Source organism: Mobiluncus sp. (assembly GCF_034180645.1).
GTDB lineage: Bacteria > Actinomycetota > Actinomycetes > Actinomycetales > Actinomycetaceae > Mobiluncus.
The window spans coordinates 1-115,343 of the sequence record NZ_JAXFNY010000015.1 but is presented as its reverse complement, the minus strand read 5'-3'; the positions used below and the strand labels follow the sequence as shown (position 1 = coordinate 115,343).

105 protein-coding genes, 1 tRNA gene and 1 pseudogene (1 of these 107 running past the window's edge) are annotated in these 115,343 nt (G+C 57.8%); 64 read left to right on the top strand and 43 right to left on the bottom strand.

Going from position 1 to position 115,343, the window contains the following annotated elements; genetic code table 11:
* On the bottom strand, nt 1–115 hold the 5' end (the start) of the coding sequence (locus tag SPI05_RS06770; RefSeq protein WP_321077283.1) for a CAP domain-containing protein. It extends 1,643 nt beyond the left edge of the window; only the first 115 of its 1,758 coding nucleotides appear in the window; the start codon lies at nt 113–115; its stop codon lies off the left edge, out of view.
* A gap of 420 nt (nt 116–535) precedes the next feature.
* Between SPI05_RS06770 and topA the strand changes: the two genes are divergently transcribed.
* Nucleotides 536–3,277, top strand: a complete 2,742-nt coding sequence (gene topA, locus SPI05_RS06765) for a type I DNA topoisomerase (RefSeq protein WP_321077281.1) — start codon at nt 536–538, stop codon at nt 3,275–3,277.
* Nucleotides 3,278–3,353: 76 nt separating this feature from the next.
* Entirely contained in the window at nt 3,354–4,862 is a 1,509-nt protein-coding gene (locus SPI05_RS06760) for an MFS transporter (RefSeq protein WP_321077280.1), read from the top strand.
* A gap of 1 nt (nt 4,863) precedes the next feature.
* Here the strand turns inward: SPI05_RS06760 and SPI05_RS06755 are convergent, their stop codons facing one another.
* A complete protein-coding gene (locus SPI05_RS06755; RefSeq protein ID WP_321077278.1) occupies nt 4,864–5,334 on the bottom strand; it encodes a peroxiredoxin in 471 nt (156 codons plus the stop codon).
* Between the two features lie 207 nt (nt 5,335–5,541).
* Between SPI05_RS06755 and SPI05_RS06750 the strand changes: the two genes are divergently transcribed.
* The gene (locus SPI05_RS06750; RefSeq protein WP_321077277.1) at nt 5,542–6,192 is read left to right on the top strand and encodes a hypothetical protein; all 651 of its coding nucleotides are present in this window, start codon (nt 5,542–5,544) and stop codon (nt 6,190–6,192) included.
* Between the two features lie 388 nt (nt 6,193–6,580).
* On the opposite strand, the gene SPI05_RS06745 is transcribed toward SPI05_RS06750, so the two are convergent.
* The 4 genes and pseudogenes from SPI05_RS06745 to SPI05_RS06730 all read right to left on the bottom strand — a co-directional run bounded on the left by SPI05_RS06745 (nt 6,581) and on the right by SPI05_RS06730 (nt 11,788).
* Complete coding sequence (locus SPI05_RS06745; RefSeq protein WP_321077275.1) at nt 6,581–7,957, bottom strand: MFS transporter; 1,377 nt, start codon at nt 7,955–7,957, stop codon at nt 6,581–6,583.
* A 147-nt stretch (nt 7,958–8,104) separates the two neighbouring features.
* Nucleotides 8,105–8,827 carry an ABC transporter gene (locus SPI05_RS06740; RefSeq protein WP_321077273.1) on the bottom strand — a complete coding sequence of 241 codons (723 nt, stop codon included), beginning with the start codon at nt 8,825–8,827 and terminating at the stop codon, nt 8,105–8,107.
* A pseudogene (locus tag SPI05_RS06735) lies at nt 8,824–10,399 on the bottom strand (MFS transporter). The gene SPI05_RS06740 and the pseudogene SPI05_RS06735 overlap by 4 nt, the downstream one beginning before the upstream one ends.
* Nucleotides 10,400–11,062: 663 nt before the next feature.
* Nucleotides 11,063–11,788: a 2-C-methyl-D-erythritol 4-phosphate cytidylyltransferase gene (locus SPI05_RS06730; protein WP_321077272.1), complete on the bottom strand. Its 726-nt coding sequence runs from the start codon at nt 11,786–11,788 to the stop codon at nt 11,063–11,065.
* A 763-nt stretch (nt 11,789–12,551) separates the two neighbouring features.
* On the opposite strand from SPI05_RS06730, the gene SPI05_RS06725 reads away from it, so the two are divergent.
* From SPI05_RS06725 to SPI05_RS06710, 4 genes are read left to right on the top strand one after another with little or no spacing between them, the layout of a single operon-like run.
* A complete protein-coding gene (locus SPI05_RS06725; RefSeq protein WP_321077271.1) occupies nt 12,552–14,048 on the top strand; it encodes a DUF1538 domain-containing protein in 1,497 nt (498 codons plus the stop codon).
* Entirely contained in the window at nt 14,041–14,718 is a 678-nt protein-coding gene (locus SPI05_RS06720; RefSeq protein WP_321077270.1) for a P-II family nitrogen regulator, read from the top strand. The genes SPI05_RS06725 and SPI05_RS06720 overlap by 8 nt, the downstream gene beginning before the upstream one ends.
* Nucleotides 14,719–16,353, top strand: coding sequence for a DUF1538 domain-containing protein (locus tag SPI05_RS06715; RefSeq protein WP_321077269.1), 1,635 nt, complete (start codon nt 14,719–14,721; stop codon nt 16,351–16,353). It begins immediately after the preceding gene.
* Nucleotides 16,350–16,661 carry a P-II family nitrogen regulator gene (locus SPI05_RS06710; protein ID WP_321077268.1) on the top strand — a complete coding sequence of 104 codons (312 nt, stop codon included), beginning with the start codon at nt 16,350–16,352 and terminating at the stop codon, nt 16,659–16,661. The genes SPI05_RS06715 and SPI05_RS06710 overlap by 4 nt, the downstream gene beginning before the upstream one ends.
* 118 nt (nt 16,662–16,779) lie before the next feature.
* On the opposite strand, the gene SPI05_RS06705 is transcribed toward SPI05_RS06710, so the two are convergent.
* Entirely contained in the window at nt 16,780–17,262 is a 483-nt protein-coding gene (locus SPI05_RS06705; RefSeq protein ID WP_282922572.1) for a CarD family transcriptional regulator, read from the bottom strand.
* A 140-nt stretch (nt 17,263–17,402) separates the two neighbouring features.
* Here SPI05_RS06705 and SPI05_RS06700 point away from each other — a divergent pair, with 140 nt between their 5' ends.
* A complete protein-coding gene (locus SPI05_RS06700) occupies nt 17,403–17,636 on the top strand; it encodes a hypothetical protein (protein WP_321077267.1) in 234 nt (77 codons plus the stop codon).
* A 71-nt stretch (nt 17,637–17,707) separates the two neighbouring features.
* On the opposite strand, the gene SPI05_RS06695 is transcribed toward SPI05_RS06700, so the two are convergent.
* The 14 genes from SPI05_RS06695 to SPI05_RS06630 all read right to left on the bottom strand — a co-directional run bounded on the left by SPI05_RS06695 (nt 17,708) and on the right by SPI05_RS06630 (nt 33,120).
* Entirely contained in the window at nt 17,708–18,442 is a 735-nt protein-coding gene (locus SPI05_RS06695) for a phosphoglyceromutase (RefSeq protein ID WP_321077266.1), read from the bottom strand.
* A gap of 81 nt (nt 18,443–18,523) precedes the next feature.
* Nucleotides 18,524–18,847: an AzlD domain-containing protein gene (locus SPI05_RS06690; RefSeq protein WP_321077265.1), complete on the bottom strand. Its 324-nt coding sequence runs from the start codon at nt 18,845–18,847 to the stop codon at nt 18,524–18,526.
* A complete protein-coding gene (locus SPI05_RS06685; protein ID WP_321077264.1) occupies nt 18,844–19,602 on the bottom strand; it encodes an AzlC family ABC transporter permease in 759 nt (252 codons plus the stop codon). Before SPI05_RS06685 ends, SPI05_RS06690 begins: the two co-directional genes overlap by 4 nt.
* 22 nt (nt 19,603–19,624) lie before the next feature.
* Nucleotides 19,625–21,145 carry a cysteine--tRNA ligase gene (gene cysS, locus SPI05_RS06680; RefSeq protein ID WP_321077263.1) on the bottom strand — a complete coding sequence of 507 codons (1,521 nt, stop codon included), beginning with the start codon at nt 21,143–21,145 and terminating at the stop codon, nt 19,625–19,627.
* 210 nt (nt 21,146–21,355) lie between these two features.
* Nucleotides 21,356–22,333 carry a 23S rRNA (guanosine(2251)-2'-O)-methyltransferase RlmB gene (gene rlmB, locus SPI05_RS06675; protein WP_321077316.1) on the bottom strand — a complete coding sequence of 326 codons (978 nt, stop codon included), beginning with the start codon at nt 22,331–22,333 and terminating at the stop codon, nt 21,356–21,358.
* Between the two features lie 59 nt (nt 22,334–22,392).
* On the bottom strand, nt 22,393–22,947 hold the full coding sequence (locus SPI05_RS06670) for a DUF1003 domain-containing protein (RefSeq protein WP_295028602.1): 555 nt from the start codon (nt 22,945–22,947) through the stop codon (nt 22,393–22,395).
* Nucleotides 22,940–24,421 carry a magnesium transporter MgtE N-terminal domain-containing protein gene (locus SPI05_RS06665; protein ID WP_321077261.1) on the bottom strand — a complete coding sequence of 494 codons (1,482 nt, stop codon included), beginning with the start codon at nt 24,419–24,421 and terminating at the stop codon, nt 22,940–22,942. The genes SPI05_RS06670 and SPI05_RS06665 overlap by 8 nt, the downstream gene beginning before the upstream one ends.
* 41 nt (nt 24,422–24,462) lie before the next feature.
* Nucleotides 24,463–25,395, bottom strand: coding sequence for a cytochrome c biogenesis CcdA family protein (locus SPI05_RS06660; RefSeq protein WP_321077260.1), 933 nt, complete (start codon nt 25,393–25,395; stop codon nt 24,463–24,465).
* A gap of 69 nt (nt 25,396–25,464) precedes the next feature.
* The gene (locus SPI05_RS06655; RefSeq protein ID WP_321077259.1) at nt 25,465–26,313 is read right to left on the bottom strand and encodes a DsbA family protein; all 849 of its coding nucleotides are present in this window, start codon (nt 26,311–26,313) and stop codon (nt 25,465–25,467) included.
* A gap of 67 nt (nt 26,314–26,380) precedes the next feature.
* Complete coding sequence (locus tag SPI05_RS06650; RefSeq protein ID WP_321077258.1) at nt 26,381–28,219, bottom strand: N-acetylmuramoyl-L-alanine amidase; 1,839 nt, start codon at nt 28,217–28,219, stop codon at nt 26,381–26,383.
* Between the two features lie 21 nt (nt 28,220–28,240).
* Nucleotides 28,241–29,512, bottom strand: a complete 1,272-nt coding sequence (locus SPI05_RS06645) for a hypothetical protein (RefSeq protein WP_321077257.1) — start codon at nt 29,510–29,512, stop codon at nt 28,241–28,243.
* A 65-nt stretch (nt 29,513–29,577) separates the two neighbouring features.
* Nucleotides 29,578–30,378, bottom strand: coding sequence for an anaerobic ribonucleoside-triphosphate reductase activating protein (locus SPI05_RS06640; protein WP_321077256.1), 801 nt, complete (start codon nt 30,376–30,378; stop codon nt 29,578–29,580).
* Nucleotides 30,379–30,449: 71 nt separating this feature from the next.
* Nucleotides 30,450–31,031 carry a hypothetical protein gene (locus tag SPI05_RS06635; RefSeq protein ID WP_321077255.1) on the bottom strand — a complete coding sequence of 194 codons (582 nt, stop codon included), beginning with the start codon at nt 31,029–31,031 and terminating at the stop codon, nt 30,450–30,452.
* A gap of 193 nt (nt 31,032–31,224) precedes the next feature.
* Nucleotides 31,225–33,120: a ribonucleoside triphosphate reductase gene (locus SPI05_RS06630; protein ID WP_321077254.1), complete on the bottom strand. Its 1,896-nt coding sequence runs from the start codon at nt 33,118–33,120 to the stop codon at nt 31,225–31,227.
* A gap of 182 nt (nt 33,121–33,302) precedes the next feature.
* On the opposite strand from SPI05_RS06630, the gene SPI05_RS06625 reads away from it, so the two are divergent.
* Entirely contained in the window at nt 33,303–33,437 is a 135-nt protein-coding gene (locus SPI05_RS06625; RefSeq protein ID WP_321077253.1) for a hypothetical protein, read from the top strand.
* Here SPI05_RS06625 and SPI05_RS06620 read toward each other — a convergent pair.
* Nucleotides 33,434–33,715, bottom strand: coding sequence for a hypothetical protein (locus tag SPI05_RS06620; RefSeq protein WP_321077252.1), 282 nt, complete (start codon nt 33,713–33,715; stop codon nt 33,434–33,436). The two genes, SPI05_RS06625 and SPI05_RS06620, sit on opposite strands and share 4 nt — an antisense overlap.
* Before the next feature lie 230 nt (nt 33,716–33,945).
* Here SPI05_RS06620 and SPI05_RS06615 point away from each other — a divergent pair, with 230 nt between their 5' ends.
* Genes SPI05_RS06615 through SPI05_RS06605 form a run of 3 tightly spaced genes read left to right on the top strand, consistent with a single transcriptional unit; the run spans nt 33,946 to nt 36,855 of the window.
* Complete coding sequence (locus SPI05_RS06615; protein ID WP_321077251.1) at nt 33,946–34,611, top strand: response regulator transcription factor; 666 nt, start codon at nt 33,946–33,948, stop codon at nt 34,609–34,611.
* A 10-nt stretch (nt 34,612–34,621) separates the two neighbouring features.
* Nucleotides 34,622–35,710 (top strand): histidine kinase, encoded by a 1,089-nt coding sequence (locus SPI05_RS06610; RefSeq protein WP_321077250.1) that lies wholly within the window; start codon nt 34,622–34,624, stop codon nt 35,708–35,710.
* Entirely contained in the window at nt 35,707–36,855 is a 1,149-nt protein-coding gene (locus tag SPI05_RS06605; RefSeq protein WP_321077249.1) for a pyridoxal phosphate-dependent aminotransferase, read from the top strand. The genes SPI05_RS06610 and SPI05_RS06605 overlap by 4 nt, the downstream gene beginning before the upstream one ends.
* Nucleotides 36,856–36,885: 30 nt before the next feature.
* Here SPI05_RS06605 and SPI05_RS06600 read toward each other — a convergent pair whose 3' ends face one another.
* The 7 genes from SPI05_RS06600 to SPI05_RS06570 all read right to left on the bottom strand — a co-directional run bounded on the left by SPI05_RS06600 (nt 36,886) and on the right by SPI05_RS06570 (nt 47,011).
* Nucleotides 36,886–38,328: an ATP-binding protein gene (locus tag SPI05_RS06600; protein ID WP_321077248.1), complete on the bottom strand. Its 1,443-nt coding sequence runs from the start codon at nt 38,326–38,328 to the stop codon at nt 36,886–36,888.
* Nucleotides 38,325–40,907: a histidine kinase N-terminal 7TM domain-containing protein gene (locus tag SPI05_RS06595; protein ID WP_321077247.1), complete on the bottom strand. Its 2,583-nt coding sequence runs from the start codon at nt 40,905–40,907 to the stop codon at nt 38,325–38,327. Before SPI05_RS06595 ends, SPI05_RS06600 begins: the two co-directional genes overlap by 4 nt.
* 11 nt (nt 40,908–40,918) lie before the next feature.
* Nucleotides 40,919–41,548: a response regulator transcription factor gene (locus SPI05_RS06590; RefSeq protein WP_321077246.1), complete on the bottom strand. Its 630-nt coding sequence runs from the start codon at nt 41,546–41,548 to the stop codon at nt 40,919–40,921.
* Nucleotides 41,549–41,738: 190 nt separating this feature from the next.
* A complete protein-coding gene (locus SPI05_RS06585) occupies nt 41,739–43,202 on the bottom strand; it encodes a cell wall-binding repeat-containing protein (protein WP_321077245.1) in 1,464 nt (487 codons plus the stop codon).
* A 90-nt stretch (nt 43,203–43,292) separates the two neighbouring features.
* Nucleotides 43,293–44,150, bottom strand: a complete 858-nt coding sequence (locus SPI05_RS06580) for a phosphatase PAP2 family protein (RefSeq protein WP_321077243.1) — start codon at nt 44,148–44,150, stop codon at nt 43,293–43,295.
* A 165-nt stretch (nt 44,151–44,315) separates the two neighbouring features.
* The gene (locus tag SPI05_RS06575; protein ID WP_321077242.1) at nt 44,316–45,800 is read right to left on the bottom strand and encodes a TPM domain-containing protein; all 1,485 of its coding nucleotides are present in this window, start codon (nt 45,798–45,800) and stop codon (nt 44,316–44,318) included.
* 11 nt (nt 45,801–45,811) lie between these two features.
* A complete protein-coding gene (locus tag SPI05_RS06570) occupies nt 45,812–47,011 on the bottom strand; it encodes an ATP-binding protein (protein ID WP_321077240.1) in 1,200 nt (399 codons plus the stop codon).
* Between the two features lie 35 nt (nt 47,012–47,046).
* Here SPI05_RS06570 and ispF point away from each other — a divergent pair, with 35 nt between their 5' ends.
* The gene (ispF, locus tag SPI05_RS06565; protein WP_321077238.1) at nt 47,047–47,634 is read left to right on the top strand and encodes a 2-C-methyl-D-erythritol 2,4-cyclodiphosphate synthase; all 588 of its coding nucleotides are present in this window, start codon (nt 47,047–47,049) and stop codon (nt 47,632–47,634) included.
* A gap of 66 nt (nt 47,635–47,700) precedes the next feature.
* Here ispF and SPI05_RS06560 read toward each other — a convergent pair whose 3' ends face one another.
* From SPI05_RS06560 to tmk, 7 genes are all read right to left on the bottom strand, one after another.
* Entirely contained in the window at nt 47,701–48,039 is a 339-nt protein-coding gene (locus tag SPI05_RS06560) for an Lsr2 family protein (protein WP_321077233.1), read from the bottom strand.
* A gap of 514 nt (nt 48,040–48,553) precedes the next feature.
* A complete protein-coding gene (locus SPI05_RS06555) occupies nt 48,554–48,838 on the bottom strand; it encodes a HigA family addiction module antitoxin (protein WP_321077231.1) in 285 nt (94 codons plus the stop codon).
* A 12-nt stretch (nt 48,839–48,850) separates the two neighbouring features.
* Nucleotides 48,851–49,132: a type II toxin-antitoxin system RelE/ParE family toxin gene (locus tag SPI05_RS09005; RefSeq protein ID WP_414601974.1), complete on the bottom strand. Its 282-nt coding sequence runs from the start codon at nt 49,130–49,132 to the stop codon at nt 48,851–48,853.
* A 396-nt stretch (nt 49,133–49,528) separates the two neighbouring features.
* A tRNA-Thr gene (locus tag SPI05_RS06550) sits at nt 49,529–49,604 on the bottom strand.
* 108 nt (nt 49,605–49,712) lie between these two features.
* Nucleotides 49,713–51,308: an alpha/beta hydrolase gene (locus SPI05_RS06545; RefSeq protein ID WP_321077230.1), complete on the bottom strand. Its 1,596-nt coding sequence runs from the start codon at nt 51,306–51,308 to the stop codon at nt 49,713–49,715.
* Entirely contained in the window at nt 51,305–52,615 is a 1,311-nt protein-coding gene (locus tag SPI05_RS06540) for a DNA polymerase III subunit delta' (protein WP_321077229.1), read from the bottom strand. The genes SPI05_RS06545 and SPI05_RS06540 overlap by 4 nt, the downstream gene beginning before the upstream one ends.
* A gap of 22 nt (nt 52,616–52,637) precedes the next feature.
* Entirely contained in the window at nt 52,638–53,357 is a 720-nt protein-coding gene (tmk, locus tag SPI05_RS06535; protein WP_295027960.1) for a dTMP kinase, read from the bottom strand.
* A gap of 80 nt (nt 53,358–53,437) precedes the next feature.
* Here tmk and purD point away from each other — a divergent pair, with 80 nt between their 5' ends.
* On the top strand, nt 53,438–54,700 hold the full coding sequence (purD, locus tag SPI05_RS06530) for a phosphoribosylamine--glycine ligase (RefSeq protein ID WP_321077225.1): 1,263 nt from the start codon (nt 53,438–53,440) through the stop codon (nt 54,698–54,700).
* Between the two features lie 66 nt (nt 54,701–54,766).
* Here the strand turns inward: purD and fliW are convergent, their stop codons facing one another.
* The 4 genes from fliW to SPI05_RS06510 all read right to left on the bottom strand — a co-directional run bounded on the left by fliW (nt 54,767) and on the right by SPI05_RS06510 (nt 58,893).
* Entirely contained in the window at nt 54,767–55,219 is a 453-nt protein-coding gene (fliW, locus tag SPI05_RS06525) for a flagellar assembly protein FliW (RefSeq protein ID WP_297346311.1), read from the bottom strand.
* Nucleotides 55,216–56,193 carry a flagellar hook-associated protein FlgL gene (flgL, locus tag SPI05_RS06520; protein ID WP_321077223.1) on the bottom strand — a complete coding sequence of 326 codons (978 nt, stop codon included), beginning with the start codon at nt 56,191–56,193 and terminating at the stop codon, nt 55,216–55,218. Before flgL ends, fliW begins: the two co-directional genes overlap by 4 nt.
* Nucleotides 56,194–56,198: 5 nt before the next feature.
* Nucleotides 56,199–58,280: a flagellar hook-associated protein FlgK gene (locus SPI05_RS06515; protein ID WP_321077222.1), complete on the bottom strand. Its 2,082-nt coding sequence runs from the start codon at nt 58,278–58,280 to the stop codon at nt 56,199–56,201.
* 127 nt (nt 58,281–58,407) lie between these two features.
* Nucleotides 58,408–58,893 carry a flagellar protein FlgN gene (locus tag SPI05_RS06510; RefSeq protein WP_295027952.1) on the bottom strand — a complete coding sequence of 162 codons (486 nt, stop codon included), beginning with the start codon at nt 58,891–58,893 and terminating at the stop codon, nt 58,408–58,410.
* 179 nt (nt 58,894–59,072) lie between these two features.
* Here SPI05_RS06510 and SPI05_RS06505 point away from each other — a divergent pair, with 179 nt between their 5' ends.
* From SPI05_RS06505 to gdhA, 44 genes are all read left to right on the top strand, one after another.
* Nucleotides 59,073–60,371: a sigma-70 family RNA polymerase sigma factor gene (locus SPI05_RS06505; protein ID WP_321077221.1), complete on the top strand. Its 1,299-nt coding sequence runs from the start codon at nt 59,073–59,075 to the stop codon at nt 60,369–60,371.
* A 135-nt stretch (nt 60,372–60,506) separates the two neighbouring features.
* The gene (gene fliD / locus SPI05_RS06500) at nt 60,507–62,129 is read left to right on the top strand and encodes a flagellar filament capping protein FliD (RefSeq protein WP_321077219.1); all 1,623 of its coding nucleotides are present in this window, start codon (nt 60,507–60,509) and stop codon (nt 62,127–62,129) included.
* A gap of 97 nt (nt 62,130–62,226) precedes the next feature.
* The gene (fliS, locus tag SPI05_RS06495; RefSeq protein ID WP_321077217.1) at nt 62,227–62,673 is read left to right on the top strand and encodes a flagellar export chaperone FliS; all 447 of its coding nucleotides are present in this window, start codon (nt 62,227–62,229) and stop codon (nt 62,671–62,673) included.
* A complete protein-coding gene (locus tag SPI05_RS06490; protein WP_321077215.1) occupies nt 62,663–63,001 on the top strand; it encodes a transcriptional regulator in 339 nt (112 codons plus the stop codon). The genes fliS and SPI05_RS06490 overlap by 11 nt, the downstream gene beginning before the upstream one ends.
* A gap of 803 nt (nt 63,002–63,804) precedes the next feature.
* On the top strand, nt 63,805–64,152 hold the full coding sequence (flgB, locus tag SPI05_RS06485) for a flagellar basal body rod protein FlgB (RefSeq protein ID WP_321077214.1): 348 nt from the start codon (nt 63,805–63,807) through the stop codon (nt 64,150–64,152).
* Nucleotides 64,149–64,547, top strand: a complete 399-nt coding sequence (gene flgC, locus SPI05_RS06480; protein WP_004007579.1) for a flagellar basal body rod protein FlgC — start codon at nt 64,149–64,151, stop codon at nt 64,545–64,547. The genes flgB and flgC overlap by 4 nt, the downstream gene beginning before the upstream one ends.
* Before the next feature lie 7 nt (nt 64,548–64,554).
* The gene (locus SPI05_RS06475) at nt 64,555–64,986 is read left to right on the top strand and encodes a flagellar hook-basal body complex protein FliE (RefSeq protein WP_321077208.1); all 432 of its coding nucleotides are present in this window, start codon (nt 64,555–64,557) and stop codon (nt 64,984–64,986) included.
* On the top strand, nt 64,986–66,596 hold the full coding sequence (fliF, locus tag SPI05_RS06470; RefSeq protein WP_321077207.1) for a flagellar basal-body MS-ring/collar protein FliF: 1,611 nt from the start codon (nt 64,986–64,988) through the stop codon (nt 66,594–66,596). The genes SPI05_RS06475 and fliF overlap by 1 nt, the downstream gene beginning before the upstream one ends.
* An 8-nt stretch (nt 66,597–66,604) precedes the next feature.
* Complete coding sequence (gene fliG, locus SPI05_RS06465; protein WP_321077206.1) at nt 66,605–67,624, top strand: flagellar motor switch protein FliG; 1,020 nt, start codon at nt 66,605–66,607, stop codon at nt 67,622–67,624.
* Nucleotides 67,614–68,318, top strand: coding sequence for a FliH/SctL family protein (locus tag SPI05_RS06460; protein WP_321077203.1), 705 nt, complete (start codon nt 67,614–67,616; stop codon nt 68,316–68,318). The genes fliG and SPI05_RS06460 overlap by 11 nt, the downstream gene beginning before the upstream one ends.
* Nucleotides 68,315–69,649, top strand: coding sequence for a FliI/YscN family ATPase (locus SPI05_RS06455; protein ID WP_321077201.1), 1,335 nt, complete (start codon nt 68,315–68,317; stop codon nt 69,647–69,649). Before SPI05_RS06460 ends, SPI05_RS06455 begins: the two co-directional genes overlap by 4 nt.
* Nucleotides 69,650–69,661: 12 nt before the next feature.
* A complete protein-coding gene (locus SPI05_RS06450; RefSeq protein WP_321077199.1) occupies nt 69,662–70,201 on the top strand; it encodes a flagellar export protein FliJ in 540 nt (179 codons plus the stop codon).
* Nucleotides 70,198–71,376, top strand: coding sequence for a C40 family peptidase (locus SPI05_RS06445; protein WP_321077198.1), 1,179 nt, complete (start codon nt 70,198–70,200; stop codon nt 71,374–71,376). The genes SPI05_RS06450 and SPI05_RS06445 overlap by 4 nt, the downstream gene beginning before the upstream one ends.
* 1 nt (nt 71,377) lies before the next feature.
* On the top strand, nt 71,378–72,913 hold the full coding sequence (locus SPI05_RS06440; protein ID WP_321077196.1) for a flagellar hook-length control protein FliK: 1,536 nt from the start codon (nt 71,378–71,380) through the stop codon (nt 72,911–72,913).
* 16 nt (nt 72,914–72,929) lie between these two features.
* Complete coding sequence (locus tag SPI05_RS06435) at nt 72,930–73,691, top strand: flagellar hook assembly protein FlgD (protein WP_321077194.1); 762 nt, start codon at nt 72,930–72,932, stop codon at nt 73,689–73,691.
* A 17-nt stretch (nt 73,692–73,708) separates the two neighbouring features.
* On the top strand, nt 73,709–75,169 hold the full coding sequence (locus SPI05_RS06430; RefSeq protein ID WP_321077193.1) for a flagellar hook protein FlgE: 1,461 nt from the start codon (nt 73,709–73,711) through the stop codon (nt 75,167–75,169).
* 125 nt (nt 75,170–75,294) lie between these two features.
* A complete protein-coding gene (locus SPI05_RS06425) occupies nt 75,295–75,567 on the top strand; it encodes a flagellar FlbD family protein (RefSeq protein ID WP_321077191.1) in 273 nt (90 codons plus the stop codon).
* A 2-nt stretch (nt 75,568–75,569) separates the two neighbouring features.
* Nucleotides 75,570–76,340 carry a motility protein A gene (locus SPI05_RS06420; RefSeq protein WP_321077189.1) on the top strand — a complete coding sequence of 257 codons (771 nt, stop codon included), beginning with the start codon at nt 75,570–75,572 and terminating at the stop codon, nt 76,338–76,340.
* A gap of 56 nt (nt 76,341–76,396) precedes the next feature.
* Entirely contained in the window at nt 76,397–77,335 is a 939-nt protein-coding gene (locus SPI05_RS06415) for a flagellar motor protein MotB (RefSeq protein WP_321077187.1), read from the top strand.
* A 204-nt stretch (nt 77,336–77,539) separates the two neighbouring features.
* Nucleotides 77,540–78,133: a flagellar basal body-associated FliL family protein gene (locus tag SPI05_RS06410; protein WP_321077185.1), complete on the top strand. Its 594-nt coding sequence runs from the start codon at nt 77,540–77,542 to the stop codon at nt 78,131–78,133.
* Between the two features lie 105 nt (nt 78,134–78,238).
* On the top strand, nt 78,239–79,159 hold the full coding sequence (locus tag SPI05_RS06405) for a flagellar motor switch protein FliM (protein WP_321077184.1): 921 nt from the start codon (nt 78,239–78,241) through the stop codon (nt 79,157–79,159).
* On the top strand, nt 79,156–79,905 hold the full coding sequence (gene fliN, locus SPI05_RS06400) for a flagellar motor switch protein FliN (protein ID WP_321077182.1): 750 nt from the start codon (nt 79,156–79,158) through the stop codon (nt 79,903–79,905). The genes SPI05_RS06405 and fliN overlap by 4 nt, the downstream gene beginning before the upstream one ends.
* A gap of 29 nt (nt 79,906–79,934) precedes the next feature.
* A complete protein-coding gene (locus SPI05_RS06395) occupies nt 79,935–80,888 on the top strand; it encodes a flagellar biosynthetic protein FliO (RefSeq protein WP_321077180.1) in 954 nt (317 codons plus the stop codon).
* Nucleotides 80,881–82,134 (top strand): flagellar type III secretion system pore protein FliP, encoded by a 1,254-nt coding sequence (gene fliP, locus SPI05_RS06390; RefSeq protein ID WP_321077178.1) that lies wholly within the window; start codon nt 80,881–80,883, stop codon nt 82,132–82,134. The genes SPI05_RS06395 and fliP overlap by 8 nt, the downstream gene beginning before the upstream one ends.
* Nucleotides 82,131–82,403 (top strand): flagellar biosynthetic protein FliQ, encoded by a 273-nt coding sequence (locus tag SPI05_RS06385; RefSeq protein WP_321077176.1) that lies wholly within the window; start codon nt 82,131–82,133, stop codon nt 82,401–82,403. Before fliP ends, SPI05_RS06385 begins: the two co-directional genes overlap by 4 nt.
* A gap of 14 nt (nt 82,404–82,417) precedes the next feature.
* Complete coding sequence (locus tag SPI05_RS06380; RefSeq protein WP_295027912.1) at nt 82,418–83,164, top strand: flagellar biosynthetic protein FliR; 747 nt, start codon at nt 82,418–82,420, stop codon at nt 83,162–83,164.
* Nucleotides 83,161–84,264, top strand: coding sequence for an EscU/YscU/HrcU family type III secretion system export apparatus switch protein (locus tag SPI05_RS06375; RefSeq protein ID WP_321077174.1), 1,104 nt, complete (start codon nt 83,161–83,163; stop codon nt 84,262–84,264). The genes SPI05_RS06380 and SPI05_RS06375 overlap by 4 nt, the downstream gene beginning before the upstream one ends.
* A 115-nt stretch (nt 84,265–84,379) precedes the next feature.
* Nucleotides 84,380–86,473 (top strand): flagellar biosynthesis protein FlhA, encoded by a 2,094-nt coding sequence (flhA, locus tag SPI05_RS06370; RefSeq protein ID WP_321077172.1) that lies wholly within the window; start codon nt 84,380–84,382, stop codon nt 86,471–86,473.
* Nucleotides 86,448–87,848: a hypothetical protein gene (locus SPI05_RS06365; RefSeq protein ID WP_321077171.1), complete on the top strand. Its 1,401-nt coding sequence runs from the start codon at nt 86,448–86,450 to the stop codon at nt 87,846–87,848. Before flhA ends, SPI05_RS06365 begins: the two co-directional genes overlap by 26 nt.
* Before the next feature lie 585 nt (nt 87,849–88,433).
* On the top strand, nt 88,434–88,826 hold the full coding sequence (csrA, locus tag SPI05_RS06360; RefSeq protein WP_321077169.1) for a carbon storage regulator CsrA: 393 nt from the start codon (nt 88,434–88,436) through the stop codon (nt 88,824–88,826).
* A 183-nt stretch (nt 88,827–89,009) separates the two neighbouring features.
* Nucleotides 89,010–91,487 (top strand): chemotaxis protein CheA, encoded by a 2,478-nt coding sequence (locus tag SPI05_RS06355; RefSeq protein WP_321077168.1) that lies wholly within the window; start codon nt 89,010–89,012, stop codon nt 91,485–91,487.
* Between the two features lie 6 nt (nt 91,488–91,493).
* Nucleotides 91,494–91,931, top strand: a complete 438-nt coding sequence (locus SPI05_RS06350; protein WP_004008847.1) for a chemotaxis protein CheW — start codon at nt 91,494–91,496, stop codon at nt 91,929–91,931.
* A 243-nt stretch (nt 91,932–92,174) separates the two neighbouring features.
* Nucleotides 92,175–93,302, top strand: coding sequence for a chemotaxis response regulator protein-glutamate methylesterase (locus SPI05_RS06345; protein WP_321077165.1), 1,128 nt, complete (start codon nt 92,175–92,177; stop codon nt 93,300–93,302).
* Nucleotides 93,299–94,123 carry a protein-glutamate O-methyltransferase CheR gene (locus SPI05_RS06340; protein ID WP_321077164.1) on the top strand — a complete coding sequence of 275 codons (825 nt, stop codon included), beginning with the start codon at nt 93,299–93,301 and terminating at the stop codon, nt 94,121–94,123. The genes SPI05_RS06345 and SPI05_RS06340 overlap by 4 nt, the downstream gene beginning before the upstream one ends.
* Nucleotides 94,120–94,494 carry a response regulator gene (locus SPI05_RS06335; RefSeq protein ID WP_282920911.1) on the top strand — a complete coding sequence of 125 codons (375 nt, stop codon included), beginning with the start codon at nt 94,120–94,122 and terminating at the stop codon, nt 94,492–94,494. Before SPI05_RS06340 ends, SPI05_RS06335 begins: the two co-directional genes overlap by 4 nt.
* An 80-nt stretch (nt 94,495–94,574) precedes the next feature.
* A complete protein-coding gene (locus SPI05_RS06330) occupies nt 94,575–95,039 on the top strand; it encodes a chemotaxis protein CheX (RefSeq protein WP_321077162.1) in 465 nt (154 codons plus the stop codon).
* A gap of 21 nt (nt 95,040–95,060) precedes the next feature.
* On the top strand, nt 95,061–95,420 hold the full coding sequence (locus SPI05_RS06325) for a response regulator (protein WP_004007547.1): 360 nt from the start codon (nt 95,061–95,063) through the stop codon (nt 95,418–95,420).
* Nucleotides 95,417–95,905, top strand: a complete 489-nt coding sequence (locus SPI05_RS06320; RefSeq protein WP_321077160.1) for a hypothetical protein — start codon at nt 95,417–95,419, stop codon at nt 95,903–95,905. Before SPI05_RS06325 ends, SPI05_RS06320 begins: the two co-directional genes overlap by 4 nt.
* 897 nt (nt 95,906–96,802) lie before the next feature.
* Complete coding sequence (locus SPI05_RS06315; RefSeq protein WP_321077158.1) at nt 96,803–97,786, top strand: phosphoribosylaminoimidazolesuccinocarboxamide synthase; 984 nt, start codon at nt 96,803–96,805, stop codon at nt 97,784–97,786.
* Nucleotides 97,787–97,855: 69 nt separating this feature from the next.
* Complete coding sequence (gene purS, locus SPI05_RS06310) at nt 97,856–98,116, top strand: phosphoribosylformylglycinamidine synthase subunit PurS (RefSeq protein WP_282920915.1); 261 nt, start codon at nt 97,856–97,858, stop codon at nt 98,114–98,116.
* Nucleotides 98,113–98,817, top strand: a complete 705-nt coding sequence (gene purQ / locus SPI05_RS06305) for a phosphoribosylformylglycinamidine synthase subunit PurQ (protein ID WP_321077156.1) — start codon at nt 98,113–98,115, stop codon at nt 98,815–98,817. The genes purS and purQ overlap by 4 nt, the downstream gene beginning before the upstream one ends.
* A gap of 71 nt (nt 98,818–98,888) precedes the next feature.
* Nucleotides 98,889–101,219 (top strand): phosphoribosylformylglycinamidine synthase subunit PurL, encoded by a 2,331-nt coding sequence (gene purL, locus SPI05_RS06300; RefSeq protein WP_321077154.1) that lies wholly within the window; start codon nt 98,889–98,891, stop codon nt 101,217–101,219.
* Nucleotides 101,220–101,345: 126 nt separating this feature from the next.
* Nucleotides 101,346–101,948, top strand: coding sequence for a peroxiredoxin (locus tag SPI05_RS06295; protein WP_321077153.1), 603 nt, complete (start codon nt 101,346–101,348; stop codon nt 101,946–101,948).
* A 200-nt stretch (nt 101,949–102,148) separates the two neighbouring features.
* Nucleotides 102,149–103,489, top strand: a complete 1,341-nt coding sequence (gene gdhA, locus SPI05_RS06290; RefSeq protein ID WP_321077152.1) for an NADP-specific glutamate dehydrogenase — start codon at nt 102,149–102,151, stop codon at nt 103,487–103,489.
* Nucleotides 103,490–103,717: 228 nt separating this feature from the next.
* On the opposite strand, the gene SPI05_RS06285 is transcribed toward gdhA, so the two are convergent.
* Nucleotides 103,718–105,769 (bottom strand): NAD(+) synthase, encoded by a 2,052-nt coding sequence (locus SPI05_RS06285; protein WP_321077151.1) that lies wholly within the window; start codon nt 105,767–105,769, stop codon nt 103,718–103,720.
* 179 nt (nt 105,770–105,948) lie between these two features.
* Between SPI05_RS06285 and galT the strand changes: the two genes are divergently transcribed.
* Both galT and galK read left to right on the top strand, forming a co-directional pair.
* Nucleotides 105,949–107,208, top strand: coding sequence for a galactose-1-phosphate uridylyltransferase (gene galT / locus SPI05_RS06280; RefSeq protein WP_321077150.1), 1,260 nt, complete (start codon nt 105,949–105,951; stop codon nt 107,206–107,208).
* A gap of 93 nt (nt 107,209–107,301) precedes the next feature.
* A complete protein-coding gene (galK, locus tag SPI05_RS06275; protein ID WP_321077148.1) occupies nt 107,302–108,681 on the top strand; it encodes a galactokinase in 1,380 nt (459 codons plus the stop codon).
* A 201-nt stretch (nt 108,682–108,882) separates the two neighbouring features.
* Here galK and SPI05_RS06270 read toward each other — a convergent pair whose 3' ends face one another.
* Nucleotides 108,883–109,668 carry a hypothetical protein gene (locus tag SPI05_RS06270; protein ID WP_321077147.1) on the bottom strand — a complete coding sequence of 262 codons (786 nt, stop codon included), beginning with the start codon at nt 109,666–109,668 and terminating at the stop codon, nt 108,883–108,885.
* A gap of 264 nt (nt 109,669–109,932) precedes the next feature.
* On the opposite strand from SPI05_RS06270, the gene SPI05_RS06265 reads away from it, so the two are divergent.
* Nucleotides 109,933–110,256, top strand: a complete 324-nt coding sequence (locus SPI05_RS06265) for a sterol carrier family protein (protein WP_414601975.1) — start codon at nt 109,933–109,935, stop codon at nt 110,254–110,256.
* A gap of 44 nt (nt 110,257–110,300) precedes the next feature.
* On the opposite strand, the gene SPI05_RS06260 is transcribed toward SPI05_RS06265, so the two are convergent.
* Complete coding sequence (locus SPI05_RS06260; protein ID WP_321077144.1) at nt 110,301–111,200, bottom strand: hypothetical protein; 900 nt, start codon at nt 111,198–111,200, stop codon at nt 110,301–110,303.
* Between the two features lie 432 nt (nt 111,201–111,632).
* On the opposite strand from SPI05_RS06260, the gene SPI05_RS06255 reads away from it, so the two are divergent.
* The 3 genes from SPI05_RS06255 (at nt 111,633) to SPI05_RS06245 (ending at nt 115,017) form a co-directional block, all read left to right on the top strand.
* On the top strand, nt 111,633–112,328 hold the full coding sequence (locus SPI05_RS06255; protein WP_321077143.1) for a CDGSH iron-sulfur domain-containing protein: 696 nt from the start codon (nt 111,633–111,635) through the stop codon (nt 112,326–112,328).
* Nucleotides 112,329–112,522: 194 nt separating this feature from the next.
* Nucleotides 112,523–113,782 carry a flagellin gene (locus tag SPI05_RS06250; RefSeq protein ID WP_414601973.1) on the top strand — a complete coding sequence of 420 codons (1,260 nt, stop codon included), beginning with the start codon at nt 112,523–112,525 and terminating at the stop codon, nt 113,780–113,782.
* 233 nt (nt 113,783–114,015) lie between these two features.
* Nucleotides 114,016–115,017, top strand: coding sequence for a flagellin (locus tag SPI05_RS06245; RefSeq protein WP_321077139.1), 1,002 nt, complete (start codon nt 114,016–114,018; stop codon nt 115,015–115,017).
* Nucleotides 115,018–115,343: the final 326 nt, after the last annotated feature.

Genomic DNA, 115,343 nt, shown 5'->3' with positions numbered 1-115,343 from the left:
TGAGTTCAGCGGCGTTATTGGCAGAGGGGGCTTCCGTTAGGCATGCCACGAAAATGCAGACTATCGAGATGACTGCCAGTACTGGCGTCAGTTTAGTGTCTAACGCACGGCGCATCGTTCAGCCCTCCCCTCGCAAAACGGCAACGCCCCGGCCTCCTTCCAATCCGACAAAGACCAGGTGATTTGGGCGCACTTTCCCTCTTTAATCGTATCGACCTTCATGAGTCGTGAATGAGAATTATATATCGCGACTTCTTGCAGGCGAGACCAGCGAAAGGGAGTTGGGTCCGCTTTTCCTCCGGCACGGGGTCTACCCTTGGTCTTTGCGCTGAGTGGGAGTGCAAAAGGTCGGATGTGCGTGGTGCCGGTGAGGCTTGTGTGATATAAATCACAAGCAGAAAGGGCGATTAGACCTGACAATTTCGATGGTGACAAAGCCCCCCGGAAAACCCCTGAATTTTACCCAATCGGGGAATTCGAGGTATCTTTCAGAAGGTAAACTCATTTTTTGCGCATTTAAAAGGAGTAAGACTTAGTGGCTGAAGCAAACCAAAAACTCGTGATTGTCGAGTCCCCGGCGAAAGCCCGAACCATTGGGAGGTTTCTTGGCGACGACTTCGACGTGGAGGCATCGGTGGGTCACATTCGTGACCTCGCGCAGCCCTCTAATCTTCCCGCCGCGTTGAAAAAGACCGGCTACGCGAAGTTCGCGGTTGACTTGGATCACGACTTCGAGCCGTATTACGTGGTTGACGGGGATAAGAAAAAGAAAGTCAGCGAGCTGAAAGCCCGGCTGAAAGATGCTGACGAACTCCTGCTGGCCACTGATGAGGACCGTGAGGGGGAGGCTATTGCCTGGCACCTGCTGGAGGTGCTGAAACCGAAAGTCCCCGTGAAACGCATGGTGTTTCACGAAATTACGAAAGACGCTATCAACCATGCCCTGAACCATCCCCGCGAGCTGGACACCGACCTGGTCAATGCCCAAGAGACTCGCCGTATCCTCGACCGCCTGGTCGGATACGAAGTCTCCCCCCTGCTGTGGCGCAAGATTCGTACCGGCTTGTCAGCAGGACGGGTTCAGTCGGTGGCGACCCGCATGATTGTCGACCGGGAACGCGAGCGCATGAGTTTTACCTCTGCTGAATACTGGGATCTGGTGGCCTGGCTGACTCCCGAGGCGGGCGGCACCGAGTTCTCCGCCACTTTGCGGGAGGTGGATGGCAAACGCATTGCGACCGGCAAAGACTTTGACGAGCACGGAAAGCTCAAGTCCGCGGCACAAAAGGCCGGGGTGTTTGCACTGGATGGCGCCACGGCACGAAAGCTGGCTGACGCCATCAGCACCGGCGCGACCTGGTCGGTCGACGACGTGGACTCCAAGCCGTATCGGCGCCGTCCCCCCGCCCCATTCACGACGTCTTCCCTGCAGCAAGAAGCGTCCCGAAAACTACGGTTGAACTCGCGAGACACGATGCGCGTGGCACAGTCTCTGTACGAAAACGGCTACATCACCTATATGCGTACCGACTCGGTCAACCTGTCTGAACAGGCTATTTCCGCGGCTCGGTCCCTGGCGGTGAGCCGCTTCGGCAAGGACGCGGTCCCGGCTAAACCCCGCATCTATGAGACAAAAACGAAAGGGGCCCAGGAGGCTCACGAAGCTATCCGCCCCGCTGGGGAACAGTTCCAGTTGCCCTCGAGTCTGGAAGGCAAACTCGATGCGCGCGAATGGAAACTGTACAACCTCATCTTCCGGCGCACTCTGGCTTGCCAAATGAACGATGCCATCGGCACCACCGTGTCGGTGAAGATTGCGGCGGTTCCGGTCGATGGCTCGGTTCACGCCGAGTTCGGGGCATCCGGAACAGTGATTGAAAATCCCGGTTTCCTCGCCGCTTACGAGGAAGGCCGTGATGAGGGCGATGAGCCCGCGGTGACTTCCGGTGGGGGCAAGACCGGGGAGGCGAGGCTGCCACGGATGCAGGCCGCGGATCGGCTGCAGCTTGACCACTTGGATTCCGGGCAGGAGCGGCAGCACTTCACGACCCCGCCCGCCCGCTACACTGACGCGTCGCTGGTCAAAGCAATGGAAGAACGCGAGATAGGTCGACCCTCCACCTACGCTTCGACCATTTCCACCATTGTTGATCGGCAGTATGTGTATCGCCGCGGGCAGGCCCTGGTGCCGTCATGGCTGGCGTTTTCCGTGGTGAAACTGCTGGAAGAAAACCTGCCCGGGCTCATTGATTACGACTTCACGGCTGATATGGAAGCCGATTTGGATAAAATCGCGGCCGGGCAAGCCGACCGCACCCAGTGGTTAAAGGACTTTTGGTACGGTCACGGTAAAGGCTCTGACCTGCAAGGATTAGGGCTACAGCGCGCGGTGGCTGAGCTGGGAGATATTGATGCTGCCGCCCTGAACACAGTGGAACTGGGTGAAGGAATCGCCCTGCGCGTGGGACGCTACGGCCCCTACCTGCAGCGCGGCGAGGAACGCGCTTCGGTTCCAGATACAGTGGCTCCCGATGAGCTGACTCTGGAGATGGCTCGGGAACTGTTGGAAAAAGGTGCCCAAGGCGACCGGGTGGTGGGGGTACACCCCGAAACCGGACTTCAGATTGTCGCCAAGAACGGCAGGTTTGGTCCTTACGTGGAGGAACTGGCTCCGGAACCGAAAGCCGAGACGGACAGCGAAACCAAAGCAAAAAAGACCGCGAAAAAGAAACCCAAGAATCGGACGGCCTCCCTGCTGAAAACCCAGTCCCCGGACACGATTACCCTGGAGGAAGCCCTGCAGCTGTTAAGCCTGCCGCGCACGGTCGGTCAGGACAGTGAAGGCGTGGACATTGTGGCGTCTAACGGGCGGTACGGGCCGTACATCAAGCGCGGTACTGACACGCGTTCACTGGAAAGCGAGGAACAGCTGTTCACGTTGACGACCGAAGAGGCATTGGCGTTGCTGGCGGCTCCGAAAACTCGCGGGCGGGCGGCGACGTCGCAAACGGTGATGATGGAGTTTGGCGAGGATCCCGAAACGGGCCAGAAAGTCACCCTTAAGAACGGCCGCTACGGACCTTATGTGACGGACGGAACCACGAACGCGACCGTGCCGCGCGGCACCGACCCCGCCACGCTGACCGAAAGCTCCGCGTTTGAACTCTTGGCCATAAAACGCGCCAAAGGTCCCACCAAGAAACGCAAAGCGCCCGCACGCAAAACTACGGCGAAAAAAACCACCAAAAAAACAACCTCAAAAACTCCGAAAAAGTAAGCGAAAACCTGGTCGCGACCCCCAACAGTGAGACCACACCTAGGGGAACCTGTGGAATAGAAAGAAGATGAGCATCTTGGCCAGTAAAACCTTCTATTCACTGCGGTTCGCGAATTTTCGGCTGTGGTTTGTCTCGAATCTGTTTGCGGCGACCGCGATCTGGATGCAGCGTGTCGCCCAGATTTGGGTGGTCCTGGTCGTTTTGACCGACAATGACGCGTTTGCGGTCGGGATGACCACCGCCCTGCAGTTCCTGCCCCAGCTGATTTTCGGTTTCTTTGGCGGGGTGTTGGCAGATTGGATGGATCGGCGCCGGATGCTGCAGATTACCCAATCCGGGGTGGCCCTGCTGGGGTTGGTTCTGGGGATGTTGCTGCTGACCGGCTCAGCTCAGCTGTTTGAAATCTACCTCATCGCGTTCGTGACCGGCATTTTTGATGCCCTGGCGATTGCGCAGCGCCAAACTTTCATCGCGGAACTGGTTCCGGCGGACTGCCTGCCTAACGCGGTGGGGCTGAACTCGATGGCTTTCAACATCGCCCGCCTGATTGGTCCCGCCCTGGCGGGGGTGCTGATTGCGGTGCTGGGTCCGGGCTGGGTGTTCGTCATCAACACGGTCATTTTCGTGATTCCGGTAGTGACTCTGGCGCTGATGCGCCAGGAAAATTTCTTTTCGGTCAAGCGCGGGGTGCGCCGCCGCGGCATGATTCGGGAGGGTTTCGCCTACGTGCAATCCCGCTCCGACCTGAAAGCCATCATCTTCCTGATTACCTTGACCGGCGCTTTCGGATTCAACCTTCAGATGACCCAGGCTTTCATGGCCACCGATGTGTATGCCAAAGGGCCGGGCGAATACGGTTTGCTGGGGACGATGCTGGCGGTCGGTTCTCTCTCGGGTGCGCTGCTGGCGGCGCGGCGCACTCACCCGCGTTTCGCGATGGTCATTTCCGGGGTTTTCTTTTTTGGATTGGCCGAGGCGCTTTTGGCGCTGTGCCCGAGCTATGGGGCTTTTGCGGTCATGTCCATGCCCGCCGGGTTCTTTATGATTACCCTGCTGACCGCGGCAAACGCCCTGATTCAAACGTCTACGCCCGAAAGTTTACGAGGGCGGGTCCTCTCGATTTACTTCGTGTTCAACCTGGGTGCCACGCCCATCGGGTCCCCGCTGGTGGGCTGGGTTGGAGAAACTTTCGGAGCCCGCTGGAGCATCGGTTTGGGGGCGCTGGCCTGTATGGGTGCGGCGATAGCGGTGTTTATCTGGGCGCTGTTTGCTTGGCAGCTGCGGTTTTCCTGGCAGCGCCGGTGGCCGTTCCTGCTGATGGAAGGCCCACGAGAACGCCACTACCATTGCGGACCGAACCCCATCCACACCATTTACCCCGTAGACCCCGGCTATTGCGGTCCCGAAGCGGAAGCGACCAGGGACGATAGCGAGAACACTTCGGAAAACCTGACCCAGGCGCCTTGTGAAAACCCAACCGAGAACACTTCGGAAAACCCCAGCGGTAACCCTGGTGAAAACCCCAGCACCAACTCTGGTGACGACGCTGCCGGAAACCCCGCTAGCGACCCCGACGAACAGTGATTTAGTCCAGGCCGAGTTCTTTGCGCAGGCGGGCGACATGCCCGGTGGCCCGCACGTTGTATTTCGCGGAAATCAGCGTGCCGTCGGGGCCAACCACGAACGTGGAGCGCACCACCCCGAGCTTTTTCGTCAAGGGTTTCACCTGCCATACGCCGTAGTCCGATGAGACTCTATGGTCCGGGTCGGAGCCCAAGGCAAAGTTCAGGGTCTGTTTGTCGCGGAACTTTTCCAGGGCAGGCATTTGGTCCGGGCTAATCCCGATGACCGTGTATCCCGCGGATTTCAGGGAGTTTAGGGAATCGCGGAAGTCACAAGCCTCCGTGGTGCAGCCCGGGGTCATCGCACGGGGGTAAAAGTACACGACCACCCCGGCTTTTGCGGCCTGGAGAGCCTCGGAGAGGCAAAAAGTGCCCTCGGTAGTTTCGATTGTAAAGTCCGGGGCCGCATCGCCCATGTTGAGTTTCTGTTCCATGTCTCTATCCTACGACCCGCCCGGCAGTTCGCCCCGCCCAGGGATTAGGGTGAGTGTGTGATGACTATCACATTACGAGAGGAAGACAGTGTGATACTATTATGAGTGGGGCGATTGGTGATTAGGTACTAGGTAAGGAGAACTATCATCAAATACAAGTCGCGTACACTTTTTGTGCTGGTCTGTTTAGTCGTTCAGGCGTTCGTAATGTCGTGGGCAATTCCTGCTTTTGCTACAGATTATGAAAACAAGATTGAAAATACTGTAGCTATTGATACTCCAGAATTTAGAGAGTATTTAACTGTACATGGAGTGCCAAATAATAAAATTGACAGCTTAATAAACAAAATTGAACAAGGAGAGACGTTAGACTCCGATTTGAATTACTCCAAGCCAGTTCAAATCGTTCCTATCCGTACCAGAAGTTACAATGGCTCTCGTTATGAGTATCAAGACGGATCATTTGTTGAACTAACATCTAATATTAACAATGACGTATTTGCGGACTCACCACATTTAAAAAATGCAAGTATTTCAAATTGTCACAGACAGTCAAAAAACCGCGATTATGTGTGGAGAAACTGTACTATTTCCATTAGTAAAACTATACTGAACTTCGGTTTTTCCTTCAATGCCTCTGCCTACTATGATTCCGGTAAATACCTAGGATACATAGACTCGACATGGGGTGAATTTCATAATTGTATCGGTTGTGTAATGAGTGAATTTGCCATGACACGTACCGCAAACTCAGCAAAATATGCAGGAACCCTTTCGTTGGTAGGAACATTTACACGAGATGTCTATGTTCAAGCGATTATGGAAGGAAGTAAGCTTTCTCCATATTGGCAAAGTTGAGGTAGATTAGTATGAATACATTATTTTACAGTGCTGTATATTCCATCTATTCAGCGCACGCCGTTCCATATATGTCTGATACTATGGCCGACCTAACGCTATGGGGTTCTCTTCTGCTCAGATTTGCTGCCTGTATTTTTACATTGTTGATAGCCATCCGTCTTTACCGGTATCTGGGTTATCGACTTAAAGAGATTAAAAAGCAGAACAAACCAAACCTAGATGATGTAAATCAAACTCCTTCATCTAGTTGAGAGTAGAAGTTGTGCTATCTCACTTTTTTGTTAGAGTGTGCGCACGCCGATAAGATTCTTTACTAGACATACAGTGGTTAACTGTTCCCGATATAGGCTATAGTTTTAGTTTGCGGTTTATTCGCACAGCTATCTCAATACCCGGAGGCGGACAGCGGCTTGATGTGGCGCAAAAACAACGCCAGGATGATAACCACAACTGCCAGGGAGCCAGAAATCGTCACCACTCCCAGCCAGCCCAGGGCGGTCCAACCAAAACCAGCTAGGGTGCCGAAAATCGAGCCGCCGGCATAGTAAACAATCGAGTAGGCTGACGAAGCCTGGCCGGTGGCGCCCACGCCGGACACCGCCCGAGCCGTGACCCAGCCGGTCGCTACGGAATGAACCGCAAAAAACCCGATGGTAAACACGACCAGACCCGCAAAAATCGCCCACAACGGCTTGGCCAACATCATCACAATCCCCACCAGATAGATGATGCCGGCGACCGGGACGACAGCGCGCCTGCCAAAACGTGAAGCCAAGCTGCCCGCTGTGGAAGCTGCAAACGAGCCGAACAGGTTGACCAGGAAAATCAGGGAAACAATCCAGGTCGCCATAAAGTAGGGTGCGCCGGTCAAACGGTAGGGCATCATGTTGAGGATACTTTGATAAGCGCCCAGAGCGGTGCCGCCAATCACGAACAGCAGCACCAAACCGGGTTCGGTCAGGACATCCTTGGTGTGTTGCAACAGGGCTTTCAACCCCGGCTCGGCCTTAGAGAAACCCTCTTGTTTGGGCAAAAGCAGCCACACCAACACCGTGCCGACCACGCCGATGCACCCCAGGATAGTGATGGTCATGTCCCATCCCACCAGGTGAGACAGAAACCCGGAGAGAATCCGACCCAACATACCGCCAATCGCGGTGCCGGCTACGTAAGAACCGGCCGCCTTGGGCAGCTCAGCTGAACAGATTTCTTCAGCCAGGTAAGCCGTGGCCACCGCGGGTAAACCCGCCAAAGCCATGCCTTGCACAAAACGCCCGACCATCAAAAAGCCCCAGTTCGGGGTAAAGCCCAAGATAATCCCCAGGAGGGAAGCTGCGAACAGGGAAATCAAAATAATCGGGCGGCGTCCCAGACGCTCCGAGGACGGCCCGATAAAGAACATCGAGATAGCTAACGCCAGGGTCGTCAGCGACAGCGCCAGCGAGGCCGTGACCGGGGAAATCGAGAAAAACTTCGAGATGTCCGGCAGCAGCACCTGCACCTCATAAATCTGGGCGAAAGTCACGAAACCGGCTACGAACAGGGCAAACTTGATGCGTCGGTATTCCGGGTCGTGACTGGTGTAGCCGGTGAAAGCCGCTTGGGCGTCAGGGCGCAGCGCCGTCAGGGGTAGTTTCTCAATCGGAACAGGAATGCCGCCCGCTTCGGTGCGGGCGGCATCAATCATGGCAGGGTCGGGAGAAGCCAGGATACTGTCGGGCTGGCGAGGACCAGGAGCCTTAGATTTGCGTGCTGACGACATATGGCCAGTATATTCCTCAGCTGTACGCACGCTGACATCGCTGATATTCCGAACCCGCGCTCATCGAGCCACGCCGCCGGTGCGGGCTGAGGGCGCCGGGCAGCGTGTTTGAGGCGGGGTCTGCGTGACTCGTGCGGGGACGAGGGACTACTCGGTGTACAGCGGAGCGAGCCGCGTATAGAAACGCGACGAGAAATCCGCGAAATCCTGTGCCATGCCCTGAGCGGTATCCGTGGAATCCACCAGGGACAGCGCCAAAACCGCGTTGCCCTCCGGTACATAACACACGTCCAAAGTCTGGCTGACCTGGTTGCTTGTCACGGTTTGGCGGTAGCCGTTCGTACAAGATGCCACGGGGTCGTTCGCTTTGAGAGTCATCTTAACGGTGCCGGTCGGGGCGCTCACCGTTACTTCCTCGCAGTTCCTGATCATGGTGTTGAGGTCATCAATCATCGACCGCACGTCCTGCTCGGAAGGCGCCAGGAATACCTGAGCTGCGGCCTTACCGTCAGGCGCTTGGGCCGCCAAGGAGGGCCAATGCAGCAGGGGAAGGTTGAAAGAATTGCGCATCATGGCTTGGCAGCCGGAACCGGCGGGATCAAACTTCAATCCGGCCGGGTTTTTCAGGTCGCGCACCTGATCCCCGGCCAGGTCAACCTGTTGGCGCAGCTGAGTGGATTCGTCCTCGTTGAACGGTGTGAGCGAGTGCCCCGCCAGTTTCAGGTCGGCAAAAATGGCGGCCGTCGCGCCGATGTCAGGAGAGCCGGGCGCCGGTTTCGCGTCGACTTTACTTTGATCTGAGGCGCAGCCGGTCAGGCTCAAAGTCACCAGGCCGGCCGCGGCAATCATCGAAATAAGCTGGCGTTTCATTGGGCACCTCCGGGGGTTTGTGTGGGGGGGTTGCGTACTGGGCGGGGGAGTTCCGGGTGAAGAGTCCTCCGTCGCTGTTTCCGCCTGGAGCTCGACGGGCTGGCCGGGCCTGGAGGGCGAAACGGACACGGAAACGTCCCCCTCAGGACTTGTGGGGTCGCCCGAAACGTCGGCAGGAGCGGAAACGTTAGGTGCGGCCTCGGGAGCCCGCCGTAATACCATGTGATTCTCGCGCACCGGCAGCAACAGCAGCAACCCCACCAGCAGCACCAAGCCAATCCCGAGGATGCCCCAGTATTGAGCCTGCTCGTGAATCGCCATCATCGGGCCGCCCGGACCCGTGGTCACGGACAGCAAAGCGGGCGGAATAAACGGGGTAAAGTGCTGGCCCAGGCTGATGAACAGGGTAAACATCAGGGGAGCCAGCCACGTCACCGAGCGACCCGTCGTCTGGTAGAGCCCAAACACCTCGCCCTCGTGACCCTCGGGAATGCGCCGCGCCAGGAAAGAACGGGAAGCCGACTGGGCTGGGCCGACCCACAGCGTCATGAACAGCCCGATCGTCCACATGATGATTTTGCCTTGAGCGTGCAGGGCGAAAACCCCCAAACAGCAGGCTACCAGCATGATGAGCGAGAAAATCATGACTTTCTTGGGGCCGATTTTATCGTCAAAGAAACCCATCAACGTTGTGGCGATACCGGCCGCAACGTTGGCGACGACCGCAAAAATAATGACTTCCCCCGGAGAGAAACCAAAAGTCACCGCGGCGATGATGCCTCCGAACGTAAAGACGCCGGACAGCCCATCGCGGAAAATCGCGGAGGCAAGCAGGAAATACAACACGTTCGGGGCGTTACGGAACAGCCAGGCGATGGTTTGGAACAGCTTTTTGTAGGAAGTGAAAATAGACTCGTGCGGCAGGTTTTCGCTGCCCGGTACAACTCGTCCGCGCACGGTGAACAGCACAGGCACAAAGAAAATCAGCGACCACACGGCCGCGACCAGCATCGCGACCCGTATCCCCATGCCGTTTGAGGTATCCAAACCGGTGAAGTTATTTTCCGAGATGAAACCGAAGTTCAGGAACATCAACAGGACGATTCCGCCGAAATATCAGCTGGCCCAGCCGATACCGCTGATTTTTCCGATGTTGTCGGCGTTGGAAATCCGGGTCAGCATGGCGTAATAGTTCACGGTGGCGAACTCGAAGAACATGGTCATCAACGCCAGCAGGCCCACGCCCAGCCACAGGAAGTTCGGGTGCGGCGCTACAAAGAACATCGCCGCCAGGCAAGCGATGATGATTGCCGAAAACACTCCCAGCCAGAACGTCCCTTTGCCGCGCCGATCCGCGCGCTGCCCCGTGATGGGGGCAGTCAGCGCTACGATAATCCCCGCGATGGTCATGCCGGCTGAAACGGCTTGTGAAGAGGCAGTTTGGTTGCCAAAAGCGGCCCCGGTCAGGTACACCGTGAACACGAAAGTGGTCGCGACCGCGTTGACAGAGGCGCCGCCGGCGTCCCACATGCACCACGTAAGTATTTGTATGAATCCGCCTGGTTTTGACATTGTTTTCTCCTGTGAGCTGGTTGGATTCTGTTTGTGGAGCTGCGGCTAAAACGGTCCCCCGGACCGTTTTTTGACGCCTACGCGCCCGGCCCGCGATGGCTCATGCGCTTCGCGCTGCCATCGCGCCCCCATGCACCACGTAAGTATTTGTATGAATCCGCCTGGTTTTGGCATGTCTCTCCCCTTTGATGACTTTACTGTTAACCTACCGGTTTTAAGTTAGGGATTTGTTAAGTTCTCTCGTGTTATCTAGGGGTCCGCCGCTCAAGCGGGTTGTTGCTCGCTAGGTCGGTCCGTGCGGCGTCGGGGGGATGCCTCTCAGTCGCAGAAATGGGGTCCCGTTCTGTTTTTCTAAGCGGGCAAGCCGCTAAGAAAAACTACGAACACCCGCAGCGAGTGAGTCCTGATACGCGAGCTTGCTCGCGTATCAGGACGAGCGAGCCAGGGGACGCAATCTCGCAGAGATTGCAAGTACCCATATGCTCCTTCGAGGCCCTCCACCACGGGACCTCTTACGACCAAAATATCGAGGGTACCCCGGACAATCCTGTTTACCCCTCAGAACTGCATAGTGTGCCATCAATGGGACATCAAGGTGTGCAAATAGTATCTATTGTCTAGAAATCGTGAGTTATTGTTGCGGCTCAGGAAAAATCTGGGACGTCAGTAATGTGGGGAATGCTGGGATTCGGCGAGGGCCAGGTCAGCGGGAGTGGTGATTTTGTAGGCTAAGCGATCGCCGTCCACGGTCACGACTGGCAGGCCCGCGGCTTCGTATAGTGCTGCATCATCGGAAAATGCCGTGGACTCCGTAAGCGATTGCTCGGCAAACCGCTCGTGTAGTGCAGCCAACTCGTGCAGGTAAAAGCCCTGGGGCGTTTGGACAGCCCGCAACGTCGCGCGGTTTGGGGTGGCGGTGACGATCTCGACTGGCTCGTCGGGATGGGTCCGCGGAGTTACGACCTTGATTGTGTCGGTGACGGGTAGAACGGGAACAACGGCCCGATGACCGTCCTGCAAAGCCGCCACCACGCGGTCAAACACTGCGGAGGGAGCGAAAGGTCGGGCCGCGTCATGAACCAGGACCAAGTCATCGTCTTGCACCGGGTCAACCATGTTTACCAGTGCCCGTATGGCTGCCGCTACTGAGCCTTGTCGCGAAGAGCCGCCGGGGACAACCGCAGCGGGGATGCCATCACTGGAAACCACCGACTTAAAACGGTCTAGCTGCGCTGACGGGGCGCTGACAACCACAAAATCGCACCTGGGTAGACCTTGCAAAGCCCACTCCAGCAATGGGCGGTCCGCTACGAGAACCAGCGCTTTGGGCATATCGCAGCCGAGCCGAGTTCCCGACCCCGCCGCAGTCAGCACCACAAAAAGTCTCACCCTGTCAATTTACCCCCAAAATTTTCCCCTGGTTTCGGGGTGTGCGTGGATTATAGGGGGAATATAGCCGGGTAGCTGCCAATAATGGCAGCTACCCGGCTATTCTCCCCTTATATCTGCAACCTAGCGAGTAGCTTTTGGTTCTCCCGGCCATTTAATCCCGGATTTCTGTCCTGTTTGGGAGTGAAACCTCCGTGGTTTTTCGGAAGAGTTGCACGAATGACCGATTTCAACCCAGAATCTGGACCATCATAGACTCCCTATTTTCTAAACCTGCAGGTTATGGCGATTCTAGTTCCTGCCGATAGGCTCTGAGCATAGCGAAATCGGTCATTCATGCAAGACAGGCCGGTTTTACGCGAGGGTGGTGAAGTGCCTCGAAGGCGCATATGGGTACTTGCAATCTCTGCGAGATTGCGTCCCCCGGCTTGCTCGTCCTGATACGCGAGCATGTTCGCGTATCAAGGCTCACTCGGTACGGAAAGCGTAGCTTTCCATGTCTTTCTGCGACTCAGAGCCCCCCGAACACCGCCAAACCTCACTGCCCGGCAGTTTGTGATCAAAATCGGTGATTAAACAGGGGTACGTGACCATATAGACCAGCAACCCCGATTTAATCACCAAATAACATCAACCCCAGCCCGAACCCCACAAGCACTCGCGGGCATACTGGCACCGCCTAACCTCGCGCGGCCGGCAGGGTGCTCTTCGGTTGGACAACTTGATAAACTGGCATAAAAAAGCCCCGATGTGAGGAGCCACTTTGCTTGCTGATTATTCTGCACCGCTGCGAAAGCTGAAAGAGACGCTGTTCTCTGTGACGCCTATTGTCGCGATTGTCGTGGTTTTGGCACTCACGCTGGTTCCTCTGGAAGGCTCGCTGCCGGCGCGTTTTGCCTTGGGCACGTTCGCAATTATCGTGGGTTTGGCGATTTTCCTGCTGGGAGTAGACATTGGCCTGACCCCCATCGGGCAGCTGCTGGGACACGCCATCGCTCGGTCCGGCAGGATTTCGGTCGTGATATCAGCAACCTTTGTGTTGGGCCTGTTCATTTCGGTAGCGGAGCCTGACCTGCATATTTACGGTGGCCAAGTCGAGCTGATCACTGGCGGGTTACTGGGTAAACTCTTTTTGGTGCTGGTGGTGAGCCTGGGGATAGCGGCGTTTCTGACTATCGGCATGGTGCGCATCATCCGTTCCATCCCTCTGAAATTCATCCTTCTGGGCGCCTATGTTTTGGTGGCGGTCCTAGGCTTTTTCGCTCCCACTGAGTACCTCGCGATTTCTTTCGATGCTTCAGGAGCCACCACCGGGGCGTTGACCGTGCCGTTCATCTTGGCGATGGCGGCGGGGGTGTCCGCGATGAAAAAGGACTCCCGTGGCGGTGAAGCTGATGCGTTTGGGCTGGTGGGAATTACTTCCGCGGGGGCAATTGTGGCGGTGCTGGTTACCGCCGTCATCTTTCGGCTGGGAGAGATTCCCCGCGACATTCCCGCTCCGGAAGTGTTGAATCTCAGCCCGTTGGCGGCGCTGGCACAAGAGGCTCCTCGTCAGGTTCGTGACGTGGCGCTCGGATTGGCTCCGATTCTCACCGCCTTCGTGGTAGGAGCTGTAGCAAAGTTTTTCCCCCTGACCGCGGAGAAACTGCGTCGTATCATCTTGGGCCTGGTGTTTTCCTACGTCGGCCTGGTTACGTTCCTGACCGGGGTCAACGCGGGTTTCATGGATGTGGGCCGCACTATCGGTGAAACGCTGGCCGCTAACCAGCATCCCGCCCTGCTGCTGGCAGTGGCGTTCGGGCTGGGGGTCGTGACGATTCTGGCCGAACCGGCAGTCTACGTACTGATGGACCAGGTCGAGGACGTTACGGCCGGGGCCGTGCACCGCAAAGCGGTGATGTTTTCGCTGGCACTAGGGGTGGGCGTGGCGGTCGTGCTGTCCACCGCGCGGGTCCTCGTGCCCACGCTGGAGCTATGGCACATCCTGCTGCCGGGATACGTGGTAGCTGTCATCATGATGCGTTACGCTCCACCGCTGTTTACCGGCATCGCCTTCGATTCCGGCGGGGTGGCGTCCGGGCCCATGACCGCTACTTTCGTGCTGGCTTTTGCCCAAGGAGCGGCGGCCGGGACACCGGGAGCAAACGTGGTGGTGGACGGACTAGGGGTAATCGCAACGGTCGCCATGACACCGCTGATTACCATTCAAATTCTCGGACTAATATATTCTTCTAAGACAAGGAAGGTTTCCCATGCTTGAGAAAGACTGGCACAAGGACACGGTGCTGCTCTACGTTGTGGTCAATCACCAGATGGCTTCCAAAGTTATTGCCGAAGCGAAAAAACACGGGATTCGCGGCGCCACGGTGATGCTGGGACGCGGCACCATCAAGAACAAGTGGCTCAACGCTATCGGCGTGGTGGATTCCCGCAAAGAAGTCCTCATCATGGGTGCCGACACCGCCACCGCCAGCACGGCGATGCAGGCGCTGGCAAAACGTTTCCACTTCGAGAAACCCAACCGGGGTATTGCTTTTGCGGTTGAGATGGAGGGCATCGCGGGAACGTCCGCCATTGAACGCTGGCCCGAACCCCCCGCGGACCACGCCGTGCAATCGGCACAGTGGCAGCTCATCACCATCATTGTCGAGCACGGCCGGGCCGAGGATGTGGTTGAGGCTGCGCAAAGTGCCGGAGCTCGCGGAGGCACCATCATTGCCGGGCGCGGCTCGGGGGTCGCCCAAATAGAACTGGTGCTGGGCATGGAAATCGAACCGGAAAAAGACATTGTGTTTATGCTGACCCCCGCTCAGAGCGCCCCTCAGATTGAGGACGCCATCGACCAGCGACTCGACTTGAAAAAACCCAACCACGGCATTCTTTTCACCCAAAATGTGGTCGCTGTCAGTGGGCTGTACCAGGGAGCGTAGATGAATACCTTAACCGCAAAGCTGTGGGAAACGACCAAGTCGGTCCTTCCCATAGCTGGTGTTGTGGTGTTGGTGCATCTCACGGTCGTTCCCCTGCCGGGAGTACTGCTGCCGCGTTTCGGTCTGGGCGCCATCGCGATTATCGCCGGGCTGTCGCTGTTCCTGCTGGGGGTCGAGGTTGGTATCGCCCCTATCGGACGGATTATGTCCTCGACCGTGGTGAAGTCCGGGCGGATTACGGTGGTTATGACGCTCACGTTCGTGCTGGGGTTCCTGTTGACTATGGCGGAACCGGATATTCTCATCTATGCGGCGCAGGTCAACATGTTGACCCGCGGGATAGTGTCCTCGATTCTGTTGATTATGGTGGTTTCCGCAGGGTTGGCGGTGCTGCTGTGTTTGGGTATGGTGCGGATTTTGCGCGGCTGGAAACTTCGCTGGGTGCTGCTGGCGTCTTATGGCCTGGTGGCGCTGTTGGCGCTGGTGGCACCCATGCAGTATCTGGCGATTGCTTTCGACGCGTCCGGCGCCACGACCGGGCCGCTGACTGTGCCGGTCGTGCTGGCTTTCGCCACCGGGGTAGCGTCGATGAAACGCGACTCAGCCCGCAGCGAATCCGACGCGTTCGGGCTGGTGGCGATTGCTTGCGTGGGTGCGATTTTAGCCCTGCAAATCACGTCTATCCTGCTGCACCTGGGTGCCTTGCCGACCACCGGACCGACCTTGACTCCGGACACGACCCACCTCTTTGAACCACTGGTGAAACATTTTCCGATGGAAGCCCGCAGCGTCAGCCTCGCCCTCGCCCCGCTGCTGGCGCTGTTCCTGATTGGAAACGTCACGGTGTTCAGGCTGCACAAGTCAGCTCGCCGCAGCGTCATCGCGGGTATCGTCATGGCGTTCTTGGGTCTGACTTTCTTCCTGACCGGCGCAAACGGTGGTTTCATGGACGTGGGACGCACGATTGGGGTGAGCTTGGCGCTGCGCGGCAGCGCGCCGCTGCTGCTGGGTATCGCTTTTGCGCTGGGTTTCCTGGCGGTGCTGGCGGAACCGGCGGTACACGTCCTGACCGAGCAGGTGCAGGAGGTCACTTCCGGGTCGGTGCGCGCCTCTGCCGTGATGGCGGCGATGGCACTAGGGGTGGGCTCGGCAGTTCTGTTGTCTACATTGCGCCTGGTGATACCCAGTTTAGAGCTGTGGCACATGCTGTTGCCGGGATATCTGGTGGCGGTCGGGCTGACGTTCGTGTCCTCAGAGTTGTTTGGCGGGCTGGCTTTTGATGGCGGCGGGGTCGCGCCTGGCCCGATGCTGACCACGTTTGTGCTGGCCTTTGCCCAGGGCGCGGCCGCGGGCACCCCCACTGCGGACGTGGTAGAGGACGGTTTGGGACTCATCACCATGGTGGCACTGATGCCCCCGATTGTGTTGCAGCTGCTCGGTATCGTGTTCCAGGCTCGCGCCCGGCGTCGCACCAACCTGCGGAACAGCGACCCGTGGGCGAGCTCCACCCCGACTGGTGAGACCAACCTCAACTCGACCCACTCTGCTGATGCGAAATCTACCCCCCGCGCTGCTGCCGTCTCGGCAGGGCACCAACCGGCTGAAACTGGCCACGGAAAGAAGGAAAACTCATGATTCAGGCGATATTGACCGTTGTGGAAAAAGGCCACGCCGAAGAGGTCATCGATGCGGCGGTGCAGGCCGGCTCGCACGGCGGGACGATTATTAATGCGCGCGGCTCTGGAGTCCACGAAACCGCCACCCTGTTCGGTTTGGGGATTGAACCGGAAAAAGAGTTGGTGATAATCCTGGCCGACCGGGCGAAAGCCCCGCAAATAGTGGAAACCATCTACGAAACTCTGGAATTGCGCCAGCCCGGGAACGGCATTGTTTTCGTGCAAAACACGGTTCGCGTGCGCGGGCTTTACCAACCGACCGAGTAGGACCGGCAAAGCGTCCGAAACTTCCAAAGTGTCCGAAGCGTACAAAACGGGATAATACAGGCAAAAAATAATAGTTGGAGGAAAACCTCCAACTATTATTTGTAAAAGTTATGGTGTCTTAGGAGGCCAGAACTTCGTCTAGGCGCAACGAAGCGTCCTCTTCGTTGGTTTTCTCAGCCAAGGCCAACTCGGAAACCAGAATCTGACGCGCCTTGGTCAGCATCCGCTTTTCGCCGGCGGACAGTCCGCGGTTCGAGTCACGGCGGGACAGGTCACGCACGACTTCGGCCACCTTGACTACGTCGCCGGTAGCGATTTTTTCTACGTTGGCCTTGTAACGGCGCGACCAGTTGGAGGGCTCATCGGTCTTCTTGGCGCGCAACACTTCAAAGACGTGCTCCAGTCCGGCTTCATCAACCACGTCGCGCACTCCGACCATCTCTACGTTCTCAGACGGAATCTGGATGGTGAGGTCGCCCTGAGCTACACGGAGCTTGAGATATTCGCGTTCCACACCTCCAATAACTCGGGTTGTGATCTCTTCGATCGTGGCGGCCCCATGATGGGGATAAACAACGGTTTCGCCAACCTTAAATGTCATATTGAAAATCTCCCGTTTTTGAGGTGGATATACTTATATTATCACGATTTTGTGGTAAAGAGCAATTAAAGCTACGCTCACTTTTGGCGCAATGGCGCGAAAAAATGCCCCCCGTAGCACGAATTTTTACCGAGGTAACAATGATTGAACCGAAAAGAAAAAAGAAGTCCGACCGTAAAAAAAAGCAGGGTATTGACCTAACAAACGCTCCGGTAAAACGGAAAGCAGTCAAGGCGGCACGTCGGGCGGTGGCTTCTCAAGCCGCGGATGTGGCGGCTTTGCACGGAGTCGAAGCGGAACTGCTCGACCCGCCGGTCTATCAGGTTCGGCGGCACGGGATTTTGGCGGAGCCTTCGCGCGGCACCGAGTTCTAAAATCCCCAACGACAGGCAATTACATGGGGCGCCTCGGTATACCGAAGCGCCCCACACATGTTTAAAATGAACTATTTGCCCTGGTTAGCCACCGCTTTGATGGCGTCGGCAGCTGCGTCCGGATCCAGGTAGCGGCCGTGGGCGACAGGCTTGAAGTCCTCACCCAGCTCGTAGTACAGCGGAATTCCGGTGGGAATGTTCAGACCTGAAATCTCATCATCGCTGATGGAATCCAGGTGTTTCACAATGGCGCGCAGCGAGTTGCCGTGAGCCGCCACCATGACGGTCTTGCCGGCCTTAAGGTCTGGAATGACCGCGTCTTGCCAGTAGGGCAACGCGCGTTCCAGCACGTCCTTGAGACATTCCGAACGCGGAATCGGCTCGCCGGCGTAACGCGGATCGGCGTCCTGGCTGAACTCGGAACCGAGCTCAATCTGGGGCGGCGGCACATCATAGGACCGGCGCCACTGCATGAACAGATCCTCGCCGTATTCGTCGCGGATAGCTTTCTTGTTCAAGCCCTGCAAGGCGCCGTAGTGCCGTTCGTTCAACCTCCACGAGCGGCGCACCGGAATCCAGTGCCGGTCGCACGCGTCCAACGCCAGGTTGGCGGTCATAATCGCGCGGCGCAGCAGGGAGGTGTGCAGGACATCAGGCAGGATGCCTTCCTTCTTAAGTAGTTCGCCGCCACGGGTAGCTTCGGCGCGGCCTTTTTCGCTCAAAGGCACGTCAACCCAGCCGGTGAACAGGTTTTTTGCATTCCATTCGCTCTCGCCATGGCGGAGCAGCACAAGTTTGTACGTCATAGTTTCATTCTTACACAGGCCTTTGCCCGTCATAGGGCTTTTGGTCCCGGTTTTCGGGTGTGCCACGCCATTGGTGAGTGTTCACGAAAGGGCGGGCAAGAACCCTGGTGCGACCTCACAAATCCACACCGTCAGTGCCGCGGCGACAGCCACAACGAACAGCGACTGACCTCGCCATGACAGCACCAGAGCCACCCCAATGCCCAACACTGCGGAAATCAGGGAACCGGTCGAGAGGAACGCGGCGGGAATAATCATCGCGGACAGCACCGCCCACGGCACGTAATACAGGAAAGAATTTATCCACGGGGATTTGATGTCCCGGCGTAACACCAGCAGCGGCAGGGCGCGCAAAGTGTATGTGACCAGCGCGGTCACGAGGATAGCTGTGGCCAGGTAGCTCATAGTTCGCCCGCTTTCTCCACTTCGCCGCCGGACAGTTGTGGGTCGGTTGCCACCTGACGATGCGGAAAGAACGTGGCCCCAATCCCCGCGGCCACCAGGGTGGCAATAATGATGTGCCAGCCGGAGGACAGCTGGGACACGACCGGGGCAAAAGCGAGGGCGACCGAAGTCCCCGCCGCGATGGCCACCACGATTTTTACCTGCGCGGACTGTTTAAACGGGGGCATGACGATGGCGATAAACATGGCGTAAAGCAAAATTCCCGCCGCGTTTTCCACCGCTTTGGGCAGCGCCTCGCCCACGAACGCCCCGACCAGGGTGCCTGACACCCAGCCCAGAATCGGCAGAATCATCGAACCCAGATAATGCGCGAAACCCACGTGAGCCCGCCCGATGTTGATGGCATAAATCTCGTCCGTGACCCCCAGAGCCATCACCATTCGTTTGAGACTGCCGACCGGGCGAGGATTCGTGCTGGTCAGGCGCTGGGACAGGGAGGTGCTCATCAGCAGGTAGCGCAGGTTCACCAGCGCCGTGGTTACGGCCAGCTCCACCAGGCCGCCCTGGGCCGCAATGATGGTGATACCGGCAAACTGGCCGGTAGAGGACATATTGGTGAGGGATAATATGGCCGAGGACAGGGGCGGCAGTTTGCCTTGCGCCCAATACATGCCGATGGCGATAGAAACCGCGAAATATCCCAACCCGATAGGAAGTCCCGCCTTGATTCCCGCGGTAAAGTCGTGTGTTTTCAACAGTCTGACCTGCTTTACGGGGCTAACCGAACGTGACCGGGCCGCACTGAGCCCCAGCGGGGGTGTCCACCACCGGAGCGACGTGGGCTTGCAACAGGTCGCGAATCGCGTCGGCACGGTCCCAATCCCGCTGGGCTTTCGCGTCAGCGCGCTGCTGCAAAAGGGCGGTGACCAGTGCTTCCAGGGTTTCGTTTGGGGCCTGCGCGGTGTCGGGGGCGGCACTGGCCGCCGGTGTTGCGGGCGCTGGCGTGGCCCAAGCCGGGTCGGCCGGGTCCAAACCGAACACGTCCAGCATGGCGCGCAATTGCCGGGCTGCCTGCTGAGCCGCAGGCGTGTCCCCGCTGGCCAAGGCCGTTTTACCGGATTTTAGGGTACGGTGCAGTGCCGGGAGGGCGCCGGGAACATTCAAGTCGTCGTCCAAAGCCGCCACAAAGTCATCGGGTAGCTCGACCGCAGCCAGTTCGCGTTGCCGAGCAAGGTCTGGCTCGACGTCGCCATAGATATTGCAAGCCTCCACAGCCGCCGCCCCCGCCGAAGCGGACCGAGGAACTTGCTGGAGGAAACTGGTGAATTTGTCCCACAACAAAGCCGCCTGTTTCAAGGAATCTTCGGAGTATTCCAGATTCGTTCGATAGTGCGTGGTGACCACGGACATCCGCACCACCGCCGGATCCCAGTCCTCTAACAGGCGGCGCACCCCGACCACGTTACCGACCGACTTCGACATTTTTTCGCCCTTCAGCGTCAGCCAGGCGTTATGCATCCAGTAGCGAGCAAACCCCCAGCCCGCCCCGTGAGACTGCGCCATCTCGTTTTCATGGTGAGGAAAGCGCAGATCCAGCCCGCCGCCGTGAATGTCGAACGTGTCGCCCAGGTAAGCCTGGCTCATGGCGGAGCATTCCAGGTGCCAGCCGGGACGTCCGCGTCCCCAGGGCGCGTCCCAAGCCGCATCGGCGGGTTCGTCGTCTTTCGCGGCCTTCCACAAGGCAAAATCACGAGGGTCGCGCTTGCCCGCCTCTGTGGCGGTGTCGATTTGGGATTCGTCCTCGGTAGAAGCGAGTTCGCTGACCGGCTGGTTCGTCAGCGCGCCATAGTCCGGCAGGGACGTCACCGAGAAATACACGTTACCGTTCGTGTCACTGTAGGCGTGACCGCGCTCGAGCAAGCGCTCAATCAGCGCAATCTGTTGGGGAATATGCCCGGTAGCGTGCGGGGTCACGGTCGGGGGCACGGTGTTCAAAGCCCGGTAAGCAAAGTCGAATTCCCGCTCGAAATGGGCCGCTAACTCCCACCACGGCACCCCGGCAGCGGCTGATTTAGTCAAAATCTTGTCGTCAATATCGGTGACGTTGCGCACGTAGGTCACCGCGTATCCCTGCCGGCGCAGCCAGCGTACCAGCACGTCAAAGTTCAGTGCGGCGCGCAAATGTCCCAGGTGAGGCGCTCCCTGCACTGTCGGCCCGCACAGATAGAGCCCCACCTTTCCCGGCGTGACCGGCTCAAAGTCGCGGACTTCATGCGTGGCGGAATCAAAAATCTTCATGTGCTAAGTCTACTGGCTCGGTCCGGCTTGGGGCAGTAATCGTGCAAATGCACGAATGACCGATTTCAAACCGGATTATTGGATTAGCCCCAGCATGTGCGATGTAAAACCACAGTTAGTGACGATTTCGATTTGGCGCGACTCTCTCGAAGCACAGTGAAATCGGTCATTCGTGTCAGGCAAACCCGAATCCCGGGAGAGTCGGCTCGCCTAGCCGCGCAGGGCGGCGATTTGGTACAGGGCGATGCCGGTGGCGACAGCGGCGTTTAGGGATTCCATGCGTTTATCAATCGGGATGGACACAATCTGATCGCAGGTTTCGCGCACCAGCCGGGAAATCCCTTTGCCTTCGGAGCCGGTCACGACCACCAGGGGCTGATCCGCCAGTGTCAAAGCGGGCAAATCCACTTCTCCCCCGCCGTCCAAGCCGATAGCAAACGCACCCTCCGCCTGCAGCTGCTGCAGAGCATGAGTCAAGTTCCGCGCTTTTGCGACCGGCACAATCGCCGCCGCCCCCGCCGAAACTTTCCACACGGCCGCGGTGACGGAAGCCGAACGATGCTCGCCAATGATGACCCCGTCAGCTCCGAACGCCGCTGCGGAACGCAGCGTCGCCCCCAGGTTGTGCGGGTCGGTGACCTGGTCTAACACAATGAACAAGGGGGGACGCTTCGGCTCGGATTTGGCCCGAGTCACCGCCCGGTCCCACAAATCCATGACTTCGGCGTATTCGTAAGCCGCGATTTCCGCCGCGATTCCCTGATGGGTTCCCCCCGCGGTGATACGGTCCAGGTCTGCGGGGGAGCATTCTCGCAGCTCCGCTCCCGAAGCGGCCCCGCGCTGCACCACTTTGGACAGGCGCTCGTCTTTCATGAGCGTCGCGGAAACGAACAGGCGCTTCAGCGGCACTCCGGCCGCGGCGGCTTCGACTACCGGGTTGCGTCCGAAAATGATTTCGCTGTCAGCAGCAGTAGCGGGCCGGTACTTGTTTTTCGCCGCCGCCCGCTGGGTCACCCCCGAGGTATGGGTGGCTTTGCGTTCCGCCTCCAGACGGTCGCGATAGGCCTGGTGGTAAGGGCGATTGACGGCCTTCGGGGTCGGCCCTTTGCCTTTCAAGCGGTGTCGGCGTACCCCGCCGCTGCCTTTCGGGGCGTGTGAAGCAGATCTCTTTGGACTCATGCCGACCATTTTACCCAAGAGGATTTTGCCGGGCGCAAACTCGCGGCGTTCCCGGGGCGGGCAGGTCGTTAGCGCTGGTTAGAATCCGAGCCGGAGCGGGTGTTGTCTGACTCTTCGGAGGTGTCAGCGGCGCGCTGCTCCAATTCGTCGAGCAGGTCACGAATTTCCGAACGCACAAAATCGCGGGTCGCGAGCTCTGACACCGCCAAACGTAGGGCGGCAATTTCCCTGGTTAGGTATTCGGTATCGGCCAAAGTCCGGGCGGCCTGCTGGCGGTCCTGTTCCGCAATGACCCGGTCGCGGTCGTCCTGCCGGTTCTGCGCAAACATAATGAGCGGCGCAGCGTACGAGGCTTGGGTAGAAAACATCAGGTTTAGCAGGATAAACGGGTAGGGATCCCACGGGTTATCCCCGAGGGATTGGGTCAATATCAGGTTCGCGATAATCCAGACCGCCACGAAAACAGTCATCCACAAAATGAACTTGGAAGTACCCATGAACCGGGCGGTACTTTCCGCCACCCGGGTAAACAGCGAACGATCCTGGGCGCCGATTTGGGAGCGGCGCCGGCGTCCGAATACTCCGCGGCGTCCTTCGGTGGGGGTCTCCAATCCCTTAGACATCGGGGCTGACCTCCTTACCTGCTTCTTTACCTGTTTCCTGGGGTGTCTGGGGGTGACGGACCGAATCCGCCGGGACGGTGCTCATCGGGTAGAGAGGTGCGGGGTCGTCGTCCTCATCGCCGGGAGCGCCTTCCGCATCATCAGAGGCCAGGGCCGAAGCGGTGTCTTGTTGTGTTTCCTCGTCTCCGGCGGCGGCTTCGGCTTCCGCAATAGCGGCTTGTTCGGCTTCGGCGCGGTCATCCCACCGCCAGTCGTCAGGTAGCAGGTGGTCCAAAACGTCGTCGACCGAGACAGCACCCAGCAGGGAACCGGAGGTGGGCCCCACGACCGGGATAGCGGTCAGGTTGTAGGTCGCCATGGTGCGCGTCAGGTAGTCTACTGAACGATCCGGGGTCACGGCCTCCAGGTCAGTGTCGACAATGTTTCCCAGCATGATGTGGGGCGGTTCACGTAAAGCTCGCTGAAGGTGAACGACCCCGATAAATTTTCCGGTGGGGGTCTCTAGGGGCGGGCGAGCAATCATCGCGATAGCGGCCAGGGCGGGGGGAATGTCTCGGCGCTGCACGTGCGCGAGCATGGTGGCGACCGTGTCGTCAGGAGCCAGCACCACCGGTTCGGTGGTCATCAGGCCGCCGGCCGTTTCCTCATCGTAGGCCAGCAAACGCCGCACGTCTTTCGCCTCTTCTGGCTCCATCAGTTCCAGCAGGTTCGCTGCGACTTCCTGCGGCAGTTCAGCCACCAGGTCGGCGGCGTCGTCAGGCTGCATAACATCCAAAACATCGGCGGCTCGCGCCGGATCCAGGGAGGAAACAATCTTAACCTGATCGTCCTCCTCCAACTCTTCCAGCACGTCAGCCAGGCGGCTATCGGGTAGCTGGGAAGCGACCGAAAGCATCCGCGAATCGGACAAATCGTGCAGGGCGTCAGCCATATCGGCGGGTTTCATGTCGCCCAAAGTGGCCAGCAGGGAATCCGCCGCTTGATCAGCGCCCCCCACGGTCAAACCGGTGACTTCCTCGATTCCCACATGCAAGGTTTCCCCAAGCCTGGTGCGGAAAGGCCCCCGGCGGGACCGAGCCACGTAAAGTTCAGTGACAGCCCAGGTCCGGTCCTTTTGCCGCTCGATACCCAAGTCCAGAATCTGAGCCTGACCCGAACCGTCCTTCAGCGTCACAACCCGATCCAGCACGTCTTGAATCGCGCAGGTTTCCAAGGGCCGGGCCTGGAAACGGCGCAGGTTTACCAGCCCGGTCGTAATCACGGCACCGGATTTGATGGCAGTGACCCGGGTGATGGGTACGAAAACCCGGTGAGCGCGCGTTACCTCCACCACTAAACCGACAGCGACAGGCGGCCGACGGTGCAGCAAAACCACCACGTCATAAACTTTTCCCACCGGATCCCCAATGGGATCGAACACGGCGGTTCCCCCTAGGCGTCCCACGAAGACGCGTTCCACTTCGTCTCTGCTCACGTGTAAATCCTACCTGTTTGTGCCGGTAGCGGTGGGAAACTTCACGAGGCGGGGTCGGGCGCGGTGTCCTCAGAAGGGTGGGGGCGGCGCTTTCCCCACAGGTAGACCACTATGAAAGCGGTCAGCAGCGCCGCGAGCAGCCAGAACAGCCAGTTGGGAATCCCGGAGAGGGTGCGTTGCACCGCGAACTCCAGATTGGACTGGGCACTGGCCGACAGCAGGGAAGTAGCTAGACCACCGGGACCCGACAGCATCATTATCAGTCCCAACAGGGTTATCAACAGTCCGGAAACCAGGTTTCCTACGGTGGAATCCCGACCCAAAACCTTGAGGGGGCGAGGGCGCAGCACCCGATTTGGAATCAGATTCCACAAGAATGACAGCACGGCGACCGGGGTAAACATCCCCAGGCCGAACGCAAACATGGTAAAGAATCCGGTCACCGGAGAGCCGCCGCTAACGCTGAAAGCGAGGATAGAGCCCAAAATCGGGGCTTGGCAGCCGGTCGCGGCGACCCCGTACGTCAGTCCTAGCAGGAAAATCGCTGCCGGGGAGGTACGTTCGACCGGGGTGTTCCCATCCCGCGGGGAGTCGCCCGAAACCGGGGCTCGCCGGGTGGCGCGTTGCGCGGCGCGGCGCTGTTTCCACAGCTGCCACCGGCTTTGCAGGCTCCCAAAGTTAGGTACCGGTAGTGCTAAGGCCTGCCACACCCCGAACAGGACGATGATTAGCCCCGCCCACACGGTCAGACCGCGCAGTTTCGCGTTCAGCACCGCTCCGATGGCGCCGAAAGCGGCCCCGGTGGGCAGCAATCCCGCCATGAGTCCCAGGAAAAACACGGCGGTGCGGGACGCCAGTTTCGTCTTTGAGGAAAAAGCGTAAGAAAAGAATGACGGAATCAGCAGTGCGGAACAGGGTGAAAACAGGGTCAGAATCCCCCCGGCGTACGCCACCGCGAAGGTTACCGAGTCCATTCCGCTTCCTTCCCTGCGGGTCTATCTCCCGCAGTGAGTTTAAAAAATGACGTGGCCAGCTGCCAGGACCTACTTTGTGGCCAAGAATTTTTGGTACTCGATAGAGTGCTCGAAGTACTCAATCGGGTAGGCTCCAGAAATCGTGGAATCTCCCAGCACGAAGAACGGGGTGCCGTTGACTCCTACCGAATGTCCCGAATCGGTTTCCTCGGAAACGGTAGCTTGGGTTTCCGGGGCATTCATATCGGACTTGAATCGTCCCAAGTCGGTGATGCCAACGGATTGGGCGATCTGGATGACCTTGTTTTCGTCATAAGTGGGGTGTTCACCTTCGGGTGAGGTCCCGTAAGCGGCCCGCACGAAATCCCACAGTTTGCCCTGTTTCATCGCCGCAATCGAAGCCTGCGCAGCCACGTCGGAACGATACTGGTCAGCAAATATCACCATGTTGTGCCATTGAATTTTGAGGGTGCCGTCGTCGACATATTTCTGTAGTTTCGGCAACGTATCGTTGCCCCAACTGGTACACATAGGGCAGGAAAAATCGCTCAGAACTGTCAGCGTCACCGGGGCATCGGGTTTCCCCAGGGTGCGTCCGGGCTCATCAGCCCCGTCCCGCAGGATTTTCATGGCTTCCAGCCCGCCTTCGTTAGTGACCGAGGAGGCGAAGTCTTGACCGGGGACCAAGCCCGTTTGCGCCACAAAGTCCGCCACGGCCTTTTGACCATCGCCCGCAGCGGTGCCGCTTGTCGTTGCGGGTTCGCTGGGGGAGGCTGCCGGGTTGTTTGCTCCCGGAGCCGTGGCTCGCCCCACAAAAAACGCGATGACTAAAAGCACCACAATGGCCAGGACGCCAATAATTTTCAAAGCCCACACGTTGGCGGCGCTACGTTCCACAGATTTGTCCTTATCGCTCATTGTCCCTCATGTTTCCAAATACTTCCTTTAGTCAAGCATAGCGGAAGCCCGGTATGCCACCGGGCGGCTACTGTCCGCCCGGCGGGGCGGCCGGGGAAGCGGACTCCGCGGCGGGAGACTGCTGCGGGGCGTCCGGTGAGGTCGCAGGAGAAGTCGCCGGGCTGGCAGCCGGTCGGGTCGCCTCCGCCCACGCCTTCAGGCCGTCGAACAAGGATTGGGCGTAACGTTCCTGACCGGTATCCGACTTCATAAGGGCGGCATCAGCGGGGTTGCGCATCTCGCCGAGTTCCACCATTGCGGCGGGCACCTCAGCAGAGTTCAACGTCGCCAAATCGGAACGTTTCCACACCCCGCTACTGATAGATCCTCCGGACTGCGGCGCGAATCCCCCCTCCTGGAGCGCCTTGACCAGTTTGGCAGCCAAATCGGAGGCGGGCTGCTTTTGGGCCTCGTTCAATGGCGGGTCGGAAATCATCACAAAGAATCCGTGCTGAGCCGTGTCCGTGGTCCCGTTGGCGTGAATGGAAACCATGACGTCAGCCCCGACCTTTTGTGCAAACTGACCACGGGCATCCACGCACGGACCCACTCCCTGATCCGAGTCGCGCGTCAGGAACACGGTGGCTCCTTCGGCCTCCAGCTTGGTCTTAAGTGCGTTCGCAATCTTCCAGTTGAACTCATGCTCGGTATAGCCGTCAGCGGTAGCGGTGCCGGTGGTGTTGCAAGGTTTTTGGCCGCCGCGCCCATCGGGAACATTCGCCCCGATTTGCTGCCAAGCTGCGGCGTTACCGCCATTGTGCCCCGGATCGAGGACGACTTTCAGCCCTTTCAGGCCTCCGGCCGCCCCGGCCTCGGGGTCTTCGGAAGGTTTGGCGTTCCCGATGGAATCGGGATTGTTTGGGTTCGGTTCGACAAAGTCGCTGGGGGTAGCTGTGACGGTCACAGTTGGGTGCGGCACCACGTTCATGCCCACGGTGACCCCTATGCCCACGCTGACCAGGGACAGGATAATTCCTCCGGCCAGGAGTACCAGCGGTGAAATCCCATCGTTCGGCCGCGGCTCGGGGGTTCCCGTGCCCACCCGGCGCAACCGTAACTTGGAGGGTCCTTCCGGGGTTTGGGCCGTGAGGGATTTCCAACGTGGTTCGGACAAATCCGCTCGCGTGGAGGAAGTGCCCAAAGTGCTCTGCGGGGTGCGCGGCGAGACCGAGTGGAGGTGTTCCCAGTCCGCATCCGGGTGTGCCGCGGCTCGTTTGGAAGTTCGCTGCGGCGTGTTAGTGAGGGGATTTGCGCCGGTCCCCAGAGCATCTGCTTTGGGTGGTGCTGCGGCTGCGGCGCTGGTCGCGCCCAGGTCGTCCCATCCGGACACCAAAGACTTCCATCCCTCGGAATGGACCGGTTCGGGGCGGCGTTGGGTGGGTTTGCGACCTTGCCCGGTTGCGCTCCCGGTTCGTGCCGGCGGCGTGGTCGGGGTGGCGGGTTCCCCCGGGGCGAGGGTGGCGTCAAGATCCTCGCGCATCGCTTCGGGGACTTCCGTGGCTGGAAGCTCCGAGGTTTTCGATTCAGTTGGTCTGGACAAGTGAGAATCCTGTTGTTCCGGCCCGTCCGCGTTTAACATATTTTGGGCATTCGCCAGCAGGGCGGCAATCCCCGGATTATCCCCGTAGGGAAGCTGGGGTACCTGGTTAGCGTTGGCCGCTCCAGCTGCTTCAGCAGCGGCGGAAAAATCTTCAAAAAAGTTGGCAGCGTTAGTATCCGCAGGGTTGTGGTCGGGGTTGTGGTCAGAATCCGGGACTGGGGGCAGGCGGCGGCTGGGGAGCTTACCCAGAGAGGAAGAGCGCGCCGGAGGAGCAGAAGGGTAGTCCTGGGTCGGTTCCCAGGTGTCGAATTCCTCCCAGTTGGGCATGTTGCTCCTGAATATGGTGACTTAGTGTTGCGTGGCGTCTTGTTGATGGTAGTCCTGTTTGGCAAAGAAAAAGCCTTTGCCGGTGACCGTGTTCCAACATCCGGTGCCGCTGTAGGTCGATTGGCAGGCGAAATCGCCGGAGGTCATGGCTGAATCGTGGGGAATCACCGAGCCGCTGGAGTTGTAATTCACATTGGGCTGGCAATAGATGAACGGGTCGCCATCCCGCAAGCTGATGACCAAAGATTCGAAATAAGTATCGCAGCCGCCCACGGGGTTGACCAGGTTACGGACCTGGCAAATGAGTTCATCGCCGTTTACCCGGCAGGTCGAGTCCCCTGTTTCGGTGACAAAAGACTGGATATTCTGGGCGCCGGCCGGTGCCGGAGCGATTGTCGGATGCGGTGATTCGGTACTCGGAGTCTTGTCCTTGTCCTCATCCTTATCTCTATCCTGGTCCTGGTCCTTGGCTGGGGGCGTTTCGCTTGCTGTATTGCCGGCAGCATTCGGGGAATCCGCGTCAGACTGGGTGTCGTCTCCCCCGATAACGCCGGTCACCACCAAAACGATTGCAACAATCATGCCAATCACAGCAACGAGCAATATTGAGAAAATGACCCATAAACCGGTGTTGGATTTTGGCTTCGCGGCCATCGGCGGATAAGGGGCGGGGGTCGGACTCATCACCGGGATATTGCCGGTGACGGGAGCCATGTACTGGGTTTGTGTCGCGGCTGGAGGCACGGTGCCATAGCTTCCCATGCCCGCGCTCTGGTTTGGCGCGGCGTTGGGCGGGTAAAACGAGGGCAGACCGGAGGTCTGCACCGGGGCTGATACGGGGGTGTTCAGCGTGGGCAGTACCGTGGTTTCGTCCGGTTTTTGTCCCATTATTGAGGTGCGATTGGGGCTCACGGAGGGGGTTTCCCCGGTGGTGGGGGTTGCCTCCGAGTCGGGTGTCGCCGGGGTTTCCGGTTGTGATGCGTCGGTTTCGGCAGGGACGACTGTCGCGGGTGCTTCGGGGTTTTCCGGCTCGCTGGGGGTCGGTGTTTCTGATGGACCGGGAAGGGGGAGGGAAGGCATGGGCATCATCTGGCCAGCCTCAAAAGCGGCCTGGCGCTCGCGCAGAGCGGCGAGGACTTCGGGCTCATTTTTGTTCACGAGCCAGTCGAGCAGTCCGGTGTAGGCCGCGGGGTTTTTCGCAATTAACGGACGCAGTTCCGCATTGGTCGCCAGCTGTTGTAGATCCAAGCCGGGGGTAGACGCGTCACTAGCTTGGGCACGCAGTTCATCCATACGGTCATTATTCCACAAATTCGCGTCTTTCCATCTGTAACTTGTGGTTTTTACGGGCGGTGGGGTCAATCGGCAAAACCGCGAAACTCAAAATGCGTAAACATTGCCTTGAGCTCCCCCGCCCGGTCCGCCAAGTCAGTCGCAAAAGATTGGTTTTGGTCCGGTGCGTAAAGTTCCTGAAATTCCGGTCGTGTTCCGTCGGGACGGGCCTGCTGCAGCGCCAAGCGTTGTACCCCGCGCTCTTGCAGGGCACGAGCCAAAGCGGGGAGGGCTGATGGATTCGTATCGCGTGCGTCTGTGCCGGGGTAGGCGGTGACGCGCACCTCGTAATCCGGCAGGGTTCCGCCCCGGTGCGCCGCCAACACCAGGTCCAGCGCCCGCCAAGCGTCCGTGCCGGCCCGGTGCGCTTGGGGACGGCCTACCACTTGTGGATAGTTTTGTGCCAAACCCTTTACGTCCAAGCCGACCCAGTCGAGCAACCCGGCCTCCAACAGCTGCGCCAGTCGCTGCGGGTAGGCCCCTCCGGTGTGCAGCCCCACCAAAAATCCGAGGTCACGCGCCTGCCGGGCGGCGGGCACCAGCGCTGCCTGACGAGTCGGCTCCCCGCCAGAAAACACGACGCCGTCGAGCAGACCGCGCCGCCGTCCCAGCAGCTCCCATAGGTTCGCCTCTTCGTAACCGGCGGGCGTCCGCGGGTCAATGATGGCAAAATTTTGGCAATATCCGCAGTTCCAGGGGCATCCTTGCAGGAACACGCTGGCGACCAGTTTCCCCGGCCAATCCACCGTGGAAAACGGCGTCACCCCGGCGATGACCAAACCGGTGAGCGGGTTGGTCGCGGGGTTATTCGTGGCTGCTGTGGACACTGGTGCTCCTCATTGATTAAATACGTGACCCAGGTAACCCAGCCGGGTTACCTGGGTCGGATAGATTCAGTTTATTGCTTTTCGTCCATGAGAATCATGAAGCCTTCCACCGGTACTTGGTACTGCACAAAAATGAGGTTGTTCGTATCTGCCGGCACGGTGTATTCCCAAGAGGCTGTAGCGGGGGTATCCACGCCGCAACCGACTTCGGTCAGCTGGCCCTTTTGGTCGTCAATATCTACATCTTCCAGATCCGGAACAATCCACACCTTTATGGTGGTGGGTTTCACCGTCTGGCAGGTGAAGTCGACCTTGACCTTATCCCCGGTCTTCCAGTCCTTGTTGTCGTTGAAATACAATTTATAAGACTCAATCTTGTCACTGGAGAAGTTCTGGAAGGTGGCGTTAACACGGTAACTGGAGTATCCCTTGGAGGCAGCGTATGCCTCGCCAGCATCCTCCCACTTTTTCGCCAGGGCGTCAGCGTCGTCCACGGCGACTTCCTCTGTCTCTTGCTCCGGCATGGCCACGTCCTCGGTCGTGGAAATCAGGCCGGTTTTCTGATCAGCAGTGGGTTCCTCGCTTCCGCCGCCGCAGGCGGACAGGCTCAAGGCCAGGGCGAACGCACCCGTCAACGCAAGTAACTTTTTCATGAGTATTCCTTCCATTTGTCAGGCTGAGGGGGCTGGTTGCCCCAGGTTGATAAACAGCCTAGGCAAACGGTTAAGGTTTGTAATCACCCAAAAGTACGGAAAATTTAGGTTCGCGGGTGGTGTCCGAAAACTGTCACCCGCGAACCCGGTAGACCCACGACCCTTGTGAAACCACGAGGGGGTGAATCTGGCCCTAAACCAAGGCCGCTTCCGCCAAGCGCGAATGCAGCTCACCGTGGGAGGCAGCCGCCGATTCGCTGAAATACTGGCGCTCGGCAAACTCGCCTTTCTTGCCGATGTTAAAGGACTGGACAGGACGGAAGTAGCCCATGACGCGGGTCCACACTTCGCAATCTTGGTGCCGGCCTTTCGCTTCGCATTGCGGGCAGGTGAAGTGTTCGCCGGAAATGTAGCCGTGCGTCGGGCAGATACTAAACGTTGGCGTGATGGTGATGTAGGGGGTGCGCCAGGTGGTCAAGGAGCGGCGCACCAGCTGTTTGCAGGCCTCCGCGCTGGATACAGCCTCGCCCATGTACAGGTGCAGCACGGTGCCGCCGGTGTACTTGGTCTGCAGTTCCTCTTGCAGTTCCTCGGCCAGGAACGGGTCGTTGGTGAACCCGACCGGCAGCTGCGAAGAGTTCGTGTAGTAGGGGTTCTCGGTCGTGCCGGCCTGCAGGATTTTGTCCCCAAAACGTTTCCGGTCAGCTTTCGCCAGGCGGTATGTGGTGCCCTCGGCCGGGGTCGCCTCCAGGTTGTACATATGTCCGGTAGACTCCTGGAGTTCAATCATCTGGTCGCGCACCCCGTCCAGGATTCGGGCCGCCAGGGCGTGTCCGCGAGGATCGGTGATGTCATAAGCGTCATCGGTGAAGTTGCGAATCAGCTCGTTCATGCCGTTGACCCCGATGGTCGAGAAGTGGTTGTCCAGCGTCCCCAGGTAGCGTTTCGTGTAGGGGAACAGGCCGTGGTCCATATGGTACTGGATAGTGATGCGCTTACGTTCCAAAGTCACCGAAGCCAACTCAATGAGTTCACGCAAGCGGGCACGCAAACCGTCCTCGTCGCCCTTGTGCAGATAACCCAGACGCGCCAAGTTGATGGTCACCACCCCGATAGACCCGGTCTGTTCCGCCGAACCGAACAGCCCGTTACCGCGCTTGACCAGCTCCCGCAGGTCGAGCTGCAGCCGGCAGCACATGGAACGGATCTGTCCGGGGTCAAGCTCCGAGTTGATGAAGTTCTGGAAATAGGGCAGCCCGTACTTTGCCGTCATCTCAAACAGCAGGTTGGCGTTTGGGGAGTCCCAATCGAAATCCTTGGTCATGTTGTAGGTCGGAATGGGGAAGGTGAACACGCGTCCGTCCGCGTCTCCCTCGGTCATGACCTCCATGTAGGCGCGGTTGATGATGTCCATCTCGGCCTGCAGGTCCCCGTAGGCAAAGTCGCACAGTTCCTCACCGATGAGCGGTACCTCGTCGCGCAGGTCCGGCGGGCAGGTCCAGTCAAAAGTGAGGTTCGTAAACGGACACTGACTGCCCCAGCGGCTCGGCACGTTCAGGTTGTAGATGAGCTCCTGCATACACTGTTTGACCTCGGCATAGGTCATGTCGTCCAGGCGGACGAAAGGCGCCATATAGGTGTCGAAGCTAGAGAACGCCTGGGCGCCGGCCCATTCGTTTTGCAGCGTGCCCAGGAAGTTCACGATTTGCCCGCAGGCCGAGCTGAAATGCCGCGGCGGATTGGAGGCAATGGCCCCGCTGACCCCGTTGAAACCCTGCTGCAGCAGCTGTTTTAGCGACCAACCGGCACAGTACCCGGCGAACATATCCAGGTCATGAATGTGGAAGTCGCCGTCGCGGTGGGCAGCACCGGCCGCGGCGGGATAAACCTTGTCCAGCCAGTAGTTGGCGACCATCTTGCCCGCCGCGTTCAAAATCAGACCGCCGACCGAGTAGCCCTGGTTGGCGTTGGCGTTGACCCGCCAGTCAGCCTGGCTCAGGTATTCGTCCACTGTCTCTATGGGGTCAACCGTGTGGTGGCGCGGGTTCGTTTCAAAAACGGGGGTCGTCTCTTGCTTCGTTGCAGTCATCTTCTTCCTTTCGTCTCCTCATCTCCCGGTATCGGGAACACAAGAAATTACTCTAGGGAGGTATTTCGCCAAATCAACTACATATTGTGCGTGTTGCTCAATTTTACCACTACATATTGTGTTTGCCCAGGTCTATGAGTTACGGTGATTCGTCGTTTTGCGTGTCGCGGTATCGTAGGATGGTGAAATTTTCTCACCGGGTGGAACTGAACGAACCCAACGCCGTGACTGTCGCCCAGGGCGCGACCCGACGCGACGGCACGTTGAAAGTGAATCTGGCGGATTCCAATCCGACGACCCCGGCATGGGAACACTAGCTCACGGCAATAATGATAACTAAGGCTATGATTAGCAAAATTGCGGCAATCGAGGAGAAAAGCAAGAGCCTCTTTTGCTCCGAGGTCAGCTCGGCGCGAGGTTGACGCGGGATTACGAAAGCAATCCCACTGACTAGTGCGAATTCGATAATCCATGCCCAAATCGGAATGTCAACCGACTTGATGGTAAACATGACAGCCGTAATCAAAGTCAACATTGCCCCAAAAGAAGCGGATTCCCCCATCCGCATGAACATATTTTTCGACGTATCTTTCATCCTGCGCCACCTCCTAGCAAGAAATCGCAGTTCCAATCGCCCCACCAGCGACCATACTACTAGCGAACTTCATAATGGTTTTCCTTTCTGAACAGACAGCGCATACAGCACTTTGAAGTGGATACTCTCAAGGTTAGGAATCGCAGAAGCCCTGCACATCACCCTCAAGGCTCACCCGATTGGGTGAAATAGCGAAGTAAGCCCCTCCCGACGTGGGCTAGTATGGTTTTGTGCGCGTAGCGATTGTCGATGATGATGCATTCGCCCGAGACGCAATGAAGACATTGTTGGGTCTGGTTGAGGGGATTACGGTTTCCTTGACGGCCGGAACAGCCTCGGAGGCTTTAGCGCGCTTGGATCAAGATGAAACCGCACAACCGCAAGTTTTTTTAGTGGATATTAGTATGCCAGGCATGAGCGGGATCGAATTGGTTCGAAGACTACGCGTTTTATCCCCAACATCAGCCGTGATTATGATTTCCGTACTAACCAGGGCTGACAAAATCCGTGAGGCATTTCGCGCCGGAGCCACAGGCTACTTCGTCAAAGAGGACGATCCGGCTCTAATCGCTGAAAACCTGGGAAAGGCTCTTGCTGGGGAGCTGGTTTTTTCCCCTACGTGTTCCCGGCAACTGATTTCTGTTCTCACTGATGACGCGACTTTTGTGGCTGTGAAACGTCACGCTGGCGAACCAAGCGATACAGTTTTGACTCAGCGAGAAAAGGAAATATTGACGCTTATGAGCGAGTCACGTACGAATTCTCAGATAGCCAGTCGACTCAAGATTAGCGAAAACACTGTTAAAACCCATATCAAATCCATCATGCAGAAATGTGACGCAGCCGATCGTGCAGGTGCGGTCGCGTACGGAATACGCCAAGGTATCATCGATTGAGGGAGACCGGATGACTATAAATAGCCCTTGGCTTCGCTATTTGGTGGTTACGATAGGTATCTTGCTGCAGGTATTGGCGCTGATACTGAATGCAAAAACAGTCCTGGACTTCATAATGATTGGTCTTTCTATTGTCTTTTTGGCTTTCGGGTTGAGGTTTCCCTCCGTTGCGGCGGTGCTGGTTTCCGTGTGGTTTATCGTTGCGGCTACTATTCCGCAAACGCTGGAGCAGGGCTCTGGTTTTTACCTTTCCCTGGTGTCGATTGGATTCCTAATTACTCGGCGTCCACCCTATGTCGGAGTCATTCTCGGAGCTGTCTCAGCCTTCGTTGTTTACTACGGGCACTCGTCGATAGCCTCGCTTTCCGGTAAATTTGGGATGGTTCTGTATTTAATTCCTATACTGGTCGGTTTTGGCTTCAATCAGCTGCGAGCGCAAAAGGAAGCCCAGGAAGCTACGGAGCGTTTGCGGATTTCCGCCCTACGGGAGAACTTGGCGAACCAACTTCATGACAATCTCTCCAACAAACTGGTACAACTAATTTTACTTTCGCGCCTGCTACCAGAAGTTAAAGACTCCGAGAGCGATTCTTTAGGCGTGAGAATTCGTGAAGTGTCGGCCTCGGCCCTCTCCCAGCTAAGCGACTTTACAGAGGATTTAGGGCGTGATGCGACCGGCGGAGAAGTCGGAAATTCTAAAGAATTTAACAGCCTGCCCCAAACCCTTGAACATATTAAAAACCAGTTGCAAAGTGTAGGGTTTATCGCGGAATGCACTTTGAGCGGCTATGAAATACAGCATCTCCAAACCGTTGAGTTACTCACCGAGCTAGTCGAAGAAATCGCTACGAACATCATGAAACACGGGCAACCGAATACTAAAGCATACATTCTAGTGCGCTGCACAGCGACGCAACTGCGTATATTTAGTGCTAACCGAGTTCGTGAAGATGCCTTATTCTCACCCAGCGGACGGGGTTTGCGCAGTATGCGGACAAAACTCAAAGAATTGGGAGGACAGCTAGAAACCAGGCTGGATTCCGGTCAATACAGTATCTCTATTTCTGTGCCTAAATCGTTAGGGGTGAAGAGCACGTGAAATTTTCTGACCGGGTGGAACTGAACGAACCCAACGCCGTGACTGTCGCCCAGCGCGCGGCCCGACGCGACGGCACGTTGAAAGTGAATCTGGCGGATTCTAATCCGACCCGCTGGGGGTTGGGCACACCGGGCCTGCCGCCCTACGAACCTGACCCGCGGGGGCCTCGGGCGGCCCGCGAGGCGTTGGCTGCCTGGCTGAGTGAGCGTGACGAACGCACCGTGAATCCCGACCATCTATACCTGCTAAGTTCTACTTCCCAGGGCTATGCCTGGTTGACGAAGTTGACCAGTAATCCCGGAGAGCGGCTCGCTGCCCCGACCCCGGGATACCCGCTGGTAGAAACAATAGCGGGGTTGGAAGACGTGGGGGTCGATTTCTATCCCCTGACCTGGGTGGGATCCCGGTGGGAGCTGGGCGAGCTCAATCCGGGGGCTGTTAGCGCGGTGGTGGCCATCAATCCGAACAATCCCACTGGCTCTTATGTACACGGGGAGGATCGTCAGCGGCTCCTCAGCTACTGTGCGGACCACGAGGTGGCACTCATCGCCGACGAGGTGTTTTTTGACTTCGACCTGCCCGGCGCCCCCACCCGACCCGCCGATCGCCGACGCCTGGCGGGAACCTCGGAAGTGCTGACTTTTGCCCTGGACGGAATGAGTAAAAACTTGAGCGCCCCGGGGCTGAAAATCGCGTGGCTGGAAGTGTCCGGGCCGGAGCCCGACGTGGCGGCGGCCCTGGCTCGGCTGGACGTTATCGCGGACGCCTACCTGCCGTTTTCCGATGTCTTGGCCCAGCGCCTGGAGCAATACTTGGCCGCTGTGCCCGCCGCGACCCGCGCCACCCGGCAACGCTGCCGCGAGAACCTTGCCACCTTGAGGGACCTTGTGCGCACGGAACCGAGCGGAACCGTGAGCCTGCTGGAACCCGAAGGCGGCTGGAACGCGCTGCTGCGATTTCCCGCCCACGTGGACGAGGACGCGCTCGTCACCGGGCTGATTGCCCAGCGGGGCATCACCGTGCAGCCGGGATATTTTTTCGATATGCCTTTTGCCGGGGTGGTGTCGGTGTCGCTGCTGCTCGATGCACCGGCGTTCCGCTCCGCCATCGCAGCCCTGCTGGCGGGCATTGCTGACCAGCTCTGATTGCCTGGCCGATGGGGAGACGATTCCCGCTCAGCGCGGCAGGAGGGCACGAAGGGTGAAACGTGGGGTGGTGAACACGGACAGCGAGCCGCCAAGGGCTTCGAGCCGGGATTCCAAGTTACTCAGGCCGGTGCCATAGGTCAGTGTGGTTTCCACGGTGCTGGGGTTAGAGACTTCCATCCAAAAGTTGGACGCATCCTGTCCCAGACGCACCTCCATTTCGCTGGAAGTCGTATGAATCAGCACATTCGTGATGGCTTCGCGCAACACTTCCGTAAACATGCGAGCCTTGTTGGCATCTGGGGGCAGGCTGCCCGAAATCTGCAGTTTTAGATCCACGGCTGCCGCCAAATCCCGCAGGGTATCCAGCCAAATTTCCGGGGTTGCTTCGACTCGATCTTGACTGAGTTCCGTAGGCAAATCCTCTAATAAGCTCTGTAAACGGCTCAAGCGTTCATCATCACTCACGCCGTCCTCCAAGAAACGATGCACGAAAGAAATTCGTTGAGAAAGGGTGTCGTGGATGGTAGATCGGGTAGATAAAACGAGTTGACGTGATAAGGCTTCATTCAACCGAGAAGTCTCACTGGCCAGGAGGTTTTGGCGTTCTTGCAGTGAGGCGATTTCCTCAGAAAGTTGATTACTCAGCGCCATGTAGTTGCTGACGTCTACAGCCAGGAGTTGATTCCATTCCCGTCTCTCATCACGAATAGTTTGGTGAGTCAGCAGCCAGGTGCGTCCGTCAGGTTCGCTGACCCGTAGACTGCTGATTCCATCATTGTCCTGTGTCCACTGGGGGTTTTTCCCAGCGTCATCGGCGAGGTTCGCTGTGTTCACCTCAGTACTCAATTGACATAGTTGTCGGCGCAGAACCCGATGATTTGTCAAGGACGTCAACCCAAGACGTCCCAACAGACCTTCCATAGTCGCATTGACTAACTTATGGTGTCCAGACAAACTGGCAAATGCCACCCCCTGTTCCAGCTGATCCATCGCATTTTTCACACTGAAAGCGTTAATATCGCGGTGCATGAGCTGCCAATCACGCCAGACTTGGATTAATAACCAGGAGGTGGTTAACGAGGCGCCGGTCAGTAAAATCCAGATTCCTCCCTGAACTATGAACGGCGGTAGCGCTGGAATTAACATCACCACCAGAGGTGCTTGGGTATAACGGTATCGGGTAGTCAAAGTTGCCAATCCCAGGCACAAGCACACCACTACAAACCAACCAAAATGGCGGTCACGTAGCAGGAAAATTCCAAAATGGGAATGAATAAATACGGTGGCAAATGCCCACATATAGAACGCAAACAAAACCTCCACACTGAGCAGGAAAAGCGTAGCCAACACCCGACGGTAAACGAGCCACTGACTCATCGTGAGTAAACTGGCTGCCAGCATCCCGATTCCCAGCAGGAGGGTTGCGACCCCGAGCTGAACAGGGGTGAGACTGTAGAGTTGTTCGCTCATTGGGTGACCTCTTTGCGGCTCAGAGGGCGGCAGGACTCACAACCCGCGTCAGATACAGTCATATTGAGATGCCCGACGCCATCTTCTACGAACAATTCGCTCTGTGCGCCCTCCCAGTGCAAAAGGGGCTCTAGCAGCTGAAAAGCCGCAGAGGGGCAGTCGATAATCCAGTTCAGCCAAGCGGTGCTCCCCTCTGAGCTAACCTCAAAATTCACGAAAACCGCAGCTTGGTCGACCCTAATCATTTGATTGAGTCCGCGATGCAGACCCTCCAAGCACCTTAGCGCAACCTCTAGCTGGATAACCCCGACTGTCGGACCGTGTAAGCCGGCTAGAGCCCCGGTATAGGAAAAGTCGGTACAGGATTGGCTCAGGAAAGTTGTCAGGGCGTTAACCGATACGCTATTTCGCTCAAAATGTTGGAGCGTCAATAAACTCGCCCGTTTGGCATAGCCCAAATCCATTTTGATATTCCGCAAAACTTGCGAGCGTTCGCTTTCCCCCAGGTGAGCGTCTAAGCGTGTGGCATTGGCTTGGATCCGCACCAGGGAGCCATTCATTAACTCATCGAGGCGATCAAAGAGCACAGGCGCTTCCGCGGATTCCTCCATGTTTAACGTAGCCATATATTCGGCACGCAGAATTTCAGTTTGATGAGCTTCTCGGGCGCGCAATGCTGCTAAGGCTTTCTCTAGATCCGTGACGGCGCTAACATCGGTCTCCCACAGTACATGTCCGGCGTCAATTGGGCGACTTTGACAATAGACGGTTCGGTTAGATTCCACCAAAGGACCGGTCACCAGCACCGATTTCTGACCATCGCGGAGCTGTTGACGGGTATCTTGATTGAGCCCGAGAGGTTGACGTGTGTGGTATCGAGTCAACCAGTCCTGATCGACGATTTCGACCGGAATCTGGGATTTTTCAAAAAAGTGTAAGTACCCGCGATTTTGTCCAATTGCTCCAATAAAGAACAAAATCTCCCAGGTCAACACGAAAACTACGCAATACATTTGGACGGTTTCCGTGGAGCGAACCAGCGGAATCCGCACGGTGTATGCCACCGAATAGGACACCAGCAAGACGAACAATAGCCCGATGCCCGCTACCAGACGCATGCGATTACCCCGTAGCGACCACAATCCTACATACATTACGGCGATGAAAACTAACAGAACTGCCCCGTAATGCAGGTAGTAGCCCGGACCGTAACTGTAATCCACGCCCGATTTACCGCTGCCAAAGCGCAGCACCCAGTGGTGTAAATCATTGGTGAACGCGAGCAGGATTAAAACTGTGCCTACAGTGATAATCAGGAAACGCAGATAGCGAAAACCGGGTGGACGACCACGCTGAGAATGTGCCAGGACAAAAAACAGAATTGCCATCGTGGTATAAATCGGCACGTAATAGTAGTACCAGGCATACCGCTCGAATACGCCGAGGGAAGCATGTTTGACAATTCGTGCCAAAATCCACAGTATCAATATCACCGCTTGAATCAGTACAGCTGTGCGTACATATGTGGAAGACGCGGTCCAAAACCGCCATCCTGCCCAAAAGCTTAAAAGGCACAGCAACACGATGAACCCGACCAGCTGGTAGCCCTCGTTTGTGTTTTCCCATTCCCAAGACCCGTTGTAAGTGTCGTTATACAGGCTTGCGTCCCAGACAAATTCGTTGAATCGATTGAGGTTTGTCACTGGTTCAGCATGTATCGTTTCGCGAAAACTGGGATTGAGAGAAGGGTAGTTTGTGGGGGTAAAGAACTCTTCGGGTACGTTGGCTAGTGACGAGGCTCCTGTCGAGTTATGGGGATTTCGTTCCCAGATGCCTATCCACGTGCTCAGTGTGGGGGCAGGGGCGTAGTAGGTTGGCGAACCTTTGGCGCCGGCTTGGGCTGCTCGACGATCTGTAGTGAGGCAATAGTGGCCAAGCTGTAGTGCCTGGGCTAATTCCTTTATTGAAGAACCGGTGTGTAACCGATGGTTGTGGTTGATGGCTTGTAGCAGTCCCTTTGCTTGGGGGGCGGAAAAGTCTTGGGTTCCGTCTGCCTGATGTCCAAGCCCAAGGGCGCTCATCAGTTCCAGTCTGGATACCCCTTGATCTAGGTAGACAGTTGCGAAGCTGTCGCCTAGTTGGGAAAAGTCGGTGAAGGATTGGACTGATTGTGATCGGGATGCCAACACGATTGATTCGGGATAGAGCTTGGTAAATACGCCCTTTGGCTCAGATATCGAAGCGGAATTGGCCATGACTTCGCTGGTAATCACATAGGCTGGACCGGCACGCAGTAGCTTCAACAGCGCCCATTCGCTGTGGGACTCTACCTTGACGCCGGTGATGCGATAGAAATCTGTTACCCGTTGATCAAAGCCGGTGGGAACAGCCATCGTGTATGCGGATTGGAAAGATATGCTGCGCAACGGGGCAAAAATGAGCAAGGCTACGGTCAGCCCTAAAACTAGAGCAACGCTCAGATGGGTTAACCAATCGTGAACCCACGTCGGTCCGACAGATTTAGCACCGGGAGAACTGGGTAATCTGTCGCGGGGCGGGACTGGGGAAGTGTCAGACATGCCAACCTGATTTAATCAGTGCAGTCCGTGTTATCGTCTTGCACCACGATGTAGCCGCTGGAAACCGCCCACAAAGCCAGACGGGCTACGGAAGAAAAACCACTCTTCGCCAGGAGCTGAGATATGTAGGACTTAATCGTATTTTCGCTCAAGTACATCTTTTTGGCTATCTCTCTGCGTGAGTAACCTGCGCAGACCAGCCGCAATACCTGCATTTCGCGTTGGTTTAATTCATTAGCCCCGAAGCGGGGGGCGCTAGCTGGAGGAAAACTGGATTCCCCCTGCATGGTCGAACGCAACAGAGCTAACAAATCGGGGGTGGAAATATTTTTGTAAACGAAAGAATCTACCCCGGCCTCTTGAGCTTCCTGGACGAAAGCCGCATCAGGCATAGCCGTGAACACGACGACTTTCAGGTGTGGATGGTTTTGTTTGAGGATGGCAGATTCCTTTAGCCCGGAGGAATTTTCCGTCACCACGTCCATCAACACCATCTCGACGGGGTGGATCCGCACCGAAGCATGGATTGACGCGGCATCTGTGAGCCGGTCGACAACGGTAAAATCGTCCTCGGCATCAATCGCGCCAGCCAGGGAATCCAGCAGGATAGTCTGATCCTCCACAATGGTTATCCGGGTCAATAGCCTCTCCTTTTGCGGTCTGCTGCTACGTCTGGTGATGGATATACCCGCGTTTGCGAAGCAATTTTACCAGGGCACAGAGCTATTTAGGTCGCTCTGGGGTAAGCATGGATTGGTGGGAAACCCCTGAGGATTTCCCACCAACACGAGACGAGTCGAAATAGTGCGTGGGCGCATTGAGTCGCCCAGATTATCCAACTGGAGCGACCACACTGGGACCGCCCTCAGTATTGATTACTGCTAGGTTCTGTTTGATTTGACCACCGGCAATGAGATTAAAAGATGGCTGAGGATCATTGGTGACTTGGAAATCCCAATCCCCGTTTCCTCCCCACAGGTAACCAACATAGGGGTGAGCGGGGTCATAGGGATTGTAGACAACCAGGAAAACCGCAGTTCCGTCAGGATCTGAGAGATATACGATGGCATCAGAGAAACCATCACGGTTGTAGTCGCCTTGATGGCGAATGGTGACTTGCTCGATGGACGAATTTGGGCGTACCCAACAGGAGTTTTCTGTATCCGGGGTGCTGGGCAGTAACCCGAGCGAATTTGTGGCATCCCAGGTTGCGCTGGCACAAGATTCAAAACTCCCCACAGGTAACAGCAGTTTGCTGACTGTTGCCTGATTTATACCGGGAGCCTGACCGCAGGCGGCGTTGTTTGCCGCGCTATTGGAAACCACGCCTAAACCGCCAATTACGGTTATTCCGTCAGCGTTAATCTGGGTAGCCCAATCATGGATACGTGAACCATCCGGCGGACTCAACAGGATGACCCCATCATTGAACGCTCCGGCGACCATGGCATCTTTCAAAGCGTGACCGCTGGCTAAGTACACGTGCGAGCGGGTCTTTGACTGCAGCACCCAATTGGCTATCGCCCAGGAGGTTTCATAGCGATCCGCTCCACTGAGGCGATGCAGTGGCAAACCACCTGCCAGGGTGACTGCTTCGGCATTGCTGACCACTCCGGTACCGCCCAGGACGACCACCCCACCGGAAGGATTGAGTTCTTTAATCTTTGCGGCTGCTGCCAGCAAACTCGCTTGGTTGGTAAAAGTGAGGATAGGACCGTTACGCACCCCGGAAGCCGCCACAGCATCGGGCGAACCCGACCCTGCATTACGGGTGACATAAACATAGGTTGGCTGTCCGTTGACATGTGTCCAGTAATCTGCAATTGCCGTGGCTGTGGCATTGCGATCGGGGCCTTGAATGCGGTCGTATTGGAAACCGTGTTCATCTAAAAACATTTCTGCCGATCCGGGAACAGCCCCTATCCCACCGAGGATAAAAGCTTTGGTCAAACCGGTCAGGTAGTCCAAGTTCCAGTTCAAACCGTCAGTCAACAGGATCGGTCCTATTCCGAGTGCTCCACCCGGTAGGGCATCAACGGGGTTACGTGCTGAAGCGACCAAAAAATTTGTAGAACCGTTCGGATAGGCCTGCCTGGCGACCAGGTCAGATGTTTCGATGGCATTTTGGCCCCCGAGCCGGTCAAGCGTCAAACAACCCTGGGACGATTGAGTCTCGCCCAGTTCGTTGCCTTGCGCCGCGGAAACCAGCAAACCGGCGACAGCCAATGCCGCCACCGCGAATCCTGCCCCGGCTCGACTGAACCGAGAGGGGAAACTTGGGAAAGAAATAATCATGGTTACCTCCTGATAGAACGGACCCTCACAGGGTATCGGCGCGCCGTGGGCGAGTAACCACCCAAAAGGGTGAAACCGCCCCGGTCGGTTTTAATGGCGGGCTTGCGTGTTGACCATCGCCAGGACCAGGCCGGCTAGGCCGATGATGGTCAGCACGGAGGCGGCGCCGGTCGCCAAACCGAGCGGGGTTCTGGAGGCGGCTTGCAGAGCGGCCTCGGACAGGGGAATGTCGGTCATCCGCAGCCAAATCACACCAATTCCGATAGCCCCGATGAGGGTGGCGGTCAGGGAAACCAGGAGGGTAACGCGGTGGGTGTGGCCGAAACGGCGGTCGGTGGCCTCCCGGGGAGTCAGCACCAAGCCCCAGGCGGCCGCAATGAGAATAGCGGTGAGTACATCGGAGAGGCGATGCCATTGGTTGAGCATCACGGCGATGCCGACAAAACTGGTGGTGAGCCAGCCGATAAACACGGCTACGGAACGCCACTTGGGCACGACGACCATGACGATTCCAATCGCCGCCGTCATCGCTACTGTCGTGTGTCCGCTGGGTAGCGAGTTTGCTAAACCTTGATAATCGACGCCCAGCGCGGGGCGGTGAATAATCCAGTGTTTCAGAATCTGGGTGGTCAGGTTCGCGCCCGCCACCAAAATCAGCACACGAATTCCCAGTTCGCGGCGTTTCCGGGCGGCGGCTATCAAAAAAACCACCCCGGTCAGGGCAATCAGCGCCCCCATCGAGATTGTGTCCAGGGCAGCCGTGTCCGCCCCGAGCAAGTATCGCTTGCCACGGCTGACGGCGAACCTGGTCAGACCGTCAAAGTTTTGTCCCTTGACGGTAGTGAGGGACTGCTGGGCGATGATCGCGGTGAGGATTGCGCAGACGACAGCCGCAACCAGCCGAAAAAACTGGTTGCGGGTTAGTCGCGGCGCTGGAACCTCACTCACGTGTCAATCTTAGGTCGGTCATGAGGGGCGTTGCCAGCGCGGTGCGTGTCGTGCCTGTTCACAAGCGGGGTCCACGGGCGGGTGTGGTGGTTGCCGGTGGGCCGCAGCACCACCGGACACGTAACATTGCTGGGTACGCCACGCCACCGGCCTTGAGCCGTGAACTTAGAACTTACCGCCGCCGGAACTAAACGACGTACCCCCGGAACTGAACGAGCCGCCGCTGTAACCGGAGTTGCTGCCGCTGCTCTTGGGACGCATGACTTGGGTCGTGTATTTGTTCACAAAGACATCGTTAGAGCCCGTAATCTGGTCCGAGCCAGGCACGACGTAATAGGTCGCTCCCGACTGCAGCTGCGCCGTATCGTGCTTTTTCCTGATCCGGCGCATCACCAGAGTCCCGGCACCGCCACCGAGGGCTGCCGCCCCGGCGGCACCGGCAGCGGTGGACTCCAGGGTCATGGGGTGGGGGATTGGATGGCCTTCGCTGTAGGGTGTTCCGGCTTTCCATTGTTCCAGATAATCGGTCACTTGGGTTAGGTAGACTTCTACGCCGCCGTCCCAATCATCGTCACCCAGCGGTTCCTTGACATGATTGTACAAACCCTCGATGCCATAGGGTGTAAAGGCTTTCTCGCCGTCCCCGTGACCCAGGAAATGCAAATCTCTAGACACTGGGTTAATAATCATTAACACGCCGTTAGCTTTTGTCAGATCTAAACCCAGCTCATTGGCGTTGTAATAGTCCGCTGCCCACTGCTGTACTTCTTTGTTTTGAAAATCATCCACCGTCACGATGTAGGGGGCGATTCCATATTTTTGTGCCAGGGAGGTTAGTCGTTGTTCCCAACCGGAGATTTTCGATTTGCTGAACACTCCGCTGTGATCGCGAATGAAAGGGGCGGCTGACTTTACGTCCTTTTGCCCACCTACATAGGCAATCTGACCGGAATCTGGAAACTCAATGATGTCGCCGTATTCTTTAGTAGGGGCTCCATCGGCAGAAATCAGGTTAGGTGTGTCTGGATCCGTATCGGCTGGGGTGGATTTCCCACTCGCGGGAGTCTGAGTTTGTGGAGGAGCCGCTTGATTAATCGGTTTGGAGATGAGGTAACTCGAAAACGTTGAAAAGAAAACTTGAGCAATCTGGAATTCGTCTCCATCGGCGGCATCTATCGGCTGTATCAGTGTATCCCATTGGTCACCAACGACATCTAGAGTTTGACCGTTGAGGGCATAGTGGTACTTTTCGGTTCCAGATACGAAAATGGCGTAGTTCTCACCGATTTCATCATTGTGGGCGACATAGTTATCTGTCCATTTTTCGGTATCGTCATTAAAGCTTGGGTCTTTGGTTGACACGTAAATCAACTGATGCCCCGACGCATTATACGTGGTACGGGCGATTTTATCCAGAGCCGATTCCTGTTGCTCACCCAGATAATCGCCGTCTTCATCAAAGATAAAGAAAACGTTCTTTTGGGTTGTGGGTAGAGGCGCCAGCTGCTCAGTCAATGAGGTAAACGATACGTGTCTCGAATTCATTTCGGGTGTGACGGCTTGAGCCGCGGGCAGGGCGAAACCAACCGCCGGAGCCAACGCCACCGCTAGTGCGCCAGCGGAAAAAAGGATTTTTTTACGCATATTCATGATTTCTAACCTCAATCGAAAAGCCACGGCATCAGGAACGGAATAAAGATGGCGCCCAAAATGATGGTGAGGGGGATGGCAATCCCCATCAGGCCGCCCCAGTACTTGCCGTTGGATACCGGGAACGTGCCCACGAACTTGCCGGTTTGCCCGTTCATGGCATAGTTGTAGTTTTTCCCCTCGAAACCTACGTTCATCAGCCAAATCGGCAAGAACACGTATTCGAGTTCGCCGAAAGCTGGTTGAATGGAAGTGCTCACGGTGCTGATTGTGTCATATCCATTGATAGAATCCCGCAACACTTGCTCAGTTGATTCCTTCATGCGTTCCAGTGCGCGCGGATTGGCTGTTTGCGCGTCGACATCGTATTTGTTGGTCATAAAGCCCGTCAGATAGGCGGGGGAAAAGGCTACTGATTTCGTGTAGTCGAAAGGCTCAATGGATTCGGTCAATTCGCCGGTGACTTTTGTGGTTCCGGAAACGGGAACATCCAGGAAAGCAACGTTACCACTGCGGTATACGTCAAATACTTCGTGTTCGGTATAGTCGTAATCGCTATCTGACCAGGTGTGCGTCCGTTCGCATGAATACTTACCTTCACCCGCGACGGTAGCATCGTATAGCCAGTAGGGGACATACACACCTTGAATATCATCCACGCTGACATTCTTAAACGCTTTGGGGAGCAGCTTTAGCCCTTTCATCTGGTCTTTGAAAGACTTCAGAGCCTGTTCCTTGGTCATCGCAAACGGAATCATCCGGTCGGGGACGCGGGTGCTAGTCAGCTGTCCGGTCGCCACGAAGTTGTTATTGCACCAGGGGCACCGGGCGCTGACCATATCGGGCGAACCGATGATTTCCCCACCGCAGGAATTACATTGGAACTGAGCCATTTGCTGTCCGGTCGCTTCGTCCAGATAGGTGGGCGGGGGCTCGACCCAGCCGGGTTGTCCCTCGGCAGGAGTGGTGGAAATCTGCGTTTCCGGGGTTGCGGTGTTACCAGCCCCGCCTCCAGCCGCGGTTCCCATTGTCCCCGCCTGTTTAGCGTGGGCGGCATCGAGTTCCGCGTTGGCTTGGGAGATACCGTTGAACTGGTTGACCTCCTCGACGGTGAATGAAGCCCCGCAAAAGCTGCACTTCATCTTGCCGCTGGGCACATCAAAATTGATGGGAGCACCGCAGGACGGACATTTTAGCTGCACATCGCTCACGATCGACTGGCCTCCTTAGCTTGTATCCGCTGGGGATGAATAAAATTCGCTACTGTTCTCAGACTAAAGTGCTGGTCAGGGGAATACACCACCCAAAAGGGTTAAATACCACCAACATTCCAATTAGGATTTTATTCATGGATTTCCGAGTTGGCCAGGGTTTTGACGCGCATCGTTTTGCTGCCGGTGAGCCGGTGGCGGGCCGCCCGCTCAAGGTGGGAACCCTGTCTTTTCCTGAGCATGCGCCGCTGGAGGGGCATTCGGACGGAGACGTGGCCGCACACGCTTTGGCCGATGCCCTGCTCTCAGCCGCCGGGTTGGGCGACTTGGGCACCAACTTTGGGGTGTCTCGTCCGGAGTTTGCCGGAGCCGGCGGGGAAGTGTTCTTAAGCGCGGCGATGCGGTTGTTGCACGAGGCCGGTTGGTCGGTGGTTAATGCCGGCGTGACCGTTATCGGTCAGGAGCCGCGCCTCGGTCCGCGTTACGCTGAAGCCGAGGCGGCGTTGGGCAATATCCTGGGGGCGCCGGTGTCGTTTTCGGCAACGACGACTGATCGCATGGGTTTTACGGGGAATTGCGAAGGACTGGCCGCCCTGGCAATCTGTTTATTGCGTTGTGAATAAAGTTTCGCCGCAATAGGCCGGACGGTCAGTCCTTACGTGTTGTGAAGTTTTTAAGCGGAATAGCCTTTACTTGTCGCCGGTGGCGGCGCGGTATTGGTCGATGAGTTTTTGCGGAACTCGGCCGCGGTCATTGACCGGGATTCCTTTTTCGCCAGCCCAAGCGCGCACGCGGCGGTTGAGTTCGCGGACTTCGTTGTTGGCCGCCGGGCCAGTTCCGCGGCGGCGGCGGCCCGAAACTTTACGTCCAACATCGGCCCAGCGCTCCAGGCTGTCGCGCAGTTCCTTAGCGTGGGTTTCATTTAGATCAATTTCGTAGTTGACGTTGTCTAAGCCAAAGGTGATTGTCTCGACCGCGTCTGAGCCGTCAATATCGTCAATGAGGATGGTTTTTACTTTCTTGGCCATGATGGCGCCCTCCAAAAATATGAGTGGATGTACGGTTCTATATTAGACATCGAAGAATAAATAATTCAACCCGGCTGGGGGTAATGAACCGCCAGAACGAAAGAATTCATACATTAGGGTTGTGTGGCGCAATTACCGACCAAATTAACGTTTAGTTCCCGGCAACTAGCCGTCATTATTATGAAAATACAATTCGGTTATGAGCATTTATTAAGCCCGAAAGAGGATTGTCAGACGAGCTTGATTTTTCGGCCTGGAAAGGTGTGAAAGCAGAGTTTACAGCCGATTTTGAAGCAATTGCTTGCACTGAGATTGCGCAGAAGTACCTCTAGTATGTAGAAACTGGAATTTTTCTAAGCGCACAGATATACAGCTATCGAAACGAACCCCGCGTCAGCCGAATACCTACCGAGACTCATGCCACGAATCAACTCCACCCATGCGGGCTGACCAGCGTTTTCCTTGTGCTCACCGGAACCTAAACAACATATCGGCGTCACAACGACATAACGGGCTAGAGGGCGACTAGCGGCTCTACGCTGGGGGTCCCTTTACTGCGAGCCTGAGCAAGTTCATAGGCGGTCTGCATATCCAGCCACAGACGGGCATTGCCGATTCCCGCAAGCTCAAGGCGTAAAGCCAGATTAGGGGTTAGCGCCGCTTTCCCATTTAAGACGCGCGAAAGCGTAACTCGAGACACCCCCAACTTTCGACTGGCGTCACTGACTGAAATGCCAAGTTCATTCAAGAAATCCTCACGGATTACCGCTCCGGGATACACCGGATTTTTCATACTCATTTTTCATCCTCCTCAGTGGTAGTCAAGGTAATCAACAAGTTCCACATCTTCACCCGCGAATCTGAAAATCAATCGCCGGTTTCCACTGACTCGAAGCGACGAATAACCCGCGAAAGATCCTGTCAGTTTGTGCGCACGATATCCCGGAAAAGTTAGCAGTGGTGCTGGACTATGCACCTGATCCAACACCGAAAGCATCCGTGCAAGTTTGTCAGCGTGCTCGGGATTTATACCCGATTTCACCCCAGATTCATAAAACCGCTGCAATCCCGCGTGTTTAAAACTGACAATCACCTTTTAAGTGTATCGCATAACTTTACAGCTCGAAAGGGGTAAACCTACGGCATGGCTCAGCTAGCTAAAGACACTCAGGTCGTCCGGGAATCTCTACAAATCATTGTCCAAAGATGACGACCCATCCTTTGGGAATCATAGAAGTAATCATGAAACGATTTTGCACGTCAGCGAGGTTTAGGGGGCGTTTCGTTGCGGTTCTACAACGGTAAGAGGTGCCTCTCCGGGGTAACATTGTGAGGAATACAGCAGCGTTTTTAGGCCTCTTATTGGCTGGGTATTGGCATTTTGTTTTTTTCGACTTAATCGAAAGCGGTTTTCATTGAAATATCAACGAAAGACATGGGGCCGCCTGCGGGAATTGAACCAATTCATTGCGGTGGTGGGGAGTTCCGCTGGAGCCGCCTGAGAGAATCGAACTCTCGACCTATTCATTACGAGTGAATCGCTCTGCCGACTGAGCTAAGGCGGCGGTGCGCAAAATGCGCGGGTTTCATTTTAGCCTGAAACACGGGTCGTTCCAAACTGTGACAGACCGGTGACAGACCCTGCTGCCGGCGTCAGCGCGCCGCGGGCGTACCTAATCCACCTGGCAGGTTCCGCTGTTTGCGGCCTCGATTTTGCCCGAAACCAGGTAAGTGTCGGTGATGGTTTTGACGCAGCCCGGCGCGTAGGAGTTGTATGCCGTATGGTTCCAGCCTTGCACGGTCAACAGCTTGGAATGGTCCATCATCTGGCGAGTGTGCTGAGCCATTTTCAGCGGAGTAGCGGGGTCTCCGGTGGTTCCAATCAGCAGGATGTCCTCTTCCAGAGGGGGATTGACCTTGCGTTTCGCCGTGGTCTTTGCCTTAACTGGCCAGTTTTCCGCGCCGAGGGAACTGTACGAGAAAAATTCCCCGACGGTGGGATAATCCGCTTCCAGCTTTGCCGCGTTCGCTTCCCATTGCGCCATATCACCGACCGGCTCATAGTCCAGTGAGTTAATCACCACGAACGCATCGGAGGAGTTGTTGTCATACGTGCCGTCCACGTTGCGTTCGTTGTAATAATCTGCACTGTTCAGAAGGCCGGTGCCGTCAGCCTCGTTTAGGGCTTGGTTCAGGGCGGGCAACAGCTGTTGCCACCAGGAGGCGGTATTGTACATATTGCCAATCAGCCCGGTGAAGGCTAGAGTGACGGTCAGTTCGCGCCCCCTCTTGGCGGGCATCGGGTTGGTTTTCAGGGAGTCCAGCAGGGATTTGATTTGGGCCATTCCCGAATCAACATCACCGTGCAGTGGGCATTGTTTGGCGTGCTTTTGCTGGCATTGGGCCACGAACTCCCGCAGGGAGGCTTCAAACCCGCTGGCTTGCATGGCGGAAACTTCGTTCATGTTCAAGGACGGGTCGAGCACCCCGTCCAGCACCATGCGTCCCACGCGGGAGGGAAAAAGGTCCGCGTAAATCGCACCCAGGTAAGTCCCGTAGGAAAATCCCAGGTAGTACAGTCTTTCATCGCCGAGCGCGGCTCGCATAATATCCAGATCGCGGGCGGTGTTTTCAGTACTGGCGAACCGGGTCATCTGCGGGGAATTCTTTAGGCACTTTTCCCCCAGAGCTTTATTGTCGGCGACATCGGCCGTGCGTCCGGCTTCGGTGGAGAGGTCGTAATAGGTCGAGTTGTCTTGATCGAGTTCCTGGTCGGTGCGGCATTCGATGGCGGGCTGGGAAGCCCCGACTCCGCGGGGGTCAAATCCCAGCACGTCATAGTAGTTCCGCACCGTGTCGCTAAAGAAATAGGCCACGTTTTCGGGTTTCATGTTTTCCAGTCCCGAGCCGCCGGGCCCCCCGGGGTTCATAATGAGCGTCCCGATACGGGTCTCACGATTGGCGGTGTTCAGCCGTTTCATCGCGATTTTGGCGTGTTCGCCCTGTGGATTGTCATAGTCGAGGGGCACTTCCAGCATGGCGCACTCGAAGTCGCCGCCGCAGTTCTTCCACTGCAGGTCTTGGGCGTAATACTCGGCAAGTTTCGGTTGGTCCACAGTTTGGGTGGGGCTGGGTGGTTTGGAAGGTTGTGCCAGGGGTTTCTGCGGGGCGCAGCCGGTCAATCCCGCTAGCGCCAGTCCCACGGCGGCCACAATCCCGAAACCTTTTGTCAGCTTGTTCATGTCTTCCTTCCGTTCGCCTAAGCTCATTTTGCCCTATTCCGGTCCACCAGTTCCACACAAAGCGCCTCGATGTCCAGGGTGACGTTGCCGTTTCCCATCAGGCGGCGCCTAGCCCTGCGAATCGCCTCTAACCGGGCTGTGGTTTGGGCTAGGGGCTGCGGTCCGGTCCCGACCCGAGCCACGTAAGCATCGACCAGCTCACCGGCAGGTCGCGACAGATTGATACGCGGCTGGGGCGACCCCGCTTGTGCCAGCATGACATCGCGGTAAAAACCTGAAATGTCGCCCAAAACTCGATCCCAAGTGTCAAAGCTGGCCCGCCGGGCTCGCCGGTGCGCATCGGTCTCGCTGAGCTTAGCTCCCCGCAGGGCTGACTTCACGTCCCGGGGCAGTCGGGAATCGGGCGTGTCGGCCGCCAAACCAAAAGCCTCCAGGACTTTCGCGCGTTCCTCCCGGTCGTTGGCACCGCGTAGGGCCTCGGCTTGCTTGTCTACCAGTTTCACCAGGGCGGCGGCGGTCCACATCGCCTCGGCGCTGGAGTTCATCTGAGCAATCATCCGCAGCACACCCAGCCGTTCAGAGCGCAGCTGCGGGTCATAAGCCAAAGCCCGCGCCCGTCCCACATGTGATTCGGCGGCCGCAGCGACTTCAGCCGCTAATTCGGGACTGATGGAGGCGTCTTGACGAACCAGCAGTTCCGCCACGGCGGCAGGGCTGGGCAGGCTGAGTTGCACCAGGCGGGTGCGGGAGCGAACTGTCGAGAGCACGTCGGCGGCACTGGGGGCGCACAGCACCCAGATGGTGCGTTCGGGGGGTTCCTCAATGGATTTCAACAGCAGGTTGGAGCTGTATTCGCTCATGCGGTCGTAGTCTTCGATGATGATGATGTTCCATTCTCCGCGGACGGGCCGCCGGTAGGCCTGCTGGACCAGGGCTTTCACATCATCAAACTTGATTTCGACCATTTCGGTGGTCATGACGCTGACATCAGCGTGGGTGCCTTGGCGCACGTCGCGGCAGGCCGCACAGATCCCGCAGCCGGGGTTGTTCGGGTCCTCACATTCCAAGGCGGCGGCGAAGGCTTTGGCGGCGGTGGAGCGTCCCGAACCGGGCGGGCCGACCACCAGCCAGGAATGTGTCATGGCCGCGAGGTTGGTGCCTGTGTCCGTCCGCGCAGCTGGCGCGGCGTTTTCTGGAGAGGTTACGGGGTCAGCAGGGCGGTCTTGGGCCGCGATGAGATTCCGGGCGGCCACGGCCGCCTGGGAGAACTGTGAGATAGCTCGGGTTTGTCCGGCTACCTCGGCCCACACGCCGCCGCTGGGGTTGATGCTCATGGGTTCACCGCAACTTTCCGGCTCACCAGGACTTGATGACTGGCAGGAGCTGAGCCAGGCGTAGTCGCACCTGGGTGGCGATTTCCTCTACCGGGAGGCTCGCGTCAATGACCAGCCAAGTATCCTGGCCGTCACTCATCCGCAGGAAATCCTCTCGGACGCGCTTTTGAAAGTCGAGTCCGGCGCGTTCCATCCGGTCCGGGCTGCCCAGGGAGGCGTCGGCAGCCTGGCGAGCCGCCGCGACCTCAGGGTCCAGGTCCAGCAGCACCGTCAGATTCGGAACCAATCCCCCCGTCGCCCACATGGACAAATCGCGGATTTCCCGGGCACCGAGTTCCCGCCCGTGCCCCTGATAGGCGATAGAGGACGCGAGGTAGCGGTCAGTAATCACGACTTTGCCATCGTTAATAGCGGGAATGATGAGTTTGTGCACGTGTTGGGCACGGTCAGCCGCAAACAGCAGCGCCTCGGCACGAGCCGATACGTCCCCCGCGTCCAGCAGCAGCTGGCGCAGAGCCACCCCCAGGTCGGTCCCGCCCGGCTCACGCGTCTCGATGACTTCCCAGCCCTGTTCCCGCACCCACGAGGCAGCCCGCGCGATCTGGGTGGTCTTGCCCACTCCGTCGCAGCCCTCAAACGCCACAAACAGACCCTGGGTGGGACGAATTTCGGCCACGCGTCCAAAATCAACGTTAGTTTGCGGGCGAAACTCGCCCATTCCGAGCGCTTCTGTAAACGACATACCCACATCCTAACAGTCGCCCCGAAAGCAAAATTTTACTCCTATTATTGAACAGCCTAAAAAGCTATTAAACTGAAATTGTGAAGGTTTTACTTTTGGGAAGCGGCGGGCGTGAACACGCGTTGGCCAGGGCTATTGCGAAATCAAATCTGTTGGAGAAACTGTGGATTGCCCCCGGTAATCCCGGTACCGCCGCGGTGGGCGAAAACGTGGAATGCGTGGCTGATGACCCGGCACAGGTGCTGGAACTGGCCCAGTCTCTGCGTCCCGACCTGGTGGTCATTGGGCCGGAAGCCCCGCTGGTCAAAGGCGTTGCTGATGTCCTACGTGAGGCGGGTTACCGAGTTTTCGGTCCTGGACGTTTGGCCGCCCGTTTGGAGGGTTCCAAAGCGTTCGCGAAGACGATAATGCAGCAGGCTCGGGTCGCTACCGCCGCCTCGGTAGCCTGCCGCACTTTGGACGAGGCGCGCGATGCTTTGCAGCGTTTCGGGACTCCTTACGTGGTGAAGCAAGACGGTTTGGCTGCCGGCAAAGGCGTGGTGGTGACGTCTGACTTTGATACCGCCGTGGCCCATGCCGCCGCCTGTATTGAGGCTATGGCGAATCCCCACGAGCCCGCCGTCGTGATTGAAGAATTCCTGGACGGGCCCGAAGCCTCGGTGTTCTGTATCTGCGATGGTCACGACGCGGTTGCTCTGCCCGCTGCCCAGGATTACAAACGTGCTTACGACCACAACGAGGGGCCCAACACGGGCGGTATGGGCGCCTACTCGCCGCTACCGTGGGCTCCAGAGGGCCTGGAGCAACGGGTGGCCCAAGAAATCGCCCTGCCGGTGTGCAGCGTGCTGGCTAACCAGGGCTGTGAATTTATCGGTTTGCTGTACGTAGGTTTGGCTTTGACTTCACGCGGTCCGCGGGTGGTCGAGTTTAATGTTCGGTTTGGAGACCCGGAGACCCAGTCGGTGCTTGAACGCCTGGACACGGATTTGTTAGCGCTGTTGGCGGCGGCGGCAGAGGGTAACCTGGCGGCGGCCCCGCAGCTCAAGGTCAGCGATGAGGCGGTGGTGAATGTGGTGTTGGCTGCCTCCGGCTATCCGCAGGCACCCGTGAAGGGCGGTGTCATCACCGGTCTTGAGGCCGCGAGTCAGGTGCCTGGGGTTCACGTTATTCATGCGGGTACGAAGGTCGATGATTCCGGTCAGGTCGTTGCCAACGGGGGGCGGGTACTGTCAGTAGTCGCGCGGGGAAGTGACTTGAATGAAGCCCGGCAGCGCGCTTATCGGGCGCTAGAGAACATCAACCTGGATAATTCGCACTACCGCACCGACATTGCCGAGTTTTGAAACCACCATAGCGCCACGGCTCATGCCGGGGCGCTGAAAGGTCATCGTGGTACCGAAAACCGAATTTTAGGATTCCTTGGGGTCGCCGATAGGTGCCTGCAACGGCCAGTCCTGATCCTCGAGCACGACCTGTATCGCACTCATGTTCTCTGGATTAATGACCAGGGGTGCCAGCAGGTTTGCCGTGTGGGGGTACGAACCGGATGCCGGGTGCACGATGACCAGGATAAAGGGTTCTTCGCCCTCTTTTATCTCGACACGTTCCCTCGCGGAGGAGGGAATAATCGGGGTGTATCCGTCAAAGAATGCCACCGGGGGAACCGCGAACAGACGAACATTGGGGTCAATGATGGACTTCAGTGTCCACAAAACCCCAGTTTCGTCAACCGCAGAGAGGCTAAAATCCAGGTGGCTTTCCAGGCCTGGCATGGGCCGAACCATCCGGATTTTGAGCGTCGGAAATTCCTCGCCGTCGCCGGCTTGTTCAGTGTTTTCGGTAACTTCGTCGTTGGTGCTCATCGTAAGTAGTCTAGCAAAGTTGGCTGCACGACACGCTGCGTTGAACTGAGAGATGCTTGATAAGCCATCGAAGCTAGGGACATGTCAATCGTGACCTTTTGGATGTCGATATCCTCTACGTCAGAAATCTGGCCTTTGACCTGCTGCAGGTCAAAAACGACGCTGTTTTGCGCTTCCAGAACCTGCTTGTGCCGGGCGCCGACCGCGGATTGTGCTTCCTGGAGTTTCGCGAAACGTTCGCCCAGTTCCTTTTGGATGGACTCAATCTTCTGGCGGTTCTCGCCTGCCGGACCGGCCGGGGATTCCAAAATTTGGGCAGCCGCAATCAGAAGGTTCATGACTGACGGGTTGTTGTCCGTTTTCAGGGTGGTGCCATCCCATTCAATAGTGCCGGTGCCGAACAGTTCGTTACCGTCTACGTTGGCTTGCACAGTCGTGTCCGCATCGATACGGCGATCAACAGTCTTAGCGGTGATTTCGTCTTTCTCGGCGGCGAGGAACAGGGTGTCCCCGTCCGCGTCCTGACCCGTCTTAAACACCAGGCCCTTATCCGAGTTACCGGCAAAAACGGTGCGTCCCAGGTAGGTTGAGTTAGCCTGTGACATGATAGATTCGGCAATCTTGCGCAGTTGCGCGGCCAGAGCTCCTTGGGATTTGTCTCCCAAAGCTCCGTCAATAGAGTTAATCAGCAAGGTCCGGGCTTCCGTGTAGCGATCCGCAACGGATTGCATGGCGGCGTCCGAAGTCGCCAGCCAGGAGTTCGCGTCACTGATGTTGCGCTTGAACTGCTCGGTCGCGGCCAGCTCCTTGCGTAGGCGCATAGAGGAGACGGAGGAGGCCGGATCGTCGGAGGCGAAAGACATGCGCTTGCCCGAGGACAGCTGCTTGTTTACATCAGCCAGGCGGTTAAAGTTGCGCTGAATCGTAGCCAGCGTAGTGCCAGCCATCATAGAGGTTGTCATGCGGGTAATCATGTCAGTCACCTACCTAGGTTGATGAGGGCCTCAAGCATCATGTTAACAGTACTCATGATGCGTGCCGCGCCCGCGTAGGCGTGCTGACCCTGTATCAGGTTAATAACTTCTTCATTCATGTCAACAGAGCTTTGTGACTTTTGCCGTTGTTCGGCGATAAGTCGCGTTTGCTCCGCTAAAGTGTGCTTGTCGTCGGCGCTCTTGGCGTGAACACCGATATCTACCACCGATTTAGACCATTCGTTCATAGCCGAGGTCGGCGCGTCTTGACGGTTGCCCAAAGCCAGGGAAACCGAGCCGTCATAGACCCCGTTGGTGTACTGGCCAGCAGCAATCATCTGGGGGTCTTTGATGGCAACGGACAAGCGCATGGCGGCGGGCAGACTGTTGTCGGTGGCGGCGAACTTAAAGAAGTCCCCGCCGTCTTCTTTCATGTTTTCGTACACTATGGCAGAGCCAGGATTCGCAACTTCCAAATCGGATACGGCCTTTTTAACAGCCGCATCGTAGGCTTCGTCAGTCTTGAAATCGCTACGCTGTAGCGGAGTACCGATGTCAGTCATGCGGTTCGGGTTCTTCACGAAGGTACCCGAACCGGGGGGGTTTTCAATAGTTTCGGGCTCGGACAAATCTACCTTGAAGAACTTGGTTTCTTTGGTGACCAGGGTCTTGGTGTTGTTCGTCCCGCCTTCGCCGGTGTTGTTGGCGTGAATCGCGTTAATTTCGGTGGCGATATTGGTCGCCAAGTCGTTGTAGAGCTTGCCGGTTTCCGCCCAAGCCCCGCCGTTGCCGATGGTGCCGGAAATGCCGGGGAACTGGGCCGGCTTCAGGTTTTGCATTAACCCGCCGATAGTCCCGTCCTCAATGGCGACCATGTGTCCGCCGAGTGCCCAGCGCAGCCGCACCGGACCCTCGTCCTTCATAAACGTGAATTCGGTAAAGCCTTGCTCGGTGCCGCCTACTTTGGCATCTTTCAGTTTCGCGCCGCCCTCTTGGACAGCTTTCATATCGTAAAACGCCACATATTTGGTGCCGACTTCGGGATCGCCGGAGCCCAGAGTCTTTACCACGTTGCCGGCAGAGTCCAGAATCTTGTCGCCGACTTCGTAGCGCTGCACATGCGCTTGATATTGCTGAATTTTCTGGCCGTGGTAGTCAAACGTTGTATCGGTACCCTTACCCCCGGCTATCAGGGCATCAACCGCGGCCTTGTACTTGTCTCGTGGAGCCGAGTCAATGCCGGCCATATCGCGGGCGCCTTCCACCTCAAAGTGGTTCACGTAGTCTTTACCGACCAGGGAGTTCCCGCCGAGCATGACTTCCACGGTGCCGTCGTCGTAGGCCTGTCCAATCATATTGGGGTGCGGTGCGTTTTCTTTCGTGTACACCGAATAGCCCTGCCGCACGGTAGCGCCGGTCAGCTCGGAAATATGCAGGATCAGCTGGTCACGTTCATCTTTCAGGTGGTTGACCGCGCCGCTAATGTTGCCGCCAGCCACGGTAGCCTTGCGGATACGGTCATTGAGCTTTTGGACAGAATCCATCGTGGTGTTCAAGTCGGCCACCAGCGCGTCGAGCTGTTCGCGCCCGTTCTTCCACAGGTCGTTAATGTGCGTGTAGCCGGTCTTAATATTGGTGACCAAGGCTTCGGCGGCCCCCAAGGTGGCGGCGCGCGCCCCGCGGTTATCGGAGTTATTGTTGACGTCTCCCCAAGACTTAAAGAAAGTACGCATGGAATCGGAAACCGACATCCGACCCAGCTCGTCCATCGCGGACTCGATGCCTTTCCAAGCGATGCTGGTCTCTTTGGTGCCCGCGGCACGGCCGGTCTCTAAACGCAGTTTCGCATCCAAAAAGAAATCGTCGAGCCGACGGATACGGGTAATCTCTACGCCGCCGCCCTGGGGGACGGAACCTGCAAAGATAGACGGTTCCGAACCGATACCGAGAGCCCGCTGTTCGACACGCTGGCGGGTGTACCCAGGAGTATTCAAGTTGTTGATGTTCTGCCCGGAAACCTCGATGAGACGTTGGGCTGCGTAAAGACCGGTCAGTCCGGCGTTCAGCGATGAAAACGTTGAACCCATCGGAGTGTCCTTTCCCTAGCCTGTTTGCTTACTCAATCTTTGTGACGCCTCACGCGTCCACGTTTAAGCTCATCGGCTTGAAAGGCTCGGATATGAGAATTTTTTTCAAAACCCCGTGTTCTTGTTCTTACATTGAAGTGTCAAGCATGGTGGATTCGCCCGTTCCCGAAGCGTGGATTCCCCCGTCCTCACCATAGGTTTCTTCCGCCCCTTGCATACTCATCAGGGTTTCTTGGGTGGCGCGCTGGAGGGAGGACAGGACTTCTTGGTTCGCCTTGGACATATCGGCAATTTCAGAAGTCAGGGAGATGAGGGCTTCGCGATGTTGGTTCAACAGGGTCTGCCACGGCTCGTCCGCTGCCTCAGCAATTTCTTTCAGGGATGCCTCGGGGGGCAGTCCCAAGTCGACCGCCACGGCTTCAGATTCCATGGAGCGCTCCAGTTCCATTGTTTGCGCCTGCGCAATGACGGCTTCCAGTTCACGAGTGGCGCGTGGCAGCCACCGGGACGAGGCTGTGGAAGTAATCAAACGTTCTTCTTCCAGCTTAAACAGCATGACCTCCAGAGTTTCACGTTGTTTCCACAGTTGGCGTGACAATGCGTCTAACGACATAGCGCTCTCCTCCTCAGTCAGCCCAATCGTCAAAGCCTGACGGCTCTTTAGCTAAACTTACCCGCAAAATTGCCAATCACTCAATCCTGCCGATTCCTCATTAATCTACCGCTAATTAAATGGTTTAAAAGGTAAACTGGCTGGGACTGCACCTGCAATTTTTTCTGAGGAGAGACACGGTGGAGGCTTCACTCGGCGAAGTGAACCGCAACGAGCTAATTGAAAAAAACCTCCCCTTGGTTGGTTACCAAGTGGCGGAGTTGATGCGCCGTGTCCCGTCTTTTGTACAGCGCGAGGACCTCGCTTCGGCGGGTTCTTTGGCCCTGGTGCAAGCCGCTAATTCTTATGACCCAAATACCGGAGTGCCGTTCCATCGTTACGCGGTTTATCGGATTCGCGGAGCCATGCTGGACGAACTGCGTTCCATGGACTGGGCGACCCGCGGGGCTCGTCAACGCACCAAACAGCTGGAGGAAATGACCTCTACCCTCACGGCTGCTGCGGGACGCGCTCCTACGAAAGAGGAACTCGCTTCGGCTCTGGGGGTGGACGTGGAGTCGGTGGAGTCCGCTCAGCAAGATGCCGCTCGCCGCGTTGTTTCTATGGATGCACCCGCCGGTAAAGAGGACGACCGGACTTTGGAAGTCCCCGATGAAAGCCCCTCCCCGGAAGACACGCTGCTGGACGACGAACGACTGGTGTATCTGCGCGCCGCGGTTCGAGCCCTGCCGCAGCGTTTGCGCTTTGTGGTGGAACAGGTATTTTTTGAGGAACGTCCGATTCAAGATGTGGCCGACGAGCTGGGCGTCACTCAATCTCGAGTGTCTCAGCTGCGTTCGGAGGCGCTCACCTTGATGCGTGAGGGGATGAACCGCCACCTCGATCCCGAAGCGGCTGCGGAAGAAAACGAGGAAGTCACCGGCATCGTTAAGAAACGCCGCGAGAGCTACTTCCAAAAGATTGAAGATCACGCTGATGAGATGTTGCGTGCAGACCCGGACATGGACCTGGAGATAGAGGACACGCTCATTGCGCCCCCCGTTTCTGCCTCAGCACGGGGTCGCCCGCGGGATTCTTCCGGGACACCTCGTCCTCGTTCATCGTCTCTGCGTGATTCGTTGTCACAAGTTTCGTCCGGCACGTCCGCGGGGTCGTCTCGCCGTAAGGAACCGGAAGAGTCCGCCGTCGAGGTCGCGCCGGGTACTTCCACCGAGAGCTTCCTAGCTGGTCACGCCCGTGGCACAGCGCAGGCAAAGGCTCGTCTCGAAGCGGAGCAGGAAGCCCAGCGCGCCGCCGAAGCCGCCGAGAAACCTAAAAGTAAAGACAAAGCCCGCTTAGGTGGTGGGGAATCCACAGCGGAACTCCCGGGGGAAGAAGAAAAACCACCGACCCCACCAACCACCTCTTACCTGGGAGGATTGTCCATTCGGCAACAGAATATGCGGGCGGAAGCGCGCCGGAATCGACGAAAAAAATAATTTCCCCTTAATTCTCAGGGATAATGACCGACAATTAAGCATGAGGTAGTGTCAGTGGGACACCTGTCGGTGTTCTGAACCTCGGCGTTATCTCAGGATGGGATAACACTTTTTATTCCATGGAAGGAGCACATCATGGGAATTGCATTACCAGGACTGGGCGGGTTCAATACCCAGGGCATTGTTGAACAATTGATGTCCTTGGAAAAGGTTCCGCTGATAAAGCTGCAAAGAAGGCAAGCGGAATACAAGTCCCAGCTTCAAGTATTCCAAAATATGAACAGCAAGTTCGCCAACATCAAGCGGGCGGCTTGGGACGTGTATGGACGTGTGGGCAAGGAGAGCGTTCGTTTCGATACTGCCCAAATCTGGGAAGCCGCCAAAGCGACGTCTTCCGATCCGATGGTGGGAGTGACTACTTCTCCCGGAGCTCAAGTTGGCTCAGTCGAATTCGATGTCCTGCAAGTTGCGCATGCTAAACAGGTCACTCTCGATCAGAACGCCATCCAAAATCTGTATGATGCTGCCAAGGCAAAGGGTGAGCCACCCAAGATTTCCATCATGATTGGTGACAAAATCACCACGATTTCCCCCTCATCCGCCGAGGCTCCCGCGATTGCCCGAGCCATCAACGCGGCTTCTGAATCTGCGGGCGTGACCGCTACTGCTGTGCGCGTGGGCGATAAGCCGGACGGCACCGGTAAATACATCTTGCAGATTACCGGACGGGAAACGGGTGCAAACAAGGGCGATTTTAAGCTGTATGCGGGTGACATTACCAAGGGACTGGGGCTGACTGCCAAGAGTTCCACGACCGATGCGGCTACCGAATCCGCTCACTATGTCTATGATGACGCCGCGGCTTTGGCGGCGGCAGTGGCAGGTAGCGGCGCCGTGGAGCAAGCGGTGAACGTAATTCACCAGTCCTCGGATGCCAAGATTCGCCTGCTCGGTGAGGAACGCACCTATGGATCGAACAAGATTCAGATTATGGATAACGTCACCATTGACTTGTCCAATGTGGTGCAAAAGACGAATGCTGACGGCACCCCGGTCTACACCGATGCCCTGCTCAAAGGCGTTAAAGTTAATGCTACGCGGGACATGGACGTGGCGTCAGGCAAGATGGAAAAGATGATGAGCGCCTTGACGGATGCCCTGACCACCTTAAATAAAGGTATGGAAAGCGTCACCAAGCAAGATGTTGATCCGACCACCAACAAGACCTTTACCTATACTGCTGCCGGTCCTCTGGGTAACTCCGAAGGACGCGACCTCAAGAACAAGATTATGGGTCTGGTTTCCAATGGAATTACCATCACTGACGCGGAAGGCAAGACTCAGACCTATTCCTTGTCCACTTTTGGAATCGGCTTGGGTGGCGGTGTCGAAAAGGGGTCAGACGGAAAGTTCCATGGCTCTCAAGTAGACATCAAGTTTGATGCCGAAAAGTTTAAGAAGGCTTTGGAAGCTGACCCCGAAAAGGTACAGCGGGTCATGGTGGAGTTCGCCAAGAAGGTCGGAGACATGGCGTCTAAAGTTTCTGACTTTACCGAAGGTACTTTAACCAAGACTATTGAGTCGAAGCAAAGCACGGTGTCTTACTATGGCAACCGTATCAGCGAATACGACGATCGTCTGGTACGCAAAGAGGCTCAGCTTTACAAGCAGTATTCCTCTCTGGAGACGATGCTGGCTCGGATGCAACAGCAGCAGACTTGGCTGGCTGGACAGTTAGCCCAGCTGGGAGGCCAGTAAAAACCGCATAATCTAACATTCTTCGGCTGGGTTTCATACATTGTGAACCCAGCCGAAGTATGGTTAAAGGGTACGTTTTATTTAAGTGGAGGAAAGTATGCAGACCGCCATTAATAGGTTCCAGCAGGACTCTATTGTCACGGCTTCGCCGGCCAGGTTGTTGACGATGCTCTACGACCGGCTGCTGCTTGATATTGGACGGGCTGAGAAAGCCCTGCGCGGTCAGAACCGGGTTGAAGCGCATAAAAATCTGACTCATGCCCAGGACATTATCGCCGAGTTGATGTCGTCCCTGCGGATGGACGTGTGGGACGGCGCTGAGGGTTTGATGGCTTTGTATGTGTATGCCATGAAAGAACTGGTCAACGCCAACGTGCAGGGAGACGCTGATAAAGCTCAAGAGATTCGGGAGCTGTTTGAACCGCTGGCGGACGCGTGGAAACAGGCGGCCACACAGCTGGAAGCGGAGGAAGCAAAGTCTGGGGTAGCAGCTAAGCCCGGTGAGGTGAAGCGCAATTCACGAGGTGATTTGGGTGTCGGCTAGGCGCGATAGCTCCTCGGGCTGGGAGGACGAGCTGGATCGGTTGGAAGCCCAGATTGCTGCGGACAGCCGGATGCTGGCTGCCGGTCAGATTCCTTCCGATGAGTCGGGTTGGCAGCCTCCGCGGTTGGGGCCGTTGCCTCCGGATTTGGCTCCGCGAGCGCGTCAGGTACAAAAGGACTTGTCGGAGTTGGGGAAACAAGTCACGTCTGCCATGCGTAAGAATCAAGAAGAGCAACGCCGCGCCGGGGAAGAACGCGATAAACTCCGCAAGATTCCTCCTGAAAAGAAAATCGAACCAGGTCCCCGGTATTTAGATTTAGAGGGGTAAAAGCGCGGGGCTCACTCAGGGGTGTCGCCGCCGTTTGCGTTCACGGGGAGCTTTCAGGAAAGCGTCTTTTCCTGAAAGCTCCCTGAGTATTTGGGCAAAAGAGCAGTAAAACAGCTGTGTAAATGCGTACAAATTAGGTAGTGTGACCAACATCACACCCGGGATGAAAGTCCTAACTAGGTTCAGTCTATGAACGCTAGTGAATTAATTTTGCATCGAAACCTACAAGCTAGCAAAAATTTGTACGTCCGGGGAAGTTTACCCTAACGCTCAGCTAAGCCTCAGAATGTTACCAGCTCTAAAGAATTTGTATTTGACCAGGTCGTGTGGGAATTTCACGTGAATATACACAAAATTGGCGACATTTTGACAGTGGGAGAAATTGTCGGGGCGCGAACGAGTCGCAGAATAAGCTGAAAAGAAACTGAACGAGGCGCCGTTTAGCTTTATAGATATAGATACTTTTGGTGAACGAAACCTGCCGATTTGAAAGCTGACAAGGTGGTAAAAATATGATGCTGAAAATACGGTAAGTTACAGCTGTGTAATCTTCCAGAAACCTTATTTACTAGGGCATATAGTTCGGACATTTGTTCTAACAAAAACCTACTAAATGTAAAAATCGCGGGGTTCGCAGAAACTTCCCATGAACCCCAAAACAGATTAACAAAACTCCTCGACAATTCCTTGGTAACTGCCGATACTGAATATGTCAGCGCAAAAAGCACTGAACCGCAAGCAGGAAGTTATGCGGGTAATGAGGATCGAAGGAATGATTCAGCGAGAGAACATGTGAGGTCGTCATGTTTGATTCTGTTGGTTACGTAGCAATGCGAACCGCGCTGGATGGATTGTCTATGCGTCAGCGAGTCATCGCCGACAACATTGCCAATATTCAGACGCCGGGATTCTTATCCGGCAAGGTATCGTTCGAAAGTGAACTGGCTCGCGCCGTCGAGTTCGGACACCCTGCCACCACGCATATCGCCACTGCCCGCTCTTTGGAGCCCACTCGCATTGACGGTAACAATGTCAACTTGGACACTGAAACCATCTCGAGTGTCGATACGGTTCTGCGCTTTCAGCTGGCCACCCAAGCAATCAGTGGGGAATATACCAGCATTCGCTCGGCAATGAGGACGACATCATGACCACGTTTGGAGCAATCGGTATCGCTGGAACCGGCATGACGGTCAACCGCAAATGGTTGGACTGCATCTCGGATAATATCGCCAATATCAACACCACTAAGCCCATGAACGAAGAGGCCTTCCGGGCTCGCTACGTGGTGGCTCAGGCTGTTGATTACGGACGTCCAGCAGGCACGATGGTATCGGGCATTGCGCTCGGTGGCACCGACGGCCGGATCGTGTACGACCCCCGCGATCCGAACGCGAATGAAGAAGGGTATGTCCGCCACCCTGATATTGACTTGGGATCACAGATGACCCAGTTGATTATGGCGCAAAGGGCTTACCAGGCAAACGCTGCCGTGGTGGACCGTGCAAAGTCCACCTACGAAGCAGCATTGCAAATCGGGAGGTAAGTAAGCTATGCCTTACTCTGTAGATGGTATTGGTAGCAACCTGACCAGTTCCTTGACCGGAACCCAGCAGCTAACCAATAACTTAGTACAATCCCTTGGGTTCTCACGTTCCGCAGCCACCCAAGCCGGTCCGGCGCGTCTTGGCACCAATGCCACGCACATCGTCCCGACTGGCACCGGTCTAACCCCGTTGGGTGGAGATATCCGCGACGTCGCGGAAACCTCTTTCGGCAACGTTTTTGCCGATGCGGTGTACAACATGCAGCAACGTCAGAGTACCGCCAAGAAGCTGGGTGTGCAGGCCCTGACCGGGCAACTCAATGATGTCCACCAATACACTATTGCAGCCGCAGAATCCCAGCTGACTATGGAACTGACCTCCACTATACGGAACAAGGCAGTTGACATGTTCAACGAGATTATGAGGATGCAAGCATAATGCCACCGGTCATCGTAAACGCAGTAGATAAAGTCAAAAGTACCGTCGGCCAGTTTTCTTTAGGCCAAAAGACCCTGTCGATTATCGGGGTAGCCGTGCTCATCTTGGGCGGCGTGGTGCTTTACTCTTGGGTGGCACGTCCCGAATACACCACCCTGTACTCAGGTTTGACGGATAAAGATCAAGCCGCCGTCACCGAACAGCTCGATTCACAAGGCATCAAATATCAGGTCACCGACAATGGGGTGGTCAAGGTGCCGGCGAAAGATGTGCAGAGCGCACGCATGAGCTTGGCGGCCGCCGACCTGCCCGCACAGCCCACTGCCGGTTATGCCGTTTTGGATAACCTGGGCGTGGCGGCTTCCGACTTCCAACAGCAAATGGCCAAGAAACGCGCCCTGGAAGGCGAGCTAGCCAAGACCATCGACACCATGGACGACATTGAAAAATCTTCGGTCGCCCTGGCTATTCCGCAGGAATCCGTATTTGCCGACCCGAAGAAACCCGTTGCTACCACCGCCTCTGTGACCATAACCCCGAAGAATCGCAAAGACGTCTCCAATGACACGGTGCAAGCCGTTATTAACATGGTTTCTGCTTCCGTGCCGAACTTGGACAAGTCGGGAGTGACCGTGGTAGATACGCTGGGCAACAGCCTGTCCGACAAGGTCGAGGGCGGTACGGCCGCGGCTTCGGAAATGGAAAAGAGTTTGGTCGCCAAGGCTTTGGCGGTAGTGGAGCCCCTGGTTGGGGTCGGTAATGCCCGTGTCTCGGCGCAAGTTGACCTCTCACAAGATAACCAGGTAAAGACCACTCGTATCTTTACCGATCCGGAAGGCGGGGTCAAGCAGTTGTCTGCCTCGAACGCGGCCGAACAGTACAGCGGCGGCGGGGCCATCGTTGGTGGCGTGCTGGGGCCGGATAACATTGCCAACCCTTATGAGCTGAACGGCAATAACGGCGGTAACTACTCCAACACCCAAAACGTGCAAAACAACGCGGTCAACGAAGAAGTGACCCAGTCGACTCGTGGACCGGGAGCGGCATTGCGCAAGTCCGTGTCGGTCGTATTGAATCAAGATACCGCCCGGCGCTTGGACATGGCGCAAGTGCGCGACATGGTGGCGGCGGCTACCGGTATTGATGCTGCTACCGGAGACGTTGTGAATATCTCGCGTTCTCCGTTCGACGACACGGCAAAGAAAGCGGCTGAAAAGGCTGCTGCGGCTGAAGCTGCCGCGGAGGCCGCGGCAAAGACCGCCTCCTTGATTCGTCAGGCGGTTATTGCCGGATTGATTATCCTGCTGTTGATTATTATCGCGGCGGTGGCCAAGAAGCGTGCCAAGGCTCGCGAACGTGAGGCTTTGGACCTCGGCGAGCTGGATCAGCTGCCTGATCCTTACACCTTGAGTGCTCCGGAGGAAGAAGCTCTGGAGATTGAGGCGGCCACGATTCCGGAACCCGAACCGGAGCCCGAGCCTGAACCAGAGCCCGAACCTGATCCAATCCTGCTAAAGATTGAAGCCAAGCGTGAGGAGATTGCCGAACTGGCTCTCGACAAACCGCAACTGGTTGCTGAGCAGCTGCGCGCCTGGATGGGAGGTCACTAATCATGGTAATGTCACAAGCACTGACTTTGAGCGGGTTGCAGAAAGCCGCCTTGCTGCTGATTCAAATCGGTAAAGATCGCGCTGCCCGCGTCATGAGCGAAATGACTGACGATGAGGTCGAGGCGCTGTCAGCTGAAATCTTGCGGATGACCAACGTACCTCGCGAAATCACCGCGGACGTCATCGATGAGTTCTATGAAAAGTCCATAGCATCGGCAAGTTTGCAACTGGGACATGGCGGTCTGGACTATGCTCAGAAAGTTTTGGAACAGACTTTCGGCAAGGAAAAAGCCGCCGAAATCATGGAACGCCTGATGCAGGGCATGCAGGGGCAGCCTTTCGATTTCCTGAAATCCGCCGATCCGCGTGAGATCGTGACGTTGGTTTCCTCCGAGCACCCCCAGACGATTGCCCTGGTGCTGGCGCACCTGCGTCCGGATCACGCCGCGCGTGTCATGGCTGGTCTGGGTCCGAAACTTCAAGGCGATGTGGCAGTGCGCATTGCCCAGATGGAACGGGCTAACCCCGAAATGGTTACCCTGGTGGCTGCTTCCCTGCAAAAGAAGGCTGAGCAGGTCATTAACTCTGAAGAAATGCAAGCTATCGGCGGTGTCGAGCCGCTGGTCGACATCATCAACCGGGCCGATCCGGGTACTGAAAAGATGATTCTGACCGGGCTGGAAGAACGTGACGAGGATCTGGCTGATGAAGTCCGCTCCCGGATGTTCGTCTTTGAAGACATCGTTATGCTCGAAGATCGCGGTATTCAGCTGGTGCTGCGTCAGGTCGACGGGGCTCGCCTGGCGATGGCGTTGAAGGGCACGAACGAAGATTTGCGTTCTCGCCTGATGAAGAACCTTTCCGAGCGTGCTCGCCAGAATGTCATGGAAGAAATCGACATGCTGGGCAGCGTGCGCATGAGCCAGGTTCAGGAAGCTCGTTCCGAAATCGTCCAGCTGATCCGCAAGATGGAGGAATCTGGCCAAATCGTCATCCGCCGCGAGGAGGAAGACGAATATGTGGCTTGACCAGGACCTCTTGGAGGTCAAAGAAAACCAGCGACGCGGCGGTGCGCCCAATCCGGTGGCTTTGTCCACCGCGGCTGGGTCGGCTACGGCGGGTGCGTTCCGTTTGGCGGGCGCTTCCAACCAAGCCAAAGGCGACGACAAATCCACCCAGGCATTCGGATACGCCAAAGGCTTTTCTTCCGGGTGGGCTGCCGGTCAAAAACGGGCGACTCGTGAAGCTGAACAGGAGCGCAACATCCTCAATGAGGACGCGCGCCTGGCCGAAGAAGCCCGCACCGAGGCTTATGTGGACGCGATGGATGAAATCCAGGCTATTGCCGATGCGGTTTCCTCCCGGGACGCCCTGGTCATCGAAGACATGAAAGCCGCACTGATGGAAGCGGCGGTGGATTTAGCGGAAGCCCTAATCGGGGCGGAGCTATCCGATGAACCGACTCGCGCCAAGGCGGCGTTAAAGCGGGCTTTGTCGATGAATGACCCGAAAGACATTGTGAAGGTCAATATGAACCCACAGGATGTGGCTACGCTGACCAGCTTGGGCGTGGATTGCCCGGTACAGCTGGTTCCCGATTCGGAACTGGATCCGGGCGACGCAGTGGCTTACATGCCGGAGGGTTTGCTGGACGCCCGGCTGACTTCGGCTGTGCGGCGTGCGCGAGAGGCTCTGGTGTCCGCTCAAGCAGCCGAGGAGTGAGCGTCTTGGAGCTGGCCACTTTACCCTCTTTTGTGAGTTTGCTGAACGCCTCGCGCCCCCAACGGGTCGGTGAGGTGGAGTCCGTTGTGGGCCTGTCTGTGCAGGTCCGCGGCTTGCAATGCTCTGTGGGTGAAGTCGTGTTGGTTGGTGATGATCCGGGAGTTCCCGCCGAAGTGGTGGCGCTGGACGCGGGTATCGCCTCGTGTATGCCCCTGGACAATCTGGACGGTTTGCGGATTGGTTCTCCGGTTCGCGGTACCGGTCTGCCGGCCACAGTTCCGGTCGGTCCGGCTCTGCTGGGTCGAGTCATTGATGCGGCGGGTCGCCCGCTTGACGGTAAAGGCCCTATCTATGCGGCTGACCGGGTGCCGATTCACGGGGCGGCTCCCAACGCGTTGGAGCGCGCCCGGATTGATATGCCCGTCGCGATGGGGGTGCGGGTTTTGGACACCCTGGTGACTTTGGGGCGAGGCCAGCGCATTGGCCTGTTTGCCGGTTCCGGGGTCGGCAAATCGACTTTGATGTCGATGATTGCTCGCGGCACGAATGCCGAAGTCTGTGTCATTGCCCTAGTGGGCGAACGCGGGCGGGAGGTCCGGGAGTTTTTGGAAGACGACTTGGGCGAGGAGGGTCTGTCCCGTTCTGTCGTGGTGGTGGCGACTTCTGACGAGTCCCCGATGTTGCGCAAACGTGCCGCTTTCACTGCCACCCGGGTCGCTGAGTACTACCGGGACGCGGGCCGCCACGTCCTGCTGATGATGGATTCCCTGACCCGTACCTGCATGGCCCAGCGCGAAATCGGCCTGTCCGTAGGTGAACCGCCCGCCACTCGCGGTTACCCGCCCTCGACCTTCTCGATGATGGCGCAATTGCTGGAACGGGCCGGTTCTGGCGCGGTCGGGTCCGTGACCGGCATCTACACGGTGCTGGTGGACGGGGACGACCACAACGAACCCATCGCTGACCAGGCGCGCTCCATTCTGGATGGGCACGTGGTGTTGGATCGGAAACTGGCGGTGGCTGGCCACTATCCGGCTATTGATGCCCTGGGCTCCATCTCCCGGGTGGCTTCCAAAGTCACTACACGGGAACAAAAAGAGGCCGCTACCGCCCTGCGTCAGATTATGGGGGCGAAGCGTTCGGTCCAGGACCTGCTGGACGTGGGGGCTTATCAGGCGGGCACGAATCCCGAAGTGGACACGGCTGTGAAATATGATGCCGACATCGAAGCGTTCCTGACCCAAAAGACCGATGAAAAGGTCGAATTCGACGCGGCTTGGTCGCAACTGTTTGATCTCTATCAGGCTTTCAAGTCTGAGAAAGCGGCGTAGGGGGTGTAGTCAATGGTAGATCGCGCGTTCCGTCTTCAGGGTTTACTCAATTTACGCCAGCTCCAAGAGGATCAGGCGGCGGGTCGTCTGGCCTCGGCTCACGCGGACTTAAACCACGCGGATCAGCAGCTGTCATCGGCCCGTGCCCGGCTCGGTTCTATGCAGACTACCGGGGCCACAAACCTGGCTGTAGCTGCGGCGATGCGTAACGCGGCAATGATGCAGATTCAGGAGGGTATTGCTCGAAAAGAGTACGCGCAAGCGGTGGTGGATCAACGTCAAGATGAATGGCAGGGGGCTCGTCGCCTCACTGCAACCTTAGAAAAACTTGAAAATCGTCATGCGGAAGAAGTTATTGCCGATGATTTGCATAAGGAACAGGTTGTTCTTGATGAGCTTGCGTCTCACATGGGCAACACTGGCAGTGCCACGGAGGGCAAAACCGGTGCGGAACCGCGTGTTCGCACGATAAGGGAAACGCTCCCGAGTGAGTCTGTGACAGGCTCAATCGGTCAGCAAAGCCCCGCTTTTGCCAAGGGAGGTCAATTGTGAGCCTGGCTAGTGTCCAGTCAAGAATCAGTGCGATTCAAGACATGATTAATGCGTTGAATAATAACGGCCGTCCACCGGTCTCGGTGACCGAGAATGGGGCGGCAAAATCAACGTCTAAAAATTCCGAGACTACGGGAGATTTCAGCACCAAGTTGGCCAGCCAAATTTCCGCGGCCAATAAGGCCACTCCCACCCGGACTTCCGGGAAAGGGCAGATTCAAGGAGCGCCCGGGACCGCTGAGGCTTTCGTAGAAAAGGTTCGGTCCTATATTGGGGTGCCCTACGTGTGGGGCGGTACCGACCCCGCCAAGGGGCTGGATTGTTCCGGATTGGTCCAAACTGCCGCCCGGGAAGTCGGCGTGACTCTGCCGCGCGTCACTTACGATCAGCAGCACTCCGGTGTGGAAGTCGACGGTATTGAGAATGCCAAGCCCGGCGACCTGCTGATTACGCGCAACTCCGGACACGTGGCAGTGTATGTCGGCAACGGCAAGGCGATTCACGCGCCGCGTCCGGGCAAGACCGTAACGGAAGCCAACGTTTCTGACTTGGGTCCGATTGTGACCATTCGCCGCGTGATGCCCTCCGCGGGAGACGCTCCGGGGGCACCCGTTTCGACTGTAAACGCGCCAACGGCTCCGGATACCGCCAAGGCCGCTTCCCGCGTCACCCCGTCCGTGGAAGATTCCGATAAATCCGCGGCTCCGAACGGGGTCACCGCGAACGCGGCTTTCCGAGACAGCGGCGGCGCGGTGGAGCCTTCGCCGGATGCCGTGGCGGCGGGCTTGGTGAGCTTGCTGGGAGCCTTAGGTAATGCGGCTTTGGCTCAAAATAACGCGGCTTCCGGTCCGGCTAACCGCAGTGCGGCGAACCCGGGTAATCCGTCCGCAGACCTGGCTGCCGCGCTGGTGGGAGCCCTGTCAGGAGCGGGAGCGGGCACTGCCGGTGCGAATCCGCTGACTGCCTTGATGGCAACCGCTAACTCGAATAATTCTTACAGCTCGACCCTACTCAGCCAGTTCTTGGGCGGCTCCTCACTGTACGGCTCTAACGCGGCCGGCGGCTTGGGGGCTTTGGCCGGGAACCGCGGCACTATGGGAGCCAACGCGAGCTTGAGCAATACCGCGTCGTCCTTGAGTGCGTTGGGCGCCCTACGTTCATCTTTGGGGGTGTGACATGATTGATATTAAGAACACGAACGCGGCCGCGGTGGCCGCCCAAGCGGCTTCGCAGGGTGCGAAAACAGCCGACACCACAGCTTTTGAGTCCCTCATGAGTGCGTTGGCGACCGAAGCTCGCACTCCCGATGAAGGCGTGGCGCGCCGTGGGGAAAACCACCCCGGCTCGGCTCGTGATTCCCGCCCTGCTCCGGCAAAGCCTTCCCGTGTCGGGGCGGCTGAACCGGGAGCGTCGGTTCGTCCGTCCCTTACGCGTCATGACAACCCTGGTCAACCTGGCAATGTCCGGGTCGACAAGCCCGAGCGTCCCGAACGCCCGGAACGTCCGGGGCGTCCCGAAAAAGTTGCGGCGAAGGACTCGACCACCCCAAAGGACCGCGCCGATAAAGCGAAACCCGCAGATGAACCGGCAAAGGACACCACAAAACAGGTCGATACTGAACAGACTTCGGAAACCGCCCCCGCCGCGAATACCGCGGTTGCGCAGCAAACCGGGACGGATGTGGCCGCAGAGATTGTGGAAACGCTGACGGAAACCTCTGAAACGACCCCGGAAGTGGTCCCGGAGGAGTCTGCTGTCCCCCTCACCCCGGAGGAAACTACGGCACAGACCCCAGCGCCAGCTATAGAAACGGAGACGGCGGCGCCTGAAACCGGGGAACCGACCTTGGCTCAGCCCGAGGCTGCCCCGGACACTTCGGAGCCCCACGCTACCCTGGTTGAGACGCCGCAGGCAGAAAAACCGATAGATGGGGCAGACATTGCCGCCCAGCTGAAATCCGGTAAAGCCCCGTCACTGATTCCGGCAAAACCTGAGGTCGCAGCTCCGGTGGTGCCTGAAGAAATCGAGCAGCCAGCAATAATGTCCGAAGCCTTGGCGGCGGCCGGGCAAGCAGCTGGAAACACCGCGAATACCACCGCGGCGGGAGCGTCCAATGCGGGTAGCTCCGCGGTGAGCGCTGTGTCCGGCACTTCGGCTCAGACGACCCCCGTGGCATCCGCCGCGCCGGCCGCTGCTCCGGCTGTGTCCACCCCGAACCCGGTGGCCCAAGCCGCCCCGACTTACGCCCCGAACTTGAGCCAGCAGCTCTTTGACCAGATGCAGCACCAGCTGTCGCGGTTGAAAGTGTTGGGTCAGGGTCAGCATCAGTTGAAGTTAGCCATCAACCCCGAGACCTTCGGTCCGGTGCGGGTGGCGGCGAACTTCCACGCTGACGGCACCGTGCATCTGCAGCTGTTGGGAGCTTCGGAGGCGGCGCGCGACCAGCTGCGCCAAGTGCTCAGCGACTTGCGCCGTGACCTGGCTTCCACCGGGTTGCAGGCGGATTTGGATGTGGCGGAAAACGCTCAAGAGTTTGCCCAGTTCACGGGCGCTGGAACCGGTTCTTCCGAGAGGGAAACCGGTCAGGCTGGCCAGGCAGGCGCAGCCAGTACGGATGGATCCGAAACTGAACCAGAAGACGTTGTGTCCAGGCCGAAGGTGGGTGACGTCCTGAAGGACGGCACTGACGGTTCGGTGGATATGTTCGCGTGATTGTGAGGAGAATACTATGCCAGTTGATGCAGTAAGCGCCGGTGCCAATCCGATTGTGGATAATTACACAATCGGGGCGAACGCCAAGGCGAAAGAGGACGCGAAAACCCTCGCCACCACCAAGGAAATGAGCGATGCCGAAAAGCAGGCCCTGTTCCTTAAGAAAATGAACGAGGGACAAAAGACCGATAAGGCTGCTCAAACGAAGGAAAACCCCGGCAAGCTGGGCAAAGACGACTTCATGAAGTTGCTGTTGGCGACGTTGAAGTACCAGGACCCGACCGAGCCGATGGATACCGCGAAGCTGCTGGAACAGACCTCGACCATGACGAACATGGAACAGATGATTCAGATGACCGAGGCTTCCAAGAAGTCTTTTGAGGCTCAGCAGCGCGCCCAGGGTACGACCATGGTCGGCAAGACCGCCGTGTATGACGCCATTGATGCTGATGGCAACGCCGTGACGACCGCGGGCAAGATTGAAGCCGTCGAGTTCCTGGCTGACGGCAAAGTCTTGGCCCACATCGGCAACCAAAAGGTCGACATGAGCGACATCCTGGGTATCGCCGACCCGACTGACGACACGCCTTTGGATAAAGCCATTAAGGATGCCGTGCAGGAGGGTCAAAAGACAGGCACGGCCACCGAACCCAAGAACACGCCGGCGGCTTCGGGAACCGCCACTGGAACCACCCCGAACCAGCCGGGAGCCAATTCCGCCCCGGCTACACAGACCACTAATCAAGGAAACAACACTCCAGCCCCCGCGGCTTCATAGAGCAAAGGAAAGAGAAAATGTTACGTTCACTATTTACCGGAATCTCGGGCTTGAGTGTCCACCAGACCATGCTCGATGTGACTTCCAACAACATTGCTAACGTCAATACCACCGGGTTTAAGAGCGCGTCGACTCGTTTCGAGGACACGTTCAGTCAGCTGGTGCGTTCCGGGGCGGCGCCTCGACTAAACGAGCGCGGCGGTATGAACCCCGCGCAGGTCGGTTTGGGTGTGAAGCTCCAGTCCATCACCCAAAACTTCACCGGCGGCGCGGCCCAGATGACGGGCCGTAACCTGGACACCATGATTAATGGCGACGGGTTCTATGTCCTGCGTAAAACCAACGGTTCCAGCGTGTACACCCGCAACGGCTCCTTTGGTTTGGATGCCCAAGGTCAGGTCGTGGCGGCGGACGGCTCGTTCGTGCAGGGCTGGATGGGCAACGAAGACGGCACCATTAACGCTTCGGGTACCCCCGGCAATATCACCCTGCCCCTGACCCAGACTGTCAAAGGCAAGCCGACCACCAAGGTCATTTATGGCGGTAACATTCCCGCTGACCAAATTTATATGGATCCGACTCAGTCCAAGACTTCGCCGGATAATGCGTTCCAGCGTTCCCAAATCGTGCACGCTTACGACGATAAGGGTAACCCCCACGACATCCTGCTGACTTTCGCGCGTCACGACTTTGCCACACCTGGTTCGGAACCGGTGTGGGAGCTGCGCGCTTATGACGCAAAAGCATACTCTGAGTTAGACGAGAAAAAGCGTGAAGAGTTTACTAAGTCTACAGATGGTGGGGCTCGTATCAAGCTGGAAGTCGATGCCAGTACTGATGTCAAAATTGGCGATTCGACTGTTAATCTGGATGCTAAAGGTGGCGTATTGCTGTTCAAGTTTAAGACCGACGGCACCTTGGACGAGGAATCTCAGAAGGCTCTGAAGACCGTCAAATTCAAGCTGGATCAAGTAAACGTGGACGAAACAACGACCCCGAAGTCAACAAAAATCCTCACCCCGGATGTTACAAAGCAACCGGTAAACCTGGACCTGTCCGCGATGACCGGCTTTGGCGGGGTTAATAACTTTGGTCAAAAGCAGGTCGATGGCAATATGGCGGGCTACATGACGGGTTACTCGGTCGAGGCTGACGGCACGATTCGTGGCACGTTCTCGAATGGGGATAACCGCCCATTGGCGCGTATCGCGGTGGCGAGCTTTGCCAACCCGCTGGGCTTGGAAAAGGCCGGCAGCTCTTACTTCGTGGAATCCGGTAACTCCGGGCAGCCCCAGATTGGCGAAGCCGGCACCGGCCAGCGTGGCGCCATGACGGGCGGCGCCATCGAAATGTCGAACGTAGACCTGGCTGCCGAGTTCACGAACCTGATTCTGTCCCAGCGCGGCTTCCAGGCCAACAGCCGCGTTATCACCACCTCGGATGAAATCCTGCAGGAACTGGTGAATATGAAGCGCTAAACCAGGGGTAAACCGGGACTGAACTCAGGGTGAAAAATCCCGAGAAATTCCTTGGAAAATCCCTAAAAGCCTTTCAATTTCAGAAAAAACACCGAAGTTAAGGAAAACCGCGCAGAGGAGGAACCATGATTGCGTTGACACGCTTGGGCGGGTCGGACTTTGTCCTGAACCCTGACCTGATTGAGCGCGTCGAGTCCACGCCTGACACGATTATTGTCATGGTGGACGCAACTCGCTACGTGGTTTCCCAAACCGTGACCGAAGTCATCGAACTGATTCGTGAGGACCGCGCCCGCCTGCTGGCTCGCGTTGAGGAACTCATCCAAGACGATTCCCGGATTTCGACGCCTGCGGCGAGGCTTACCGTGGTGAACATTGAGAAAGATTCGGAGGACTAAGTATGGATCCCGCATCAATCGTTGGCATCGTTGGCGCGCTCTCGGCAGTAGTAGCCATGCTGTATATGGAGGGTGCCGAGATTACAAACATCCTGTTGCCCCCGCCCATGACCCTGGTCTTTGGGGGGACGATTCTGGCGACCATGGCGTCTTTCACTATGAGAGACTTCCTCTATGCTTTTGGCCAAGTTCCGAAAGCATTCACAGCTAAGGTTCCCGATGCTACCGACGCGATTGACACCATCGTGTCTCTGTCTGAAAAAGCCCGCCGCGAAGGTCTGTTGGCTTTGGAAGACGCCGCGAAAGGCATTGAGGACTCGTTCATGCGTGAAGGTTTGATGGCTGCCATCGATGGCATGGATCCCGAAGATTTGCGTTCCATGCTGACGGATAGAATTGAGGCTCGCAAGCAGTCAGACAAGACCGCTTATGCCTGGTTCCACGCCGCTGGCGGTTACGCTCCGACCATTGGCGTTATCGGTACCGTGATTTCCCTGGTGCACGTGCTGACGCAGCTGTCCGAGCCCGAGACTTTGGGTCCACTGATTGCTTCGGCTTTCGTGGCTACCCTGTGGGGTCTGCTCAGTGCGAACATGATTTGGCTGCCGATTTCCTCCCGTATGGAGAGAATCTCCAATCTGGAGTTGGCACGGATGGAAATCGTCATGGAAGGGCTCATCAGTCTGCAGTCCGGGGCGAACCCGCGTCAGGTTGGCGAACGTCTGCGCTCGTTGATTCCGCCGAACCAACTAAAGGCCGAAAAAGCGGCCTAGCCCTGACCCGTCGTTAGGAAACGACTTTTCCGCAAACACCGAGAGGAGGAACTTGTATGGCAAAGCGTAAGCATGAATGTCCGGAACCTGACAACACCGAGCGTTGGTCAGTGTCCTATCTGGACATGATTACCGTCATGATGTGCCTGTTCCTGGTGCTGTACGCGATTTCTCAAGTTGATCAGGGCAAATTGGCCAAGCTGCGCGCGTCCCTGGCGGCCGGTTTCAACGCCACCATTCAGATTGCCAATCCGCTCCAAACCGATGGGGGACTGGGCGTTTTGGCCGGTTCCACCTCGGCGGTGCAGCTGGGCAGTCTGATGGGTAACCTGAACCAAAATCCTCAATCTCAGCCCGAACGCATGCAGGCTATGAGGGAAGCCAGTCACCTGAACTCCATCAAGAAACAGGTTGAAGAACAATTGAAAGCGGCTGGCAAGGAAGGCGCCTTGGCGATGCGAATCACCGACCAGGGGCTGGTGTTGGGCATGGTCGCCAACGACACCTACTTTAAGACTGGAGAGGCAACGATTCAGCCCACCGCTCGTGAGGTACTCAGTGCGGTGACCCCGGTTTTGGCGTCTCTAGAAGAAAGCATTGCCATCGAAGGTTATGCCGATCCGCAACCAATCGCTAACGCGAGATTCCCCTCTAACTATCACCTGGCTTCAGCTCGTGCCATTGAGGTGCTGATTGCGCTAAAGGACGGTGGAGTGCCGGGGGCGAAACTGCGAACGATTTCGTATGGAGCCGATCACCAGACTGAGGCTACAGACGGTCAGGATGCTTGGGCTTTCAACAGGCGTGTGGATATTGTCATTATGTCAACCGCAAAAGATTCCGTCCGCGCCTTACTGCCCGATGCGGCGAAACAGCTCGCGGGTGGGACAAATGCCAACATCGCCCCGCCGCCTCCCAATATTGCCCCGTCCCTAGCGCCCCCGCCGCCGGAAGGCACCGCGGGTGAGGCAGGCGCTACAGGCGACGAGAACTAGGCTGGGCGGGTTTCATCGAATGATGACATCGAAAAAGCTAGATTTTCGGGGTCAAGCCGCCCCGAGAGCAGGACTTTACAGGTAACGTAGGAAAAGGATAATACGAATCGTCCCGGTGCAGGTCAATTGCAAAGTCTCTGACGCGGTCCGATTCTAAACACAGACCGGAACCGGCCATGCTGGTCCGGACCTTAGGGAGGAAATATGCCAGTCGGTGTTGGAGCGAAACCAGCGGGAGGCACCGCCGCAAAACCGGTCCCGGCAGCCGCTAAACCGGCTATGCCCCCAACCGCGCCTCCGGTGGGAGCGGAACCGGGCAAGAAGGGCGGCGCGAAAAAGATTCTGCTCGTCGTCCTGATTGTAGTGCTTCTGGCCGTATTAGCGGTGGGCGTGTTCCTGGCGCTGAAGCTGCTCGGTGTCATCGGGGGAGGAGACGGTGAAAAGGAATCCCCGAAACCCGTAGAGACCACTAAGGCTCTGGTGATGGGCAAGCAGTCGGTGTCGACGGGGGAGCCGCTGAGTATCAACCTCGATGATGGATTCATGTCGTTTGCGGCCACGATTTACTTTGACGAAGAAATCAAGCCGGAGGGCGAGGGCAGCTCGGACATCGATCCGTCCCCCGCTCGCGACGCGGCTTTACGGCTGTTCAAAGGCATGAAGAAAGAGGATTTGGACAAGCCCGGCGCGATGCAGGAGCTGCAAAAGAAATATACCGCCGAGTTGAACAAGAGCCCGATTCCGCCTTATAACGGACACGTGGTGACTGTCCAGTTCACCACTTTTGCCTACCAGTAAAGCTCAAACTTGCTGGCGGGGAACACCCGCAACTGAAGGCGATTCTTTCTAACAACGCAGGAAAACCCCAAACTCTAACGGTTTACCTGGATAAAATGGAAAACGATGGCAAAGACAAGTACCGTTCAGACTGACGTAGATGCGAGAGTTTACGACTTTAGTAAACCGATGAAACTCCCGCGTGAGTACGCGCGCATTATGGAGATGGCTCTGGAAGCCTTTACCCGGCACTGGGTCAACCAGCTGGTAGGACGCCTGCATGTGGTGATAACCGGTGACGTCGGGGATTTGTCCATGCGGTCTTATGACGATTACATTAAGACCCTGCCGACCCAGACTCTGATGGTGATTATTGATTTCCAAGGGGGGCGCAACAAGGGAGTTTTGCAATTCCCTCGCCAAACCGCTCTGGCTTGGGTCGATCACTTGCTGGGCGGAACCGGAGACGTGGAATCGACTCCTGACCGGGAACTGACCGAGGTCGAGGTTTCGGTCCTGATTGACTTCCTCAAGCGGGTGCTTTCTGACCTCGATATGGCTTTCCAATCGATGCTGCCGCTGGGTAGCCAATTCCGCACCATCGAGTATGCTCCTCAGTTTGTGCAGGTCGTGGACGGTTCCACTCCGGTGCTGTTTGCCCCGATTTCTTTGACCGCCGGGGAACACCAGGATGACTGCTCCATTATGATGCCGGTGTCGATGATTACGGATGCGATTCATCAGGGCGATGTCCATGACACTCGTACCGAACAGCAAAAAGCGGAAGCCGCCGCGGTGCGTCAGCTCCTGGTGGATTCTATCGAAGACGTGCCGGTTGAGGTGGCGGTGCGTTTCACTCCCCGGAAGGTCAATCCGCGTGAACTCGATGGCCTGGCTATCGGCGATACCTTACCTTTAATCCACCCGACCTCTCGTCCATTGGATATGGTGGTTGGGGATTTGATTTTGGCAGAAACGGCTGCAGGAACTTCCGGGTCGCGTTTGGCGGCGATGGTGGTTTCGGTTAACAAAGGAGAAAAGAAATGAGCGTGACCCCGAATCAGGTTCTGGATGCTGCCCAGGCGGTCATACCACTACTACCCTCGACCACTGAGCTTACCGCATCCTCATGGGAGCCCGGCGACCCGATGCCGGGTGCTGATTCTCCCGCAGTGGTCACGACTCTGTCCGCCGAAGAATCTCTGCAGGTGTGCTTGGTCGCCTCCTCGATTATTGCGGAAGCCTTGGAGGGCGCGGAGGGGTTGACCCAGACCCAGGCGTTGTTGCCGGCTTTGGAAGCGGCCACTTCTGCCCTGGGGACCGGGGTCATGGAAAACACCACCGAGGGAACCGTAGACGACCTACTGGACAGCGAAGACTGGATTAAGGCCACCTTGGAGGCTGACGGCACGGTGCAGGGCTGGTTAGCGGTGCGTCCCGCGCCGGTCCAGGAAACCGCCGCCGAGGACAAAGCCCAGGAGACTCCCGAAGGCCCGGTCACTCAGGCCACTGCCACTCCCGAGCAGCGCGCCGAGTCGATGAAACTGCTTTATGACGTCGAGATGACTTTGACGGCGGAAATCGGGCGCACCAAGTTAGCGGTGCATGACGTGCTGGATTTGTCCCCCGGCTCCGTTATCGAGTTGGATCGTTCCGCCGGTTCAGCCGCTGACGTCATGGTGAATGGCCGCCTCATTGCTCGCGGTGAGATTGTCGTGGTTGACGAAGAATACGGTATTCGTATTACGGAGATTGTGTCTCTGGCCGATCAACAGAATCAGAGCCAGTCCTAGTGAATGGATCAGTCGAAAAGGGGTGAGCGGTGAGCTTACTGGGCGTCTTACAGACCGGTGTGGCGTGGACAACGCTCGGTTACGTTCACCTCAATAACCTTGCCGCGGCTCTGAGCGCTTCCGAAACCTCAGATCCGGCCAGCCCCAGCCCGACCGGCAACACGAAGCTGGTCGGCTCCACTCCAGCTTCCCGTCCGACTACACCCGCAAAGAACACCCCGCCGAGTTCCCCTGCCTCCGATACGCTTACCCCGGACGTGCCGTTGACCGGTCAGCCCGCCGAGAACCCCATGATGATATTCCTGCGCTTCATCGTGGGAATCGTGGTGGTGTTCCTGCTGATGTGGTTGCTGTGGCGTTGGTTCAAGCGCACCAACCTCGGTGATTACGAGGGTCCGGGCTTGCGTTTGGTGTCTCGGCTGCAGCTGTCTCGGGTTTCCCAAGTCGCCCTCATCGAGATTGGCGGGCGAATGTTCCTGGTGGGGGCGGGGGATTCCTCCGTCACTCCCATCGCCGAGATTTATGACACGGAGGAAATGTCCGCGGAACTGAGCGCTGCCGCCGAGGCTTTTCAGGAGCGGGCTAATCAGCCGGTGTCCCGGCCTTTTGGAGAGCTGTTGGCTCGCGCCACGAAACGTGTCGAGCGGGGCTCGCGCCCCTCGCCGCAGTCGGCGAGCCCGAAGCCTACCGAGACTCGTTCAGTCACGCCAAGCCGTACTGCTGTGCAGGCCAGGCTCGCAACGCCAGCCGCCGCAGCCAAGGCCAAGCCGAAGTCGCAGGTCACTGAGGAACAGATGGATGCTCTAGCCTCTCAGATTGCCGCCGAATTCGGGGCCAAAGGACCGCAGAAACCTGCCGCGGACGGTCAGCTCGTCCCCACGAAAACAGCGCCTACGAAACCCGCGGCGAGCGACAAAAAGCCCGCGGAGAAAACTTTTCCTGCCGCCGCCTCGCAGACTTCGGCGGTGAGTCCGCATGAGTGACATGCTGCTGACCCAACACGCCGCTTCGGTGGCGGAGTTTCATGCCTATACGCGGGAGCGCCAGGCGCGCCAAGCGCGGCGCCAAGCTGCCTTCCGTCAGGCTGTTCGCGAACAGTATCGCGCCAGCGCCGCTCACTGGGAGCGCCTGGGTGTCACTTTCACCTTGCCCCCCGATTTCAGTGCGGACACCATCGGTTCCGGGCGAACCGCTGTTGATGCCGCCAGCCTGGAACGGGAAAAACGCGAACGTGCCCGCAGCTCTCGCTTCGGATTCGGCTTGAAACATCGGGAGTTGAGCCCGGAACAGCGCTTGGCTCGTCTGCGCCTGCAGCTGGCTTGGTTCCTGGCTGTCGTGGCGGTTTTTGCCATTAATTTTTCCATGCCCCACGCTTCAGCCGACCCCGCAGTCGCCCCGGCCGCGTCAACCGTGAGCCAGTCGGCAGACCCCGCGCTCAGTCAACCAGGACAATCCGCCCTTGTGAGCTCTGCAAATGTAATCCAACCTGGGCAACCTGACCCGTTAACGGATCCGGGAGACATCATCGGTCCCAATGACCCGAACGCCCCGGTCAATCCAGAAAAACCCGGCATTCAACTGAACGTCAACGGCTGGGATAAAGCGCCCTCCACCGCCGTCCTGGTGTTCCTGCTGATTACCGTGCTTTCAGTGGCGCCGTCACTGCTGTTGATGATGACGTCCTTCACCAAGATTTTCATCGTTTTGGCGATGGCACGTAACGCTTTGGGCTTAAACCAGATTCCCCCGACCCAGGTCATTTCGGGATTGGCGATTTTCCTGTCCCTGTTCATCATGAGCCCGACCATCACGTCTATCTGGCAAGATGCCGTGCAGCCGTATATGGACGGCAAAATTGAAGTGCAGGACATGCTCAAGCTCGCGGAAAAACCGGTGCGTGAATTCATGGGACCGCTGACCCGCGAAGAGGACATCGCCCTGATGACCCGCGCTGCTGATCGCGCTAACCCACCCAGTCTGGAAGAAACCCCCTTTACCACCCTGGTGCCGGCGTTCATGATTTCCGAAGTTCGTTCCGCCTTCATCATCGGGTTTGTGGTGTTTATCCCCTTCCTTGTCATTGACCTGGTGGTCGGCGCTGCCCTGATGAGTATGGGTATGATGATGCTTCCTCCCGTGATGGTTTCCATGCCGTTCAAGGTTTTGCTGTTTGTCATGGTTGACGGTTGGGGCTTGTTGACCAAGACCTTGATAGGAACGTACCGATGAATTCCTCCGCTGTTTTGGACCTCGCTTTGACCGCCATGTTGATGGGGGCGAAATTGTCGGCACCCATTTTGATTACCTCGCTGGTCGTGGGTTTCCTGATTTCACTGTTCCAGTCCATCACCCAAATCCAGGAAGTCACCCTGACCTTCGTGCCAAAGACCGTGGCGGTGGGCATCGCCCTGTACATCTCGGGCTACTGGATGCTGCAAACCCTGGTCACCACCACTCAGGACATGATGGCGCGGATTCCGGCTCTGCTGAATTCTTAAGGCAAGGTGGGGCTATGACCATCAATCTCGCTCTCTTTACCGCTTTTGCCCTGGCCACCGTGCGCGCTACCGTTTTCCTGGCGCTGTGCCCGCCCTTCAACAGTCGCGCCATTTCCGGCCGGGTTAAGGCGCTGCTGGGCGCCGCTTTGGGGTTCGCTTGCATGAGCCGGGTCGGGCCGATAGAGCAATCGGACGTATTCCTATTTGAGCTGCTGATTCAAGCCCTCATAGGCTTTTCTATGGCCGTCATGGTGCGCATCATCATCGCGGCACTCCAGATGGCCGGTTCGCTCATAGACTTTGAAGGCGGTTTTGCGATGGCCCAGGCCTTCGACCCGCTGACCATGACGAACCAGGCGACTTTCGGGCGGGTCTACGAACTAACGGCCATGGCCATGCTTTTTGCTACCAACGGCTATCAGCTGCTGATAATGGGACTGGCGCGCTCTTTTAACGCCATGCCGGTCGGCGCGGTCTTTGACATGGCCAACTACGCCGACCGTCTGGTGTTTCGTTTCGGTGAACTGATGGTCGCCTCCATAGAGATTGCCGGGCCGCTGCTGCTGGTGCTGTTCCTCACCGACATGGGTCTGGGTCTGTTGACCAAGGTCGCGCCGGCCATGAACGCCTTTACCTTGGGCTTCCCGCTGAAGATTATGATGACCGCGTTCACCGCCCCCCTGATTATGGTGGTCATTCCTCAGGTCGTTGAGAAACTGATGGATAAGGTCATGGTGAGTTTCCAGGGGGTGTTCATGTGAGCGATTCCGGCGAAAAGACTGAAAAGGCCACCCCGCGGCATCTGAAAAAAGTTCGTGAGGAAGGTGGCCTGCAAAAGTCCCAAGATCTGACCGGGTGGATTTCCTTGGCCGCCGGGGCAGCCTTGCTTCCGTTCATGATGGACACGGCGTTCCAAAAGGCTCGCCATCAGACTTTGACGGCGGTGACCCTGAAAGAGGTTCCCTCTAAGCAAGAAATCGTGGGTTTCCTGGCCTCCTCGTTGGGCACGATTGTGTGGACTCTGCTGCCGTTTATGCTGGCCATTTTGCTGGTCGCCGTGATGGTGAACATTATCCAAGGTAAAGGCGTGTTCCCTTCCGCCAAACACTTGAAGCCCAAACTGCAAAACCTGAACATTGTCAAGGGCTTTAAGAAAGTAGTCGGCATCCAGCCCTTGTGGAACGGTTTGAAGGCCCTGCTTAAGACCATCGCCGTGGGCATCGTGTTGTACGTAGTCATTTCCGGGGTCGCCGAGATAATGGGAGCGGCCGGACATATCTCGTTGTGGGATTTGATTGCCTACGGTCAGGGCAAGATGTGGCTGCTCATTTGGGCTTCGGTTATCGCCGGCATCGCGGTCTCCGTGCTGGACGCTCTGTTTATCTTTAAAAAGAACCAGAAACAGACCAAGATGTCCAAGCAGGAAATCAAGGAAGAATACAAACAGGACGAAGGCGACCCGTTGATTAAGTCCCAGCGCCGCTCTCGTGCCATCGCCATGAGCCGCAACCGGATGATTGCCGACGCCGCTAACGCTGACGTAGTGGTGGTAAACCCGACCCACTACGCTGTTGCTCTCAAGTACGAAGCGGGTCAGGGCGCCCCGAAAGTCCTGGCGAAAGGGGTGGACCATATTGCTTCGCGGATTCGTGAAGTCGCCCAAGATTCAAAGATTCCCCAGGTAGAGGACGTTTCGCTGGCGCGGACTCTGTATTCCACAGTCGAGGTCGGTGCGGCGATTCCCGAGGAGCTCTACACCGCGGTCGCCCAGGTCCTTGCCTTCGTGCTGATTCTGAAAAAGCGCGGGACTCGCGGCGGGGTTCACAAGATGCCCTCTTACCTCTTTGAGAAGGAATCCTGATGAACCAGTTTTGCCCCTAAAAAGTTGGAAAAACTAATGTAAACGACCCTTTTGCCGATGGGGCAACGGTAAGATAAGTGAGGAATGGAGTCCATGGCCGTGAGGAGACCGGCACGTGAAGGGCAAATTTGATGCCACAATGATACCGAAGCTGATAGTCCCCGTGGGGATTGTCGGCATCGTCATGTTACTTGTTTTCCCGCTGCAGCCGTGGATGATGGACGTCCTACTCACCATGTCCATCATGCTGTCCATGATTTCCTTGCTCACGACCATGTTCGTTGCCAAGCCGTTAAACTTTTCGGTGTTTCCGACTCTGGTTTTGGTGCTGACACTGTTCCGGCTGAGTTTGAACATCGCTTCGACCCGGTTGATTTTGACGCCCGGATCCGGGGGTGGTTCCGCGAAAGCCGGCAAAGTCATCGAGGCATTCGGGACTTTCGTGGTGGGCGGCAACTTTGTGGTCGGCATGGTGGTATTCGTCATCCTGGTCATCATCAACTTCGTCGTCATTACCAACGGCGCGGGACGTGTGGCGGAAGTCGGGGCGCGTTTCACCTTGGATGCTATGCCCGGTAAACAGATGGCTATCGACGCCGACCTGAACTCCGGTCTCATCGATGAAGAAACCGCTCGTGCCCGGCGTGCCGAGATTGCTTCCGAGGCCGACTTTTACGGCGCTATGGACGGTGGCTCCAAGTTCGTCAAGGGTGACGCTATCGCCGGTATCGTAATCACCATCGTCAACCTCATCGCCGGCTTCATCATCGGCATGGTCGTGGAAGGCATGTCGGTTGGCGACTCCATCGCGACATACTCCCAGCTGACGGTCGGCGATGGTCTGGTTTCCCAGATTCCGTCCCTGCTGATGAGCTTGGCTACCGGCGTTATCGTCACCCGTTCCAAGGACTCTCCCGAAGGCGGTATCGGCGGAGACTTCTCTCGCCAGCTGACCCAGTCCTTCGCCGCGCTGTTTATCGCGGGGATGGCCTGCATCTTCATGGGGATTATTCCGGCCATGCCGAAGGCTCCGTTCTTTGTTATCGGCGCCCTGCTGCTGTATGCCGGGTGGCGCTCCATGGCGAAACTCAAGCAAGTCGAGGCTGAGGAAGAAGTTGTGGTCGAGGAGGACAACTCCAAGCCCGCGGGCGAAACCCCCGAACAGCTCATCGAACAGATGCGAGTCCCCGCCCTCGAAATCCTCCTCGCTCCTGACCTCATCGACCTGGTGGGAGCAAACACCGACACCGACCTGCTGGCGCGAGTGCGCGGCTTGCGCCGCAAAGTGGCTCTCGAATCGGGCTTCGTCCTGCCCCCGGTGCGCACCCGCGATTCTGTAGACCTGCCCGTGTCCACCTACGTCATCCGCATGTCCGGCGTGGAAGTCGGCCGCGGCATCGCCCCGCCTGGAAAGGTTCTGGCCTTGGGCGATATCCTGGACGACCTGCCTGGTGAAATCACCAACGAACCCGTATTCGGCTTGACCGGCAAATGGATTCCCGTGGAGTTGCGCTACAACGCCGAGCTGGGTGGAGCGACCGTAGTAGATCGTGTTTCTGTGCTGATTACCCATCTGGGGGCGCTGGTCAGCGAGAACGCGGCGCGGCTCCTGTCTCGTGAAGACGTGCGTATCCTGGTAGACGGGGTGCGCCAGACGAACCCGAGCGCCGTGGAGGAACTCATCCCCGCGATGCTGTCCCTGGGTGAAGTCCAAGTTGTGCTGCAAGGCTTGCTGGAAGAACAGGTCCCCATCTTGGACCTGCCCCGGATTTTTGAGGCACTGTCCGTGAAAGGCAAGCAGACCACCGAACCTGAGCAGCTCATCGAGGCGGCTCGAGCGGAGTTGGGTCCCTCGATCGTGGCAAAGTACGTGATGGACGGGGTACTGCGGGTCATTACCTTGGATCCGATTTTTGAACAGTCCCTGCTGGAGAGCGTACGTCCCGGCGATGAAGGCTCCCAACTGGCTCTGGATCCGGATCGGATGGAGACTTTCCTGAACCAGACTCGCGAAGTGACCGAGCAGGCGGAGCAGACCGGATTTTCTGTTGTTTTAGTTTGTGCGCCTGTCTTACGCCCAGCGCTGCGAAAACTTGTTAACCTTGGTATAGCGCGTTTGCCGGTGCTGTCGTATACCGAAGTGTCGGGCGCGAAAGTAATGATCGAGACGATGGGAACGATAAGTGGCAGCCACGCGATATCTGGTTGAAGGCGATCGCCTTGACGTCCTCATCGGCCAAGTAAAACGGATGGGCCGACGGGTCACCGTGCTCAAAGCCGAAAAAGTCCGCAAGGGCGGCCTGGCTGGGATGTTCGCCAAGGAACACTATGAAGTCCTGGTAGAGGTCGAGGGGGTCGGCGAACCGCCCCAGAGTTTCCGCAACGCTACCGGCACTGCGGCTGCCGCTGCGGCGAGCGCCAAACCCAAGCCCACCCACAAGACTCTTTCGGAACACGCTGACGAAGCCGGCTTAGGAAAGAAAAAGCAGGCTCCCCCGGATACTGGTGAATCCGCCGATTCTGCCGCGATCGGTAAAGGCAATGTGCGAGACGATGGCGGCACCGCTTCCCCTACCAAGAAAGATCCCGATCTGGAACACCTGCTTGACGAAGCGCGTTCCCAGCTCAGTTCCAATACCGAAGCCGCTCAAGCCCAGCTCGAAGCCCAGATGGCTCAGATGGGAATCGGGGATGCCACTTCCCTCATCAACGAAACTCAGACTGAACCGAATGCCGCTCCCAAGGCTAGTGAAACCGCCGGTTTAGCCGGCTCGATGGGGGCCATGCCCCGGCCTGCCGGCGGGGCTTTCGATGCGCGCCTGCAAGGGGCGGCGGCGCCGGGTGCGAGTGCCGGGCGTGTTGTTACCTCCGCTCCGCGCGTTGCTTCCGGTCCGAAATTGCCGGCGGCGGCTTTGAGCGAACTGGGATTCCCGGCGGAGTTGTTTGCTGGGGTGCCGGGAGGCGAAAACCTGGCTGAGGCCGTCGCCAGCGGTACCGTGGACACCAGCGAGATGGCGCTGGATGATGTGCTGGGGGCTTTACCCGAGCCAGTGCCCCTGCTGGAAAAGCCTGGTTCCACGATTGTAGTGGTCGGTTCCTCGCCGATATCCCTGTCGATTGTGGAAACCGCGCAGCGTTTGGCGGGTCGGCTGGGCGAGGACGCCTATTGCGTGCTGGGCGGGCCGAAAACCACTCTTCCCGGTGAGGCTTTGCGGGCTCGTTCCGGGGAAGAATTGAAGTCCCTGATGGAGGCTCATCCGGGGCAAACTTGTGTGTTAGCTTTGGCGGATTCGCTCATCGAAGCCCACCGGCGCACCATGGCGAAACTCATCTCGGTTATCTATGTAGATCAAACCTGGGCGGTAGTCGATGCACGTAGCCCCGCGGACAAAATCGAGAGCTGGATCCGCGGCCTGCCGGACGCGATACGTCCTGATGCCCTGGCAGTTCAGCGCATTTGGGAATCCGACCATCCCGGCGCTTTGTTCGAAGTGGGCATTCCCATCGGCATGTTGGACGGGGTTCCCGCGCGCGGCGAAGCCTGGAAGATGCTGCTGGAAGACATTTTCGCCGGCGCGCACTGATTTTTCCGCCTGAAATCCGGGTTCCGCTGTCTCCAATTGGCATTGCTGCCGATGATTCCATTCCGTTTGGTGAACAGAGTTTCCATCGTTTCCGGATTGGAAAGCATCGCGATAATCCCATACCGTTTGCCAGACTGCGGTCTTGCTTTGTTTGTCAGTGCCAAACTCTCAACCCCTGAGACAATCCCGGCCCGGGCGTTAATCCTATTAATTCGCTTCGGTGTGCCATATATGGCACACCGAAGCGAATTAATAGGTTTTATTGCGGGTTATCTGGGGATTTTAGGGGCTGTTTGTTACCGGATTTCTGTCCTGTTTGGGAGTGAAACCCCCTTGGTTTTTCGGAATAGTTGCACGAATGACCGATTTCAACCCAGAATCTGGACCATCATAGACTCCCCATTTTCTAAACTTGCAGGTTATGGCGATTCTAGTTCCTGCCGATAGGCTCTGAGCATAGCGAAATCGGTCATTCATGCAAGACAGGCCCAACATGGGGTTCATGGCTAGGGTGTCGGGGTTGTTTTTTCGCGGATTGTGTGCAAAATCGTGAGTTTGCGGGTTTATCTCATGTAGAGTAGTCCCGTGTTGGTTTTATCTAGGCGCATAGGCGAAAAGATTGTCATCGGTGACGGCATCGTGGTTACCGTTGTGGAAGTTCACCGCGATTCGGTGCGTTTGGGCGTGGATGCCCCGCGTTCCGTTCCAGTCAACCGGGCCGAGTTGCTTCAGGCAGTTTCTGAAGAAAACCAGGCCGCCATGTCGGGCACCGAAGCCGCCGCAGCCCTACAGTCCCTGCAGTCCATCAAGCCCAAATCCGGCCAGCCTTTGGACCTGTGCCGGTTGATGAAGGGGTCAGCAGCTCTGCCAGGCGCTGCCCAATCTCAGACACCCAAACCCTCCCCGAATTCACCAGCATCGCAGACAAATCCAGCCGCTAAACGGGTTCCGAAACCTAGCCCGCCGCAGACGAATTAATCTCCGCAAGCCCGCCTCCTGAGCTGGATAAAACCCCATAAACCTGAGCAAACCGTCCAAATGCGCTCCTGAAATCAAGAAATATCGCTGAAAATTCACTGAATTCGCTAACAAACTCATTTAAATGCCCGAAACTGGTGCGTAGACGGTGCCGCAGGCACCACTTATTTGGGAGGTCGCTTTATGGGCGAAATGGATGAAATTGTCCGCGAATTCCTGGTCGAGTCCTATGAGAACCTCGATCAACTGGAACAAGACATGGTGTCCTTGGAATCCGAACCGGGTTCAAAAGAACTCCTGTCCTCGATTTTCCGGACTATTCACACGATTAAAGGCACGTCAGGATTCCTGGCGTTCAACCGGCTCGAGAAGTTGGCACACCGTGGTGAAAACTTGCTTTCCGAGCTGCGTGATGGCGTACGTGAGATGGATCAAGACACCGCTGACGTACTGCTGTTGATGGTAGACCGAATCCGCAACATTATGGGTTCAGTGGAAGAAACCGGTCAAGAAGGCGATGTGGACATCGAATCCGTCATCGCTCAGATTGAAGCTATTCAAGGCAAGACGTTGAGTGCGCCAGTGCCGGCTGCTGACAGCATGTCTGGCGAACCGGCTCCGGCCGCCGCCGAGGAAGCTCCGTCCGAGATTCCGTTCTTGACCAATGTGGCTGATGAGAACGGCAATGTGAACCTGGGTGAGGACCCGGCGACCCCGCCGGCCGCCGCCGAGGAAGCTCCGGCCGAGATTCCGTTCTTGACCAATGTGGCTGATGAGAACGGCAATGTGAACTTGGGTGAGGACGCCGCCCCAGCCACCCCGGCTGCCCCAGCCACCCCGGCCGCCCAGGCCACCCCGGCTGCCCCCGCCCCGCAATCGAAACCGGCGGCATCCAAGAAGGACGAAGCCAAGCCGGCGGAACACGGTTCCTCGCGTTCAGCTGCGGATTCTTCCATCCGCGTGGATGTCGACCTGCTAGACGTGTTGATGCGCGAGGTCTCCGAGTTGGTGTTGGTGCGTAACCAGATTGTGCGCCTGACCGATTCGATGACCGACATGAACCTGGTGCAGTCGTCTCAGCGCTTGTCCATAGTCGCCACCGAGCTGCAAGAGGGCATTATGAAGACCCGCATGCAGCCCATCGAACACCTCTGGTCCAAGATGCCGCGCGTGGTGCGTGACCTCGCGAAACAGACTGATAAGAATGTGCAGCTGGTCATGATTGGCGGCGACACCGAACTCGATCGTTCCTTGCTGGAAGCCATCAAGGACCCGCTGACGCACATGGTGCGTAATGCGGTTGACCACGGGGTAGAGCTGCCCGAGGTCCGCCAGGCTGCCGGGAAAGACCCGAAGGGCACGGTGACCTTAAAGGCTTACCACGCCGGCGGCCAGGTCGTAGTTGACATTATCGACGACGGCGCGGGCATCGACCCGGTCGTGGTGGCGAACAAGGCTCTGGATAAAGGCCTGGTCACCCAGCAGCAGCTCGGCGAGATGAGCGACAAGGAAATCTTTAACCTGCTGTTCCTGCCGGGATTCTCGACCGCAAAGACAGTTTCTAACATTTCCGGGCGCGGGGTCGGCACCGACGTGGTCAAGACTTCCGTTGAGGCCATCGGCGGTACGGTCGACGTCGAGTCTGAACTCGGAAAGGGCTCGACTTGGCGGATGCGGATCCCGCTGACGTTGGCGATTCAGCCGTCCTTGACGGTCGAGTCCCACGGCGAGCTCTACGCCATTCCGCAGGTGTCCCTGCTCGAGTTGGTTGTTTTGGATTCGTCTCGCAAGGAAACTTCGATGGAGTACGTGAACGCCTCGCCGGTTTACCGCTTGCGTGGCATGCTGCTCCCGCTGATTCGCTTGAGCCACGTGCTGCATCCCGAGGAATCCAACGACCGCGGCTCCGAGGCCAACGGCGTCATTGCCGTGCTGCAAAACGACGACCAGCGTTTCGGCCTGGTGGTTGACAAGGTCATCAACAACGAAGAAATCGTGGTCAAGCCGCTGTCCTCCAAGCTCAAGTCCATCGGCCTGTACGCCGGTGCGACCCTGCTGGGCGATGGCCGCGTGGCGCTGATTCTGGATATCGGCGCGGTGGCGCGCAAGTCCCTGACCGGCGCGACGACCCAGGCTGCCCAGAAGGCTCAGATGGACGCGGAAGCCGCACAGGCTCGCAGCTCCGAGGTGACCGGTCAAGCGCTGGTGGTTGGTATTGGCGACGGGCGCCGCGTGGCGATTCCGCTGGCCGCCGTTACCCGCTTGGAGCACATCAGGGTCGAGGCGGTGGAACGCGTGGGTGGCCGCGAAGTCATCCAATACCGGGGCCAGATTCTGCCCATCGTCCGCCTGGATCGTTTGCTCGGGGTCATGGACTACGAGGAGCCCAAGGATCTGCAGGTCGTGGTGTATCGCCGGGGCGATCGTTCCGTGGCGATGGTGGTCCGCGAGATTCTGGACATCGTGGCCGACGACAAGCGCAAGCACTCCAACATCGAAGACCACGGCTTGCTGGGCTCTGCGGTGCTGAAGGACCGGGTTACCGAGCTGCTGGACGTCGAACAGGCCGTCCGCGCCGCCGACCCGACTTTCTTCGACGAAATCGAAGACTTCAACGCGGAACTCGAGATGAACTCTCGCCTGGACATGGTCGGGGCGTGATGAGCGATGACGCAGTACGTAACTTTCCGCTTGGACGGAGCCCTTTACGGCATTGAAGTCAATCAGGTCACCGAGATTCTGCACGGTGAGGACATCACGAACGTGCCGCTGTCGCCGACCGCCATTACCGGCCTTGTGAACCTGCGCGGGCAAATCGCGACCCTGATTGACCTGCGTAACCAACTGCACCTGCCGCCCCGCGAGGATCCCCGCGAAGCCATGATGGTCGTGGTGGTCCTGGACGGCGAGACCCTGTCTCTGATGGTGGATTCGATTGGCGATGTTCGCGAGGTCGACGAGTCGGATTTCGAGGCTCCGCCGGACACGCTGGGTCAGGACATGCGCGAACTCATCTTGGGTGCGTACAAGTTGAGCGATGACCTGCTGTTGGTCCTCGACGTGGAGCGCGTCGTCGCTATCGGCGCGGAAGCCCGCGGAGCGTGAGGTCCAGCCGTAGCTTAGAAATTGCAAAGTCGGAGGGGGTCACTGCGGTGGCTCCCTCCGATTTGTCCGCACAAGGGTGGGGCGCAACAGTGTGTTTCGGGTGCGGCTTTTACGGGTAAAATGTACGTAAAGCGGCACGCGGTCTGACTTTGTCACGTCGCAAAAACCGCCGTCCGTTGTCGGGCGAAGAACTGTAAAACCAGTTAGCCTTAAAAGGTAGAACTCGCAGCTGAGGGAGAGAAGATGTCAGGCATTAAAGTCCTCGTGGTGGACGATTCCGTTGTAGTGCGTAAAATCGTGACAGACGCGCTTAACGCCGACCCTAACCTGGAGGTTGTGGGTACTGCCCCGAACGGCAAACTGGCGCTGATGAAGTGGAAACAGCTGAAGCCCGATGCCATCACTATGGACATCGAAATGCCCGAAATGAACGGCATCGAAGCCGTGCGGGAGCTGCGCAAGATGGGCTGCAAAGACCCCATCATCATGTTCTCCACCTTGACCCAGCGCGGCGCGAGCGCGACTTTGGAAGCCCTGTCTGCCGGTGCTACGGACTACGTGACGAAACCGGCGAACCAGGGTTCCGTCCAGCAATCCATTCAAAGCGTGCGTGAACAGCTGGTTCCCATCATTCTGGGCTTGCTGCCCAGTAAAGTTCGGGCGATGGGGGCCGTGTCCTCCAGTTTGTCCCCCGAGGCTCGGGCCAATATCTCGTCCGTACCGTCCATGTTTGCCGGTCCGCTCAAACTGCACGACCGCACCGGTATGCCCGACAAGCCGATTCGTATCGTCATTCTCGGCTCCTCCACCGGTGGTCCTGAGGCTCTGACCAAGGTCATTTCCGGGCTGAGCCGTCCCATGCCGGTGCCTATGGTCATCACTCAGCACATGCCCCCCGTGTTTACCACCCAGTTGGCGGCCCGTTTGGACAAACTGACTTCCGCAACCGTGCAGGAGGCTTCGGAAGGCATGATGCTGGCTCCGGGCCATATTTATCTGGCACCGGGCAACTTCCATATGACTTTTGCCGGCAACGCCGGGGCTCCGCGCGTGAAGTTGACCCAGACCCAGCCAGTGAACTTTTGCCGTCCTTCCGTGGACGTCATGTTTGAATCCGCGGTGAATCTCTATGGTGGAGACATGTTGGCGGTGGTGCTGACCGGCATGGGCCAGGACGGCAAGAACGGCTGCGGCAAGGTTCTAGAGGCCGGGGGCCGTACCCTGGTCCAGGACGAGCAAACCTCCGTGGTGTGGGGGATGCCGGGGGCGGTAGCCAACGCCGGCTTTGCAGACGAAATTCGTCCACTAGATGAAATCTCGACCCAGATTCAGCGTCACGTCCAGACTTATGCCCCGGAGGCCCGACGATGAGCCTGACCCGCCAAACATTTGATTATGTGGCGGGATTGGTCAAGCAACGCAGCGCTATCCAACTTCCCGCCGGAAAGGAATACCTGGTTGAATCCAGACTCATTCCTTTGGCTCGGGAAGCCGGATTCACCGGGCCTGCCGCGGTGGATAAGTGGATTCAACAGGTTATCGCGACCCACCGGGCTGGTGACCTGCAAGACATCGCCGAGGCTCTGACCACCAACGAGACTTCATTTTTCCGTGATGTCACCCCGTTTAAGGGTTTGACAGAATCCGTAGTTCCCAGCCTGATTGAGGCCGGTCACCGCAACCTCTCGATTTGGTCCGCGGCTTGTTCCACCGGTCAGGAACCCTATTCCATTGCGATGAGCCTGTTAGAGATGGATCAGGCTCCGAATTTTTCCATCGTCGCTACTGATATTTCGCGGGCAGTTTTAACCAAGGCTAGGCAGGGTTTCTATACCCAGCTGGAGGTGAACCGAGGCTTGCCGGCGCCTATGCTGGTGCGCTACTTTGCCCGCGAGGGCGCAAACTGGGTTGTTAGTCCGTCGCTGCGGTCGCGGATTAACTTCCAGGAACACAATCTTTTGTCGCCCCCGCCCAAGGGCGGTCCTTTCCATATCGTGTTTATTCGCAATGTTTTGATTTATTTCGACATCAACACAAAGCGAGAAGTCTTGCGTCGTGTGGCGCATTCTATGGTGCCTGGCGGATATTTGTTCCTAGGCGCGGCAGAAACCACGATGGGGATGGATCCCGTATGGGAGCGCATGACGTTGACAAAAGGTGCGGTATACAAATTGAAAGGGGGCGGGAAATGAAAGCATTAGTCGTTGACGATTCCCGTGCTATGCGCAAAATTATCGGCGGTATCCTGCGCCGTGAAGGCTTTGAAATCCTGGAAGCCGCTGATGGTGAACAGGCCATGGAAGTCTTGCACGACCCCGCCACGGGGCGCGTCGACTTGGCAACAATCGACTGGAATATGCCGGTGATGAACGGGTTGGATTTGGTGGTGAATATCCGCGCGGAAAAGGAACTGCGCAATATCACCCTGATGATGGTAACCACCGAGTCGGAGCACTCACAGATTGTGCGTGCTTTGGCGGCCGGGGCGCACGAGTACCTCATCAAACCTTTTACTCCCGAAGCGGTCAACGAAAAACTCATGCTGTTGGGTTTGGGAACTTGAGGAACTTCAAAGCCCCGCGGGACAGCCGGTGAAACCGAGACCCCGGAGTCTTTCGCCAGTAAGGAACACAAGGAGAAATAATGGATCAGGAAGTTCGGGAAGCGGTGCTGAACATCGCTAACGATGTCTTTTATGCTCTGATTGATAAACACGAAGGCACTGTGACGGAGTGGCTCGATGAAATCGAGCCCTTTCAGAATCCGGTTTATGCCTGGGTGGATTCACAAGGGGATAAGCAGCTGCGCGTCATGCTAGAGATGGAAGATTCCACGGCAAAGGACCTGACCAGGGCCATGTACAGACTGGGTGAAACCGATGAGGTCACCGAGGAAGATCAACAGGACGCTTTTGGGGAAATCGTCAATGTTATTGGTGGAAACATGAAATCTATTGTGGAAGATTCCGGAAACCTGATTCTTCCACAGGTGAGAAAGGAAAAACCGGGAGAACCAGAATCGCCTTTAATTAGCGTAAACCTCTACTGGAAAGGCAAATTCCTGGTAGTCTCAATAAGTGATCTTAATGCCACTCGGGATGCGGCATAAGGGCGAACACGGAGGTAGTCGATGCGTATTATTGTTGCAGACGATTCGCGAGTGATGCGACAGATTGTGGTGCGTACCCTGCGCCAAGCGGGATTTGATTGGGAAGTTATGGAGGCCGAGGATGGCGCCCAGGCTTTGCAGTTGGCGCTATCGGAATCCCCTGATCTGGTTCTTTCTGACTGGAATATGCCGAATATGCTGGGTATTGAGATGCTGCAGCAGCTGCGGGCGACCGGGTCAAAGATTCCGGTCGGGTTTGTGACTTCCGAGGGTTCCCCTCAGATGCGGGAAATCGCACAACAGGCGGGTGCGAACTTCCTGATTCAAAAACCTTTTGATGCCGCCACGTTCAAGTCGATTTTAGGAGCGTTTAACCGATGAGTGCCACCCCTTTGCCTACTGGAAAAGAAATCCGTGACCTGTTTGAAATGCTGTTGGGGCGAACCGTTGAGCTTTCTCCGGACTATGAAATTTTGAAGCCTGATGAGGAATTCGGTTGCTGCGTGGCGTTCTTTAATGATGCTATGGACAACGTGTGCGCCGCCTGCATTATGGATCTGGATTTGTGTGCCTACGCCGGCGCCGCCCTGCAGCTCATTCCCGCTGCCGGGGCGCAAGACGAAATCAACAACGGCACTCTCTCTGACAGCTACATTGAGAATGTCTACGAGATTCTCAACATTTTCTCTGGCCTGTTGAACAAGGACGATGCCCCGCACGTCACCATCGGTTTGATGTATACCCCTGGCGAGGAACTGCCAGCTAACGAGTACAAGATGGTTACCTCCTACGTGGAACGCCGCGATTCCATCCTCGACATCGAAGGCTACGGCAAGGGCCGCTTCGGCGTCATGTGCTTTAACTAGCGGCGTTGTCCTGGGTTTTCCCGGGGTTCACATATTTCACACTATCCCCGGTGCGGAAACTTCAAGGTTTCCCCCGGCACTTAGCCGGGGGAAACCTTTTTTACTGCTCTTAATCGGTGCCCTGCCTGGAATTTTTCTGAAATCCCGGATTTCTGTCCTGTTTGGGAGTGAAACCCCCTTGGTTTTTCGGAATAGTTGTACGAATGACCGATTTCAACCCAGAATCTGGACCATCATAGACTCCCTATTTTCTAAACCTGCGGGTTATGGCGATTCTAGTTCCTGCCGATAGGCTCTGAGCATAGCGAAATCGGTCATTCATGCAAGACGGGCCGGTTTTACGCGAGGGTGGTGGAGGGCCTCGAAGGCGCATATGGGTACTTGCAATCTCTGCGAGATTGCGTCCCCCGGCATGACACGGGTGTTCGTAGGTTCTCTAAGCCACATACTTGCTCAGAGAGTAGAACGGGAGACCACCGCGACCCAGACTTTGTTAGCGCAAGCTCGCTTGCGCTAACAAAGTCCCCGAGGCGGCACAGCGCAGCATTCCAAGTATTTCTGCCACTCAGAGCCCCCGCACGCCACCAAATCCCGCCGGAATCCATGTCTCCGCCAAACCCCCCGAACCCGAACCCGGCCAGAATCCGTGCAGGCCCCAGCCAAATCTCAGCGTTGAGTAGGCCCAGGCACATTCACCGCCACACTGTCCAACAGTTCGTGACCGAAATCGGTGATTAAACAGGGGTACGTGACCATATAGACCAGCAACCCCGATTTAATCACCAAATAACATCAACCCCAGCCCGAACACCGCCGAATCTCGCGGCAAAATCTGGGCCAGACGAGGGCAAGCACAGTGGTTTGAGGGCGCTGGCGCATGTGTGAAAGAATGAACGCATGGCTGATTTTGTAGCTCCAGATTATGTTCCCAGCGACGTTCTCGAGCACCCAGTGACTGAGATTCCAGACATTCCCGGGTGGAAAAAGGCAGCGGCAGGCAAAGTCCGGGAAATCTATATCCCCGAAGACGCCGCCGGAATATCCACCGCAGATCGCTTGATGTTGGTGGCGACCGACCGGATTTCGGCTTATGACTTTATCCTTGATACTCCGATTCCCGGTAAGGGCGCAGTGCTGACGCAACTGTCTCGCTGGTGGTTTAACCAGCTCAATGGCCTGGTTGATACGCACTACTTGGATGTTGACGTGCCGGCAGAAGTGGCGGGACGGGCGATGATTACCCGCCGCCTGGAAATGTATCCGGTCGAATGTGTGGCTCGCGGCTACCTGACCGGTTCTGGACTGGCGGAATATCAACAATCAGGCGCGGTTTGCGGCATTGCTCTGCCGCCGGGGCTGCGTGAGGCCTCGAAACTGTCCGAGCCAATTTTCACCCCCGCAATTAAAGCTGAACTGGGCGAACACGACGAAAATGTTTCCGCTGGCCGCATTGCGCAACTGCACGGCCGAGCGGTAGCCAAGAGCCTGACGGACCTGACCTTGCTGATTTACCGCAAAGCCGCCGAAATCGCAGCTGAACGCGGGATTATCCTGGCTGACACCAAGTTCGAATTCGGGGCGCTGCCCGGACATTACGTCCACGGCGATACCCTCAATGACGCCGCCGCGTCCTTCGTGCTGGGCGACGAAGTCATCACCCCGGATTCTTCCCGCTTCTGGCCCGCCGATGCCTGGGTGGAAGGCCAGGTCACCCCCAGTTTCGACAAGCAGTATGTGCGGGACTGGCTGACAGGTCCCCAGTCCGGGTGGGACCGTCACGGCGATGCCAAACCTCCGGCTCTGCCCCCTGAGGTGGTCCAGCGCACCAGCGAACGCTACTTGGAGGCTTACCGGATTCTGACCGGTGAGCCCCTCATCTAAAACTCTGAAATACTTTCCGGAACCCCGGAAAGTCGGCCCAATACCTATCCAAGGAAAAAAGGAAGAAAAATGGGAAAAATCGTTGTTGAGGTTATGGTGAAACCAGAGATTCTCGACCCGCAGGGCAAAGCCATTAAAGGCTCGCTGTCGCGGCTGGGAATCGACAACTTTGTGGACGTGCGCCAGGGCAAACGTTTCACTTTGGACACCGCTGGTGACGTGACCGAAGCGGACCTTGAGGCGGCTCGCCAGGCCGCGCAAACCCTGCTGTCCAACCCGATTATCGAGGATGTTGTGGCTGTCAAAGCCGTCACGGAGGATCACGCATGAGTGCCAAAGTTGGGGTCGTGACGTTCCCGGGAACCCTCGATGACCAGGACGCACGCCGGGCGGTGCGCTTGGCCGATGCCACGCCGGTGCAGTTATGGCACCAGGACGCGGACTTGCACGGGGTTGATGCCGTAGTCTTGGCGGGCGGGTTTTCGTACGGGGACTATTTGCGTTGCGGCGCGATTGCGCGTTTCGCTCCGGTGATGGAGTCTATCGTCGAAGCTGCCGGTCGGGGTATGCCGGTGTTGGGGATTTGCAACGGGTTTCAGGTGCTGACCGAAGCGCACCTGCTGGACGGGGCCCTGATGCGTAATGAGCATAAAAAGTTCATCTGCCGCGACCAGGTGTTGCGAGTCGAAAACACTCACACGGCTTGGACCAGCGCATTTAGTGCAGGCGAAGAAATCCTTATTCCGCTCAAGAACGGGGAGGGCAATTTCCGGGCCGACCCGCACACTGTGGAGCGCCTCGAAGGCGAGGGCCAGGTCGTGTTCCGCTATGCCGGTCCGCTGGGCAATCCCAACGGTTCGTTGAACGACATTGCCGGGATTACGAACGCAAAAGGTAACGTGGTCGGCTTGATGCCGCACCCGGAGCACGCCGTGGAGTCGGGTTTCGGCCCCACCCCCGGCCAGCAAAATCGGACCGGAACTGACGGTCTTAAGTTCTTTACTTCCGCCATTAGCTCAGTGCTGGGCTAAACGAAAGTCCAAATCGAGGAGTCGTAGCAAAACGCACCGCCCACCCAATCAACTATTAAAGGAAGCCACTCATGACGACTTATGACACTGTTGAAAATGCCCAACAGACCCCCGATGAACCGCAAGATTACCGCGCTTTGGGGCTGAAAGATGATGAATATGCCCACATCAAAGAAATCCTGGGACGCCGACCCACCGCGGCGGAACTGGCGATGTATTCCGTCATGTGGTCCGAACACTGCTCGTATAAATCCTCGAAGAAACACCTGAAGGAACAGTTCGGCGCGAAAACCACCGCAGAAATGAAGGAACACCTTCTGGTCGGTATGGGCCAAAACGCGGGGGTGGTCGACATCGGAGACGGCTACGCGGTGACGTTCAAGGTCGAGTCACACAACCACCCCTCTTTCGTGGAGCCGTATCAGGGCGCTGCCACCGGGGTTGGCGGTATCGTCCGTGACATTATGGCGATGGGCGCGCGCCCGGTGGCAGTCATGGACCAGCTACGTTTTGGGTCAGTAGACCACCCCGACACAGCTCGCGTGGTTCACGGCGTGGTCGCGGGCGTGGGCGGCTACGGCAACTGCCTGGGGCTGCCCAACATCGGCGGCGAAACCGAGTTCGACTCCAGTTATCAAGGAAACCCGCTGGTCAACGCCTTGTGCGTGGGGGTAATGCGGCACGAGGACATTCACCTGGCTAATGCGACCGGCGTGGGTAACCACGTGGTGCTGTTCGGGGCGCGCACCGGCGGGGACGGCATCGGCGGGGCGTCCATCCTCGCGTCTGAGTCTTTCGAGGACGGCATGCCCACGAAGCGTCCCAGCGTCCAGGTCGGCGACCCCTTCATGGAAAAAGTCCTGATTGAGTGCTGTTTGGAACTGTTTGACGCGGGGGTAGTGGAGGCAATTCAGGATCTTGGCGCGGCGGGGATTTCCTGCGCGACTTCCGAGCTGGCCGCCAATGGAGACTCGGGAATGCACGTAGACCTAGAGAAAGTCCTGCTGCGCGACCCGACCTTGACGGCTGGCGAAATCCTCATGAGCGAATCCCAAGAGCGCATGATGGCTATCGTCTCGACCGCCCACCTCAGCGAGTTTGAGGACATTGTCCGCAAGTGGGACGTGGAATACGCCGTGATTGGCACGGTGACCGGGGACGGACGCTTGACCGTGGACCATCACGGCCAACGTATCGTGGACGTGGACCCGAAAACTGTCGCCATTGACTCGCCCGTTTATGACCGTCCTTACGCGAAACCGGCTTGGCAAGACGCACTGAACGCGAACACGGTGCTGGAAGCGATGGCACGTGGCGAGCTGGAGATGCCGGGAGATAACGACCCGGAGAAACTGCGCCAAGAAATCCTCGATGTGTGCGTAACCAACCCGAACGCGGCGGCAAAAAACTGGGTGACCGACCAGTATGACCGCTTCGTACGCGGCAATACCGGCCTTAGCTACCCAGATGATGCCGGGGTCATTCGCGTGGTCGAAGAGACCGGGCGCGGGGTGGCGCTGTCTACGGACGCGAACGGGTGGTACACGAAGCTGGATCCTTACACCGGGGCGCAGCAGGCGCTGGCGGAGGCTTACCGCAACGTGTGCGTGGTCGGAGCGCGTCCGGTGGCGATTACGGATTGCCTGAACTTTGGTAACCCGGAGGACCCGGATGCGATGTGGCAGCTGGTCCAGGCAATGACGGGCTTGGCTGACGGCTGCGTCACCCTGAAAGTGCCGGTGACCGGCGGTAACGTGTCGCTGTATAACTCATCAGGAGACACGATGAGCCAGCCGGATTCTTCCATCAACCCGACCCCGGTGGTGGGGATGCTGGGGTTGATGGATTCGGTGACGCGGGTGGTGCCCGCCGCTTTTGTGGCTGAAGGGCAACAGATTTTGCTGCTCGGTGCCGAAACCACGGCGGAGCTGGACGGTTCGGCTTGGGCGCGGTTCCACGGGCATTTTGGCGGGAAACCGCCGGTGGTGGATTTTGCCGCGGAGCAGGCTTTGGGCGAGGTCTTGATTGCCGGCGCGGATAGTCTGGCTCACCTCGGTGCGCACGACATTTCTAACGGCGGTTTGGCCCAGGCCCTGGTGGAAATGGCGTGCCGTTTCCACATCGGGGCGCGCCTGGATTTGCGCCAGCTGCAAGCCGAAACCGGGTTGGGCGCGACGGCGCTGCTGTTCAGCGAGACTCAGGCGCGAGCCGTGGCTTGCGTCCGTACGGACCGTGTTGACGCGGTGTATCGCGACGCGGCGGCGGCCGGTATCGGCGTGTGGCGGATTGGCGAAAGCGGCGGGTCCGACCTGGCAATAACCCTGCAACAGGGCGAAGTGCGTTTCTCGGCGCTAGAACTGGTTCACGCCAGCAACCAGGTGTTGCCTGACTTGTTCGATTGAGCCTTGCCGGCCAGACTGAGCCCGTGCCGGCCAGTAAAACCGCTTAAGCCTGCATAATTTGCAGCTTTCGCATACAATTACCACGTCAACGGTTGATGCTGACTCTAAGTCCAGAGGAGATAAACGATGGCGATTTTGACGATTGGCGATGAGTTCCCGGAGTACGACTTTCAGGCCGTAGTGGGCGGCGTACTCTCTGAGCTGCCCGTGAACAAGGAAGACGACTACTTTACCCGGGTGCGCTCCGCTGACGTGGAGGAAGGCCAGTGGCGCCTGTTCATCATGTGGCCCAAGGACTTCACCTTTGTGTGCCCCACCGAACTGGCTGGCATCGCCGGAGTGTACGAGGATTTGCAGGAACGCCACTGTGACGTGGTGGCGGTGAACACTGATTCCGAGTACGTCCACCTGGCTTGGCGTTCCAAGGACGAGCTGCTAAAGAACGTGCCGTTCCCGCTGTCCAGCGACCTGACTCACGAATTCGTGAAAGCTGTCGGGGTGTTGAACCGCGAAGGCGTGTGCGACCGGGCGTCGTTCCTGGTCGACCCCGATAATCGGGTGCGTTTCGTTTCGGTTGATGACGGCTCGGTCGGGCGTAACGCTGAGGAACTGGTGCGTCAGCTCGACGCCCTGCAGTCCGGCGGCTTGACCTCTTGCGGGTGGCATCCGGGCGAACCGACCCTCGACGTATTCAAAGCGGCTACGAACCTCGTGTCGCTGTCTATCTGAGTCTGTTTTCATCTTCTCGACCGGGGAACCTCACCAGGTTTCCCGGTCACTTTTTAGGTTTGTGGTGCGCACAAGGTCGGTGGTGGGGGTTTGTCGGGAACGTGTCGCTACATGTCCAAGATGCGGAACGATTCGTTTGCGAAATGAGACCGATGGTATATTTGGCGCGACAAATAAATTAAACAAAGGAGCGTAAACCCATGCATCCTAAACTAGAAAAAGTATTACAAGAAACCGATCATCGTAATCCCGGCGAACCGGAGTTCCTCCAGGCCTTGACTGAGGTGCTAATCTCGCTGGATCCGATTATCGAACGGCACCCCGAATACGCTGATTACGGCCTGTTGGAGCGCCTGACCGAGCCCGAACGCCAGATTATTTTCCGGGTTCCCTGGGTCGACGACCACGGTGAAGTTCAGGTCAACCGTGGCTACCGCGTAGAGTTCAACAGCGCGCTCGGCCCGTACAAGGGCGGCTTGCGCTTCCACAAGTCGGTGAACCGCAACATCATCAAGTTCCTGGGTTTCGAGCAAATCTTTAAGAACGCCTTGACGAACCAGGGTATCGGCGGCGGCAAGGGCGGTTCGGACTTCGACCCGCACGGCAAGTCGGATAACGAAGTCATGCTGTTCTGCCAATCTTTCATGACCGAGCTGTACCGTCACATCGGCGACAAGACTGACGTTCCCGCTGGTGACATCGGTGTGGGTGGTCGCGAGATTGGCTACCTGTTCGGTCAGTACAAGCGTCTGACCGGCGTACACGAGGCCGGCGTTTTGACCGGGAAAGGTTTGGGCTGGGGCGGTTCTCTGGTTCGTACCGAGGCGACCGGTTACGGTCAGGTCATGTTCGCCCGGTTCATGGCTGAGGACCGGGGAGAATCCCTGGAAGGCCGGACCTGTGCGGTTTCCGGTTCGGGCAACGTGGCGATTTACGCCATCGAAAAGGCCCAGCAGCTCGGCGCTAAGCCGGTGACCTGCTCGGATTCTAACGGCTGGGTGTACGACAAGGACGGCATCGACCTGGATTTGCTCAAAGAGATTAAGGAACATCGCCGCGGCCGGGTTTCCGACTATGCCGCGCAGCGTCCCAGCGCGGAGTTCCACGATTCCGGCCGAGTTTGGGCCGTTCCTGTTGACGTGGCTCTGCCCGCCGCGACCCAAAACGAAATCGATGCCAACGATGCGAGGACCTTGGTGAAAAACGGTTGCAAGTATGTGGTGGAGGGCGCGAATATGCCCTCGACTCCCGAGGCGATTGACATCTTCCAGGCTGCGCCCGGCGTTTCCTATGCTCCGGGCAAGGCCGCTAACGCCGGTGGCGTGGGGACTTCCGCTTTCGAGATGGAACAGAACGCCTCGCGTTCCCGCTGGTCTTTCGAGTATGCCGAGGAACGCTTGGAAGCTATGATGCGCGACATTCACACCGACTGCTTGGCGACTGCTGAGGATTACGGCAAGCCCGGCGACTACGTTTACGGCGCGAACATCACCGGTTTCCGCCGTGTCGCTGACGCCATGCTGGCTCACGGCGTCATCTGATCTCCGCAGCTTATACTAAAAAACTGCTCGGTATGCCGTATGGCATACCGAGCAGTTTAAACCGTATTGAATGCTTAAACTTTGAGCCGTTTTTGGCCAGGTTATCCGGGGCAGATTTGATTTATAGGGTGAGATATGCCGGGTAGCTGCCAATAATGGCAGCTACCCGGCATATCTCCCCAGTTAGCCACACCCGCGCGGGTATCGAACGAATTTTCCAGCGTCGGGTTACAGGTTACGCAGTTGCGCCAGGGCGGCCGCGGGGGATAAGTCCGAGGGGAAGTTGAATCCAGCGCGGGGCGACAGCGTCATGCCCTCCCAGATGACCGGCCCATCGACCGAGGTAGAGCGCTTGTACTGCTGGGTCAGGAAGCGGCGGTAAAACACTTCCAGCCATTTCAGGACTTCTTCGCGGGTAAAGTAGCGGCCCTCATTTGACCAGCCGCCCTGGGAGCTGCCCGCGGAACTTTCCGTACCCGTGCTGTCCTGCCCGGTGTCCCCGGCGTCCTGACCCGTACACTCCGCGGGTTTGGTGAACGCCGCCAACGCCAGGAATCCGACCAGGTCCGGTCCAGCTCCCCGCAGCGTGTGATACAGGAAGAAATCGTGCAACAGGTACGGTCCGATAGACCCTTCTGTCGTCTGGTGTTGAGCCGTCCCGCCGCTGTCGTGATCGGGAATCAGCTCCGGGGTGACATCGGTGGCGATAATGGATTCCACCGTGTCCAGCAAGGCCGCGGGGTCAGCGACTAACTCCCGCTCGATGAGCACCTCGGCGGCTTCGCGAATCAAATCGGGCATCATTGACTTGGGCACGCCGCAGTTCACCGAATAGTGGCTCATGTGGTCCCCGACCCCGTAAGTCGTCCATCCCAGCGCACTTTCGGACAAATCCCCGGTTCCCAGCACGAACCCGCGGCGCTGATTGGCCAGCCGGAACAGGTAATCGCTGCGCAACCCGGCTTGCACGTTCTCAAATGTGATGTCATAGACCGCCTCGCCGTGTCCGGCGGGGTGCCCCATCGTTTTCAACATCTCGGTGGCAGTTGGCCGAATGTCGATAAGTTCGCAGCTCACCCCCACTGCGGCGGCAAGTTTTTGGGCGTTGCCTTTCGTGTGTTCCGAAGTGGCGAAGCCGGGCATGGTAAAGGTGAGGATTTCTGGCCCGCAATCGTTGCTTTCGCTGTTCGGCTGTGCCGTTTGCCGCGCCGACTCATGCGCTAAAGCGCTGTCGCGGGCGGCTATTGCAACCAGCAGGGCCAGCGTGGAGTCCAGACCGCCGGAAATTCCCAAGATAATGTTCGCATTCCCCAGCGCACGCAAGCGCCGCACCAGGGCATCGCGCTGTATATCAAAGGCTTCGCGCAGGTCAGCCCGGTAGCGCCGGTTCGTCACGGGAACCAGGGGGCGCTGGGCGGGGGGCTCCAGCAGGGGAATCTCGGTATACAAATCCAGCGCCACTTCAAAGTTTCCGTACCCGGTCAGTTCGGTATAGCCCGGGCCGGTGTAGCGCACCGCCCGAGCCAGTTCGGGCAACACGATGTCGGCCAGGGTCAAACCGGCACTGCTCAGGTGCGTTTCAGCAGCCAGGACCTGACCGTCAGCGGCAATAAATCCGCTGGCACTGTAGGCCCCATCGGTGGAGGATTCACCGTGAGAGCCAATCGTTTGTACGACTGCCAGGTGCAAATCGCGAGAAAGGGCGCGAGCCGCGCGGTGTAGGTGGCGAGTGGAGCCGACCGTGTGTGCCGGTGCGGCCAGGTGGGCGATGACTGTGGCAGAGGGCAAAGAATTCCCCGACATGGCGGCGCCGAAAGAGTTGCGGGTATAAAAACTGACGGGAGCCGGGTTGTCGGCTGCGGCCAGCCGGTTTAGCGAACCGACGACCGGCAAAATATGCAGTCCGGGCAGGTTCGTGGCGGAAAATCCCCAGCTCTGGTCTAAGTCGTCGTGGACCTCTCCGCCCCAGATTGACACCGCTCTCGACACCCCGCCGAGGCGCGCCCCCACGATAGTCACAATCGACAAATCCGCGGTCTGGGTCGCAATCCAGTGCAGCGCCGAAACAGTGGCGTTGGCGACCGCAGTGTTCGCGCCCCAATCCCCGAGAGTGACGCCGGTCAGGCAGTCTTGGGGAAACACTACCAGGGCGGCGTGTTGGGTGGCGGCAGCCCGGGCCAATTCGACGATTTGGCGGGCATTGGCGTGGGGGTCTCCCAGCTGAATCGTAAAAGTCGCGCTGGCTACGCGGGCGATTCCATGAGCATAGATGTTATCCATAAAACCAGTTTAGTCGCCCCGTGCCGCCCGCGGTCTCTCCGCCGATTCGCCAATCCACCAATCCGACCTCGACCGCACGTACTGGCACTCCACCGTTCGACCCGACTGACCCAGATATTGGTGCATACCCCCACTTTGGCCGCGCATTCCGCTTAGAATTAACCCGAAAGGAGTACGTGATGGAACACCTGGTACGCAAAACTGCGATAAAACTGGCTGATGGCCGCGATTTGTTCTACTTTGACGATTCTGAGCCCTATGTGTCCGGGTCGGCGACTCGCCGCAGTGATGACCCGCGTCCGCTCCCGCCTCGGTTTGAGTCGGTGGATGGAACGGCGGTGTCGGGCCCGATTATGCGCCGCGACCCGTTGACGGGGGATTGGATTCCGATGGCGGCTCACCGCATGAACCGCACTTTCCTGCCGCCCGCTGACGCCAATCCGCTGGGTCCGGCGCGTCCGGGCGCGACCTACCAAGACGGGGAGATTCCCGACACCGACTATGACGTGGTGGTTTTTGAAAACCGTTTCCCCTCCCTCATGGAAGTTCCCGGCGTAAACAACGCCGAAACTCACCCGGATGGCCAGGACTTGTTCTGTGAGCGTCCCGCCGACGGACGCTGCGAAGTCGTGTGTTTCGGCCCGGATTTACACACGAACCTAGTTTCGATGGGACCGCACCGAATGCAAACCGTCATTGAGGCCTGGGCGGACCGCACCGCCGCGCTCTCAGCGTTGCCCCAGATCAAACAGGTTTTTGTGTTTGAAAATCACGGCGAGGACATCGGGGTAACCCTGTCGCATCCCCACGGGCAAATCTATGCTTACCCTTACTTGACGCCGAAAACAGCGGCGATGTTGCGCCAGGCCCGCGCCCTGGGGGATAAAACCGGCGACCCCGAGGTGAACCTCATCGCCTCGGTGCGGGACGCAGAAGTCCGGGCTGGGACTCGCGTGGTCGCGGAAAATTCTCACTGGGTGCTCTACGTTCCGGTTGCGGCCCGCTGGCCCATTGAGTTTCACTTGATGCCGCGGCGTATCGTGCCGGATTTTGCGGCTCTGGACGCGGCTCAACGTGAGGCGCTGGCCGACATTTACCTGAAGATGATGATTGTGGCGAACCATTTTCATCGCGAGCCGGCCCGCGGCGAGGACGCTCAGCCAGGGGCGTATCTGCCGGTCAACTACATTTCGGCGTGGCATCAAGCGCCGGTGGCTCCCGCGGACGGTCGCGGCCAGCTGGGCTTGCACTGCGAGTTTTTCTCTTTCTTGCGCGCGCCGGGGAAACTCAAGTACCTGGCGGGTTCCGAATCGGGAATGGGTGCTTGGATTTCTGATACGACCCCGGAACGGATTGCCACCCGCGCCCGTCAGGCGGCCCACGAGTGTATGGAGCTGGACGCTTTTGCGGGCCTGGATTACCCCACGACTTTCCACTAGACCGCCACCCGCGGTACGCGCCCGGCAGGTAAACCAAGTCAACCGCCCTTCACAACTCAATCCCCAAATCCACACCACGAAACGAGGCAAAACATGAGCGACGTCAACCCCGCCAACCCCGCCACTCCGCGTAACGCTCCGGCCATCCCGGACCAATCCCAGCCGCTATTCATGAACCCCTACACGTTGGAACAGGGCCGGACCCGCGCCGCCGGCTTGTTTTGGAAAACGTTTGGCGCCGAGCCGTCCGGCGTGTTTCGCGCCCCGGGGCGGGTCAATGTCATTGGGGAGCACACGGATTACAACGGTGGGGTCGCGCTACCGATGGCCCTGCCCCATGCGACTTATGCCGCGATGCGCCCGCGCCCGGACCGCCGGTTACGCCTCATTTCGGCCCAGTTCGCCCCCGGCAGCGAGGCTCTGGAACTGGACTTGGACGAGTTTTCCCGGGGACTGACGGACGCGATTCCCGAGGACGGTTCGCGCCTGGTCCGCGGCCCGGCGGCTTACGTGGGCGGCACGATTCTGAGTCTGGAGGACGTATTGGAACAGCCGGGGTCGGCTACCGGTTTCGATATTGCGGTGGATTCCTGCGTGCCGCTGGGGTCGGGGCTGTCCTCATCGGCGGCGCTGGAGTGTGCGGTGGCAGTCGGGATTGACGCGCTGTGCGGTTTCGGCTTGGCTGATTCGATTCCGGGCCGCCACCAGCTGGTTGACGCGGGTCGGCGGGCGGAAAACTTTTATGTCGGGGTGCCCACCGGCGGGTTGGATCAGGCGGCGGCGCTGCTGAGCCACCCCAATCAGGTGTTCCTGCTGGATTGCCGGACTTTCGAGACGATAGATTTCCCCTTTGACCTGGCGAGTGCGGGGATGGAGCTGCTGGTCATCGATACGCGGGCGCGTCATGATTTGGCTGACGGCCAATATGCGGCCCGACGCCAGACGTGTGAGATTGCGGCTGCGGCGATGGGCGTGGAGTTTCTGGGTGAGCTGGTGGGTGTGCTGCAGCCTGCAGATTTCGACCGGCCGCTGGAGAACCCCGATATTGCCACGATTTTGCCGCGTTTGTCCAAGCGTCTGGGTGAGGGTGAAGCGGCCGTGGAGGTGTTTCGCCGGGCGCGTCACGTGCTGACGGAAATCGTGCGGACTCGCAACTTTGCTTACGAGTTGATGCGTCCCACGGTGGAGTGGCGCAAACTGGGACGCATGATGAACGAGTCTCACGAGTCTCTGCGGGTCGACTATGAGGTGAGCTGCCCGGAGTTGGATTTGGCGGTCCAAGCGGCGCTGGACGCCGGAGCGCTAGGGGCCCGTATGACGGGCGGAGGTTTCGGCGGTTGCGCCATCGCGCTGGTTCACCTGGATGACGTAGACCGGGTCGCGCGTGATGTGACTGCCGCGTTTAGCCAGGCCTGCTGGGAATCGCCGGCGTTCCTGGTAGGTGAGCCTTCCGCAGCCGCCGGCCAGGTTTAGTTCACGGTAGGGTCGTCACTAGGCCGGTGTGTCACGAGCCCGGGTCGTCACCAGGTCGTGTTCGCATCAGGTCGGTTCGGCGGCTGGGGCGTGTTTCGGTCAGCCCCACCAAAGACTGGGCCCGACCCGGGCTTGGACCCAGCAATACGCAGACAGCAAAAGGCCGGCCACGTAAAGGACCGGCCTCGCGTCTCTAAAGTCTTAGTTCAGCAACAAATTCTCAGCTACAGCGGTACTGACGCTTTGCGCCGCGGTCGCGGCTTGCGGTGCGGCAGTAATCGCGGACTGGGTGCTTTGCGTGGCGGCGCTAGCCTGGTCGGGGGTCATCGCAGGACCGCCGAGTTCATCAAGGCTGCCGGTCAAGGAGTTGAACAGCCCGCCCAGAGCGAACGTTTGCGCCGCGATTTGAATCTTGGCGTGGGACAGCAGCAAATCGGCATGTTCCACGGATTTCATCGAGGCGGCTTTGTCGTCCAGGTTAATGGCATTGATTCCGCGTCCGCCGGTGGCCAGCAGGGAGGCCAGGTCGCGCAAATCCGGGGAGCCGACCGCAACGGTCACGCCCGCGCCGTGTGCGCCGGGAGCAATGGAAAAATCGGTGCCGTCCAGGACAGCTTCGCCCTGGTAGCGCGCCCCGTGCAGGGTTTGATCCAGCTTGGCCAGTCCATCAGCCAGTGCCAAGCGGGCGGAGGGATCGGATTTACCGGCGGCGACGACGCTGTGAATCCACTCCAAGTGCTGCGCGGCGGTGTCCAGGTTTTCGTTGGCGACGCGCAAAACTTCCACCCCGCGCTGGGCGGCTTCTAGCGTCTGGTGGGTCTGGCCAACTTTGGCGGCCAGCGGATTTGCCCGCAAATCCAGGGAATCTACGCGTCTGGGTGCGGCGGCCTCATGTAGAGACTCGGCGTTCCGAGCCGGGGCAGTCCGAGCCGCCTGTTGCAGTGCCAACAGACTGGCATTGGTATTGGTAGTCAGTTGAACAACCATGATGGCCTTCCTTAGCGTCTCATCGTTCCGATAATCCTGGGGACTAGGGGCTTCCTGGGGTTTATTTTGGTGACCAGCCTGGTCGCCAATTCACCACCCATGATAACATCCTGAGAGCAACCTGGGAATAGAGAGTTTTTAATTGTGGGTAAAAAAATTTCTGATGCAGTCGGTCGGGCCGCGGTTTCTGCTTGGATTTCCGGGGTTTACGGCGTCTCCGAAGCCGGGTCTGAGGCGACTGTGCCGCCGCGGCATTCTCAGGATTTGATAGGACAATTGTCAGGTTTGAGTGCTTCCGTGCCCCGGGCCACGGTGGCGACCGCGGTTCGATTTACCCTGCAGCTGTTGGAAGCGCGGGCGCCGGGTCAGGCGGTGGAGGTGCGGGTTCCGCCGTTCGGGGCGGTACAGATTCTGCCGGGGACGACGCATCGGCGCGGGACTCCGCCGGCGGTCGTCGAGATGTCTGCTGAAGTGTGGCTGGCGTTGGCGGTTGGGATTTTGCCCTGGTCAACGGCTATTTCACGAGGGTTGGTGGCGGCTTCGGGGAATCGTGCCGACTTGGGGGAGCTGTTGCCGCTACGAATCTAACCCGCCGCGGGACGACTTGTGAACGTGACGGGGCAGCCGCCCACTTAGGACAGCAACCGCAGGGCGGAAGACGTCGCCGTGTTCGCTTGGGCGGTGAAAGCGGCGACACCGGATTGGGCCAGCTGGGACATCGTGCGGGTGACCAAGTTCTGAGCCAGGGCGGGGGTGCCGCCGATGGTCGCGCTCAACAGCTTGGAGCTGGAGGTCATCGCGTCTACGGTCGAGGCGGTCGCGTCGTTCAAACCGGTGCGGACCTGGGCGACTGCGTTCTGGGCGATGTCTAAACCTTGTGAGATTGCGGGGTTGGCGTTCGGTGCGGCCAGCAGACTGGCGAAGCCCTGCAGCCCCAGGCCTTCGGTGTTGAAACCCTTGCCGTTGGGCAGGGTGGCGTCAATGGTGATGCGGGCGGTATCGCCAACGGTAAAGGTGGCGCGGAACCGTCCGTCCAACGTCTTGTGACCGGCGAAAGATTCGTTGTCAGCCAGGCTATCCAGGCGCTGTGCCAGCAGTCCGAAGGCTTCGGCCAGTTCGGTGCGTCGAGCTCCGGTCAGGGACTGGTTGGACAGTTCCGTCACGATGGTTTTCATGCCGGCCAGTACTTCATCGGCTTTGCCCAAGGATTCATTGACCACGTTGGCTGTGGTGACTGCGGCTTGGGCGGTCTGGGATTTAAAGTTTTCGGTGGCGACTTCCGCCCGAGTGTTGGCGGTGGGGGAAACCTGTACTTCGTCGCCAAAGTCGTCAACCTTGGCTGTATTGGTGTTGACATGAGTGTTTGTGGGGGTAACCGGGGCGGCCTTGGTGGCTCCGCGTAGCGCGCTCAGACCGGCGCTGAGACCCGAGGCGCTCGGGTGTGCGGCGGCGAGTTCTTTGGAGGTTGCGGCATTGTTCCACGGGGTGCTTAGGTTATTAGCCCGGTAACTGCCCAAACCATTTAGCTGCATCTACGACTCCAATATCGATTTGTTCGGCATTCATTAGCTTCGGTGACTTACACCTGACATATTCGGCAGTTTTCGCCGCCGCATTAGAAATATTACGGACCATTTCTGCAGGAAAACGCCATTTCAGGGAATTGTCAGGACAATTGAACTCGGCGTGTCGCCTTGACCTTTACTAACGCTCGTTGTTGGCGGGAAAAATTACCGCCCGGTAAGGGGCAAAAATATTGTAAATTCAAGGAAAACTCGGATTTAATTCAGCATTTTTTCAGGCGTGGGCGCCCGTCTCTCCCTCCCGCTGGTCCTCCTGGTCTGGTGCGAGTGGGGCTATCCGGTCTATCCCTCGCGCGAGGTGGTCATTGCGAGTACAATTTTGTACAGATTCTATAAACTTTATTGACCTTTTCATGGTCAAGTTTCACCGAGGAGTTTGCGATGTCTCAGTCAGCAAAGGGAATGGGAATCAAAGTCAGCGAGGGTGGGCCCTACCTGGTGACCGGCGGGGTGCCGCTGCGAGAAGCGCGGATTCATCCCGATGGGTCGGGCTACACCTGGGATCCGGGTCGCGCCCTGCCTCAGGGCGAAACTTACGCCTTGTGCCGCTGTGGACTGTCGCATGACAAGCCGTTTTGTGACGGTTCGCATCATCAGGCGGACTTCGTGGGGACAGAAACGGCCAATCACCAGCCCTATACCGAACGTATCGACATTGTGGAAGGCCCCCAGCTGCGGATGGGCGACGATGGGCGCTGCGCCTACGCCCGGTTCTGTCACGGGCCCGCCGGGGACGCCTGGACGCAGGTCGCCACGGCGCAAACTCCGGCTCAGGTGGCGGCGGCCGCCAAGGTCATTGACGAATGCCCGGCGGGCCGTTTGACGCGCCTGGACGCGCAGGGCAACGTGCTGGAACCGGACTTGGAGCCGCTGGTGGTCGTCGTCCAAGACCCCCAAAATGAGTGTTCTGCCGGAATCTACGTCCAGGGCGGGATTCCGCTGACGGACGCGAACGGGGAAACTTACCCGGTGCAAAATCGCTACGTGCTGTGCCGCTGTGACGACTCCAAGAACACCCCGTTTTGTGATGCCAGCCACGTGAATATCGGCTTCGATGACGGGCATATCAACGGCTGACCCCGGGCGTGCGGCATTTGTCCTGTCATTTGCACAATTGAAATGGGGCTGTTCACATTTCGCCCGCCGCGCCTTACACTAAATTTTGCGGTGTGATTTCGGGAATAATCGAGATTCGCCCCGTGCGAGGGCAAGGAATGTTCCTCGGTGATGGGTTGACGCGAGGTGTCTGACCCTTCAAAAAGACCCCAAGGATGGTGGGAGCGATGACCGCGTTAATTGTGGATAGATACTCCGTCGCCATGTCGCCAGGCATGTCAGCGGCGGTTTTTTCTGCGCCCGACACCGATGATTTTGCTGAGCCTTTTCAGAATCGGTCTGCTGGTACGTACTCGTCCGGCACTGAGTCCCGCGCTGATGCGCCTTTGTTACTGGGGGAGTCCTCCGATGCGGATTTTTCCCTCGACTCTCTGCCTGGATTTTCCCGTTCCGGTGCGCCCGGTTCGCCCGGTGCGTCCGGTTCGCCTCGCGCGTCCGGCGCAGCTGGTTCGCTCGGCGCGGATTCTGTTTTCGGTGCGTCCAAGTCTGCGGCGGGGGTCTACTCGCGTTACGCCGTGCTGGTCCCACTGGGGGGCGCGCCGCGTGCCAACGTTAGCCGCGGGGGAGCTCCGCGCAGCATTGCTACCAACGTGATGGCTCTTAATGCTTACCGCTATAACGTGAACGCGGAACAGATCTTGCACCAATCTCTGCAACGTCTGTCCTCGGGTAAACGCATTAATTCGGCCGCCGATGATGCTTCCGGCTTGGCGCTGGTTCAGGGTCTGAAAACCCAGGTCCTCGGCAACCGTCAGGCGATTAAGAACGCTCAAGACGGGATTTCCCTGACCCAGACAGCAGAAGGCGTGCTGTCAACGGTTCACGATATGCTCCAGCGGATGCGGGGGCTCGCGGTTCAGGGCGCTAACGACACGTATTCCGTGTCCGCCCGGGTGCAAATCGGCTCTGAGATGGACGCTATCCGCGTGGAAATCGGGCGAATCGGCCAGGCCACCGAGGCGATGGGACGCCAGATTTTGGGTGGAAAATATGTCCAGCCCGCCGATGCGCTGCGTTTCCAGGTTGGCGCGAACGCCTCGGATGCGGAAGTCATCGCCATCACCTTTGTTGATGTCACTGACATCGCCCAGAATCAGATTGGCCACATTCCCCAGGACGCCAACCATGAGGCATTCCAGCGCTCTATCGAGAATATAGATACTCAGATTCAGGTCATTTCCGGGGCTCGCGCCACGCTGGGAGCCTTGATGAATCGCTTTGAACACACGATTAATAACTTGAACGTCTCGGTGGAAAATCTCTGCGCCGCCCAAAGCCGCATGCAGGATGCGGATCTGGCGGCCGAGTCCGTGAACATTATGCGGGGCCGGATCCTGAGCCAGTCTTCCCGCGCGGTATTGTCCCAGGCGCTGTCCGCTCCCCGCGGAGTTCTGTCGTTGCTGAGCGCTGCCTAGCCCCGAATCGGGGTGTTTCCCCGGTTTGTCCTGCCCCAGACAAACGAACGACGTGAGTTTATCGGGGAATTTTCCTTGATTGTGCAAACAATTGCAGTAAAATTAAATATCGGAAATGAATTTCCTAAAGTTTCTTGTCTGCCATCCGATTGAATGGTTTGTCGGACAGGAAGTCTGACGCAAGGCAACCAGGACGGTAAATTGCCGACTGGTCTAATCAGGAGGATTTTAAAATGGCTTTGTCTATCAATCAGAACATCATGGCTATGAACAGCTACCGCAACTTGAGCTTGACCCAGTCCACTCTGGGCAAGTCCTTGGAAAAGCTGTCTTCTGGCTTCCGGATTAACCGGGCTGCCGATGACTCGTCCGGCTTGGCGATTTCTGAGGGCTTGCGCGCTCAGGTTCGTGGCAACAAGCAGGCTGTTAAGAACGCTCAGGATGGTATCTCGGTGGTTCAGACCGCTGAAGGTGCCCTGAATGAGGTTCACGACATGCTCCAGCGTCTGCGTGAGCTGGCTGTCAAGGGTGCTAACGACACCAATGATGATAAGGCTCGTGCTTACGTTGAGCAGGAAATGGCTCAGCTGAAGGAAGAGATTTACCGCGTTGGCACGTCCACCAACTTCGATGGTCGCAAGCTGCTGTGGGACGGCAAGGAAATCAAGGATAACACCACTGTTGGTGAAGGTAAGCCTGAAATCACGGCAGACACTGTTCAGGACAAGTGGTGGACTGCTGCCAAGGGTGCAGGTGGCGCTGGTAAAGGCGGCATCATGCAGTTCCAGGTTGGTGCAAATGGTGCGTCCCGCGTGGATGACATTGATGTCCAACTCGCCGACCTCGCCACGATTTTGAAGGATGCTGGACTCAAGGCTTACAGCCGTGACGGCAAGCCTGAAAATGACGCTGCTGGTCAAGCAACTGGCGCAAAGCCGGTTTTGACCACCCACGCCCTGTTCCAGGCGGAACTCGGCTCCATCGATAAGGCGATTGCGGCTGTGTCCAAGCTGCGTTCTGATTTCGGCTCGGTTCAGAACCGTTTCGAGCACACCATCAACAACCTGAATGTGGCGGTTGAGAACCTGTCCGCTTCCGAGTCTCGTATCCGCGATACGGATATGGCCGAGGAAATGATGCAGTTCACTCGCAGCCAGATTCTGCAGCAGGCTGGCACTTCCATGCTGGCCCAAGCCAACCAGGTTCCCCAGACCGTTCTGTCCCTGCTCCGCTAAGCGCTATGACAGACAGGCTGGCTGTAACCCGGCTCTAGCTTATTGGGAACCCCCGCTCTCGCGGGGGTTCCCCCATTTAACCCACCCACTAACTCCCCGACCCGTGCCCGCCGATTTGGTCGCGGGGTCTTGCTCCGCCGCCCGCAACAACCTCATGGCCGTCCGGGTTATCCGAGGAATTTAGGGGCTGTTTGTTGCCGGGTATCGGGGCTTGCGTGGATTATAGGGGGAGAATAGCCGGGTAGCTGCCAAAAATGGCAGCTAACCGGCGATTCTCCCTAGTTATTTACAAACAAGGCAACAATACCCAAAATTTCCGGGGCAGT

Bases quoted from the DNA above. Each gene is read 5' to 3' on its own strand.
- fliP (WP_321077178.1), top strand. From the start codon at position 80,881: ATGAGTGACATGCTGCTGACCCAACACGCCGCTTCGGTGGCGGAGTTT.
- galT (WP_321077150.1), top strand. From the start codon at position 105,949: ATGGAACACCTGGTACGCAAAACTGCGATAAAACTGGCTGATGGCCGC.
- purL (WP_321077154.1), top strand. From the start codon at position 98,889: ATGACGACTTATGACACTGTTGAAAATGCCCAACAGACCCCCGATGAA.
- SPI05_RS06670 (WP_295028602.1), bottom strand. From the start codon at position 22,947: ATGTCTAAGGGATTGGAGACCCCCACCGAAGGACGCCGCGGAGTATTC.
- SPI05_RS06660 (WP_321077260.1), bottom strand. From the start codon at position 25,395: ATGGACTCGGTAACCTTCGCGGTGGCGTACGCCGGGGGGATTCTGACC.
- galK (WP_321077148.1), top strand. From the start codon at position 107,302: ATGAGCGACGTCAACCCCGCCAACCCCGCCACTCCGCGTAACGCTCCG.
- SPI05_RS06355 (WP_321077168.1), top strand. From the start codon at position 89,010: ATGGGCGAAATGGATGAAATTGTCCGCGAATTCCTGGTCGAGTCCTAT.
- SPI05_RS06320 (WP_321077160.1), top strand. From the start codon at position 95,417: ATGAGTGCCACCCCTTTGCCTACTGGAAAAGAAATCCGTGACCTGTTT.
- SPI05_RS06415 (WP_321077187.1), top strand. From the start codon at position 76,397: ATGGCAAAGCGTAAGCATGAATGTCCGGAACCTGACAACACCGAGCGT.
- SPI05_RS06325 (WP_004007547.1), top strand. From the start codon at position 95,061: ATGCGTATTATTGTTGCAGACGATTCGCGAGTGATGCGACAGATTGTG.
- SPI05_RS06385 (WP_321077176.1), top strand. From the start codon at position 82,131: ATGAATTCCTCCGCTGTTTTGGACCTCGCTTTGACCGCCATGTTGATG.
- SPI05_RS06540 (WP_321077229.1), bottom strand. From the start codon at position 52,615: ATGAGCATCAACCCCAGCGGCGGCGTGTGGGCCGAGGTAGCCGGACAA.
- gdhA (WP_321077152.1), top strand. From the start codon at position 102,149: ATGCATCCTAAACTAGAAAAAGTATTACAAGAAACCGATCATCGTAAT.
- SPI05_RS06510 (WP_295027952.1), bottom strand. From the start codon at position 58,893: ATGTCGTTAGACGCATTGTCACGCCAACTGTGGAAACAACGTGAAACT.
- fliS (WP_321077217.1), top strand. From the start codon at position 62,227: ATGCAGACCGCCATTAATAGGTTCCAGCAGGACTCTATTGTCACGGCT.
- SPI05_RS06690 (WP_321077265.1), bottom strand. From the start codon at position 18,847: ATGAGCTACCTGGCCACAGCTATCCTCGTGACCGCGCTGGTCACATAC.
- SPI05_RS06585 (WP_321077245.1), bottom strand. From the start codon at position 43,202: ATGATTATTTCTTTCCCAAGTTTCCCCTCTCGGTTCAGTCGAGCCGGG.
- fliF (WP_321077207.1), top strand. From the start codon at position 64,986: ATGCCACCGGTCATCGTAAACGCAGTAGATAAAGTCAAAAGTACCGTC.
- SPI05_RS06645 (WP_321077257.1), bottom strand. From the start codon at position 29,512: ATGGATGAACTGCGTGCCCAAGCTAGTGACGCGTCTACCCCCGGCTTG.
- SPI05_RS06650 (WP_321077258.1), bottom strand. From the start codon at position 28,219: ATGCCCAACTGGGAGGAATTCGACACCTGGGAACCGACCCAGGACTAC.
- fliD (WP_321077219.1), top strand. From the start codon at position 60,507: ATGGGAATTGCATTACCAGGACTGGGCGGGTTCAATACCCAGGGCATT.
- SPI05_RS06315 (WP_321077158.1), top strand. From the start codon at position 96,803: ATGGCTGATTTTGTAGCTCCAGATTATGTTCCCAGCGACGTTCTCGAG.
- SPI05_RS06755 (WP_321077278.1), bottom strand. From the start codon at position 5,334: ATGGAACAGAAACTCAACATGGGCGATGCGGCCCCGGACTTTACAATC.
- SPI05_RS06740 (WP_321077273.1), bottom strand. From the start codon at position 8,827: ATGAAACGCCAGCTTATTTCGATGATTGCCGCGGCCGGCCTGGTGACT.
- SPI05_RS06595 (WP_321077247.1), bottom strand. From the start codon at position 40,907: ATGTCTGACACTTCCCCAGTCCCGCCCCGCGACAGATTACCCAGTTCT.
- SPI05_RS06435 (WP_321077194.1), top strand. From the start codon at position 72,930: ATGCCAGTTGATGCAGTAAGCGCCGGTGCCAATCCGATTGTGGATAAT.
- cysS (WP_321077263.1), bottom strand. From the start codon at position 21,145: ATGAAGATTTTTGATTCCGCCACGCATGAAGTCCGCGACTTTGAGCCG.
- SPI05_RS06330 (WP_321077162.1), top strand. From the start codon at position 94,575: ATGGATCAGGAAGTTCGGGAAGCGGTGCTGAACATCGCTAACGATGTC.
- SPI05_RS06245 (WP_321077139.1), top strand. From the start codon at position 114,016: ATGGCTTTGTCTATCAATCAGAACATCATGGCTATGAACAGCTACCGC.
- SPI05_RS06335 (WP_282920911.1), top strand. From the start codon at position 94,120: ATGAAAGCATTAGTCGTTGACGATTCCCGTGCTATGCGCAAAATTATC.
- SPI05_RS06380 (WP_295027912.1), top strand. From the start codon at position 82,418: ATGACCATCAATCTCGCTCTCTTTACCGCTTTTGCCCTGGCCACCGTG.
- SPI05_RS06710 (WP_321077268.1), top strand. From the start codon at position 16,350: ATGATTCAGGCGATATTGACCGTTGTGGAAAAAGGCCACGCCGAAGAG.
- fliG (WP_321077206.1), top strand. From the start codon at position 66,605: ATGTCACAAGCACTGACTTTGAGCGGGTTGCAGAAAGCCGCCTTGCTG.
- tmk (WP_295027960.1), bottom strand. From the start codon at position 53,357: ATGTCGTTTACAGAAGCGCTCGGAATGGGCGAGTTTCGCCCGCAAACT.
- flgL (WP_321077223.1), bottom strand. From the start codon at position 56,193: ATGATTACCCGCATGACAACCTCTATGATGGCTGGCACTACGCTGGCT.
- SPI05_RS06425 (WP_321077191.1), top strand. From the start codon at position 75,295: ATGATTGCGTTGACACGCTTGGGCGGGTCGGACTTTGTCCTGAACCCT.
- SPI05_RS06620 (WP_321077252.1), bottom strand. From the start codon at position 33,715: ATGAAAGATACGTCGAAAAATATGTTCATGCGGATGGGGGAATCCGCT.
- SPI05_RS06430 (WP_321077193.1), top strand. From the start codon at position 73,709: ATGTTACGTTCACTATTTACCGGAATCTCGGGCTTGAGTGTCCACCAG.
- SPI05_RS06515 (WP_321077222.1), bottom strand. From the start codon at position 58,280: ATGGGTTCAACGTTTTCATCGCTGAACGCCGGACTGACCGGTCTTTAC.
- SPI05_RS06750 (WP_321077277.1), top strand. From the start codon at position 5,542: ATGTCGTGGGCAATTCCTGCTTTTGCTACAGATTATGAAAACAAGATT.
- SPI05_RS06270 (WP_321077147.1), bottom strand. From the start codon at position 109,668: ATGGTTGTTCAACTGACTACCAATACCAATGCCAGTCTGTTGGCACTG.
- SPI05_RS06720 (WP_321077270.1), top strand. From the start codon at position 14,041: ATGCTTGAGAAAGACTGGCACAAGGACACGGTGCTGCTCTACGTTGTG.
- SPI05_RS06345 (WP_321077165.1), top strand. From the start codon at position 92,175: ATGTCAGGCATTAAAGTCCTCGTGGTGGACGATTCCGTTGTAGTGCGT.
- SPI05_RS06440 (WP_321077196.1), top strand. From the start codon at position 71,378: ATGATTGATATTAAGAACACGAACGCGGCCGCGGTGGCCGCCCAAGCG.
- SPI05_RS06450 (WP_321077199.1), top strand. From the start codon at position 69,662: ATGGTAGATCGCGCGTTCCGTCTTCAGGGTTTACTCAATTTACGCCAG.
- purS (WP_282920915.1), top strand. From the start codon at position 97,856: ATGGGAAAAATCGTTGTTGAGGTTATGGTGAAACCAGAGATTCTCGAC.
- fliW (WP_297346311.1), bottom strand. From the start codon at position 55,219: ATGAGCACCAACGACGAAGTTACCGAAAACACTGAACAAGCCGGCGAC.
- SPI05_RS06285 (WP_321077151.1), bottom strand. From the start codon at position 105,769: ATGGATAACATCTATGCTCATGGAATCGCCCGCGTAGCCAGCGCGACT.
- SPI05_RS06695 (WP_321077266.1), bottom strand. From the start codon at position 18,442: ATGACGTACAAACTTGTGCTGCTCCGCCATGGCGAGAGCGAATGGAAT.
- SPI05_RS06460 (WP_321077203.1), top strand. From the start codon at position 67,614: ATGTGGCTTGACCAGGACCTCTTGGAGGTCAAAGAAAACCAGCGACGC.
- SPI05_RS06635 (WP_321077255.1), bottom strand. From the start codon at position 31,031: ATGAAAAAGTTACTTGCGTTGACGGGTGCGTTCGCCCTGGCCTTGAGC.
- SPI05_RS06715 (WP_321077269.1), top strand. From the start codon at position 14,719: ATGAATACCTTAACCGCAAAGCTGTGGGAAACGACCAAGTCGGTCCTT.
- SPI05_RS06610 (WP_321077250.1), top strand. From the start codon at position 34,622: ATGACTATAAATAGCCCTTGGCTTCGCTATTTGGTGGTTACGATAGGT.
- SPI05_RS06700 (WP_321077267.1), top strand. From the start codon at position 17,403: ATGATTGAACCGAAAAGAAAAAAGAAGTCCGACCGTAAAAAAAAGCAG.
- ispF (WP_321077238.1), top strand. From the start codon at position 47,047: ATGAATAAAATTCGCTACTGTTCTCAGACTAAAGTGCTGGTCAGGGGA.
- SPI05_RS06745 (WP_321077275.1), bottom strand. From the start codon at position 7,957: ATGTCGTCAGCACGCAAATCTAAGGCTCCTGGTCCTCGCCAGCCCGAC.
- fliN (WP_321077182.1), top strand. From the start codon at position 79,156: ATGAGCGTGACCCCGAATCAGGTTCTGGATGCTGCCCAGGCGGTCATA.
- SPI05_RS06705 (WP_282922572.1), bottom strand. From the start codon at position 17,262: ATGACATTTAAGGTTGGCGAAACCGTTGTTTATCCCCATCATGGGGCC.
- SPI05_RS06630 (WP_321077254.1), bottom strand. From the start codon at position 33,120: ATGACTGCAACGAAGCAAGAGACGACCCCCGTTTTTGAAACGAACCCG.
- SPI05_RS06350 (WP_004008847.1), top strand. From the start codon at position 91,494: ATGACGCAGTACGTAACTTTCCGCTTGGACGGAGCCCTTTACGGCATT.
- SPI05_RS06475 (WP_321077208.1), top strand. From the start codon at position 64,555: ATGCCTTACTCTGTAGATGGTATTGGTAGCAACCTGACCAGTTCCTTG.
- purQ (WP_321077156.1), top strand. From the start codon at position 98,113: ATGAGTGCCAAAGTTGGGGTCGTGACGTTCCCGGGAACCCTCGATGAC.
- rlmB (WP_321077316.1), bottom strand. From the start codon at position 22,333: ATGGTCGGCATGAGTCCAAAGAGATCTGCTTCACACGCCCCGAAAGGC.
- flgC (WP_004007579.1), top strand. From the start codon at position 64,149: ATGACCACGTTTGGAGCAATCGGTATCGCTGGAACCGGCATGACGGTC.
- SPI05_RS06295 (WP_321077153.1), top strand. From the start codon at position 101,346: ATGGCGATTTTGACGATTGGCGATGAGTTCCCGGAGTACGACTTTCAG.
- SPI05_RS06405 (WP_321077184.1), top strand. From the start codon at position 78,239: ATGGCAAAGACAAGTACCGTTCAGACTGACGTAGATGCGAGAGTTTAC.
- SPI05_RS06575 (WP_321077242.1), bottom strand. From the start codon at position 45,800: ATGAATATGCGTAAAAAAATCCTTTTTTCCGCTGGCGCACTAGCGGTG.
- flgB (WP_321077214.1), top strand. From the start codon at position 63,805: ATGTTTGATTCTGTTGGTTACGTAGCAATGCGAACCGCGCTGGATGGA.
- SPI05_RS06655 (WP_321077259.1), bottom strand. From the start codon at position 26,313: ATGAGCGATAAGGACAAATCTGTGGAACGTAGCGCCGCCAACGTGTGG.
- SPI05_RS06410 (WP_321077185.1), top strand. From the start codon at position 77,540: ATGCCAGTCGGTGTTGGAGCGAAACCAGCGGGAGGCACCGCCGCAAAA.
- SPI05_RS06340 (WP_321077164.1), top strand. From the start codon at position 93,299: ATGAGCCTGACCCGCCAAACATTTGATTATGTGGCGGGATTGGTCAAG.
- SPI05_RS06255 (WP_321077143.1), top strand. From the start codon at position 111,633: ATGTCTCAGTCAGCAAAGGGAATGGGAATCAAAGTCAGCGAGGGTGGG.
- SPI05_RS06260 (WP_321077144.1), bottom strand. From the start codon at position 111,200: ATGCAGCTAAATGGTTTGGGCAGTTACCGGGCTAATAACCTAAGCACC.
- SPI05_RS06545 (WP_321077230.1), bottom strand. From the start codon at position 51,308: ATGAGCTTAGGCGAACGGAAGGAAGACATGAACAAGCTGACAAAAGGT.
- SPI05_RS06420 (WP_321077189.1), top strand. From the start codon at position 75,570: ATGGATCCCGCATCAATCGTTGGCATCGTTGGCGCGCTCTCGGCAGTA.
- SPI05_RS06250 (WP_414601973.1), top strand. From the start codon at position 112,523: ATGGTGGGAGCGATGACCGCGTTAATTGTGGATAGATACTCCGTCGCC.
- SPI05_RS06600 (WP_321077248.1), bottom strand. From the start codon at position 38,328: ATGAGCGAACAACTCTACAGTCTCACCCCTGTTCAGCTCGGGGTCGCA.
- SPI05_RS06560 (WP_321077233.1), bottom strand. From the start codon at position 48,039: ATGGCCAAGAAAGTAAAAACCATCCTCATTGACGATATTGACGGCTCA.
- SPI05_RS06555 (WP_321077231.1), bottom strand. From the start codon at position 48,838: ATGAGTATGAAAAATCCGGTGTATCCCGGAGCGGTAATCCGTGAGGAT.